This window comes from Massilibacillus massiliensis (assembly GCF_900086705.1).
Classification (GTDB): Bacteria; Bacillota; Negativicutes; order FLKF01; family FLKF01; genus Massilibacillus; species Massilibacillus massiliensis.
In genome coordinates this window covers 2972858-3088200 of the sequence record NZ_LT575483.1, presented here as the reverse complement: position 1 = coordinate 3088200, position 115343 = coordinate 2972858, and the positions used below count along the sequence as shown (strand labels likewise).

At 38.0% G+C, this 115343-nt stretch carries 107 protein-coding genes and 1 other RNA gene (1 of these 108 cut by a window edge); 21 read left to right on the top strand and 87 right to left on the bottom strand.

The window, feature by feature from the left end; genetic code table 11:
* A protein-coding gene (locus tag BN6559_RS14795; RefSeq protein WP_110955440.1) for an MFS transporter crosses the window boundary here: on the top strand, nt 1–1084 show its 3' portion. Its footprint begins 221 nt before the window's first position; only the last 1084 of its 1305 coding nucleotides appear in the window; the start codon falls outside the window, past its left edge; it ends in the stop codon at nt 1082–1084.
* A 65-nt stretch (nt 1085–1149) separates the two neighbouring features.
* On the opposite strand, the gene BN6559_RS14790 is transcribed toward BN6559_RS14795, so the two are convergent.
* From BN6559_RS14790 to BN6559_RS14780, 4 genes are all read right to left on the bottom strand, one after another.
* Nucleotides 1150–1497 carry a hypothetical protein gene (locus tag BN6559_RS14790; protein WP_199884254.1) on the bottom strand — a complete coding sequence of 116 codons (348 nt, stop codon included), beginning with the start codon at nt 1495–1497 and terminating at the stop codon, nt 1150–1152.
* A 378-nt stretch (nt 1498–1875) separates the two neighbouring features.
* Nucleotides 1876–3381: a redoxin domain-containing protein gene (locus BN6559_RS14785; RefSeq protein WP_110955439.1), complete on the bottom strand. Its 1506-nt coding sequence runs from the start codon at nt 3379–3381 to the stop codon at nt 1876–1878.
* A gap of 453 nt (nt 3382–3834) precedes the next feature.
* Nucleotides 3835–4011 (bottom strand): hypothetical protein, encoded by a 177-nt coding sequence (locus BN6559_RS19320; RefSeq protein ID WP_199884039.1) that lies wholly within the window; start codon nt 4009–4011, stop codon nt 3835–3837.
* A gap of 553 nt (nt 4012–4564) precedes the next feature.
* Nucleotides 4565–4858, bottom strand: a complete 294-nt coding sequence (locus BN6559_RS14780; protein ID WP_110955438.1) for a hypothetical protein — start codon at nt 4856–4858, stop codon at nt 4565–4567.
* 300 nt (nt 4859–5158) lie between these two features.
* On the opposite strand from BN6559_RS14780, the gene BN6559_RS14775 reads away from it, so the two are divergent.
* Nucleotides 5159–5392 (top strand): helix-turn-helix domain-containing protein, encoded by a 234-nt coding sequence (locus BN6559_RS14775; protein WP_110955437.1) that lies wholly within the window; start codon nt 5159–5161, stop codon nt 5390–5392.
* A 273-nt stretch (nt 5393–5665) separates the two neighbouring features.
* Here BN6559_RS14775 and BN6559_RS14770 read toward each other — a convergent pair whose 3' ends face one another.
* The 12 genes from BN6559_RS14770 to BN6559_RS14710 form a co-directional block, all read right to left on the bottom strand.
* Entirely contained in the window at nt 5666–7408 is a 1743-nt protein-coding gene (locus tag BN6559_RS14770; RefSeq protein ID WP_110955436.1) for an ATP-binding protein, read from the bottom strand.
* Nucleotides 7408–8433 carry an SIR2 family protein gene (locus tag BN6559_RS14765; protein WP_110955435.1) on the bottom strand — a complete coding sequence of 342 codons (1026 nt, stop codon included), beginning with the start codon at nt 8431–8433 and terminating at the stop codon, nt 7408–7410. Before BN6559_RS14765 ends, BN6559_RS14770 begins: the two co-directional genes overlap by 1 nt.
* Nucleotides 8434–8867: 434 nt before the next feature.
* The gene (locus BN6559_RS14755; protein WP_110955433.1) at nt 8868–9230 is read right to left on the bottom strand and encodes a ribosomal maturation YjgA family protein; all 363 of its coding nucleotides are present in this window, start codon (nt 9228–9230) and stop codon (nt 8868–8870) included.
* A gap of 45 nt (nt 9231–9275) precedes the next feature.
* Complete coding sequence (locus BN6559_RS14750; protein WP_199884038.1) at nt 9276–10760, bottom strand: DUF4153 domain-containing protein; 1485 nt, start codon at nt 10758–10760, stop codon at nt 9276–9278.
* A 25-nt stretch (nt 10761–10785) separates the two neighbouring features.
* Nucleotides 10786–10998 carry a helix-turn-helix domain-containing protein gene (locus BN6559_RS14745; RefSeq protein WP_110955431.1) on the bottom strand — a complete coding sequence of 71 codons (213 nt, stop codon included), beginning with the start codon at nt 10996–10998 and terminating at the stop codon, nt 10786–10788.
* A gap of 15 nt (nt 10999–11013) precedes the next feature.
* Nucleotides 11014–11469 carry a DUF2975 domain-containing protein gene (locus BN6559_RS14740; protein ID WP_110956425.1) on the bottom strand — a complete coding sequence of 152 codons (456 nt, stop codon included), beginning with the start codon at nt 11467–11469 and terminating at the stop codon, nt 11014–11016.
* Between the two features lie 289 nt (nt 11470–11758).
* Nucleotides 11759–12061, bottom strand: a complete 303-nt coding sequence (locus tag BN6559_RS14735; RefSeq protein ID WP_110955430.1) for a hypothetical protein — start codon at nt 12059–12061, stop codon at nt 11759–11761.
* 108 nt (nt 12062–12169) lie between these two features.
* Nucleotides 12170–12604, bottom strand: a complete 435-nt coding sequence (locus BN6559_RS14730; protein ID WP_110955429.1) for a GNAT family N-acetyltransferase — start codon at nt 12602–12604, stop codon at nt 12170–12172.
* An 83-nt stretch (nt 12605–12687) separates the two neighbouring features.
* Complete coding sequence (locus BN6559_RS14725; RefSeq protein WP_110955428.1) at nt 12688–13344, bottom strand: hypothetical protein; 657 nt, start codon at nt 13342–13344, stop codon at nt 12688–12690.
* Nucleotides 13345–13551: 207 nt separating this feature from the next.
* Nucleotides 13552–14436, bottom strand: coding sequence for an NAD(P)-dependent oxidoreductase (locus BN6559_RS14720; RefSeq protein WP_199884036.1), 885 nt, complete (start codon nt 14434–14436; stop codon nt 13552–13554).
* Nucleotides 14437–14551: 115 nt separating this feature from the next.
* A complete protein-coding gene (locus BN6559_RS14715; protein ID WP_110955427.1) occupies nt 14552–14980 on the bottom strand; it encodes a hypothetical protein in 429 nt (142 codons plus the stop codon).
* Between the two features lie 171 nt (nt 14981–15151).
* Nucleotides 15152–16036 carry a toll/interleukin-1 receptor domain-containing protein gene (locus BN6559_RS14710; protein WP_110955426.1) on the bottom strand — a complete coding sequence of 295 codons (885 nt, stop codon included), beginning with the start codon at nt 16034–16036 and terminating at the stop codon, nt 15152–15154.
* Between the two features lie 279 nt (nt 16037–16315).
* Between BN6559_RS14710 and BN6559_RS14705 the strand changes: the two genes are divergently transcribed.
* From BN6559_RS14705 to BN6559_RS14695, 3 genes are all read left to right on the top strand, one after another.
* Entirely contained in the window at nt 16316–16762 is a 447-nt protein-coding gene (locus tag BN6559_RS14705; protein WP_110955425.1) for a MarR family winged helix-turn-helix transcriptional regulator, read from the top strand.
* 81 nt (nt 16763–16843) lie between these two features.
* Nucleotides 16844–18148, top strand: a complete 1305-nt coding sequence (locus tag BN6559_RS14700; protein ID WP_110955424.1) for an MATE family efflux transporter — start codon at nt 16844–16846, stop codon at nt 18146–18148.
* A gap of 61 nt (nt 18149–18209) precedes the next feature.
* The gene (locus BN6559_RS14695; RefSeq protein WP_110955423.1) at nt 18210–18632 is read left to right on the top strand and encodes a pyridoxamine 5'-phosphate oxidase family protein; all 423 of its coding nucleotides are present in this window, start codon (nt 18210–18212) and stop codon (nt 18630–18632) included.
* 100 nt (nt 18633–18732) lie between these two features.
* Here the strand turns inward: BN6559_RS14695 and BN6559_RS14690 are convergent, their stop codons facing one another.
* Entirely contained in the window at nt 18733–19530 is a 798-nt protein-coding gene (locus tag BN6559_RS14690; protein WP_110955422.1) for a nitroreductase family protein, read from the bottom strand.
* 173 nt (nt 19531–19703) lie between these two features.
* Here BN6559_RS14690 and BN6559_RS14685 point away from each other — a divergent pair, with 173 nt between their 5' ends.
* Nucleotides 19704–20282 (top strand): TetR/AcrR family transcriptional regulator, encoded by a 579-nt coding sequence (locus BN6559_RS14685; protein ID WP_110955421.1) that lies wholly within the window; start codon nt 19704–19706, stop codon nt 20280–20282.
* 125 nt (nt 20283–20407) lie between these two features.
* Here BN6559_RS14685 and BN6559_RS14680 read toward each other — a convergent pair whose 3' ends face one another.
* A complete protein-coding gene (locus BN6559_RS14680; RefSeq protein ID WP_110955420.1) occupies nt 20408–21358 on the bottom strand; it encodes a hydroxyacid dehydrogenase in 951 nt (316 codons plus the stop codon).
* Between the two features lie 393 nt (nt 21359–21751).
* Between BN6559_RS14680 and BN6559_RS14675 the strand changes: the two genes are divergently transcribed.
* Nucleotides 21752–22246, top strand: coding sequence for a PepSY domain-containing protein (locus BN6559_RS14675; RefSeq protein ID WP_199884035.1), 495 nt, complete (start codon nt 21752–21754; stop codon nt 22244–22246).
* A gap of 78 nt (nt 22247–22324) precedes the next feature.
* On the opposite strand, the gene BN6559_RS14670 is transcribed toward BN6559_RS14675, so the two are convergent.
* The 19 genes from BN6559_RS14670 to BN6559_RS14575 form a co-directional block, all read right to left on the bottom strand.
* Nucleotides 22325–23563 carry an IS256 family transposase gene (locus BN6559_RS14670; protein ID WP_110955418.1) on the bottom strand — a complete coding sequence of 413 codons (1239 nt, stop codon included), beginning with the start codon at nt 23561–23563 and terminating at the stop codon, nt 22325–22327.
* A 232-nt stretch (nt 23564–23795) separates the two neighbouring features.
* Nucleotides 23796–24305, bottom strand: coding sequence for a GNAT family N-acetyltransferase (locus BN6559_RS14665; protein WP_234407936.1), 510 nt, complete (start codon nt 24303–24305; stop codon nt 23796–23798).
* 519 nt (nt 24306–24824) lie between these two features.
* Nucleotides 24825–26099: a group II intron reverse transcriptase/maturase gene (gene ltrA, locus BN6559_RS14660; protein ID WP_199884034.1), complete on the bottom strand. Its 1275-nt coding sequence runs from the start codon at nt 26097–26099 to the stop codon at nt 24825–24827.
* Nucleotides 26100–26595: 496 nt separating this feature from the next.
* Nucleotides 26596–26949: a transfer-messenger RNA gene (gene ssrA / locus BN6559_RS14655) on the bottom strand.
* Nucleotides 26950–27051: 102 nt separating this feature from the next.
* Nucleotides 27052–27528 (bottom strand): SsrA-binding protein SmpB, encoded by a 477-nt coding sequence (gene smpB / locus BN6559_RS14650; protein WP_110955416.1) that lies wholly within the window; start codon nt 27526–27528, stop codon nt 27052–27054.
* A 258-nt stretch (nt 27529–27786) separates the two neighbouring features.
* Nucleotides 27787–30141, bottom strand: coding sequence for a ribonuclease R (rnr, locus tag BN6559_RS14645; protein WP_110955415.1), 2355 nt, complete (start codon nt 30139–30141; stop codon nt 27787–27789).
* Nucleotides 30142–30165: 24 nt separating this feature from the next.
* On the bottom strand, nt 30166–30918 hold the full coding sequence (locus BN6559_RS14640; RefSeq protein ID WP_199884032.1) for an alpha/beta hydrolase: 753 nt from the start codon (nt 30916–30918) through the stop codon (nt 30166–30168).
* A 243-nt stretch (nt 30919–31161) separates the two neighbouring features.
* On the bottom strand, nt 31162–31392 hold the full coding sequence (secG, locus tag BN6559_RS14635) for a preprotein translocase subunit SecG (protein WP_110955414.1): 231 nt from the start codon (nt 31390–31392) through the stop codon (nt 31162–31164).
* A gap of 359 nt (nt 31393–31751) precedes the next feature.
* Nucleotides 31752–33164 (bottom strand): pyruvate kinase, encoded by a 1413-nt coding sequence (pyk, locus tag BN6559_RS14630; RefSeq protein WP_110955413.1) that lies wholly within the window; start codon nt 33162–33164, stop codon nt 31752–31754.
* A 204-nt stretch (nt 33165–33368) separates the two neighbouring features.
* Nucleotides 33369–34652, bottom strand: coding sequence for a phosphopyruvate hydratase (gene eno / locus BN6559_RS14625; RefSeq protein ID WP_110955412.1), 1284 nt, complete (start codon nt 34650–34652; stop codon nt 33369–33371).
* 793 nt (nt 34653–35445) lie between these two features.
* The gene (locus tag BN6559_RS14620; RefSeq protein WP_110955411.1) at nt 35446–36102 is read right to left on the bottom strand and encodes a DUF1847 domain-containing protein; all 657 of its coding nucleotides are present in this window, start codon (nt 36100–36102) and stop codon (nt 35446–35448) included.
* Nucleotides 36103–36129: 27 nt separating this feature from the next.
* Nucleotides 36130–36885, bottom strand: coding sequence for an amino acid ABC transporter ATP-binding protein (locus BN6559_RS14615; RefSeq protein WP_110955410.1), 756 nt, complete (start codon nt 36883–36885; stop codon nt 36130–36132).
* Nucleotides 36882–37598: an amino acid ABC transporter permease gene (locus BN6559_RS14610; protein WP_110955409.1), complete on the bottom strand. Its 717-nt coding sequence runs from the start codon at nt 37596–37598 to the stop codon at nt 36882–36884. Before BN6559_RS14610 ends, BN6559_RS14615 begins: the two co-directional genes overlap by 4 nt.
* Before the next feature lie 37 nt (nt 37599–37635).
* Nucleotides 37636–38334: an amino acid ABC transporter permease gene (locus tag BN6559_RS14605; RefSeq protein ID WP_110955408.1), complete on the bottom strand. Its 699-nt coding sequence runs from the start codon at nt 38332–38334 to the stop codon at nt 37636–37638.
* 26 nt (nt 38335–38360) lie between these two features.
* The gene (locus BN6559_RS14600) at nt 38361–39557 is read right to left on the bottom strand and encodes a M20 metallopeptidase family protein (RefSeq protein WP_110955407.1); all 1197 of its coding nucleotides are present in this window, start codon (nt 39555–39557) and stop codon (nt 38361–38363) included.
* A 9-nt stretch (nt 39558–39566) separates the two neighbouring features.
* Nucleotides 39567–40418 carry a transporter substrate-binding domain-containing protein gene (locus BN6559_RS14595; RefSeq protein WP_110955406.1) on the bottom strand — a complete coding sequence of 284 codons (852 nt, stop codon included), beginning with the start codon at nt 40416–40418 and terminating at the stop codon, nt 39567–39569.
* Between the two features lie 17 nt (nt 40419–40435).
* Nucleotides 40436–41644 (bottom strand): MalY/PatB family protein, encoded by a 1209-nt coding sequence (locus BN6559_RS14590; RefSeq protein ID WP_110955405.1) that lies wholly within the window; start codon nt 41642–41644, stop codon nt 40436–40438.
* 432 nt (nt 41645–42076) lie between these two features.
* Nucleotides 42077–42397 carry an SMR family transporter gene (locus BN6559_RS14580; RefSeq protein WP_110955403.1) on the bottom strand — a complete coding sequence of 107 codons (321 nt, stop codon included), beginning with the start codon at nt 42395–42397 and terminating at the stop codon, nt 42077–42079.
* Nucleotides 42390–42740, bottom strand: coding sequence for an SMR family transporter (locus BN6559_RS14575; RefSeq protein WP_110955402.1), 351 nt, complete (start codon nt 42738–42740; stop codon nt 42390–42392). The genes BN6559_RS14580 and BN6559_RS14575 overlap by 8 nt, the downstream gene beginning before the upstream one ends.
* Nucleotides 42741–43103: 363 nt before the next feature.
* Between BN6559_RS14575 and fliD the strand changes: the two genes are divergently transcribed.
* Nucleotides 43104–43838, top strand: a complete 735-nt coding sequence (fliD, locus tag BN6559_RS14570) for a flagellar filament capping protein FliD (protein ID WP_110955401.1) — start codon at nt 43104–43106, stop codon at nt 43836–43838.
* Between the two features lie 476 nt (nt 43839–44314).
* Here the strand turns inward: fliD and BN6559_RS14565 are convergent, their stop codons facing one another.
* Entirely contained in the window at nt 44315–46354 is a 2040-nt protein-coding gene (locus tag BN6559_RS14565; protein WP_110955400.1) for a methyl-accepting chemotaxis protein, read from the bottom strand.
* Nucleotides 46355–46784: 430 nt separating this feature from the next.
* Between BN6559_RS14565 and BN6559_RS14560 the strand changes: the two genes are divergently transcribed.
* A complete protein-coding gene (locus tag BN6559_RS14560) occupies nt 46785–47381 on the top strand; it encodes a hypothetical protein (RefSeq protein WP_199884031.1) in 597 nt (198 codons plus the stop codon).
* Nucleotides 47382–47586: 205 nt separating this feature from the next.
* Here the strand turns inward: BN6559_RS14560 and BN6559_RS14555 are convergent, their stop codons facing one another.
* From BN6559_RS14555 to mdh, 20 genes are all read right to left on the bottom strand, one after another.
* The gene (locus BN6559_RS14555; RefSeq protein WP_110955399.1) at nt 47587–48828 is read right to left on the bottom strand and encodes an ABC transporter permease; all 1242 of its coding nucleotides are present in this window, start codon (nt 48826–48828) and stop codon (nt 47587–47589) included.
* Entirely contained in the window at nt 48825–49499 is a 675-nt protein-coding gene (locus BN6559_RS14550) for an ABC transporter ATP-binding protein (protein ID WP_199884030.1), read from the bottom strand. Before BN6559_RS14550 ends, BN6559_RS14555 begins: the two co-directional genes overlap by 4 nt.
* Nucleotides 49500–49545: 46 nt before the next feature.
* A complete protein-coding gene (locus BN6559_RS14545) occupies nt 49546–50082 on the bottom strand; it encodes a hypothetical protein (RefSeq protein WP_199884029.1) in 537 nt (178 codons plus the stop codon).
* A gap of 21 nt (nt 50083–50103) precedes the next feature.
* Nucleotides 50104–51900, bottom strand: a complete 1797-nt coding sequence (locus tag BN6559_RS14540; RefSeq protein WP_110955397.1) for an alkaline phosphatase — start codon at nt 51898–51900, stop codon at nt 50104–50106.
* Nucleotides 51901–52626: 726 nt separating this feature from the next.
* Entirely contained in the window at nt 52627–54156 is a 1530-nt protein-coding gene (gene gpmI / locus BN6559_RS14535) for a 2,3-bisphosphoglycerate-independent phosphoglycerate mutase (RefSeq protein ID WP_110955396.1), read from the bottom strand.
* Between the two features lie 19 nt (nt 54157–54175).
* The gene (tpiA, locus tag BN6559_RS14530) at nt 54176–54925 is read right to left on the bottom strand and encodes a triose-phosphate isomerase (protein WP_110955395.1); all 750 of its coding nucleotides are present in this window, start codon (nt 54923–54925) and stop codon (nt 54176–54178) included.
* 114 nt (nt 54926–55039) lie between these two features.
* Nucleotides 55040–56224 (bottom strand): phosphoglycerate kinase, encoded by a 1185-nt coding sequence (locus BN6559_RS14525; protein WP_110955394.1) that lies wholly within the window; start codon nt 56222–56224, stop codon nt 55040–55042.
* A gap of 71 nt (nt 56225–56295) precedes the next feature.
* Nucleotides 56296–57309 carry a type I glyceraldehyde-3-phosphate dehydrogenase gene (gap, locus tag BN6559_RS14520; protein ID WP_110955393.1) on the bottom strand — a complete coding sequence of 338 codons (1014 nt, stop codon included), beginning with the start codon at nt 57307–57309 and terminating at the stop codon, nt 56296–56298.
* A gap of 23 nt (nt 57310–57332) precedes the next feature.
* Complete coding sequence (locus BN6559_RS14515) at nt 57333–58385, bottom strand: sugar-binding transcriptional regulator (RefSeq protein ID WP_199884028.1); 1053 nt, start codon at nt 58383–58385, stop codon at nt 57333–57335.
* Nucleotides 58386–58680: 295 nt separating this feature from the next.
* On the bottom strand, nt 58681–60036 hold the full coding sequence (gene scfB, locus BN6559_RS14510) for a thioether cross-link-forming SCIFF peptide maturase (protein WP_110955391.1): 1356 nt from the start codon (nt 60034–60036) through the stop codon (nt 58681–58683).
* A gap of 155 nt (nt 60037–60191) precedes the next feature.
* Nucleotides 60192–60332: a six-cysteine ranthipeptide SCIFF gene (gene scfA, locus BN6559_RS14505; protein ID WP_110955390.1), complete on the bottom strand. Its 141-nt coding sequence runs from the start codon at nt 60330–60332 to the stop codon at nt 60192–60194.
* A gap of 126 nt (nt 60333–60458) precedes the next feature.
* Complete coding sequence (locus BN6559_RS14500) at nt 60459–61541, bottom strand: copper amine oxidase (RefSeq protein WP_110955389.1); 1083 nt, start codon at nt 61539–61541, stop codon at nt 60459–60461.
* Between the two features lie 55 nt (nt 61542–61596).
* On the bottom strand, nt 61597–62370 hold the full coding sequence (locus tag BN6559_RS14495; RefSeq protein WP_199884027.1) for a polysaccharide deacetylase family protein: 774 nt from the start codon (nt 62368–62370) through the stop codon (nt 61597–61599).
* A complete protein-coding gene (whiA, locus tag BN6559_RS14490) occupies nt 62367–63314 on the bottom strand; it encodes a DNA-binding protein WhiA (protein WP_110955388.1) in 948 nt (315 codons plus the stop codon). The genes BN6559_RS14495 and whiA overlap by 4 nt, the downstream gene beginning before the upstream one ends.
* A 14-nt stretch (nt 63315–63328) precedes the next feature.
* On the bottom strand, nt 63329–64663 hold the full coding sequence (locus BN6559_RS14485; protein ID WP_110955387.1) for a gluconeogenesis factor YvcK family protein: 1335 nt from the start codon (nt 64661–64663) through the stop codon (nt 63329–63331).
* A 26-nt stretch (nt 64664–64689) separates the two neighbouring features.
* Entirely contained in the window at nt 64690–65580 is an 891-nt protein-coding gene (gene rapZ, locus BN6559_RS14480) for an RNase adapter RapZ (protein ID WP_110955386.1), read from the bottom strand.
* 376 nt (nt 65581–65956) lie between these two features.
* Nucleotides 65957–67177 carry an IS110 family RNA-guided transposase gene (locus BN6559_RS14475; RefSeq protein ID WP_110953917.1) on the bottom strand — a complete coding sequence of 407 codons (1221 nt, stop codon included), beginning with the start codon at nt 67175–67177 and terminating at the stop codon, nt 65957–65959.
* 316 nt (nt 67178–67493) lie between these two features.
* Complete coding sequence (locus BN6559_RS14470) at nt 67494–68291, bottom strand: Cof-type HAD-IIB family hydrolase (protein WP_110955385.1); 798 nt, start codon at nt 68289–68291, stop codon at nt 67494–67496.
* A 12-nt stretch (nt 68292–68303) separates the two neighbouring features.
* Nucleotides 68304–69104, bottom strand: coding sequence for a Cof-type HAD-IIB family hydrolase (locus tag BN6559_RS14465; RefSeq protein WP_110955384.1), 801 nt, complete (start codon nt 69102–69104; stop codon nt 68304–68306).
* A 305-nt stretch (nt 69105–69409) separates the two neighbouring features.
* Nucleotides 69410–70345: a malate dehydrogenase gene (gene mdh / locus BN6559_RS14460; protein ID WP_199884026.1), complete on the bottom strand. Its 936-nt coding sequence runs from the start codon at nt 70343–70345 to the stop codon at nt 69410–69412.
* A gap of 253 nt (nt 70346–70598) precedes the next feature.
* Between mdh and BN6559_RS14455 the strand changes: the two genes are divergently transcribed.
* On the top strand, nt 70599–71138 hold the full coding sequence (locus BN6559_RS14455; RefSeq protein ID WP_110955383.1) for a DUF3231 family protein: 540 nt from the start codon (nt 70599–70601) through the stop codon (nt 71136–71138).
* A gap of 64 nt (nt 71139–71202) precedes the next feature.
* On the opposite strand, the gene rd is transcribed toward BN6559_RS14455, so the two are convergent.
* The 3 genes from rd to BN6559_RS14440 form a co-directional block, all read right to left on the bottom strand.
* Nucleotides 71203–71367, bottom strand: a complete 165-nt coding sequence (gene rd, locus BN6559_RS14450; RefSeq protein ID WP_110955382.1) for a rubredoxin — start codon at nt 71365–71367, stop codon at nt 71203–71205.
* Nucleotides 71368–71484: 117 nt separating this feature from the next.
* Nucleotides 71485–72177, bottom strand: coding sequence for a TPM domain-containing protein (locus tag BN6559_RS14445; RefSeq protein ID WP_199884025.1), 693 nt, complete (start codon nt 72175–72177; stop codon nt 71485–71487).
* 108 nt (nt 72178–72285) lie between these two features.
* Nucleotides 72286–72837 carry a LemA family protein gene (locus BN6559_RS14440; protein ID WP_110955381.1) on the bottom strand — a complete coding sequence of 184 codons (552 nt, stop codon included), beginning with the start codon at nt 72835–72837 and terminating at the stop codon, nt 72286–72288.
* A 621-nt stretch (nt 72838–73458) separates the two neighbouring features.
* On the opposite strand from BN6559_RS14440, the gene BN6559_RS14435 reads away from it, so the two are divergent.
* On the top strand, nt 73459–74127 hold the full coding sequence (locus BN6559_RS14435; protein ID WP_110955380.1) for a hypothetical protein: 669 nt from the start codon (nt 73459–73461) through the stop codon (nt 74125–74127).
* A 58-nt stretch (nt 74128–74185) separates the two neighbouring features.
* Here the strand turns inward: BN6559_RS14435 and BN6559_RS14430 are convergent, their stop codons facing one another.
* Together BN6559_RS14430 and BN6559_RS14425 are read right to left on the bottom strand one after the other, a co-directional pair.
* The gene (locus tag BN6559_RS14430; protein ID WP_199884024.1) at nt 74186–74827 is read right to left on the bottom strand and encodes a site-2 protease family protein; all 642 of its coding nucleotides are present in this window, start codon (nt 74825–74827) and stop codon (nt 74186–74188) included.
* 147 nt (nt 74828–74974) lie between these two features.
* Nucleotides 74975–76015 (bottom strand): DUF2167 domain-containing protein, encoded by a 1041-nt coding sequence (locus BN6559_RS14425; protein WP_110955378.1) that lies wholly within the window; start codon nt 76013–76015, stop codon nt 74975–74977.
* A gap of 430 nt (nt 76016–76445) precedes the next feature.
* Here BN6559_RS14425 and ahpC point away from each other — a divergent pair, with 430 nt between their 5' ends.
* Both ahpC and ahpF read left to right on the top strand, forming a co-directional pair.
* Nucleotides 76446–77009 (top strand): alkyl hydroperoxide reductase subunit C, encoded by a 564-nt coding sequence (gene ahpC, locus BN6559_RS14420; protein ID WP_110955377.1) that lies wholly within the window; start codon nt 76446–76448, stop codon nt 77007–77009.
* Nucleotides 77010–77021: 12 nt separating this feature from the next.
* The gene (gene ahpF, locus BN6559_RS14415) at nt 77022–78551 is read left to right on the top strand and encodes an alkyl hydroperoxide reductase subunit F (protein WP_110955376.1); all 1530 of its coding nucleotides are present in this window, start codon (nt 77022–77024) and stop codon (nt 78549–78551) included.
* A gap of 183 nt (nt 78552–78734) precedes the next feature.
* Here the strand turns inward: ahpF and BN6559_RS14410 are convergent, their stop codons facing one another.
* From BN6559_RS14410 to BN6559_RS14385, 6 genes are all read right to left on the bottom strand, one after another.
* A complete protein-coding gene (locus BN6559_RS14410; RefSeq protein ID WP_110956419.1) occupies nt 78735–78899 on the bottom strand; it encodes an aspartyl-phosphate phosphatase Spo0E family protein in 165 nt (54 codons plus the stop codon).
* A gap of 108 nt (nt 78900–79007) precedes the next feature.
* Entirely contained in the window at nt 79008–79823 is an 816-nt protein-coding gene (locus BN6559_RS14405; protein WP_110955375.1) for an alpha/beta fold hydrolase, read from the bottom strand.
* A gap of 213 nt (nt 79824–80036) precedes the next feature.
* Nucleotides 80037–80537 carry a ferritin-like domain-containing protein gene (locus BN6559_RS14400; RefSeq protein WP_110955374.1) on the bottom strand — a complete coding sequence of 167 codons (501 nt, stop codon included), beginning with the start codon at nt 80535–80537 and terminating at the stop codon, nt 80037–80039.
* Between the two features lie 298 nt (nt 80538–80835).
* Nucleotides 80836–83940: an efflux RND transporter permease subunit gene (locus BN6559_RS14395; protein ID WP_110955373.1), complete on the bottom strand. Its 3105-nt coding sequence runs from the start codon at nt 83938–83940 to the stop codon at nt 80836–80838.
* Nucleotides 83941–83953: 13 nt separating this feature from the next.
* Nucleotides 83954–85048 carry an efflux RND transporter periplasmic adaptor subunit gene (locus BN6559_RS14390; RefSeq protein WP_110955372.1) on the bottom strand — a complete coding sequence of 365 codons (1095 nt, stop codon included), beginning with the start codon at nt 85046–85048 and terminating at the stop codon, nt 83954–83956.
* A 119-nt stretch (nt 85049–85167) separates the two neighbouring features.
* Nucleotides 85168–85749, bottom strand: a complete 582-nt coding sequence (locus BN6559_RS14385) for a TetR/AcrR family transcriptional regulator (RefSeq protein WP_110955371.1) — start codon at nt 85747–85749, stop codon at nt 85168–85170.
* A gap of 226 nt (nt 85750–85975) precedes the next feature.
* On the opposite strand from BN6559_RS14385, the gene BN6559_RS14380 reads away from it, so the two are divergent.
* The 3 genes from BN6559_RS14380 to BN6559_RS14370 are packed head-to-tail and all read left to right on the top strand — an operon-like array spanning nt 85976 to nt 88261.
* Nucleotides 85976–87100 (top strand): YibE/F family protein, encoded by a 1125-nt coding sequence (locus tag BN6559_RS14380; RefSeq protein WP_110955370.1) that lies wholly within the window; start codon nt 85976–85978, stop codon nt 87098–87100.
* 36 nt (nt 87101–87136) lie between these two features.
* Nucleotides 87137–87748, top strand: a complete 612-nt coding sequence (locus BN6559_RS14375) for a DsbA family protein (protein WP_110955369.1) — start codon at nt 87137–87139, stop codon at nt 87746–87748.
* Between the two features lie 39 nt (nt 87749–87787).
* The gene (locus BN6559_RS14370; RefSeq protein ID WP_110955368.1) at nt 87788–88261 is read left to right on the top strand and encodes a hypothetical protein; all 474 of its coding nucleotides are present in this window, start codon (nt 87788–87790) and stop codon (nt 88259–88261) included.
* A gap of 87 nt (nt 88262–88348) precedes the next feature.
* Here BN6559_RS14370 and BN6559_RS14365 read toward each other — a convergent pair whose 3' ends face one another.
* Nucleotides 88349–89101 (bottom strand): TIGR03943 family putative permease subunit, encoded by a 753-nt coding sequence (locus BN6559_RS14365; RefSeq protein WP_110955367.1) that lies wholly within the window; start codon nt 89099–89101, stop codon nt 88349–88351.
* A 29-nt stretch (nt 89102–89130) separates the two neighbouring features.
* On the bottom strand, nt 89131–90063 hold the full coding sequence (locus BN6559_RS14360; protein ID WP_199884023.1) for a permease: 933 nt from the start codon (nt 90061–90063) through the stop codon (nt 89131–89133).
* Nucleotides 90064–90284: 221 nt separating this feature from the next.
* On the opposite strand from BN6559_RS14360, the gene BN6559_RS14355 reads away from it, so the two are divergent.
* The 3 genes from BN6559_RS14355 to BN6559_RS14345 all read left to right on the top strand — a co-directional run bounded on the left by BN6559_RS14355 (nt 90285) and on the right by BN6559_RS14345 (nt 92793).
* Complete coding sequence (locus BN6559_RS14355; RefSeq protein WP_110955365.1) at nt 90285–90788, top strand: spore coat protein; 504 nt, start codon at nt 90285–90287, stop codon at nt 90786–90788.
* A 285-nt stretch (nt 90789–91073) separates the two neighbouring features.
* The gene (locus BN6559_RS14350) at nt 91074–91991 is read left to right on the top strand and encodes a permease (RefSeq protein ID WP_110955364.1); all 918 of its coding nucleotides are present in this window, start codon (nt 91074–91076) and stop codon (nt 91989–91991) included.
* 13 nt (nt 91992–92004) lie between these two features.
* Nucleotides 92005–92793: a TIGR03943 family putative permease subunit gene (locus BN6559_RS14345; protein WP_199884022.1), complete on the top strand. Its 789-nt coding sequence runs from the start codon at nt 92005–92007 to the stop codon at nt 92791–92793.
* Nucleotides 92794–92803: 10 nt separating this feature from the next.
* Here BN6559_RS14345 and BN6559_RS14340 read toward each other — a convergent pair whose 3' ends face one another.
* The 8 genes from BN6559_RS14340 to araD form a co-directional block, all read right to left on the bottom strand.
* The gene (locus tag BN6559_RS14340) at nt 92804–94426 is read right to left on the bottom strand and encodes a family 2A encapsulin nanocompartment cargo protein cysteine desulfurase (RefSeq protein WP_110955363.1); all 1623 of its coding nucleotides are present in this window, start codon (nt 94424–94426) and stop codon (nt 92804–92806) included.
* Nucleotides 94413–95357: a family 2A encapsulin nanocompartment shell protein gene (locus BN6559_RS14335; RefSeq protein ID WP_110955362.1), complete on the bottom strand. Its 945-nt coding sequence runs from the start codon at nt 95355–95357 to the stop codon at nt 94413–94415. The genes BN6559_RS14340 and BN6559_RS14335 overlap by 14 nt, the downstream gene beginning before the upstream one ends.
* Nucleotides 95358–95873: 516 nt before the next feature.
* Nucleotides 95874–97304 (bottom strand): DUF1266 domain-containing protein, encoded by a 1431-nt coding sequence (locus BN6559_RS14330; protein WP_199884021.1) that lies wholly within the window; start codon nt 97302–97304, stop codon nt 95874–95876.
* 395 nt (nt 97305–97699) lie between these two features.
* Nucleotides 97700–99115 (bottom strand): sugar porter family MFS transporter, encoded by a 1416-nt coding sequence (locus BN6559_RS14325; protein ID WP_110955360.1) that lies wholly within the window; start codon nt 99113–99115, stop codon nt 97700–97702.
* Nucleotides 99116–99348: 233 nt separating this feature from the next.
* Nucleotides 99349–100773, bottom strand: coding sequence for an L-arabinose isomerase (araA, locus tag BN6559_RS14320; protein ID WP_110955359.1), 1425 nt, complete (start codon nt 100771–100773; stop codon nt 99349–99351).
* Between the two features lie 114 nt (nt 100774–100887).
* A complete protein-coding gene (locus BN6559_RS14315; RefSeq protein ID WP_110955358.1) occupies nt 100888–102498 on the bottom strand; it encodes a xylulokinase in 1611 nt (536 codons plus the stop codon).
* 516 nt (nt 102499–103014) lie between these two features.
* The gene (locus BN6559_RS14310; protein ID WP_110955357.1) at nt 103015–104109 is read right to left on the bottom strand and encodes a GntR family transcriptional regulator; all 1095 of its coding nucleotides are present in this window, start codon (nt 104107–104109) and stop codon (nt 103015–103017) included.
* Nucleotides 104110–104275: 166 nt separating this feature from the next.
* Nucleotides 104276–104998, bottom strand: a complete 723-nt coding sequence (gene araD / locus BN6559_RS14305) for an L-ribulose-5-phosphate 4-epimerase (protein WP_110955356.1) — start codon at nt 104996–104998, stop codon at nt 104276–104278.
* Nucleotides 104999–105594: 596 nt separating this feature from the next.
* Between araD and BN6559_RS14300 the strand changes: the two genes are divergently transcribed.
* Together BN6559_RS14300 and BN6559_RS14295 are read left to right on the top strand one after the other, a co-directional pair.
* On the top strand, nt 105595–106200 hold the full coding sequence (locus tag BN6559_RS14300; protein WP_110955355.1) for a TetR/AcrR family transcriptional regulator: 606 nt from the start codon (nt 105595–105597) through the stop codon (nt 106198–106200).
* Nucleotides 106201–106261: 61 nt separating this feature from the next.
* Entirely contained in the window at nt 106262–107017 is a 756-nt protein-coding gene (locus BN6559_RS14295; RefSeq protein WP_110955354.1) for an SDR family oxidoreductase, read from the top strand.
* Between the two features lie 121 nt (nt 107018–107138).
* Here BN6559_RS14295 and tkt read toward each other — a convergent pair whose 3' ends face one another.
* The 8 genes from tkt to BN6559_RS14255 form a co-directional block, all read right to left on the bottom strand.
* Entirely contained in the window at nt 107139–109127 is a 1989-nt protein-coding gene (gene tkt, locus BN6559_RS14290; protein WP_110955353.1) for a transketolase, read from the bottom strand.
* Nucleotides 109128–109519: 392 nt separating this feature from the next.
* On the bottom strand, nt 109520–110011 hold the full coding sequence (locus tag BN6559_RS14285; RefSeq protein WP_110955352.1) for a tetratricopeptide repeat protein: 492 nt from the start codon (nt 110009–110011) through the stop codon (nt 109520–109522).
* Between the two features lie 136 nt (nt 110012–110147).
* Nucleotides 110148–110780, bottom strand: coding sequence for a dihydroxyacetone kinase subunit DhaL (gene dhaL, locus BN6559_RS14280; RefSeq protein ID WP_110955351.1), 633 nt, complete (start codon nt 110778–110780; stop codon nt 110148–110150).
* Nucleotides 110781–110794: 14 nt separating this feature from the next.
* Complete coding sequence (locus tag BN6559_RS14275) at nt 110795–111799, bottom strand: dihydroxyacetone kinase subunit DhaK (protein WP_110955350.1); 1005 nt, start codon at nt 111797–111799, stop codon at nt 110795–110797.
* A 228-nt stretch (nt 111800–112027) separates the two neighbouring features.
* Complete coding sequence (locus BN6559_RS14270; protein WP_110955349.1) at nt 112028–112693, bottom strand: class II aldolase/adducin family protein; 666 nt, start codon at nt 112691–112693, stop codon at nt 112028–112030.
* A 26-nt stretch (nt 112694–112719) separates the two neighbouring features.
* Nucleotides 112720–114069 (bottom strand): PTS galactitol transporter subunit IIC, encoded by a 1350-nt coding sequence (locus tag BN6559_RS14265; RefSeq protein ID WP_110955348.1) that lies wholly within the window; start codon nt 114067–114069, stop codon nt 112720–112722.
* Nucleotides 114070–114225: 156 nt separating this feature from the next.
* Complete coding sequence (locus BN6559_RS14260; protein WP_110955347.1) at nt 114226–114510, bottom strand: PTS sugar transporter subunit IIB; 285 nt, start codon at nt 114508–114510, stop codon at nt 114226–114228.
* A 55-nt stretch (nt 114511–114565) separates the two neighbouring features.
* Nucleotides 114566–115027 carry a PTS sugar transporter subunit IIA gene (locus BN6559_RS14255; RefSeq protein WP_110955346.1) on the bottom strand — a complete coding sequence of 154 codons (462 nt, stop codon included), beginning with the start codon at nt 115025–115027 and terminating at the stop codon, nt 114566–114568.
* Nucleotides 115028–115343 lie beyond the last annotated feature (316 nt).

The following is a 115343-nucleotide window of genomic DNA, read 5'->3' as shown; positions in this document are numbered from 1 at the left end:
GTCGTATTCTATTCGGCATTTATATGTCATTGGATTATTTCTTTTTGCCATTGGCTCTATTGTTGGCTTTTTTGCCCCTTCCTACTGGCAGGTAATCGGTGGCAGACTGTTACAGGCAGCAGGCGCATCAGCTATTTCCCCTCTCTCCTATACACTTGCAACCGTATATTTTGGTTCAGAAAACAGAGGGCAAGTGCTTGGCGCGCTTTCCGCCTCCATTGCTTTTGCATCCGGTTTCGGACCTGTGTTTGGCGGATTTATCGAGCAATACGCCGGCTGGCATGCCTTGTTTTTGGTATCGGGTTCGAGCTTTTTGCTTGTCCCTCTTATACTCAAGTATGTTCCGGACCTAGAGCACACCCGAGGGACCTTCGATATTTTCGGAGCCGTTCTGTTCTCGGCAGGATTAGCTTGCATACTCTTAGGCGTAACGATGCATTGGTTATACCTTTTTATCGGCGCTGCACTTATTGCAGGATTTTACATTCATATCCAAAAAGTACCCCAGCCTTTTATTCAAGTATCATTCCTAAGAAATGCTCCTTTCCTGCGTATCTTGTGGATAGGCTTTCTTACTTTTGTATGTAACACTGGATTATTCTTTCTACTACCGTTCGTAATGAAGCACACCTTCCACTTGCCGTCGAGTACAATTGGCATACTTATATTGCCAGGTGCTGCTGTTGCTGCGATGCTCGGATCTTCTATTGGCCGCTGGACCGATCATTATGGGAGTTCATGTATTCTTAAAATTTCTCATTACTCCCTTATCAGCGGATTTATTCTTCTAGGTCTGTTTGCCAGCCTGCCACCATGGGTCGATGCCCTTGTAGTCATTATTTTTATGCTTGCGCTTAACGGCCTGTTGACCGCCAGTGGAAATTTAGTGTCAACAACGCTGTCTGTAGCAGAGCTTGGTATAGGCATGGGTATTTTTACACTATTTTATCTTCTGGGCGGAGCCTTCGGCCCTGCGCTAGCCGGACGACTAATCGACTTGAATATTCCCTTTTCCATCATTTATTATATCTTTGCTATGCTGGGAGTTTTATCTTACTGGTTAATCCCCAAAATAAAAAACTGAAAGAATATCAAAAAAATTCACCGACTTAGCCGGTGGATTTTTTAAAATTTTTACACGAATAACGATTACACTAGAACGAATTTAAGACACTGGCATAAGTTGTGGGTTTCTTCAATATATACTATAATTTCTATTTTAAACCGCATGTGGTTTTGCTGACCTTTAGGGAGCATATGAGCATCAAACCACATATAATAAAATCTTTCCACTGAATTCACATTATACCCATCTTGGTAATGATCTGATGTATCATAGGAATCTGCTAAGATCAAAATATCATCAGCCGTTGTATCGGTTCCCATGGTATCATAACCAATGATTACTCTCCAATGTCCGCCCCAATCGATATTTTCTGTCATTATTGGAGTATTATTTTTTAGATTTGATATTATAAAATTTTTAAAATCTTTCACATTGGCAAATGAGGTACCATTTTTATCAGCAGTATCTAAGCTGGACGTACCATCCCAACCAATTCTTTTGAATATCCTACTTATTTCCTATATATTCACTCTCATATTATACTGTAAATTTTGGTAAAACAAAGAGTCGATAAACTTTCTATTTATCGACTAACTACTTGAATTTCATTTAATATGAAAAAATACTTTTATTGCTCTTGCAGATTACTTTGATGCCTTGCTTAAATCTTTTTGGTAGATCGGACAAACCAGAAATAAGCAAATAGAGCATGTACAATTCAAGTTGTTCTTGAATTTTGTACATGCTCTATTTTGATTAATAATTCATCTTTCTTACCCTTATTTTAGACAAAAAATCCGTCACTCAGTCTATACACTATCACATAATATTTTTGTAACTTGCAACAAATCTTCATCAGACTTTATATTGTACCGCAATCTTTTTCCATACTTATCAATAAATACAAAACATGGAAATCCCCTAGCATACCTCAAATATTGCTTCCCCTTAAATTGTAATACAGGAATAGAGTAATTCCATCCATCTGTCATATAGCTAATTAATTTTTGGTCGACTGCTCCTGCAGCACTAATGAAGCGAACTTTACCTTGACTATTCTCATATGCAGATTGCATTATATCCATTTTTTGCTGAATATCTTTACGCTGAGATATTCCTAACCAAACAAGCAGAACTGTTGGCTGGCCTTCAAACTTTAGAGTGAAATCTTTATCATCAACAGTTTTAAAATTTTCTTCCCCAGCTTGCTGCCCATCCATAAGAATTTCAGGCACCACGTTTTTGCTAAATTCATCTATAATAACTGACGAAAACTGTGGACTCTTTTCATTTTTTTCATAAACAAGTTTTTCTATGTAACTATCAAGTTCTTTAACAACTATAAAAGCAGAGCTATTATAGTTAATGATACCTTTTTCATCTATAATAACCAAGGACGGGCTGACTTGATTGTATTTTTTGCTATACTCATTTTTTGTTTCTAATAAAACTGGAATCGAAAGATTCGCCAAACCAAAAATTTTATTTATATCTTCACTTCTACTATTCATAACAATGTAGAAATTTGCTTTACCTTTCCATTTTTTATATAAATCATTATATTGATTAAGATCAATTTTACTTTGATAATGATTTATATAAAGCAATACTGTGGGTTTATTGAATGAGATACTTACCTCTTTTCCTTTCAGATTTATTAAAAATAAATATGGAGCACTCGTTCCTACCCTAGCTTTTGTATATCCATCTTGAATATCAATGATACCAGCTTGATTCTCCTCTTCACGATTCCCCTTAGAAAGCATTGATTTAAAAGCATACAAGCTTAAGTCTTCGCCCCTCTTATTGGGGTAGGACTTTCCAGATTCTACAAGTGATATTGCCGCATTGCAATCCTCTAAAGCCTTATCTTTATTGCCAATTTTATTGTAAGCCTGGGCACGTTTAAAGTATAATCTCCACATATTATTGGGGTCATATTTTTTTGTATTTATCACCATACTATAGTCAGCAATAGCGCTATTATAATCTGCAAGTTGATAATAACAATTGCCTCTGCCTACCAAAGCAATAGAACTGTTCACACCAGCCCAATTTTCTAGATAATTTGTATAATCATCAATTGCAGCTTCATAATTTTTCAGATTCACTCTATAATTTACCGCCCTATATAAAAGCGCATCCTGAACACAATCCCCTTTTTCTATAGCCATAGTCAGATATTTTTCAGCTTCCATATACTGATGTGTTATCTGTAGATACTCACAACCTTTATCAAGATATTCTCCCGCCCAAACCATTTTATTTGCACCGCATAGAAACAACATCAAAAAAACTATTACCCTTTTATTCACTTAATTCACCACTTTTAACTTATTTTATAAATGTTCAATATACAAATTGCCGCTTCTGTTCGTCTATATATTCTAACATTATTTTCTTTATTTTGTCATTACCGCCAGCTTTGCGCTAATAAATTGCCGACATTGCGCCAACCGGATTATAACCGCTCTCAGCACTCCCCTTGCAGTCCATAAATACCGTACCGATAAAGGTAACATTAAGATCCATCTGACAAACTCCACCTTATCTTTTTAAAACTACAAGCATAAAGTACAATATAGCAGAAAAACCCTATCTAATAAATGCGCTCGATCTCCTTAAACTTACTTTATCCCGCAAAAAAAGCGACCCAACCGGGCCGTTTAAACCTTTCCTAAACTCATACTATTTTTTAGGAATATAAAAATTTGTTTGTTTTTTTATTACTGTATTGCAAATACTAATAAAGAATTAGTGCTTCATTTTCAATATTCAACATCCTGTTGCAGCTCATCAGCGGAAAATGTATCAACACCTACTACATACTTCATTTCGGAGGTATCATTGTCATTTACTGTATTTAAAAGAAAATTATTATTTAATTCAACTTCTCCATCAATATTCTTCCCATTCCATTGCTTATAAATTTTTTTATGATCCAATGAATGCACCTCCTTTTTATCTTTCTAATCATAGCTTGCCAAGTTTTTAGAAAGATAATCGTGGAATATAATTCAGAAATCAATTAGAAAAAATTTATAATATATTTAAAATTTTTTAAAAAGAAAAGCTGATAAACTTTCCATTTATCAGCTAACCACGTGAATTCTATTAACATGAAAATATAACATAATACTACTTACTCGTATGCTTTTCTAAAGACTAAATCTTCTTGACAGTATACTTTGCCTGTTATAAGATAGGACTATAAATAGACGTACTGGAAACGGTCGTCTGACAAAGGCTTTAGGCTATATTTATAGGAAAATAACTGCTAGCACTTTTAGGCGAGGATAGCGGTTATTTTTTTGTCTCTTTTAAGATAAACATACAAGTATTACCTGCTCCAACATATCACCCCATAGGGACAGATTAACAACTGCTTCCGTTTCGTACGTCTATCAGCATTATAGCATCGGAACAATAAGAAAACCGTAACATATAGAGAAATGTATATGTTACGGTTTTCTTATTGATATGATTCATATTTTATATTCAGCCCCGTGTCGGCACCCAAGTCAAAGTTTGCATAATCAATCGAACCGCATCGGAAAATCCCTGCCGATAATGCACGTCCATTGCACTTATCATCATACAATTATATTCATCATCAAGCTTTACCAAAATTTCCTGCAAATCCAAAGGCAACGCTCCTTTAAGTTTACTTTCATACTCAAGGACTTTATTATTCGCATAATAATATTCACTAGAGCATTTCTCCAAATGCAAGTCAACCAAATTTTCATGTTCCATCGTAGAAGCCAGCAAATCAAACACACTCTTTACCACAGTAAATATCCCTCCAATTGTTATTTGGTTATGAATTACTAGAGTTTTTCATGTACGGGTATAGATAATAGAAGCTTAAATTTTATCATTTTCTTGATTTTACTAGGAACTATATCCAATTTCGGGTATAATTAAGCTTAATAGACTATTACTTTACTGACTAATAATAGTTTGGTCTACTCTGTTTTATTTTTGGTTTTTAATATTTTAGAAATATTAAACCGTTTACGCTCGGTTAGTATTACTAACCTACATTTCTATTATACTGGTTAGCTATGCTAACCGTCAAGAGGTTTTATTATGGATGATAAAAATATTTTTTCGACTAGATTAAAGTTACTCCGTGAAACAAAAGAAATCTCAACTCAAAAGCTAGCCGATGCCTTAGGTTTAAAAAGCAAAGGCAGTATCACACAGTTTGAAAAAGGGATGAATCTACCTTCTGTTAACACGCTTATTGGTCTTGCAGACTATTTTAATGTTTCACTTGATTATCTGGTTGGTAGAACAGATAAACCCAAAATAAACAAATAGAGCATGCACAAAATTCAGGAACAACTTGAATTTTGCGCATGCTCTATTTGTTTAATAATATATCTTTCAATACTCTTATTTGAGACAAGCAGAACCATCGTCCAGTCTGCCATTGTTTCTCCTATCCTTTTTACGGTATTTTTTACAGTTATATTACTTATAATATTCTCCACTATGATTCAGAACAACCGTAGTGCCCTTATCATAAATTGACCATTATTATCGCCGTTAATATCTCTCATATCATATTCCTCAAAATGTATCTCAATTGTTCTATATTCTGCTTTGCTTACGCAAAAACTCAACTGCTTGTTGTACAGCATTATTATCTGGTTTAAGTTTATCCCAATCATCCCAAAAGTCTTTTGTAGCACTTACTGGTCTATGACTTATTTCAGGTTTATCGAGTAAAATCTTGCTCGGGAGAAGAATTGCATCCCCTACTATTAAAGCTTCCCCCACGTCCAATAACGGCAAAAAATCAATTGTGCTTTTCAAAGAATCCGGCAATAGATTCTTTATTACACCTTTATCCCTCTCATTTGTTAGGCGAAGAACAACAAAATTACTACACTGACTCAAAATTGTCTTACTAACATCTGATGGACGTTGACTTACAGGTAATAGAGAAACCCCATACTTTCTCCCTTCTTTTGCAATACGCTCAAAATTATATAATGCTTGCTTTTGTACTGAATCAGCTTCATCTTTAGTTGGCAAATATAGATGTGCTTCATCACAAACAAGAGTAAATGGTGTCCTTTTATCTGCCTCCATCCAAAATTGGACATCATATAATAATCTTGCTAAAGTCCCAGTTACAACCGGTAGAACATCTGATGGAACTTCTGAAAAATCAACTATTTTAATTCCTTTTTGAGAATCATTATATCCTAAAAGGTTACATAACATTTCGGCAAGCCAATTATAGCTTTTCGTATCAACGTATGGTTGGAACATAAAACCATATGTCTTGTCTGCTATCTTAGTTTCCAATCGAGAAATAAATCGTGTTAATTTGCCTTCCCACTCACCTTTTACTGGAGCATTATTTTTTCCAACTCCTTTTCGAGTATCATCATCTTGTAATTTATCTATAAGTGATTTCATATTGAAAGGAATTGGAGAATCAACCGTAAATGTCTTGGCTATATCTTGCTTATTTTCTTCATTCAGAGTTTCTAGTTTTAAATCACGAATATGCAAAGTAAAACGAGAAGCTTGATTGGGAGCATTAGAATCGCTCCGATCAAGTATCATTGACAGCATCTCTTCTCTGTTTAATAACCAGTAGGGTAAAAATAATATATTCTTTTGATTTTTCTCCAAATCACCCGGCCCAGCAATTTTATAAGATTCCGCTATTTTATCTTTGCCTTCAGTCAAAGAGCCATATTCTCCATGCATATCAAGCACAATGATATTGGCATATTTTAACTCACTAGCCTTTTCCAAGATATTAGCTACACACCAACTTTTTCCTGATCCCGTACTCCCTAAAATTGCAGCATGTCTTTGAAAAAACTTATTACCATCAAGTACCGCTCTTGCATTATTATCCATCATAAAGGTACCCAGTTTTAATTGCTTGTCAGATTGAATTGAATCACTGAGCAAATTCATAAAACTTTGCAAATTGGCTCCTGAGATGCAATAGCACTTACTTTCGATTTGCGGAAATAAATCTACGCCTCTTTTAAAAATATTTTTTTGTTCCCCTAATACCATATGGTAGGTTCCGATTATATTAACTTTAACATAATCTGCAGAAGAAATCATAATATCAGTTTCTTCTGCATTTTCATCTTCAAAATCTTCGATATACTTTCTTGTTACCTTGTCAATTAATGAAATGAGCAACTGATGCCTTTTACCTGTTTCAATTGCAACCAAATTACCCACACTAATCTGACTCATAATATTAGAGTTTTCTATTTCAACGATAATTTGTGCTGTATCAACATAAGTAACGCTACCCAATAATTCATTTTCAGTGAATGATATTTGACTACTCATCAAAAGACCTCCTTAATCATTTCTCTAATATCCCATAAATTTATACTAGGAAAAAATATTTCACCATCTTTATTCATAACTAAAGATCCATTATCTCGATTACAAACAGCTATAACATTTTTACACCCCTTTACAACTTTTATTGCTTTATCAGATAATGAATGAGTAAGGATTAATGCAGGTTTATTTGAATTTAATTGGCGAAGTAAATGAGTTTCCAGATGATCATCTCCAAATCCATATCCGATAATTATGTACCTCAAAGCACTGTCTATTGCTGCGTTGGCTCGTGCACGATGTGTATCAAATGGCTCATTATATCCTTCTCTATATTTATTGATCCCCGGAGTTATGATTAAACAGTTGTCTTTTTCTAAATGAGGAACTGAATATGCACAGCCATTGATTTGATACCAACTTAAACATCCATGCGGCTTTAAAACCTTTACTTTGGGTGAATATTCGACTCGACTTTGCCCTCTTAATTTATAAATATTTTTACAAAAAGAATATTTACTTTCGTCTGGAGAGAACTGACAAATAAATTTTCCAACAAATAATGTATCTACTCTGATCCCATTCATTTCACAGCTATATTCAACAAGTCTATCGTAATTTGTGGTTATAACGGTTAATCCATTGTTCCTTATATTAAATCTTTGCAAATAGTCTGAAAGCCTAAAACGTTTACTCCCCGACAAAACACTATTCAAAGCCTTCTTTTCAGCAGTGCGTATAAATTCTGCCGTAGTTTCTCTTATTTTTTCTTCAACAATACTTGTTGGTTTTTCACTGTGAAGTGCTTCTTCAAGACCTTCTCCCACTTTTAATCTGTCTGATATAGCTTTCCAGTTGTCCACGTCAGCTTTTTCATTGATTTTACAAGGCAGCTTATCGAGTAATTCCACTGATAAAGATCCCATCCCAGGTATCCCTTCAGCTACTGATAAACCAGAGCCAATAATGGTAACTGTGTTCTCTTGAAAAAAATCTTGGATAACAGTTTTTACATCATTTATTTCCAATTAATCTTCACCTCTCTCAAAACCAGTAGTAATATTTGCAAATTATCAACTAATTCTTTTAATCTCTTCTATTGCCATACTTTTGTGAAGTGCATCTTTTAGCTCCTTTTTATCCAATTCACAATATCCTCAAAATCATTTTCTGCTAACACAGCAAAACTCATACCACTCTCATCATTAAGAAATTGGCTCGTAGAGACTCGCAGGAACAGTTCTATTGATTCACGCCCAAAGTAAGGAGTATATATTATGCTTAAAAACTTCTCCCAAAAACAAAGAACTCCTTCCAAATCAATAAAAATTTGGCAAGAGTTCTTTGTTTTCGACATTACCAATGACATGGTTTCCTTCAATCTATCAGTCCGTCGATTCTAACTTCATAAATAAGTTTTGGAAAATTGCATAGAAAACCCATCTTCTCTGATTACCTTACTTTATAATTTAATCTTTTCTCCGACACCCCCTATACCACTCCCCATCATATAGCACAAGATATTAGTCCATGAAAAAACATATCCTAAAATCAATCCGCCCATCCTTGTATAACGAAATGCATCAATCCAAGGAGCATGATATAACTTAGCTACTTCAATCCCGATAGAGAATATGATGGAAAATACCATAATATTTACTGTAGATTTATCTCTAAAGATAAATCCCATAATCAAAAATATCATCAATCCCCACAGAATATCGCCTATGCCTTTAGGTAAATCAATAAAGGTTGCTCTAGAAAGTAATCCTAATATAATAACCACACTTATCAACAACAAATAATACAATTTCTGTCGCATCATACTTTTGAATTCTCCTATTCTCTATAATTTTGCAGTCTCAGAAAATTACTGATTTAATATACTGAACGCTCGTTGTTTAGATAAATTATAGGATTGCCAATTTTTTTCGGATGCTAATAAATTCTTCCTCATATCTATGTATTCTTGTGCTTCTGCTGAAATCTGTGGATTAGGTGAATTCGTAAGTTCTTTGATATAAACCGTTGTATCATGAGACATTTCACTTAAATAAGAGACATCTATAGTTCCTGTTTTATAGTATCTTTCCATATTCTTTTGCGCAATAAATACATCAACATTGATATAGTTGATTAGCACATAAGAAATTAAACTAATCACAATGTACCATTTTGCTATATTTAATTTATCTGACCATACTTTATATAAAGTAACGCCTAATATAAAAAACAACATTAACATAAATTCATGCGTGAATACTCTGAGATAGGTATAACCATATATCTCCTCATACAAATACATTCTAAAAAATGATGAAAACAGCATAATAAAGGTACTCATGATCAACCCGCAGTTCAATATTTTAAATGCTTGGACTGTCCGACCACCTGCCAATTTTGTATACTTCAGACTGACAAGTACAATAGCAACATTAACAATTACAACAACGATCAATTCGAAAAAACCTTTTCTAGCATATTCGGCATAAGTAAATCCATCGGGCAACTGATTAAAAATGCTACCAAATAAATATGCAAATTGAATATAAGAGAATGCACCATATACAATATTAAGCAAACTTAATACCGTAAGAATACTGATTACATCAAGCTTAGGTTCTATATTTATATATGGAACCTTCTTTCTATTACTGTAAGTAGCAGACCAAAAGAAACTAAAGGTCGTTATCGTAATAAATCCGATCAGCAGAGTATGTAGTATGATATCCCCAAATTCAATATTTCTAAAAATTTGCTGCATCATATTGCCGAACACTAAATCAGCAGATGATAATAATGCGATAACCAGAACAAGAACTGGAAGTGAAAGAATGATACCGGTAATTACTTTCTTAGTCACAGAGTCTTTCATCCGGCCATTATCTTTTATGAGCAACTCTTGCATTACGTGAAACGGTTTAACGATCTTCTCAAATGGCCAAACGAACATTCCTTTCATGACATCTTTTATAAATCCGATTCGTGACCATTCATATCGGCTCGTTTCTGTCAGCAATAAACTATGAGACACAAACAAAAATGGTATCAGGATTGAATTTATACTTCTTAATACTTGATTTGAGAAAAATAAATAGGTTAAAGCTAATAACCCGATCACTAGCATTAAAAGATTTTCAAAACAATATTTTTTTGCGAGGGATTCTTTAACTTTTTTATAGAGCAATCCATACACACCAAGAATGAACAATGGATAAGAGACACCCGCGATTTTATCAATAAACAAAAAATCGTATAGAATCGCTATGAAAATTGAGCCAAAGAATATAAAACTATCCTTCTGCTCCTGAGGATTGTCGTTTTTCTCGCTTTCTAGTTCAACAGGCTCAACCATGTATTTCCCTCCCTTATCTATTGCGTCATTCTTCATCATCCACATATTCCAAGATATCACCAGGCTGACAATTTAAGGCCTTGCAAATCGATTCTAGTGTTGAAAAACGCATTGCTTTTGCTTTATTATTTTTTAAAATTGATAGATTGGCTAAAGTAATATCTACTTTAGCAGAAAGCTCTGATAAACCAATTTTTCGTTTTGCCATCATAACATCAAGATTTACTATTATCGCCATTTATTTTCTCCCTGCCTATATTGTAAGATCATTTTCTTCTTTAACTTCGATCGCTTGCCTAAATACTTCGGCTAAAATTAATGCGAATAAACCGATTAATACTGCCATCATTGTCACGATAACGGTTAAGAAAGAAATATAAAATACAATTTTGATAACGTACATTGCTGAAATACTCAAAGCCAATACTGCTATCCTTTTTAAACTATCTACATTTTCACTCATAAAAGGCTCTCGGTGAATTAAGCGTACGACCATTTTTCTTAATTCATAAACAACTCCAAAATAGAGCACCCCGGTAATCCATAAAAATACTAATAAAAACCAATAACTTTCTCCTACTGTCCAGCTATAATTATCAAAGCAAATTTTCAATATGATAGGTAAACCAAGTACCAGTACTGATACCCCTACCAATATAAATTCAAGTATGTATTTCACAACTGCCGCAAGTTTTTCATTTCTAATCATCGCCAACTAAAACCCCTCCTACTTTTTCCTTATTATAAGTTATCTTTAAATGAATAGCAATATATTTTTATCGATTATCAATAAAAATATATTGCTATTCATAATAAAAAGTAGTTTGTTAGGGAACATCTTTCTAGTAAATAAACTTACATGGTCGCATAAAAACTAAAAACTCCTGCCATATTCCTATAGATTACGGCAAGAGTTTTTTCTTTCGTGTTCATATTCAATTCATATTTAAATATAACGACATTTATCCATTTCGGCATTATGTACACCAAAAGTGCATTTATTTAGAATTCATTAATTTTTTCTCTTCTTTCTCCTGTGCATTATTACTGTCTTCTATGTTATCAATCACATTGTCCACTTTTTTCATTAGATCACGCCATTTCTTTTCTGACATCATAATGTTACTGTTAGCATCGTTTTCCTGCTCTTTCGCAAGCTTTTCCTTGATTTGATTTTTCCAATTCACAATCGCATTTTGGAATGTATCAGTCTTATTTTCACCGGGACTGCTCTTTGTTTTAGAGGTTCCAACCCCAGCGTAGTTTTGATATTGTGTTGCTATTCCATTGATGTTCATCATCTATTCCCTCTTTTATAAATAAATTTGTTTGAAAAACGCTCTAACAACGTTCCCTAAATTACAAATCGACTGTTCTGTTTGACTGTTTACCATTTAAATTTTAGTTCGTTAGGATTTTAGCTCCATGTGCAATATAGAATAATGCTTTCCTGCACCATCAAATTCAGAACGATTTACGACGCTAAAGCCCATGTGCTTATAAAATTCAACAGCCTGCGCATTCTGCTCATTCACATCTACTAGTTTCACTTTTTCTTGCTCTATCGCATAATTAAGCAACGCTTTACCTATACCATTGCCACGCGATACAGGATGAATAAACAGCATTTCGAGTTTATCCTCCGCTATGCCCATAAATCCAGTAATTTCACAGTTACTATTTTTGTGACAGAACAACTTCACTTGGTAGAAATATTCATTCAAAATTAATGGCTTATAAAATTGAAGGTCTTCTTCCTTTAGAAAGTCATGCGTCGCCCGAACCGAGCTTTCCCAAATATGAATCAGCGCTTCATAATCATTTACAGTTGGTTGAACGATCATACGATTTGTACTCCTTCTTCAAAAATGACTATAGACAGGCATTTAGATCGAAATTAGTCTAACGAACCTTCCCTATTCTTATTTCAAAAAAATCCTACTTGATTTAAAGATTCTGTCGTCAATTGGGTATTATCTAAAGCCGCCTGTATCGTTTTGTGCTCATCAATTTCAAAAGGTTCTTTTCTAAAATCATTTACTTTCTCATCCCATGTCAACTGATATCCCTCGATATGTCCACCATATAATCGATGGGCATATATGATGAACCGATCAGGTGAACCAATATAACACTTGACTTCATCATATCTCTGGCTTGGTTTAAAATAATCCAGCGTATTCATATATTCAACATATTTTTCCTGTGCTTGGTCATAGCCAATAATTATATGTGCATTTTTCTTCGTCGATACATTCAACGTATGATACAAAATATAAAAATTCCGACCTGTATCGTTATGTTTAATTTGCTTGACTAGTGGTACATGTAAACCATAATACTGCTTTATAACTTTTCCATTATGCCAAATCGTAAAGACTTTGTTTTCGTTATCCTCCTGAAACTGAATGATTGCGCCATCAGGCTCTCTGAATTGGATTGGATCATAAACCATACCGGCTTCAATTTTACCACCCAACGGATGACAGGTAGGTTTCTCATCCATCCCAATAAGACCACTTGCCGTCACATTAGTAGAGCACACAACAATCAAAAAAGCTGTAATAACTAATATACATCGCATTATTTTCCCTCCTTAGTACTGACAATGGAATTCCGCCACATTTATATTCTAACAATTTTTTTCATATTACATGTTCACTTAGAAAAGGCGAGAAGAATTGAGCTCCTACTCGAAGGCATTGTCTTTTATTTTTATTGTAACAAACCTATAATAACTGATTGAGCTTGCTTTCAGGCTCTTCACCATTCTCTACATGTTTTATATTATTCACAAAGAAATCATATCTTTTTTATGGAATTTGAACCCGGCAGGCATGCCTGCCGTATGGGGAGTAAGTATTACATTACTTAGCTTCCGAAGTTCACTGCCAATTTCAAGTGGTTCAGATTCAAACACGTCCAGGCATGCGCCTGAAATTCCCCTGTTTTTTAATGCATCTATCAAGTCTCTTTCATTGACAATCCCGCCGCGGGCTGTATTGATAAAGAGTGCTGTATTCTTCATTTTCTTAAATACCGATTTGTTGATCAGCTGTTTAGTTTGCTGATTCAGAGATATATGTACACTTACTATGTCCGATGTGCTTACAAGATTATCGAAATCCGTCATTTGCACAAAACCGTCAGACTGTACAACGGTATTTCTAGTATAAGCCACCACATTCATATCAAAAGCCCTGCAAAATTCAGCTACTTTTTTCCCGACGGCTCCCAGACCGATAATTCCAATCGTTTTGCCCTTTAATTCACTTCCTGTATAGTCCAATTGATTCTCATCCATCTTGTTTTTCATGAAAGAATCAAGAAACGGAATGTTTTTATAATAAGACAATATCAGTGCCATTACGTGCTCAGCTACTGCCTGTGCATTCACTCCTGCAGCATTGGCCACCCAAATACCGAGCTGCGTGCAGGCATCGATATCTACGTTATCAAATCCTGCCCCCGTCTGTACCAATTTTAAATTTTTTGCAGAAGCAAGCAGGCTACTGTCCACTTTAATATGTTCAGGTATGATTACATGGCAATCTTCAATATGGTGCAGCATTTCTTTCCCGGGCGGAACAATTACAATGTCCCAGTCTTTCGGAAAATGCCTTGCAATATTTATTTTTGAAGTCTCGGTAAAAATGCCAACTATGAGAATCTTCACTGCTAAACCACCTTTCATGATCTACACATCGTCTTTTGTGTACCTATTCATTTCCTTATGAACTAGATAAACCATGTTAAAAAGTAAGATAATACAATATACTTCTGCCTATTTATCAATGATAAAAATTCATACCATATGCCGCACGAAATAAAGCATTTGCTAATATTACACCACGTTCATTAACCATATTATTTTTACTTCTTTTCACTTCCAACCATTCATGCATATATCCATCATAAGAATAGGCTTTCTGTTGGTCATAGTTATATCGAAACACAACTTCCTTTTGCGTGACCGAACCAGTATCTCCGCTAACATGAATCGTCGTTCCTGTCAATTGATACTTAGGTGGATTGTATTCATTTACCAATATAGATGACAGCTCCAGATAATTCTTTCCTTGGTATGCTGTATATAAAAATTGATAATTCGGGTTATCATCATATTCATTGGCTAAACAAATTGATGCAACTCCTAACATGACAATTACCAGCACTAACCTTATTAAACAATTCGATTTTCTTTCTCTAAGCTTCATCATCTACAACACTCCTTACTGTAATTTACGAACATTGGTTTTGTAATTAAGCTATTTTAAAATATTTGTGATTTTCATTACTCCATAAGTCATTCTCTACCCAATTCCTGCATCACTTTTTAATCCGCTTACTATACAAAGTACAAAATCATATATTTTAGATATAAACATATCCTATTTTTTATACCAATCCAAAGATTTCATAATCTTATATGCAAATTTGTATCTTTCTTTTTCGCCTAAAATTTTTTGTGTAAAATATGTTGCTTCCTCTGTTGGATTTCCATATTTCTGTTTAAAATCTTCCATCCTGCGCCAGACAAATTCTTCACATTCATTCACAGTATTACCAACATATATATCAAAATTAGATATAGGAATATTATTAGGATTATGATTATCGTAAAAAGTAGCTTTGTATGCATTTGATTTTCCATCAAGTCTGATTGAAATTGACATTTTACTTTCTAAATTAATAAATCCCCTAAGCGTAATTGAAAATTTATTTTTAGTCCCTCCAACCCAAACTGACCAATTATACTCCTTTGCACGATTTACTAAAGTCGTAACGAGACTTGAATATTCATCCTCTCGAAACTTTTTCCATCCATCATTATTTCTAGTTTTCGTAAACTTTCTCCAATTGTCAGTTGATATTGTATCAACATTACTGATATTAAAAAAACTTGTTAATTCTTCAAGTCCATCTTGATAATTTTTTCGAAAATCTGCATACTTTCGATCCGCTAGAAAATAAGGAATAGAGCATTGGCGATAATAAATGGGAAGTATGAATATTTTCTTGGTTTGCATTTGTCTTATCCAGCCCGCACTTATCTCACTTTTTACCCACTCAGATTCTAATGCTTCATTTGATAATATAATGCCAAGATATTCATTTTCTCTTATTCCTTCTTCAATCTTCCATGTAATTGATTCACCAACTTTAATTTCCCATTTATCAAACCATGCATTAACCCCCAGCCGTTTTAAATCTTTAGCTAATTTCTCAACAAATGCTTTATCTACACTTGAATGACTCAAAAAAATACTAGGCATAAATTCCTCCAAAATACTTTTATAGATATTAGACCAGCAAGGATAATTCTGTTAATTAATCTAGATCGTACTATATTATAATTAAAAAATTCCCTAAAAAATAAAGAACTCCTTCCAAATTAATAAAAATTTGGCAAGAGTTCTTCTTTTTCGACATGAACAATGAGATGACGGGTCTTGATCCATCTTTCAAAAGCCGTTTAGAAAAAAATACTAAAGTATGGTATAATTATTTAGTCCGTATACGGACTATTTTATATTTATGTGAGGGTTTGATTCATGTATAACAATGATATTAGGCAAGATATTAAAGCCTATTATGATATATATTGGGGCATAAATTCGGTTTACGAACATTGGGCGAAAAGACGGGGTTTAACGATAAATTCGCTTTTTACGCTCTATGTGATTCACAAAACTCCCGATCCCTGCACGTCCAAATTACTCTGTGAAAAATTGCTTTTACCAAAGCAGACCATAAATACGATTTTAGATTTCTTTGAAAAGAAAGGACATCTTACAAGAAAAACAGCTGTTAACGACAAACGCAGTAAACATATCATACTGACCACCGCCGGACAGCGATATGCGGATCTGCTTTTTTCTGAATTACTAGCGTTTGAACAAAAGGCTTTTGAGAATATGAGCCCTGCTGAGAGAAATGGCATGATAAAAGGTAACTCTGCCTTTTATCATAATTTAAAACAAATTTTAGATACTATCTAAGGAACATGCTAAATTCATCCGACAATCTATTCATCGTTCAAAAATGATTTCTTATATAGTTAGCATTTTGGAGGTTTATTGATGCATAAACAGTTTTTAAAATACGTTATACCATCGATGATCACTTTTCTATTTACCGGCATCTACGTTAGCATAGATGGATTTTTTGTAGGGCAAACGGTCGGTGACGTTGGGCTTGGCAGCGTGAATGTAGCCTGGCCACTTGCCGCACTAATTCTTGATATGGGGATAGGCATCGGCATGGGAGGCTCTATTCTTATCTCAAATTATCTGGGTGCAGGTGACAAAGAGAAAGCAGATAAAGCTTTCGGTAATACGCTCGTTGCCTTAGTGCTTTCCTCCATTGCACTTACAATATTTCTACTGTTTTTTGGAAAACAGCTCCTGCGGCTTATGGGCGCTGAAGGAGAAATACTGGAACTGGGTCACCAATATATCGAAACACTTGCATACGGAGCGATTGTACAAGTCTTTTCATCCGGAGTCACACCACTTCTTCGCAATCAGAATAAGCCTTGGATCGCCATGACACTGATGTTGATGAATTTTACGATTGATACGGTTTTAAGCGGAGTGTTTGTCATGCTGCTTGGCTTTGGTGTCAAAGGTGCCGCGCTTGCCACAGTAGTCGGACAATCTATCACACTGATTCCTGCCTTATTTATTTTATTTAAAAAGGAACATCGAATTCCTGCGCACTTCTATAAATTGCAAAGAAACATGCTGCAACGCATCCTTCGAATTGGACTACCCGTTTTTGGTCTAAGTTTTATCCCTTCTTTAACTATACTGATCATGAATCGTCAGGCAGTAACTTATGGTGGAACGACGGCAATCGCTGCTTTTGCTGTTATTTCTTATGTTTTAAGTATTGGACAGCTTTTATTACAGGGAATAGGCGAAGGCTGCCAGCCTTTACTTAGTTTCTATTATGGAGCAAAAAATGCACAAGCGATCAGAACCTTTCGCAACTGGTCTTATCTACTAGCTTTTTTTCTAAGCATTCTTTCAACGACTGCCATTATGCTCCTGAATCATCAGATTGCTGCTTTTTTCGGGGTGTCCAAAGAAACCGCCGAGGTTTTGCAATTCGCTTTACCGATCTGTGCTTTATCGTTACCGCTCTATGCTTTTTCTCGTGTAACAACAGAATATTTCAATGCACTAAAAAAGAGCAAAAGTGCCGCCGTTATGGTATACGGAGAAGCTTTCATCCTGCTCCCTCTTACAGCTTTTATACTTCCTAGTATTTGGGGCGTAAATGGTATATGGATTACAGTTACTTTTGTACAACTGCTGCTTCTTCTTATCGGAATTTATCTTTGTCTACGGAACCGTCATATTTTAGACAAACTATCTTCTTAAAAAACTGAGGATTTTACTTCGCCATTGTATAATGCTATGCTTTTAGTTAAGAGGTGGTAGAATGTTAAGAGATGCGGAGAAAACGATAGGAAACTTAATTGACAAACAGAGTGTTGCCTTTATTAGTTCGGTGGACGAAAGTGGATTTCCTAATACAAAGGCCATGCTTCCTCCGAGAAAAAGAGAGGGCATAAAAACCTTTTACTTTTCGACAAACACTTCTTCTATGAGAGTATCGCAGTATCGTTCTAATCCAAAAGCGTGCATCTATTTCTGTGATAAAAGATTCTTTAGAGGAATCATGCTAACAGGCACAGTCGAAGTGTTGGAGGATGCCGCGAGTAAAGAAATGATTTGGCAAGAAGGCGACACGCAGTATTACGCTAAAGGTGTTACAGACCCAGATTATTGCATCTTGAAATTTACAGTACGCACCGGACGATATTATGCTAACTTTAAGTCTGAAAGTTTCTCCATAGATTAAGAACACAATATAGACAGAATTGATCTACTAGATCTAAAAGGGGCGTCGCTTTAAAATGCGACGCCCCTTTTTTGCACTTGGTCTTTTATGAAATATCACTTTAATTTATATATGTAACATCCAGTGAATTTCTATCTACTAGTCTCCTATATTTATACTTAGGATACCCCACCATAACTGCACCTACTACAATTTTTTCTTCGGGAATATTGAATAAATTCGTCAATGGTGAATTTTCGATAGCTGCAAAATGTTCAAAAATTCCGGCCCAACAGGTTCCGAGTCCTAATGACGGGGCAAATAACTCTAGATAAGTTAAACAAGAAATAGCGTTATTTTTAGCATATAATAAATTTTTATCGGCAATTGCTATGATTAAATTTGGTGCACCGCGGAAAACCGAATCAATGCCTCTTTCTCTATACCCAGTAATCGCTACTTCTAATAAATGCCTTACGGGAGATTTTTCTATCATCTGAATCGTCAGTTCAACTGATTTTTCAAGTAATTGTTTATTTTCTATTATAACATAGGATATACCTTGACTATTCGATGCAGTGGGAGCTAGTCTAGCTATATTCACTAATTTTGACAAAAGTTCTCTTGGTACAGGCTTGTCATGATAATTTCTTATGGAACGGCGAGATCTTAAAAAATGCTCTGCCTGCTGTGGATTTAATTTAGGAAAATCCTTCATATCCACTTGCTGTGCTAGAGGTGTTTTTTTATTATCTATTGCAGTCTTGGGACATATTGCAACGCAATGTCCACAGGCAATGCAATTGCTATCCGCCACTTCCTCTGGCCCTTTCTCCCCCATCTTTAGAACATCTACCGGACATTCTTCAATACAAAGCCCACATTTAATACACCTTTTGTTGACTGTAATTAAGCTCATGATAGTCATCTCCTCAATAAAATAACCAACAAGTGTTGAATATCAAACATTTGTTTAATATAATAGTAGCAATGCTATAAATTAAAATCAATAAATAACATAACCACATATGTTGATTAATAAACAAAACAGATAAAAATGTTCATTTATAAAATACGAAGGAGCAATTTCTTATGGACAGGCGTATTGAAAAATCCAGGCAAGCCATTATGGAGGCTTTTACTAAACTAATGCTGGAAAAAGATTTTGAAAAAATTACAATTCATGAAATTGCCGAACTGGCAAATGTAAACCGGGGAACTGTATATGCGCATTATGCTGACATATTCGATTTACTGGATCAGTGCATAGAAAATCACTTAAATAAATTATTTGAAAATTGTCAGCCAAGAGAAAATGATACTAAGATTTCTGGTAAGAATTCGCTTTGTAAAACCTTTAAATACTTAGAACAAAATGCTTTTTTCTATTCAAAAATGCTCATGAGTAAAAGCATTGCTGTTTTTAGAAATCGATTGCATGCTTTAATGGTGAAGAGTATTGAAGAACAAATTGCGATAAGTGGTATCCCTAAAGATGTAAACAAGGATATTATGGTACAATATTTTGCTTCGGCAACCATTGGTGTCATTGAATGGTGGATTACAAATGCAATGCCTTATTCCGCTGAATATATGGCAGAACAATTATTGTCGCTGATGGAGAGATATCAAAATCTACATAAACTCGATTCTAAAGCAAATTATATTTAAATCGTCATTCCTCTAGCAATCCTTCACATGCATGATAACGTACATGACAGCGGCTACAAGATGTCCAAAACTTTATGTTCTTTTGAAATCCAATATCATCCCCTACGCATTCTGCTGCTGAATTTTTAGATCGGATGATTGATGGGATATTGCGGTTTTCGTCCGTGAAGCACATCATCAATGGCTTTCGCACAAGAAATTCCCATAGCGTCACGTGCTTCTGATGTCATGCCCGCATTATGCGGAGATCCAATGAAATTGCATAAAGTAAACAATTGATTATCTTTATCTACAGGCTCTGCTGCAAAACAATCCACCGCCGCACCAGCAATTTCTTTATTTTTCAAAGCAATGAAAAGATCATTTTCATTTACAATTCCGCCCCGCGCGCAATTGATCAGCACCGCACTGTTTTTCATTTGCCTAAGTACACCTGCATCAATCATATTTCGTGTTTGCGGGGTCGCAGGGACATGTAAGCTGATCGCATCAGAATTTGCATATAATTCCTGCAATGATACGATCTGTACATACTCAGCAAGATGATCTTTATCAACATACGCATCGTATCCAATGATATTCATATGGAATCCATGATGTGCAATATGCGCTACCTCTTTTCCGATATTCCCCAGACCGATAATGCCTAAGGTTTTTCCTCGTAACTCAATCGTTGGTAAGGTATTACGAATATCCCAATCACCGGCTTTCATCTCATTATAAGCATGATGCAGTGATTTCACCGTAGCTAATAACAATGCGATTGTATGTTCAGCCACAGAATATACATTTGTATTTTTAGCAATTGTCACATAAACGCCTTGGCGTTCTGCCGCTTCTACATCTATATTATCTGTGCCTACTCCGTGCCGTGCTATAATCTTTAACTTCTTCCCTGCCGCAATTACCTGTTTTGGATAAGGCTCTGTTCTGGCAATAAGTGCATCACAATCGATAATTTCCTTCTTAATCGTCTCTTCATCTGCCGCAGTTCCGATTACAACTTCATATCCTAAATCACGTAAATATTTTTTCCCAGCGTCACTAATATCTTGAGGAATGAAAACTTTATACATCAAATCCGCCCCCTATTAATCACATTTCCCTCTGCTTTCTCAGCAAAGATTTTTAATGAAAACTTATGCAGTGCTTTACAAAAATCATGGCATATCAGCGGTCAATTGAATTCATGTCAATATACCGCGCATCATTTCACAACTTCGATTTTTAATGATTTAAAACGACTTGTCTTACCGATTCTCCTTCCTTTTGATTTATCTTCCTTAACTAAATCATCTACATAAAATAGGTATTATAATTTATATGCCAGTTCAATAAAAGTTTGTACAAATACATTCGAAATCCGTGATAGAATTTAAATGTTTCCTAATCACGCTATTATTGCAATTTATCATATTTTTCACTATAATAAATATAAAAAATGCAATTTAAAAACTGGAGGAAATGAGATGAAACGTTATAAAAAATTATTACAAATAACTACATTGGCATCAATTGCTATACTTTCTATAGCTTCCACCTCTTTTGCTGCAATGAACGAGACAGCTGCAAGGGAACTTGCTGAAAAATGGGTACCAGAGGGTTCCATCTATACATCAATGAATGTCGACGATCACGAGTATGAAGTCGAATTTTTTCATAAAGTAACAAACGAAAAGTACGAAGTTGAAATTAGTAAGTTGACCGAGAAAGTAACCGAAGTACAATCAAAACGCAGGCACCATACAGGCAACTCAAGCGTAAAGTTAAGTGAAGCTGAAATAAAGACGATTGTCCGCAATGAATTTCCAGATGCAGTCATTCATAAAATCAAACTGGAAACTAGCGACAAGTACTGGGAATATGAAGTGAAGTTTACAGCCAAAGGCCTGCATGGAGAAATGGAAATCGATCCGCAGACAGGGATCATTATTGAAAGAGAAATTAAGTATTCACCAGCCTAATGGGTTCCGCTAAAAAGCCCTCTTTTATTAGACAATTGCTAATGAAAGAGGGAGTGTCAAGAATTTTGTGTAACAAGATTAAAAGTGTTGTTCATATTTTTGAAAAATCGGCTGAATCCTAGTATCAATTGAAAGTTGGTTTCGAACCATAGACCAATTGAGAACTGGGCGATCATGCCATTTTTTATAAAGTTCTGTAACTCGTAAATACAATACTTTCAGTATGGCGTTTTCATTTGGAAACGCTCCTTTTTTTGTCACTTTTCGGAAACTTGAATTCACGCTTTCTATGGCATTTGTTGTGTACATAATCTTTCGCACTGCACTACCGTAATTAAAAAGCTGCTCTATATGTGAGAAATTCCGTTCCCATACGCTAACGGCTCCAGGATAGTTTGCCCACGCCACTTTAAATCGCTCAAATTCCGCAATTGCCGCTTTTAAACTTGAAGTTCCATATACTTTCTTTAACTGGGCTGTAAATCCCTTATAGTCCTTACTTGGAACATATTTTATAGAATTTCTTATTAAATGCACGATACATCTCTGTACATTTACGTCTTTAAATATTGCTTTAGCTCCATCTTCTAATCCGCTCAATCCATCCATACAGATGAATCCGATATCTTGTATTCCTCTAGCCTTGAGCTCATCGAAGATTTGCATCCAGGTATGCTTACTTTCATTTTCATTGATCCATAATCCTAAGATATCTTTATGACCATCCATGTTGTACCCAAGAATCGTATAAACTGCGCAACTCTTAACTTCATAATCTTTTCGAATTGTCACGTACATGCAGTCGACAAAAACAAATGGATAGAATGGATTTAAGGGACGTTTTTGCCATTGATCGAGCTCTTCTAATATTTTATCTGTGATGATTGAAATTTGTTCATGAGATATTTCAAAACCATAGATATCTTCAATCGTTGCGGCTATATCTCGTTGACTGAGTCCACGCGCATACATCGCTAAAACTTTTTGCTCAATGTCAGATACATTGGTTTTATGTTTGGGTATAATTTGTGGCTTAAAAGTCGCTTGACGATCACGCGGAACATCAATTGGAATAGAACCCAAAGAACTTTTAAGAGTTTTTTGTGAATACCCATTACGACGATTTGAGGATTCTTTTTCACCACGATCATTACTTGAATAACCAAGATGGTGATCTAATTCACCTTTTAGCATTGCTTGGAACATCGGTCCGAAAATATCTTTTAAGGCATTTTGCATATCTTCGACAGATTTTGGTTGATATTTTGCAATAATTTCTTGGGCAAGCTGTTCTTGTTCAGAGTTTTTTCTAGCCATTTTTTCGTCCTTTTCGTGTTTAATATTTTTTATTATCCAATATTAAAATAATCTGTGCAAGTTTTATACTTACACAGATTATTTTACACTCCCATGAAAGAGGGCTTTTTATACTATATCCAAACTATAATTTAAATTTGATCTTACTATTTCTATTGTATACATGAAAAGATTCTGCAATAAAACTCCTATTTAAAACAAGCAATCAATTTCGCAGAACTGCCCACAACATTTATTTCTCACAACTATAAACTAAATGCAGCATTTCCTTGTCTTTATATTGTTTCATATATTCACCTTCGATTGTCATGCCAAGCTTTTCAGCCACTTTTCTCGATGGCAAATTATTGGGTCTGATTTGCGCAATCACCTTATCTGCACCTAGATGTTGAAATGCATATTCCATCGATGCCTTGGCTCCCTCTACAGCAAAGCCTTTTCCCCAGTACTGTTTATTCAAAATATAAGCAATACCAATCTGCTCCCCGACTCCTATCTTTTCGAGTAAAGGCCCAATCACGCCGATAAAACGATACGTATATTTTTCTATGACAGCAAAATATGAATACCCCTCATTGCTGTAACGATTTAAATTTTTATCAATCCAGCTCTTTACTTCTTCATCCGTGAACTCATGTTCCCATGCGTACATCACTTCTTTATCCTGCAAAATAGAACATAGATGGTAAAAATCACTCTTCACAATTTTTCTAAATAACAATCTTTTTGATTCAAAAATCACTTCCAAAATTATCACCGCCAAACCTATTGTTAAAATTTTGTTAATTTTCTGAAATAAAAATCAACAATTCATACATAGCGAACTTTTCTCCGTGGAATTTTTAAGTCAAAGACTTTTTCTGATTTTCACATTTAAGTATTTGACTCGTTCATATGTATTTTTTAATTTAAATCCTTTTTATTTCTTGTAAACTTCTATATATAGAGAAACAAATCCTTTTATTTTTCTATATAAAATTTCCGGTTTGTAAAAAGATGTTTTAGCCCCAAGATAAAGTCCATAAACCTCTTACGAGTTCGATAAACATCAGCTATGGCTTCCCCTAAAATCGAGTAGGAGCTAAATAATTAATTTATTTAGCGACCTCTCACACCACCGTACGTACCGTTCGGTATACGGCGGTTCAATAATTTAACGTAAATGGAGTACCTCGTATTTCTTTGCTATGTTCATGTAGCCTAGAGATTCGAGGTATTTGTCTGTTAGTGTCCGTTGTAAAATAGCACTTCCAGCGATACGTCAATAACCTAATCGGGTATTTGCATACTGCCAAGCCCTATTTCTATCTAATCCCAGCTTTTGCAGATTCATAAATCGAGTGGTTATTTTCTTCCACTGCTTCCATAGATACATTCGCAGCCTGCGTCGTATCCATTTATTTATTTCCTGTATCTGCGTCCGCATATCCGCTATAGAGAAATAGCTTAACCAACCGGTTGTGTAGTTTCTCAATTCTTGCATTATGTCTTTTATTGAACGCCCACGACTTCGGCTCGTTATTTCTCTAATTTTCTCTTTATAGCGTTTGAGTACTTCTCCATGCGGTCGTATTCCGATTTTTCTCACCACTTTGTGCAATGAGAATCCCAGAAACTTCACCTTCAGTGGGCTTCCTACTCGGCTCTTTCGGCGATTGACTTGTAATTTTAGTTTTCTTTCTAGGAAATTCACGCAACTTTCCATAACTCGCTTTGCCGCACGCTCTGTCCGTACATAGATATTGCAGTCATCTGCATATCTTACGAACTTATGTCCGCGCTTTTCCAGCAGTTGGTCAAACTTTGTCAGATAGATATTCGATAACAGTGGCGATAGATTTCCTCCTTGCGGGGTTCCAGCTTTACTAGGACTGACTATGCCGCCTTCCATAGCTCCACTTTTCAGGTATCTTCGGATGAGGCTTATAACTCTCTCATCCTTGATTTCCTCGCGGAGCATGTTGATGAGCATGTCATGGTTTAACGTGTCGAAGTACTGCGCTAGGTCGATGTCGACTACCTTCTTGTATCCCTCCCGGTAGTACACTTCGCCTTGTTTTATTGCCTGATGCGCATTCCTTCCCGGGCGAAATCCATAACTTCTTGCGGAAAATGTCTTTTCGAAAATAGGCGTTAGCACTTGCGAAATTGCCTGCTGTATGAGTCGATCTACCACGGTCGGTATTCCTAGTTTTCGTATTCCTCCATCCGCCTTCGGAATTCCTACCCTTTTCACGGGTTTAGGAATGTATCTCCCCGCTTGCAGTGATTCAAGAAATTCTTCTTTGTTTTCCTTCAGCCATTCTTTCAGCTCGCCTACTTGCATCCCATCTACTCCGCTTGTACCTTTCTTACGTACTACCTGCGCATATGCCGTATTGAGGTTGTTTCGGTTTAGTATTTCTTCTAACAGGTTTACGCGGTTCTCTTTTGCTATTTCCAGTGTTGTCACGCTCCGCGCTCCCTTGTTACTCTCTGCTTCCAGCATACCCTGGCAAGGCCAGCCCATTTTATTGGTTTTCTGCTCTCTTAACATGACTCACCTTCCTTTGCTCACGAACTCTATTATTGTTCAGTCCTTCCCGAAAAAAAAATCTTCGGTACTATGACCTCGGCTGACTTCTCACAGTAAATCTTATTTCAACCATGTTTCGGAAGAATTATCTTCACATGTCTGTGAGACCTCCCCGGGTAAGAACGCAATCTTTCTCTCCATCTACCTGCCACATCTACAGGATTGACCTTGAATAGTTTGGGGCTTCAGTCTGTTCCGCGACTTTACCCGGTTTCCTCCTGCCTTATATGTGGTTTCTGTTCGTCAGGCCAGAGATTTGCCGCCAGCTTCCTTCAGATTCCACCTCGCGATGGACACCCTTGCTCTTGACTATGCGCTTGGCACTATTAACCCGCGCTCGGGACTTTCACCCGTTAGATTGCGCCCATGCCGGGCGCACGGAACGAAAAAGCTGCCACATTTTATCGTGGCAGCTTTTTCCTCTATATACAGCAATACTCTCTATTGCATATTCACTTGGTGGAGGCGAGGAGAATCGAACTCCTGTCCGAAAGCATTGACTCATAGGCTTCTCCGAGTGCTTCTTGTGCTTTAAAATTCACATCGTTGACGCCCACAAGCAGGCTTCGCGGATACTATCTCGATCTATTTCCCAGTCAAGCCTCCGAGAATTGGCTATCAGGTATCCCGCTAATTGACCTCTTTTCCAACCCCGCAGGATTAGGTCAGAAAGAGGTTAGCATTAAGCTGCTAAAGCGTATTCGTTGTTTGCTTTTATATTTAAATAAAAGTTTCACCTTACTAACGGGTTGATGAACCCCCGACTCGCTACCTATGCTCCAACTACCCCCGTCGAAACCATTACGCCCCCGATTAAAGTAGTTCGCGGCACCATTTTCTGCACCGTATCTGATAGTATAACACACTACGCATCAAAATACAATTGGTCGTTTCTTCCACATGCATGATTTATTTAATAATCACGCTGCCGATCTTTTAACGCACGATCCATTTCGCGTTTTGCATCACGCTGCGCCAAGTCTTGACGCTTATCGTAGTTTTTCTTACCACTAGCAAGACCGAGTTCCAGTTTCGCCATACCACGTTTAAAATAAATTTTAAGTGGCACCAATGTGAATCCTTTTTCTCTCGTTTTGCTAAATAGTTTTACAATTTCTGCTTTATGCATTAACAACTTTCGTGGACGAAGCGGTTCATGATTAAACTGATTGCCTTCTTCATAAGGACTGATATGCATGTTATATAAATAGATCTCGCCTTCTCTGATCTGCGCATAGCTATCTTTTAAATTCGCCTTGCCAGCACGCAGAGACTTTACCTCTGTTCCCGTCAAAACCAAGCCTGTCTCAAACGCCTCATGAATATGATAATCATGTCTGGCTTTGCGATTTTCCGTTGCAGTCTTTATTCCTTCATTGCCTTTTCCCATTTTTCTCTCACCCCAGTAGCGCCTCGCGCCGAACTAACTCTTCATCCATTATAACAAATATGTATTTTCATGGTCAAATCTTAGGCATCGTTTATCTTCTAGTAAAATGAATACGCACTCAAACTCGAATGCGCATATCACACCCTACATAAAGTTGAAGGCTCTAATTTAAACGCAAAACGTTTGAGCCTTCAACTTGTTTACCAAAATCTAGCCTTTTCGAATTGTAACCTGCTGCATACATTCGTTTTTATATACTTACGATTCGTGCTTCGGTTTTGCTTTCGTCTTCACTTTGCTTTTATGCGTTCGTACACTTTTTTTCTTCGTTTTAGTCTTCGCTGATGAATGCCCGGTATTTCCTTTTGTTTTTTGCTTCGACTTTGTTGACGTCGTTTTTGATTTTTCCACTTGTTTTGATTTTTCTTTGTAAACAAATTTAGGTTTCTCTACAGGCGCCATCGGAATATAGGTACCATTATCGGCTAAAATAAAATCAATCGCTCTTGTTTCAACATTGGCTTGTGCGACGATTACGCGTGCTGGATCGCCAAGGCGATAGACTTTTTTCGTCCGTTCACCAATCAAAGCATATTGTTCTTCCACATACTGATAATAGTCATCTTCCATACTTGATACACGTACCAAACCTTCTACACCGTTTTCTAGCTCAATGAAAATTCCAAAGGCAGTCACACCATTGATGATCCCATCAAATTCTTCACCAATAAACTGTGCCATATATTCGATTTTCTTCATATCGACTGTTTCACGTTCTGCTTCAGCAGCAAGACGCTCGCGCGATGACGCATGCGCCGCAATCTCCGGTAGAATCCCGCGCAGCTTATCTTGGCGTTTTGGCGGAATCGTACCTGTTTTAAAAGTTTCACGCAGCAGCCGATGTACAATTAAATCCGGATAACGGCGAATCGGCGAAGTAAAATGTGTATAATAACGTGCCGCTAACCCGAAATGGCCAAGATTTTGCGCTTCATAGCGCGCTTGCTTTAAGGAACGCAGCATAACCGTACTGATAATGCGCTCTTCCGGACGACCTTCTATTTCTTTTAACACTTTTTGCAGCAATGCCGGTTGGATATCTTCATCATTAGGTCTTACAATATGCTGCCCAAATGTTGCTAAAAGTGCGTTTAGTTTTTCTAGTTTACCTGCTTCTGGCTGCTCATGAACCCGATACATAAACGGCAGTTTTAATTTCGTCATATGTTCAGCCACAGTTTCATTGGCAACAAGCATACATTCTTCGATAATGGATTCTGACAATGTACGAACTCGTTTGAGCAATTTGACTGGTTTGCCTTCGCCATCTAACTTGACCTTTACCTCTGGGAAATCAAAATCAATTGCACCGCGATTCATCCTGCGTCTTCTTAGTACATGGCAAAGCTCTTCCATATAGCCAAGCTGCTCTAAAATATCTTCATTATCTTTACGAAGTTCCTCATCTTTGTCAACGAGAATTTTACGCACAATATTATAGGTTAAACGACGATATACCTTGATTACACTTGGGAAAATTTCATACTTCTTTACATTCCCATCCGCATCAATTTCCATTTCAATGGACATCGCCAAACGATCTTCGCCTTGATTTAAGCTACAGATTCCATTTGAAAGCCGTGGCGGCAACATAGGAAGCACTCGATCTACGAGATATACACTAGTGCCGCGCGCACGCGCTTCTTCATCGAGGGGCATATTTTCACGCACATAATAACTGACGTCAGCAATATGCACACTGAGGAAAAATTTGTCTTTGCCGCGTTTTTCTACATAAACCCCATCATCTAAATCTTTCGCATCATCACCATCAATGGTAACAATCTTACAGTCGCGTAAATCACGACGCCCCTCGATTTCACTCTCATCAATGACATCCGGCGTCTGCTCAGCAGCTGTTTCTACTTTACTTGGGAACTCCATCGGCAAGTCATATTTTTTAATAACAGATAAAATATCTAAGCCAGGATCACCCACATAACCTAAAACCTCAATAATTTTCCCTTCAGCACTGCGACGGCGTTCCGGCCATTTGATAATTTCAACAACGACTTTTGCACCGATTTTCGCACCTAAAAAATGTTCTTTACTGATAAAAATATCTTGTCCGATTTTTGGATCATCGGGAACGACGAAGCCGAAGCTTTTACTGTTTTCAAACGTACCGACAATCTTCGTATTTGCACGAGAAACAATGCGGATGATCTCTCCCTCACGTGTCTTCCCCATACCGCTTGGCCGATTCACTCTGGCAACGACTCGGTCATTATTCATCGCACTCAGCATGAGTGACAAAGGAATAAATACATCCGTTTCCTCTGGTGTCTCACGCACATCCGGTATCACGAAGCCAAAACCTTTACTAGTCATACTCAGCTTTCCTACCACCAAATTCATGCGTTCCGGTGTACCATATTTATCTCGTTTTGTTTTAATAATATCAGCATTATGTTCTAGTTCTTCCATTGTAGACCAAAATTCATTCAGTTCATCGCCAGTAAGCTGCAATGCCTCCGCTAAGTCTTCGGCAGTCAATGGTTTATATGCTTCATGACGCATATAATCTAGGATTTTTTCTTTTAACATAACAATTCCTCCAATCTTCCGACTCTCTTTTTATTCATTTTGCCCAATTTGAAGAAAATTTACAATTTCATTAAAAACCTGCTCTCGTTCGTTATCTAAAGTAATTAAATGCCCCGATTGTTCCAACCAAACGAGTTTTTTCTGCTGACTTCCAGCATGATCATAAATAAATTCTGCACTTTCAGCATGTACTGTATGATCTTTACGACTTTGTATAACAAGTAATGGCGTCGTTAATTTTTTCAAATCATCGGCAACTATTTTAATGATCTGCAGTAAATAGTGTACACACGACATCGGGGTACGATCATAGGCAATACAATAATCTTGCGCGATATCCGAGAATTTGCGTCGTTTTTTCGGTACATATTTGCCCTTGCATTCTTCCATCGGCGGCAGCAGCTCGATCCCTCGATTGACAATATGAATCGGTGCACTGAGTGCCGTGACCGTCTTCACATCATATTCCATTGCCAGCTTCATTGACAAAATGCCACCTAAGGACAAACCGACTACATGTATCTCTTCACAGATATCTTTCAATATATGATAACCGTCACATACAGAATGATACCAATTGCACCAAGTCGTTGTTTCCATTTCTTCTACACTCGTTCCATGTCCACATAAACGAACACCTAAAACAGTGTAGCCTTGCTCATTTAAGTGTTTCCCCAACAAAAACATTTCCGTAGGCGTTCCAGTAAAGCCATGTACTAATAAAATGCCACATTTGCTGCCCGATAACAAGAAAGGTTCTGCTCCATCTATGATTGCTGCCACTATTACAACCTCCGACCAAAATACGCTTTATTTTTATTATACTATTGATAGCGAAAATTAGACAATTTTATTCTAAATTTAACACTCCTAGATTTAGCTTGCGCATTTTTTCGATAAAAAAACTTAAAATTCTTAAATACATATAAAAATGAGAACATAACAAATGATTGCATGTTCTCAAAAATAAAAACGCTCTAATTTTTCCATGGCGGTAAAACTAAAACGTTCATCATCACAATTATATTATGCAGTTAATTTTGCAATTACAAGCGTAATAATCCCGAATAACGCACCTAATATCATCGTTACTCTGGATAAAAAAGCATCAAGACCCTTAGCTTTGCCGCCAAAAACAGCATCAGCGCCGCCGGAAATCGAACCACCCATACCTGCACTTTTACTTGATTGCAAAACTACGGATGCAATAAGCAAAATACAGATAATCGCATCTATAATCATTAAAGCTGTGACCAAAACTATGCACCACCTAAAATAAATTTGTTATTTAACATCATACCACAAACGAGAATCATTTCGCAAGAAAAGCTAACATAAAAAGGAGAGAGCGAAAATAAAGCAAACGGCAGTTTAACTATATACAAAGCAGCGCGTATTCACATAGGTGATATACGCGCTGCTAAAATTCGTTCCACTTATAAACGATTACGAAGATAGGTCGCCGGCTGGCGAAAAGTGCTCAGATGCTAGGCGCATTAAGGAGTTGCAAAGGAGTCGCACTCAGGTACGTCGACGAGCAGCACCTTAATGCAACGACGCAGATGAGTGCTTATCTTATCGCCTGCCCGCTCCCTATCTGTCCTCGTTAAGCATTTTTAAATAGTGTGTACACGAATCATACTGGTATTACCTTGTCCAAATGTGATACCGGAAGTAATAACAGTAATATCACCATATTTAACGTATTTTTCTTTTACAGCACTTTCTGTTGCAATAGCAATCATTTCATCTACATTATGCCATGGTTTACCCACAATAGAATAAACACCCCAGCGTAGATTCAAATGACGTGCTACCACTTCATCTTCTGCAAAAGCAACAATCGCAGCTTTTGGACGATACTTAGAAACAACTTTCGTCGTATAACCGCTTTGTGTTGGTGTAATAATTGCTGCTGCATCTAATTCATATGCCATTTGAACAGTCGCATGTGCAATGGCATCCGTAGTAGATTGTTGAAGTTCAAACCCTCTGTTTACATACAATTTTTTATATTTCAAAGATGCTTCAATACGCTGTGAAATTTTGTTCATTGTTTGCACTGCTTCCACAGGATAGTCACCACTTGCTGTTTCACCACTCAACATGATTGCATCCGTTCCATCTAAGATCGCATTGGCAACGTCACTTGCTTCTGCTCTTGTTGGACGAGGATTTGTAATCATAGATTCAAGCATTTGTGTTGCAACGATAACAGGTTTGCCAACTTTATTACATTTGTCAATAATCATTTTTTGAATCAATGGAACATCTTCTGCTGGTATTTCAACACCAAGATCCCCACGCGCTACCATGATGCCATCTGAAACTTCAATGATTGAATCAATATTGTTTACGCCTTCCATGTTTTCGATCTTGGATATAATTTCCATATGTCCACCATTCTCTTTGATCAATTTGCGAATGGCTTGTACATCAGCAGCACGTTGAATAAACGAAGCAGCGATGAAATCCATATCTTGTTTAATGCCATATAGAATATCGTCTATATCACGATCGGAAATTGGCGGTAAGCTAATGGATACCCCAGGAACTGCAACACGTTTTAAAGTTCCCATTACACCACTGTTCAAGACAGTCGTCACGATGTCTTTGCCTGCAATTTCGTCTACGTGTAAACTTACCAAACCATCGGAAAGTAAAATGATGTCATTTGGTTTTACTTCTTTATAAAGCACTTTATGGCTTACGGAAACATGCGTTTCGTCACCTTCAGCATCATCATGTGTTAATGTGAATTTTTTACCTTCTACAAGTTGTACTTTGCCGGCAGCGAATTTACCTAAACGCATTTCTGGACCTTTGGTATCCAGCATAAGAGAAATTACTTTACTAGCTTTTTTACTTGCAGCTCTCACTGCTTGAATTCTTTCACCATGTTCTTGATGATTTCCATGAGAGAAATTAAAACGAGCAACATTCATGCCACTTGCGATTAAGCCGTCAAGAACGCCTTCTCTTTCAACGCTAGGTCCCATTGTACAAACGATTTTTGTTTTCTTTAACATTTAAAATCCCTACCCTATCACTAAATTTTTAAGCCTTAGAGATATAAATTACCTGCAAAATATATAATTTAAGTTTTGCACAAAATTCATACTTTATACAAAACAAAATTATCTTTACGTTTTAAATTACAAAATTATACATTATAAAAAAACAGCGCAAAAACATGGAAGAATCTTCTATGCTTTGCGCTGTCTCTAAGCTTACTATTTTAAGTTATAAAAAGCGTCTGCACCTTTAAATTGTGCTACACTTGCTAATTCTTCCTCAATTCTCAACAATTGATTGTATTTTGCAATACGATCGCTGCGTGTAGGTGCGCCAGTTTTGATCTGACCAGCGTTTACTGCTACTGCGATATCCGCAATTGTTGCATCTTCAGTTTCACCGGAACGGTGAGATACAACGCAAGTATATCCAGCACGTTTCGCCATTTCCATTGCATCGAAAGCTTCAGTTACAGTACCAATTTGGTTTACTTTTACCAAAATGGAGTTACCAACGCCTTTTTCAATACCATCTGCTAAACGTTTAGGATTTGTAACGAATAAATCGTCACCAACCAATTGAACTTTTTTGCCAAGGCGGTCGGTTAATTTTTTCCAACCATCCCAGTCGTTTTCATCCAAGCCATCTTCGATGGAGATGATTGGGTATTTTTCGACTAATTTTTCATAGAAGTCAATCATTTCGTCACTCGTTCTTACGACGCCTTCACCTTTAAAATTGTACTTACCGTTATCATACATTTCAGAAGACGCAACGTCAAGTGCTAATTTTACTTCTTCACCTGGTTTGTAACCAGCTTTTTCAATCGCTTCAACAATAGCTCCAAGCGCATCTTCATTTGAAGTTAAGTTTGGTGCAAAACCACCTTCATCACCAATTGCAGTATTTAAACCGCGCGCTTTAAGAACAGATTTTAAATTATGATAAATTTCAGCGCCCATGCGTAATGCTTGTGCAAAGCTAGTTGCGCCAACTGGCATAATCATAAATTCTTGGATATCAACATTGTTATCAGCATGCTCACCGCCATTTAAAATGTTCATCATTGGCACTGGCAATTCTTTGGCATTAAAGCCGCCTAAATATTGATACAAGGACAATCCTACAGCTTCAGCAGCAGCTTTTGCTACAGCCATTGAAACACCCAAAGTTGCATTTGCACCTAATTTAGCTTTATTTGGTGTACCATCTAGTTCACAAAGTAAAGTATCGATACCGATTTGATCTACAGCATCCATACCAATAATTTCTGGAGCAATAATATCGTTAACATTCGCAACAGCTTTCAAAACACCTTTACCTAAGTAACGGCTTTTGTCACCATCTCTTAATTCAACTGCTTCATACATTCCTGTTGAAGCACCGGATGGTACAGCAGCTCTGCCCATACTTCCGTCTTCTAAATAAACTTCTACTTCTACGGTTGGGTTACCTCTAGAATCCATGATTTCGCGTGCAAAAACTTCGTTAATAATACTCATAATTTTAAATCCCCCTAGAAATTCATGATAACTATAGTATGTAAAATATTACATGCGTTATATACTATTTTACACCTTTTTTTACGATAAGTAAAACAATTATTTTACATAAATCTTAATTATAATAAATTCAGAATATACAGAAATGCGTATAATTTACGAATTTGTGAAAAATGGTGCATAATTTGACCTTATTTTCCTATTTTGCAACAAAAATTTAATTATTTTTGTAAAATAGAAGAATAATTTAATTTTTAAAATATTTTTTTATTTTATTCTTTGATAAAGCAAGAGTGTTATTCTGAGGTTTTATTGCTAAACCTCTTAATACGTAGATGTCCTTTTGGCATTGACCCAAAAGGACCAAAAAGTCTAGGCCTCAGTCCTCCAAAATCCTTGAAAAATGATCGGCTTACTAAAATTCGCAAACTCACTTCGTTCAGACAAGCGAATTTCTTAACGTAAGCCGATCATTTTTCATCCTTCGGAACGTATTTTTCCGGAAAAGGCCAGGGGAACGAAAGAACTGCCGCATTAAAATGCAACAGCCAGACCGTAAAAAACTAGCGGGGATTCACCTAAGTGAATCCCCGCTACTGAAACCCGTTCCACTTATAAACTAGTACAAAGATAGGTCGCCGGTTGGTGAGAAGTGCTCAGATGCTAGGCACAGTAAGGGGCTGTGAAGGAGTCGTACTGTTGTACGTCGACGAACAGCACCTTACTGTAACGACGCAGATGAGTGCTTATCGCCAACCCGCGGCCTATCTGTCATAGTAAACACATTTCTCTATTATTGACTACTCAATAATTTTTTGTAGTAACTTTGCGCTGTATAAAGTGCAGCGACTGGGTTATGTCCTGTAAGTCTATCTTTGGTAACTAACGTCGTTGTTACAGCTTTGGAGTATTTGTAAAACAAGCTGTCATGACCAACACATAAACCAACTACGACATTTAAGTCAGTTTTATTTTTATTTAATATTTTTGCTTGCATAACAGGATTACATGCACTTGAACCTGGTGTTCTAATATACTTCTCTTCAAGGTTAATCTTTTCCTTTGGTATTGCACCAATTTTACAAGCTACACCATAAGGCTGAAAACCATGTACTTTTAAAATACGGGCAAAAATTCTACTTTCATTGATGAGACCAGAACAGGTCGCGATTCCAATCTTTTTGGCACCAATTCTTCTTGCAAATTCCATGATTTCTTCAACCCGTGTATATTTGCCGTAAAATTCGCCCTCAACTTCAGCTCCGGCAATGGCAATTTTTCGTACTTCTTCATTATTATTATAAAGATCTACGATTTTTTCTATTTCTTTATCGGTCAAATGCGTTGTTAAGCAAAATTCCGGATAACGCCCGTCTCCTTTGCTGCAGCTCGCAGTTCCACAGTCCGTGCATGTAAGGCAAGGACTTTCTTTTGTATTTGTTGTCGTCATTTTACTCCCCTAACTTTCTATTTGAATTTAAATATTATATTCCGTAAAAGAAACGTACCGCGCTAAAAATTGTTTTGTACGTTCATTTTCCGGTCTGCAAAGTATTTTTTCCGGCACCCCTTCTTCCACAATGACACCACCATCCATGAAAACAACATGATCTGCAACCTCACGGGCAAAACCAATTTCATGTGTGACTACAATCATTGTACAATTGACTTCCTGTGCCACTTTCCGCATGACTTCCAAAACTTCGCCGACCAATTCCGGATCAAGTGCTGATGTCGGTTCATCAAATAAAATCACATCCGGATTTAGCGCTAAAGCTCTGGCAATGCCGATACGCTGCTGCTGACCGCCTGACAGTTGATGGGGATAAGCATCGCCTTTATTCGCCAATCCGACCTTCTCCAAGTAATGCTCTGCTGTTTTCTTCGCCTCAGCTTTCGGCATTTTCTTTACGATGAGCAGACCTTCCATAATATTTTCTAATGCCGTTTTATTTTTAAACAAATTATAAGATTGAAAAACCATCGCCGTCCGTTGACGAATCTCATGAATTTGTTTTCGGGTTACTTTTTCGACATCAATATGAAGATCATCTAAAATAATTTCACCACGGTCAGCTTTTTCAAGAAAATTAATCGATCGTAACAGTGTTGTCTTCCCTGATCCGCTTGGTCCCAAAATCACCGTTACCGAACCAGTCTGCACACTATAATCAATACCTTTTAAAACTTCATTGTTCCCAAATGATTTATGAATATTTTTAAACGTAATCATTCGTTCACCCCTTTCTTGAAAAATGCTAATTTATTTTCAATAACCAAAAATAATTTCTCAAACAAAATACTCATACCCCAATAAATACCTGCTACCACAATATAAACTTCCAAATAACGATTGTTATCCGCACAAATCACATTTGCCGCACCAAACAATTCCATGACAGTAATCATAAACGCAATGGAGGTTCCTTTAATTAAATTCAGAAACTGATTTACCATCAACGGCATCGCAAAAACCGCAGCCTGCCGAAGAATGATACGATAAAACCCCTGCCACCAAGTCATTCCGATAGAATAGGCGGCTTCCATCTGCCCTTTTTCTACCGATTGCACTGCAGCACGAAAAGCCTCTGTTAAATACGCCCCTGTATGCAAAGTCAACCCGATAACAGCAAATACTGTCGCAGGAATTTGATTAAAATCTATTTTAGTTCCCGTCGTCTCACTAAAAATCATGAGAAAAATCGGTAAGGCAAAAAAAACAATATATAAGATTACCATTGTGGGTAAAGCCCTGCCTAGCAATACATATGCATCGGCTAGTTTGCTTAAAAAGGGAATTTTTTTCAACCGAATCAGCATCACTACCAGCCCCAAGACACTAGCAAAAAACATACTGCTAATCGCAAGTCCCAAAGTCACCGGAATATACTCTATCAGTTTTAAAAATATTTCTAATAAAAAATATGGATCGATAAGTTGCGTCATGATACATGCTCCTCTTTTCTTCTCTAATCAGCGATAGTTAAGAAGCAAGCTGCTTTCCTAATATCGTACGGCGCTCTATTACATACGTAATGGCCTGAATAACAAAACACAAAAGCACATAAATAATTGCAACATCTACATATAACTCTAAATGACGATAGCTATACGATCCCATTAAATCAGCTTTTCGCAGCATATCCACTACGCCAACGTTGAAAATTAGCGAAGTACTTTTTAATGTCGAAATCACATTATTACTCAATGATGGTATCGCCATGCTAAATGCCTGCGGCAAAACAATTCTAAGATAAGCCTGCCATGTACGCATCCCAATGGAATGTGCCGCCTCTAATTGACCTTTATCAACTGCTAATATACTGCTGCGCATAACTTCTGCAATATAAGCACCCGCATGGATTGACATGATGAGAAAAACGAAAAGCAGTCCCGGTATAGAACGGATATCTTGATATCCCAAGCCCTGCAATAACTGTGGCAGACCAAAACAAACCAAATACAGCTGCACTAAAAATGGTGTACCTCGAATAAAGGATATATATACAAGACAGATTTGATTCAACACTTTGACTTGATTAATCCGAATGATTGCAACAAGACAACCAATGATAAACCCAAACAGTTCTGCCACAACCGTGACAATAATCGTAACATCAATATAAGATAACAAAGTTGGAAAAGCTTTGATCATATAATCAACACTAAAATAACTCCCCAAAATTCACACCTCTTTCTTGCTCATTCTCATGTTTCCTGAATGAATTGAATCGCTGCTTTTGCCATGACCATAACGCCTGTTTTTAGGGATGCATCTTCGACTTTGAAATTTGCATTATGTGCAAAAGCCACAGCTGTTTCGCCCTTTGCTGTTCCACCAATACGGAAATATACAGAAGGCACCCTTTCAGAAAAAAGTGCGAAATTCTCTGATCCATTTGTCGGTTTATCGACAAGAATCACCTGTTCTTTGCCTACTAGCTCCTCTGCTGCCGTTATAAAGCTTTGGGTCAATAGAGGATCATTCACGATCGCCTGCGAAGCAAACTGAAACTCCAGACTTCCTTTTACGCCAGTAACAAGCTCATGCGCCTGCAAAACTTTACGCATTTCATTCTCTATCATCTGATGTACTTTATATTCTGTACCTCGAACGGTTCCGGTAAAGCGTAATTGGCTTGGAATCACATTATTTCTATCGCCCGCATGAATCGTAGCAATTGCTACGACAGCGGGATCAATATAATTCAGTATCCGCCTTGGAATCGACTGAAAATCAAGAATGAGCTTTGCTGCAGTTGACACAATATCCTCTGTAGCATACGGTGCAGAAGCGTGACCGCCTCTGCCTTGCAACGCAACTTCAAACGTACTGGCTGCCATGTTTACCGTACCCGACTTGACCGCAACCGCACCTACAGGATACCGCGCATTCACATGTGCCGCCAAAATCGCTGACACTGTGGGATTGTCAAGAACTCCGTAATCAATAATTTCTTGTGCACCGCCAAAAATCTCTTCTGCTGGCTGAAATATCAATTTAATCGTGCCACCAAAGTGTGCTGTTAAATGTGAGAGTACATATGCAGTTCCCAGCAAATTTACCGTGTTTACATCATGACCACAAGCATGCATAACACCTGAAGTTTTAGATGCATAGGAAACACCTGAAGTTTCATGGAGCGGCAACGCATCCATATCCGCCCGAATCGCAATGCTGTTGTCGCTGTCCAATTGGCCTTTAATATAGCCGATAATCGCAGTCGTTCCAGGAATTTTCTCTATGGGAATCTGCCAATTTTTTAAAGTTTTTGCAACCAAACCTGAGGTTTTATATTCTTGATATCCCAATTCAGGATTTTCATGTATTTGATGTCTGAGTGGAACCAATGCAGGATAAACTGCTTCTGTTAGCTCGAAAATTTTATGATTTAGTGTATGCATTGTCTTCTCCTACTTTTGTGGAACTGTATAATCTTTACCTAAAAACTTTTCTGATAATTTTTTCAATGTACCATCGGCACGCATTTCTTTTATCGTAGCATCAATACGATTTGCTAATTCTTGTGATTTCTCATCTTTACGTAAAGCATAGCAAGTTGCATCACTCGCAATCGTAGGACCTACAGGTTTCACATCAAGACCTAATGTATTTTTCGCTTCGACTATGACGACTTCATACGTTGGTGACGCATCAACACGGCCTGTAGCCACTAAATTCAAAGTTTCCGTGGAGCCTTTGTCAGTGTATACCAATTCAATTTTAGGATCAGCAGTTTCATTATACTTTTGTAATTGGCGTGTTACTTCACTACTGCTCGTAACGGCAACTTTCTTCCCGCGTAAATCATCAATGCTTTTTATATCATCACGATCACCTTTGACTGCCAATTTACGACTTGTATAATTATTTACTTCTTTTGTAAATATACTTTTATCAGCACGTTTTGGATTTTCCACAATCTGATTTGCAATAATATCTACCTGACCAGACTCCAATCCTAAAAAACCGGCATCTACACTCATTGTTTTAAATTCAAATTTAATATCAGGATTTCTCTTCTCAACCTCACGCAAAATTTCTATATCATAGCCGGTTAATTGATCTTTTTCATCCATATACGTAAACGGTCTAAACGTTCCCCGCGTTGCCACGGTGTATGTTTTTACCTCTTTATCCGATTTTGTTGCTGCTTGCTTATTATTTTCATTTAAACCACAGCCTGTTGTAAGCATTAACCCCATAATAAAAAGAAACACGAGTCCAAAACTTCCATATTTTTTACCTTTAGTCAATAAATTCATACCTTTCATTCTCCTCTTTATTTTAAATTACGCAATGCATTCTCAAGCTGTTTTAGTGCCTGTTTTAATGTCTTACGTGGACAAGCAATGTTAATTCTTGCAAAACCTTCGCCTTGTACGCCAAAAATGTACCCTTGATTAAACCACAATCCAGCTTCTTCAATTAAGAACTTTTCCAATGCTTCTTTTGATAGGCCATATGCATTAAAATCTACCCATAAAAAGTAAGTGCCTTCAGGTTTATTTACCTTTAACTCCGGTAATTTTTCAGCGATTTTTTCAAGTGCATAATTGCGATTTTCTTCGATATATGCAAGCACATGATCAAACCACTCTTCGCCTTTTTCATATGCTGCCTGTGTTGCAATCAATGGAAATAAACTAGGCTTAGGAATACCAACATAATCATAAACCGCCTGAAATTTCGCACGCAATGCTTCATCAGGAATTACAATATTAGAATTTCTGATACCAGCTAAATTAAAGGATTTACTTGGTGCGGTACAAATAATTGCCTGTTTTGCAAATTGTTCACCCAGTGTCGCAAATGAAATATGTTTTGCTTCAGAATATACAAGATCACAGTGAATTTCATCGACAATCATTTTTACATCGTGCTGCAAACAGATCTGGCCCAATTTAAGCAAATCATCTTTTTTGTAGACCTTGCCTATAGGATTATGTGGATTGCAAAGGATAAAAACTTTTGGCTTAAACTCTATAATTTTTTGTTCAAAATCCTTAAAGTCTACTTCATAGCCATTTTCAGTCCGGATCAATGGATTTTCTAATACGCGCCGTTTGGTATTTTTAATCACCCGAAAAAATGGATGATATACCGGTGTTTGAATCAAAACAAAATCATCGACTTCCGATAATGCCAGCACAGCAAGATGAATTGCAGTAATCACGCCCGGTGTTTGTTTGACCGATGCAGGGTCAATCGTCCAATTATGCCGTTTTTTAAACCACGCTGTTACTGCATTTAAATATGCATCAGTGACAGCAGCGTAGCCATAGATTCCTCTTTTGGCACGCTTTGCAATCGCTTTTTGGATTGCGGGTGAAGTTTCAAAATCCATATCTGCTACCCACATAGCGATTACATCTTCACGGCCTACACGATCTTTTCTAAAATTCCATTTATTTGAAAGTAAACCATCAAAATCATTTACATGATCAAAATCTATTTCATATTTGTCTAAACGTTTACTTGTATGTGACATAATTCTCTCTCCTTTTTAAAACATACTTTTCCTATATGTATTAATATGTTTTCTTATGTCTTACAGAATAACCTATTAAACATACATTGTCAATATGTTTTTATTTTTTTGAATAAAAAAGAGTCAAATCACATTTATGACTTGACTCTCAATAGCTTACAATGCTATTTTCGATGCCGAAAATAACTTATTTTGTTTTGTCCTATTTACAATACAACGCTTTTATAAAAATCCGTTGATGTTTGATTGATATTATTATAAGTTAGATATTTTGCTTTTTCAATATATTTTTCGTAAACTTCAATAAGTATACAGCGTACAAAATTCCACGTAATAAATACACTATCTAACTTAGTAGTTTTATTGCTACCTTTTCCATTCCACATAAACGAAGGGTGCTTTACACAAAATGTAAAACACCCTCGCATATTTTTATGAAACACTTTTAAGAAGCACAATGCCAGTCACCATACAAACAAGACCAACAACACCGGCACTTTTTAGCTTAACGCCGTAAAATACAACATCCAACCCCGTCGTAAGCAATAGACCACTGGCTCCCCATAACGCATAAGCTATACTCAATTCCATTGTCTTCACAGCTTGTGATAACGCGATAAATGCAATAATAATCAATAATACCGCACCAAAGCCCCAACTTTTATTTTTAAAACCATCAGATTTTTTTAAAAATAGATTGGCGATAACGTCCAGCACAATGGAAACGGTCAGAAATAAAATTCCTTCATTCATTTTTACCATCCCCTGACGCAGACTCGACCATGCCTCTCTTCAATAAAATAATTCCCAACACAATTATACTGACGCCCAAAATTTTGAGAACAGATAATTGTTCCTGAAATAAAATGCAACCAATACCCGTAATAACAACAAGCCCAATACCTTCCCACGTCGCATATGCAACACTTAAGGGAATCTTTACAATCGCTTTCGATAATAAAAAATAGGATAACCCTACCATGATAAGTAGTACTGTGTATCCAGCAATGGATTCATTTTGCCCGACGAACTTTAACATCGTCGTGCCAGTTACTTCAGTAATGATTGCTAAAAATAACGCACACCACTGTAGCATAATATCTAACCCCTTATAGGAACAACATCAATCTATGTTGTTCTTTATTTGTAAAGTTTAATAGCTTTACAAATCTATTATAGCATTGATCTCATGACTTTGGCGAACCGCCCAAAATCATCCTATTCCTGCCGATTTCAGCCAATATGCCGTTAAAGCAGATAGCTGCAAGTTTCCTCAAAACTCCTCTCATCTCCATCACTTCCCATATACTTTGCTGCCTTTCCTTTAGCAAGACAAAGAATATTACGAGCATGGTTTATCCATAAGCTTATATTTTTATTGAATTTATTTAAGTTGTACAACAAAAATGCCGATGAAATAGATAAATAACGAAATATAAAAAGTTAAGAGGTGATTTTTATGAATGTCAATTCCGTAACAGCACAAAGTAATATGTCTTATTTAAAATATACACTTGCCAAAAACAACAGTAAATTTAATTCTGTTCTTTCAACCTCTAATTCCTACGATTATTTATTCAATTCCGGTTCTACCTCTTCTTCAAATCAAACACTCTGGAATTCAAGTTTTTCTTCAAAAAACGCTGCAGCCGATCCTGGACTCATTTTAGCAACGATGCAAAAATACACAAAAACCTCCAATGCTTTCTATCCGGCTTTTGCGTCTACTTCTACGAATCTACAGACTTCTTCAGCAAAACTCACCGATACATTAAAAAATACCGATACCTCCACGAAAGACACCGTTGATCGTATTACTGCTTTTGTCGACGATTACAATGCGACTACTAAATTATTTAATAAAAATTCTAATACTTCTTCCGCATTATCTGCACTATCCGTCTCCTTTTCCAGCGGAACAAGCAGTTTAAGAAAATCACTCGCAACGATTGGCATAACGGTACAAAAGGATGGAACTATGGCAGCTGACAAAGAAGCTTTAACAGATGCCGTTAAAAATGAATACGGCTCTGTGCAATCCTTGTTAGGCGGTTCAACAGGGCTTGCCAATCAAGCTTATACAAAAATTAAAATTGCAAGCAATCGAGCGAGTGATCTAGTCCCTTTCCCCGATTTTACAAAAATGACTACATCCTCAGCATCGCTTGGGTTGCTTGCAGACTTATATGCATAATATTCATTGATACACTGAGGACAGATAGGCCGCGGGTCGGCGAGAAGCGCCCATCTGCGTCGTTGCAATAATGGGGCTGCTCGTCGACGTACGGAAGTACGACTCCTTCGCAGCCCCATTATTGCGCCTAGCATCTGAGCACTTCTCACCAACCGGCAACCTATCTTCGTGCTAGTTTATAAGTGGAACGAAAATTTTAGTAGCATGTATTCACCTAGGTGAATACATGCTACTTTGTCTACAGTTTGAATGCCGCATTAAAATGCGGCATTTTTTTGCGTCCCCGGCCTTTTCCGGAAAAATACGTTCCGAAGGATGAAAAAATAGTGGCTTGCGTAAAGAAATCCGTTTGTCTGAGCGAAGCGAGTTAAGGATTTTAGCAAGCCACTATTTTTTCAAGTTTTTTGGAGGTTTAGGCCTAGACTTTTTGGTCCTTTTGGGTCGATGCCAAAAGGACATCCCCCCCCATTTTTTTATTAAACCTTAAATCTTGCTACAGCTGACTGCAATTCAGTTGCTAAATTTGCTAGATTTTGACTTGCTGAAGCAATTTCCTGCATTGCCGCGGATTGTTCTTCGGTAGCAGCGGATACTGCCTCACTTTCGGCTGCATTGGTTTTACTTACATCATCAATCTTGGCAATAGAATCTAACATGCTTGCACTGCCAGTCGCCATTTGGCTGATTTCAGAAGAAATACTCGTAATTTCTTCTGATAAATTATCAATAGACCGAACAATATTTTTAAAAATTTCATCTGCTGATTTTACTGCTTCTATGCCGACGGCAACACGCTCAATACCTTCTTTACTCGCTATAACAGCTTCTTGCATATCTGCCAAATTAAACTGCACAAGATCGCCAATCTTTTTCGAAGATTGATTGGATTCTTCCGCAAGTTTTCTTACTTCTTCTGCAACGACTGCAAAACCACGCCCCTGTTCACCGGCACGCGCTGCCTCAATGGCTGCATTTAATGCCAACAGGTTGGTCTGTCCGGCTATATTAGAAATCAACTCCACAATATTGCTAATCTCTTGCGATCCTTTATCTAATTTCGTAATCGCTTGTTGAATTGCCTCTGATCCTTCGCCAATCTGCTCCATTTCAGAAACTGCTCTAGCAATTGCTTCACGTCCTTGCCCGGCATTCTCTGAAGTTTCTTCCACGATTCCAACGATATCCTGTGACTTTACAGCAATTTGTGTAACACTGCCGGAAAAACGCTGCGCAACACCATTTACTTCATCCGCTACTGCAGATTGTTTTTCTACCCCTTGCGCAATCTCTGTAATTGAAGCAGCGACTTGCGTAGCCGCTTCTGCAGATTGCTGTGCACCTGCCGTAAGCTCTTCACTAGCACTGGCAACTTGTTGGGACTGATCCTGCATCTTTTGAATCAGTTTGCGTAATGTTTTTCTCATATCGTGAAAACCACTGGATAACTGTCCAATTTCATCTTTAGAAACTACACTCACATGATCCTGTCGCAAATCTCCAGTATTTAAGACAGCACATTCATCACGGATGGTTTCAATCGGCTTAGAAATACGTTTTGCAAAAAAGTAAATAACAAAAATCGCTAAAAGAATAAATAGAATAGAAATTCCTGTCATTACCTTAAACAATAACATAGCCTCGCTCTGCACTTCTGCTTTCGGTGCAGTCACAACCATAATCCAACGGCGTCCATCCAGTTCAACCGGTGTCATGACCGCCACGGAATCTATCCCTAAAGAAGTTGTATACGCAGATGAAGTTTGCTTGCCGGAAGCCGCTACATCTTTAAACCCATTGATTAAACGATCATCAAGTTCTGTTCCGGCAGAATTCAATTCTGGATTTACTTTTTTCTCCGTCAAATTTAATTTACCCGCCATTTCAGGTTTGGTTCCATATCCTAATACCAAACCTGAATGATCTGCGAGATACCCATAACCAGTTTCTTTAAACTTTACTTGTTCCATCATTTTTGACAGATTTTCTAAACTAATCGTTCCAAAAACATACCCAATTAACGTATCATTCTTCATCACCGGGCGTACCAAAACTGTAATCAACTTTCCACTTGTTCCCGAAACAAATGGATTAGAAACATAAGCTTTCTTCGTTTCTTTTACTTTTTTTATGTATTCACGGTCGCCGCGTTCCATATGTAAACCAGTTTCATTAATCGCTACACCATCTAAATTTGTATAGCAAATCATATCAAAACCGGCACTTCTATTTTTTGCCGCCGCTAAAGTTTTAACTTTTGCCGCCTCATCTCCGTCGACAATTTCCGGCATAGCTGCTAACTCATCTAAACGAATCATTTTTTCATCAATTTCATTTGCAATCTTCACCGCAAATTTATCGCCTACTTCACGCGCAATTTCATCTGCACTTGTTAATAAAGCTTTATTTGCGACATAATAGCTAATTCCCGATAAAATAACAAAACTTAATATAAACAAAGGGATTAGTGTAATTAAAAACTTCGCTCTAACTGTATTGAATTGTTTATCATACTTCACTTTTAAAACATTCCTTTTATATTAATATTTAGATCTGATCTTTTGTATAAATACTATATATGAATCAACTATACATTAATTACACCCGATATATTCACCACGCTCCTATAAATATAATTTATAAATTCATTAGAATAATATCATTTTATGTACAATTTGTCAAATTTTAGTTCTATTGTTATAAAATGAGTTTTATGTGCTAAAATGATTAAAATAATGCAACTAAATATTCTCCTTCATCAAAATACATTGGATTAATTTTACATATTTACTTCTTCGACTTTAGTTTCTATTAAAAACTTCGATATATAGTATAGAAGGTAGTAAATTGGTTACTGACATTGCCGCATACATAAAAAGCAAAGTTTGCATAAAATCAATAACCATTTAAGCGCTTCAGTAAAATTACAGTATAGGGAGTACATAAAAAATGCGCATAGAAAATTACAATACTTTTGCACAAAGTCAGCTAGTTTCTAATACAAAAAAAACAGGCAATGCAAAATTACCTGACTATACCGGTTTTCAATTCAATACAAAAACGGCCCCCGCCATGAGTGAGGGAAAATACCAAAAAGCAATCATTGATCAAGCAAAAAAAGACCAAGCGGCTGGAAAATTTCAATCTGACTCGGCTGGTTTTAGAAGCTTAGAAAAAAGTTATGTTTCTGTTGTTTCGCCAGATAGAAAAAGTATTATTTCCAATGGCCTAACGGCAATATACAAAAATAATAAAACGCAGCCTGAGCCGCTTAACTTGATTGATTACCTCTTTGGCACTGCCAAATACCACAAAGAAGCGAAAAGCCTAACTTATGCTGAGTTTTACGACGATAATGGTGAAATGGTCGCTACTTATTCAAATAACGGCTGGACCTCCTTTAGTACAAAGGCCGAAAATGCTCGTCAAGTCGAACTTTGCAGTATATATAATGTCGCATGGAATGCTGCAGCAAAAGCAAAAAATGCCGGAAGCAGTGCTGCAAATCCGACATCTGCCACATCTTCGATTCAACTATCCGTCTAATTTACTTCATAAGATTTAACTGATTATAAAAATTCACGCACCAATGTTGAGATAAGCGAAATGAAAGCTTATTTCAACATTATTTTTTTGCATAAAATAAGCATAAGATGAATCACGCAATCGGCCACATTTGAGTTGCAAACAGAATGCGCTGCGTGATCACTTATGCTTGTCATTTACTTCACTACATTTTTTTACTTAAACACTATAGTCCATCACCAATATCCGATTTCGCAGTGTGCACCGCCGGCACAACACTCGCCAAGATACCAACAATCAGTACCGCTATTAGCATATTAGCTTCACCTAGCGTAAAGCTTCCCGTAATTGCAATAGAGGTCTTCTGCTGTAAAACACGTGCAATCATCGAAAAGGCACTATGACCTAAGGCTGTTCCAAATACAATCCCGCTTGTAATTAAAATTACACCCTCTCCGAATACAATTGCTAAAATATCACGATTCCCTGCACCAATCGATCGCAAAATTGCCCGTTCTCTGGTTCGGCTGAGTGCTGACCAATATAAAGAAAATGCACTGACAAGAAGTGCCATAGCAAGCACTGCATAGCCAATGATCTGTAATATTTTCTGACCTTCACCTAAAATTGCAAATAGCTTGACTACAACTTGAGATGGAAAAATCAATTGTGCATCGTGTTGCTTCTGAAATTGTTGATAAAGCTGCATCGCTTCGGCATATCCTTTAGGTTTTACTAAAATTACCGTCGTAGATTTTTCATGATCGTGATTTTCATCATGCTCTATCGCCACAGTCTCATCGTGTTTCTGCTCTCCATCATGTCCATTATGTTCATGCAGTTTCCAAGTACTCTCTAAAGAAACTAAAATACCGCTGTCATAAGGGCCGTGAAGTTCTTTTAAAATACCGACCACTGTAAACTTCTCTGCATGCTCGTCTCCACTGTTTCCCGCAACTACACCATGTGAAGAAGAAAACTGATCCCCGATCCGAAGTCCAGTCTCCGCTGCAGTCTTCGCTCCAATAACCGCTTCGAACGGAGCCGAAAATTTTCTTCCCTGCTCTAGCTGAAGCCAAATCGGTGCACCGCTTTTTATCGTATGCGTGAAAATTTCTTCTTCCGTACTGATGATACGAAAACCGCGATAATTATCGCCAAACCCAATTGGGATCGCCGATTCTACCAATGGATTTTTTTCTAGTTCATCGACTAAATCATATCCAATATTTCCAATCGGTATATCCTGTAAAAACACAGTATTTAACACCAATTGATTGGGGCTCCCCTTTGCTCCTACAATTAAATCGAATGGTTCTGCCGCTTTAATCAGACCTTGCTGAATACTTGCCGCAAGCAGCATAACAACGATTGTCAAAGCTATCGAACAGCCAATCAAGAGGATACTCAAAGCACTCTGTAAAGGTTTCTCCCAAATATTCCGCCAGATGATCAGCAAATGTGTCATACTGCCGCCTCCCTTTGCATTCTCATCTCATAACAATGTCCGAATTTCCCCATAACAATCGGATCATGGGTACTGATTAGCAGCTTGCTATTGTTTTCACTGCAAAGTTTTTTGAGCAAATCTAAAATAATACCTGCATTCTCTTGATCTAAGCTGGCAGTTGGTTCATCTGCTAAGATAAGTTTAGGCTTATTAATTACTGCTCTGGCCACAGCTACTCTCTGCTGTTCACCGACACTTAGTCGATTTGGCTTCATATGCAGCTTATCAGCCAGACCGACGATCTCCAGCAGTTCTTTAGCATCTTTAAGAATTTTAGCACGATCTTTTTGTCCGGCAAAATGAGCAGCAATCCTGATATTCTCTCCTACAGTCAATCCATTCAGCAAATTTAATTTCTGAAAAATGTAGCCAACATTTTGGGCCCGCCACTGATCACATTCTTTTGAAGATAATTGATTTATTTCTACGTCATCACATTTAACCATACCGCTTGTGGGGATGAGCAGCCCTGCGATCATATGCAGCAATGTCGTTTTTCCTGAACCACTCGGACCAACCAACAACATTTGCTCACCTGAATTGACCTTTAACGCATCCACTCTTGCAATCGTTAAAATTTTGCCATTTGGCAGACTTACTTGTTTGAGCAAATTTTTAATTTCCAGCATATTCATTTCTCCGCACTTTAAAAATTTTTACATCTTCTTGATTTACTCAATCGAGTGCTTCTAAACTATCGGCTTGAATTCTAACCAAACTTACAAATCCTGTCTCCTCATCTACCTGCGTTCCCAATTCCAATTTTCCCGTCACATAAATTGGTTTATCAAATGGCAATGATGTTATAGGTTCGCTGAGTTTCACAACAACAATATCACTTGGCCAATCGGCATCACTAGAACAAAATGGGCAGATTGCCATCGGCTCCCGTGTAAGTACAAAAAAATGAATCGTAGGTTTTAACGGCGGCGCCATGAACCCTACCATACGTACGCGATGTCCTTCGGCATTTTGCAGTTTACCCGACATCGTAATTCCTAACGATGATACGGATTCATACATTTCTGAGAACTGTATATCAATCGGCGTTTCATTAAACCATCCATCCCAAAATGCAGCCTGTGCTGTCCGAAAGAAAAGGGGCGATTCCGCAATCGGAACCGCCTGTTTAGGCGAATCATATGGTGAAAAAACACTAGCCAGCAACAGCCCAAAGTATATGCCGATACTCCATTGTACTAGTCTCTTCATTTTGATTTGCCTCCCTTTTACTTATTTATTGTTTTTATTTCCATCAATTCCAAGGGCACGTACCATTCCAAAGAATACTTCCGTATTATCCATAACCCCTTTAAAATATTCCGCGCCCGGGCCATCGGCATTCAAGATTACATCATCAGCCGAATGTACCTCTGAGCTCTCATCTGCAGGAATGTTTCCTTCAAAAAACTGTCCTTTTATGTTAGGATTGGCAATTGCTTTATCATTTGCCATGATTGCTGGTGATATCGGCTCCGGTTTAAACCTATAATCCATATTCACATCTGGATGATTTGCATATTGTACGGCTAAAGTTACATCTGGATCCGGATTTTCCGGATATCCGTCGCCATCTTTATCCTCAAAAGTCGGAAAGCCTGCATTTGCATACGTACGTACAGCTTCTCGTCCCGTTTTGCCGTCTTTTTCATGATATGTACCCGTGATACTAGCTCCATGAGAATGATCGGCAACGACAATAATTAACGTATCATCATTTTGTTTTGCAAAAGTTCTGGCTGCACCAACCGCTTTATCTAATTCTATATTATCATATGCGGCTCTTTGCCAATCCATCGTGTGCAATTGTTTATCTATACAGGCACCTTCAACCATTAAAAAGAAACCATTTTTATTTTTGCTTAGCGTATCAATCGCTTTTTTCGTCATATCCACAAGCCCCGGTTGATCTTGAAAACCGCCCAATACTTTAGGATTTTTTGTCATTTCCCGGTCAATATACACATTTAAATTGTCCAATTGATATAAACCTAACAACTTATTTGAATCTTTCGGAGTCGCAAGAAGCTCTGATTTCGTTCCAGAAAATTGATAGCCAAGATTTTTAAACTCATCAATGACATTTACTTCATCTTTTCGTTTTGAACCTGGTGTGCTCATCGGTAAGAATTGTCTTGCACCGCCCCCCAAAATAACATCCGGACGATGCATTTCATCCAGCATATTTTGCGCAATAAAATTTTGTTCACTGCGTTTACGAGTATGCGCTACCATAGCAGCCGGAGTCGCATCTGTAATATTCGAAGTCGTCACTAAACCTGTTGACATGCCGCGTGTACGTTTCACAAGTTCCACAATATTCTCCACATTTGGATCATCAAGCGGATCTTTCGTGCTATTGGCATAAACGCCCATAGAATTTACTACACCTTTTTGTCCCGTAGCATATGCAGATGCACTATTTGCAGAATCCGTAACCAATGAATCATAACCAGAAGTCGTTACAATCGCCATGTTCGATAACTTTTCCATCTCAAGCGTATCGTTAAATTTTCCTTCAGTCATGCCTTTTGACAAAATACGTGCCATTTCACGTGCTTGCAAACTCATGCCATCGCCGACAAAAAGAATTACATTCTTTGCTTTTTTCTGTGCTTTATCTGCAACAATATTATAATTTACAACGCGCTTACTACCATTTGCATTTACAACAATGTCTATATTGCCAGCTTTTTTCATCTCAACTTGATCAATACGATAGGTCGCCATAGTTCCATCCATAGAAACAACGGCAGCTTTCCCAAAATATTTTTCTGCTGATTTACCATTAATCGTCACTTGAATATCATTTGTTGCTGCATCTTTTACTTCAATTAAAAAATCAAATTTCTGTCCAGCAATCAACTTTGCATGATCAATTGGTAATACTGTAATTGATGAAGTCTGCTGCATAACATAAGGTGCTGCAAAACCACTTGCTGTCGCCCCTGTCATGCAACCAAGTACAGTAAATGCTGTACATAAACCCAATGCACTCTTCCTTAAATTCTTTGGCAGTTTATATTCCATTCTCAACGCGTCCTCCTTCAATATAAACGAAATATTAAAAACTAGTACCTTGACTTAACTATGGTCAAATCTGATATCAGGGTGTAAAGATTTTGGATATTGTGAAAAAGTTTCGTAAGCTAAGCAGCGTATTTTTTTGCGCAAGGTACTAGCTCTGTAGTTTCATTGTAGACTTTTAAAAGGAAAGATTTGTTATCGCTATGTTAAAAATTTGTAAAATTTATTTATATGGATTACATATAAATAAAGCAATCGCACTAAAAATCTTAATACCTCTATATGCATAGGTGTCCTTTTGTCATTGCCACAAAAGGACCAAAAAGTCTAGGCCTAAAACCTCCAAAATACTTGAAAAATGACCGGCTTACTAAAATTCGCAAACTCACTTCGTTCAGACATGCAAATTTCTTAACGTAAGCCGGTCATTTTTCATCCTTCGGAACGTATTTTTCCGGAAAAGGCCAAAGGACGAAAAAAACTGCCGCATTAAAATGCGGCAGGCTCAAGACAAAGTAGATGGTATTCACAAAGTGAATACCATCTACTAAAATACGTTCCACGTATAAACTAGTACGAAGATAGGTTGCCGGTTGGTGAGAAGTGCTCAGATGCTAGGCGCATGAAGGGGCTGTGAAGGAGTCGTACTGGCGTACGTCGACGAACAGCACCTTCATGCAACGACGCAGATGAGTGCTTATCGCCAACCCGCCGCCTATCTGTCCTCATTTATCCACCTATTAAAGATTTCCCAGTCATCTCTTGTGGAACCTTCACACCTGCAATATCTAATAAGGTAGGTGCAATATCACATAAACGACCTGTATTTACTTTCGCAATTTTATCAGAAATAACAATGAACGGTACAACATTTGTCGTATGTGCTGTAAATGGTTCACCTGTCACAGTATCCAACATCATCTCTGCATTGCCATGGTCAGCGGTGATACAAACTGTACCATTTACTGCCTGCATCGCCTCAACTAAGCGACCTACACATGCATCTACTGTTTCAACCGCTTTGACAGCTGCGGAAAGAACGCCGGTGTGACCAACCATATCACCATTTGCAAAGTTAAGGATAATGACATCATGATTTTTCGCACGAATTTGTTCAACGACTTTATCCGTAACTTCATTTGCGCTCATTTCCGGTTGCAAATCATAGGTTGCAACTTTCGGAGAAGGAACTAAAATACGTTCTTCACCTTCAAGCGGTGCTTCTACCCCGCCATTAAAGAAGAATGTAACATGGGCATATTTTTCAGTCTCAGCGATTCGAAGCTGTTTCATGCCTTCTTTGTGCAATACCTCGCCAAGCGTATTGGTCAAAGTTTGCGGTTCATAGGCAATTGTGACATTGAGCCCTTTTTCATATTGTGTCATCGTCGCAAAAGCAAGGTCTATATAACCTTTTTTACGACTGAATCCATCAAACTCTTTGTCAGTAAAGACATGCGTCAATTCTCTTGCTCTATCCGGACGGAAGTTAAAGAATATTGCGCCGTCGCCTTCCTTCATACCAGCATACGCACCAATTGCAACTGGTATTACAAATTCGTCAGTTTTGCCCGCTTCATAGGAAGCTTTTACGGCATCTACTGCACTTTTAGCTTTCTCACCTTCGCCGCAAGCAATTGCTAAATATGCTTTTTCAACACGTTCCCAGCGTTTATCACGATCCATGGCATAGTAACGACCGGAAAGAGTCGCTATTTTTCCCACACCAATTTCAGCAACTTTCTTTTCAAGCAGTTGCACATACTCGGCCGCACTTGATGGCGGTACATCACGACCATCTAAAAATGCATGCACATAGACTTCTTTCAAACCTTGTTTCTTTGCTAATTCTAACAACGCATATAAGTGCGTGTTATGGCTGTGTACACCGCCATCAGATACTAAGCCCATCAAATGCAGGGCACTATTCTGTTTCTTTACCTTTTCAATCACATCTAAAAGGACTGGATTATTAAAGAATTCACCATCTCGAATTGCCTTCGTAATGCGAGTGAGCTCCTGATAAACAATTCGTCCAGCTCCGATATTCAAATGCCCAACTTCCGAATTTCCCATTTGTCCATCTGGTAGTCCAACCGCTTCTCCAGAACACTTTAAGGTTGTATTTGGATATTTTTTCATCAAACTATCCATGACGGGTGTCTTTGCAATGGCAATTGCATTATTAGAATCGTTTGAATCCCCAACACCCCAACCATCTAAAATAACTAATGCTACAGGTGCAGTTAATTTTTCCATTCTATTTCATCCACCTAAATTAAAATTTTACAATTTGACTGAAATCTCCAGCTTTAAGGGAAGCACCGCCAACTAAAGCGCCATCCACATCACTCTTACCCATAAGCTCAGAAATCGTAGAAGGTTTTACACTGCCGCCATATTGAATCCGCACTTTTTCAGCTGCTTCTTTGCCAAAAATACCGGCAATCGTTTCACGAATGAATTTACAAACTTCATTTGCTTGATCAGAAGTCGCTGTTTTACCAGTGCCAATCGCCCAAATTGGTTCGTAAGCGATAACAAGACCAGCAACTTGATCTGCCGTTAATCCAGCTAAATCCGCTTTAATTTGCCCACCGACAAAATCATTTGTTGTACCAGCTTCACGAGTTTCCAAAGATTCACCACAGCAAACAATTGGAATGATGCCAGCCGCAAGTGCTGCTTTTGTTCTTTTATTTACAGTTTCGTCTGTTTCGCCGAAATATTCACGACGTTCAGAGTGACCAATAATCGCATACTCTACACCGATTTCTTTCAACATTTCTGCCGAAATTTCACCAGTAAAAGCACCTTTTTCTTCCCAATGAATATTTTGTGCTCCTACATGGATATTCGTACCTTTCGCTGCTTCTTTTACAGCGGAAAGAGCAGTAAACGTAGGACAAACAACAACTTCAACATTCTTCGCATCTTTTACTAAAGCTGACAATTCTTTAACCAAAGCAGTACCAGCTGCCATTGTGTTGTGCATTTTCCAGTTACCCGCAATAATAGGTGTACGCATAATTTAAAATCCCCCTAAACATTTTATTTTTAAAATTATGAAAAACAACCTGCATTTATATTCTTTAGATTCATTGCGGACGTGCGCATTAGCACCGCCGCAGTAAATCATTCATTACTTATCAGCAAGTGCTGCAATTCCCGGTAAAACTTTACCTTCCAAGAACTCTAATGTTGCGCCGCCGCCAGTTGAAATATGTGTAATTTTATCAGAAAGTCCAGTCTTTTTAAGTGCTGCGATAGAATCACCGCCGCCAACGATACTAACTGCCGAAGAATCTGCAACTGCTTGCGCAACTGCTTCTGTTCCTTTTGCAAAGGCATCCATCTCAAAAACACCCATAGGTCCATTCCAAACAACTGTTTTTGCATCTTTTAAAGCTTCAGCATAAAGCGCAGAAGTCTTAGGACCGCTGTCTAAAGCTTCCCATGCTGGATCCACTTTATCTACATCAACGATTTTAGTATTTGCATCTGGAGCAAATTTGTCAGCGATTACAAGATCAACTGGCAATACCACTTTTACGCCTTTTGCTTCAGCTTGTCTTAATAAATCTAATGCCAATTCATATTTATCCGGTTCGCAAATAGACTTACCGATTTCATAGCCTTTTGCAGCATCAAACGTATGCGCCATACCGCCACCGATGATCAATGTATCTACTTTTTCAATTAAATTAGAAATGACACCGATCTTATCAGAAACCTTTGCTCCACCAATAATTGCAACAAAAGGACGTTCTGGATTTGCAACGGTTTGCCCAACAAATTGAATTTCTTTTTCCATTAAAAATCCTGCAACAGTTTCAATGTATTTCGTAATGCCTTCAACGGAAGCATGTGCACGATGAGAAACACCAAATGCGTCATTCACAGCCACATCTGCAAGTGCTGCCAATTGTTTTGCAAAAGCAGGATCATTTTTTTCTTCTTCTTTATGATAACGAAGATTTTCTAACAAAAGAATTTGACCTGGTTTTAAATCAGCTGCCATTTTTTCCGCTTCTGCGCCAACACAATCAGGTGCAAATTTCACTTCTTTACCAATTAATTCAGCTAAACGCTTTGCCACTGGCTGAACAGAAAATTTTGCCACCCGTTCTCCTTTTGGACGTCCAAGATGACAAGCAAGCACAAGTGCTGCATTATGTTCTAATAAGTAATTTAAAGTAGGTAGTGTAGCTCTGATTCTAGTATCATTGGTAATATTTAATTCTTCATCCATTGGTACGTTATAATCTACGCGGACAAAAACTTTTTTTCCATTTACATCTATATCTTTTATACTCTTTTTATTCAATGTAATAAGCCTCCTTTAAATTTAAAAATGGCCCGGCCCAAACAAGGCCGGACCCTTAAGATCACAAAAAACTATTTAAGTTCTGCAAAATATTTAATTGTGCGAACCATTTGGCTTGTATAGCTGTTTTCATTGTCATACCAAGAAACAACTTGCACTTGTGTAGTACCATTATCAAGTTCTGATACCATTGTTTGTGTAGCATCGAATAATGAACCGTATCTGATGCCAACGATATCACTGGAAACTAATTGTTCTTCAGTGTAACCGAAAGATTCAGTAGCCGCTGCTTTCATTGCTGCATTTACTTCATCTACTGTAACTTTACCATCAACAACTGCAATCAAGATTGTAGTTGAACCAGTTGGAACTGGAACACGTTGTGCAGAACCGATTAATTTACCTAATAATTCAGGAATAACTAAACCGATTGCTTTGGCAGCACCAGTGGAGTTAGGAACGATATTAACTGCTGCAGCACGGGATCTTCTTAAGTCACCGTTTCTTTGAGGGCCGTCTAAAGTCATTTGGTCACCAGTATAAGCATGAATTGTGCTCATAATACCGCTTTTAATAGCAGCTAATTTATGAAGTGCTTGCGCCATAGGAGCTAAGCAGTTTGTAGTACAAGAAGCTGCAGAAATAACTGTATCGCTAGCTTTTAATACATTATGGTTAACATTATATACAACTGTAGGAAGGTCGTTGCCTGCTGGAGCAGAGATAACAACTTTTTTAGCACCTGCTTTGATATGTGCAGAAGCTTTTTCTTTGGAAGTGTAGAAACCAGTACATTCAAGTACTACGTCTACATTAAGTTCGCCCCAAGGTAATTCAGCTGCGTTAGCTTTTGCATAAATCGTGATTTTTTTACCATCAACAGTAATAGAATCTTCACCAGCTGTTACTTTTTCTGCTAAAGCATATCTGCCTTGTGAAGAATCATATTTCAATAGATGTGCAAGCATTTTAGGACTTGTTAAGTCGTTGATTGCTACAACTTCATATCCTTCTGCCCCGAACATTTGTCTAAACGCAAGACGTCCAATACGTCCAAAACCATTGATCGCTACTTTTACTGCCATTGTGAAATACCCCCTAAAAAATTTTAAAATGTTTTCTGAGATTTCTCAGATTTTATTATTGACTGAATAGACCTAGCAGCGGCTTCATCAATAACCAAAACATCCTTACTGCCTGCCCTAGTTACTGCAAGAATAGCCTCGGCTTTATGTTTGCCGCCGGCTACCGCAATTTCTCTACCAACTCCTACCAGATCATTCAGACGAAAACCATTGCTACAGTACGTGTAAATACACTTACCTTCTAAATCAAAATAATGACCAAGTGTTTCTCCAACACCAAGTTTGCAAATCTTTTCTGCTATTTTTGGCATATGATTGCGTCTGCTGACCATTACATCAGCTCTGCCGATTCCATGCACCAAAACATCTGCATTTTTTATCAATTGCTCTATTTCAGCGACTGTACTATCGGTTGCTTTAATCGCCTCTAACGCTTCATCGTTTAAAATTTCAGGAATATGTAAAAGTCTATATTCTCCACCCAAATTTCCTGCCATAACAGACGCGACATGATTGGCTTGACGCTCAACTTTTTCGCCAAGACCGCCACGTGTCGGAACAACTAAGGTTCCTGCCATAGCTACATCTACAGCCTCTGCTACTGCAGCCATTGTAGATCCGCCGCTTACGGCAATGACCATATTATCTGATAAAACATCAACTAATATACGCGCTGCCACTCGTCCCAATTCCAAAAACACACACCGATCAGCTTCGCTGTCCCCCGGCACAATTTTCACTTCGTTTACACCAAGTTCATTTGCCAGATAGATTTCTAATTTAGCCAATCCATTCAACGCATCCACATACTCGGTTAAAGAGCTGACCATCGCTTGCCCTTCATCGGTCACTGACATGCCCAATCCAGACAATTGCAGAAGTCCTGCATTTTTTAATACTTTAACACCATTGCGAATACTGCACTCACTCAGCTCCAATTGCGTTGCCAGTGCTCTTCTGCCAATTGGCTGATTATAACGAATGTGTTTTAATATCTTATAACGTTCCTCAATAAGATTTACTAGTTCAGGTGCGATTTTTTTTTGCAATTTTATAATTTTATCGATTTCTTTCACAGCCATTGTCCTCTGGGTTATTTTTTACCCCACTGGTTCATTTTATATCCCACAGATATATTAACGCATAGAGTATCGATTGTCAATACGATTCTATAATTTTTCTTAATTATATGATATATAATTCTAATGTTGTATCTTATTGGAATTTATCTACTGCTTGTAATGTTCTGACTCATACAAAAAAATCCTGCTTTGTATGAAACAAAACAGGATTTTTATCATTTATTTATTTTTAACCAGAATGCTTTTACTTATACAAAAGCATTCTTCCCATCGCTAATTTACGAGTAGATCAATTTGCAAGCATTGCAAATTTTGCTTGAATCATAATTGCACATTCCATACGCTTTTGCTGCAGTTTACAACCAATTTCATAAGGAATTTTTATATCATCATGAAATAAATCGGCATTTGCATGACAGCCGCCGCTACAATAGAACCTCGCCCAGCATTTGCTGCACTCAGGTTTATTTAACACATGTGCCTGACGAAAATGCTGCGGCATTTCTTGATTTGTAACACCATCAAAAAGATTGCCTAGCAAATATTTATCACGCCCGACAAATTGATGACAAGGATATAAATCCCCATTTGGTGCTACTGCAAAATACTCGTGACCAGCTCCACAACCGCTAAGACGTTTCGCCACGCATGGTCCATTATTGATGTCCATATTGAAATGGAAGAATTCAAATCCATTGTCCGTTAATTTTCGCTGAATATAAGCCTCAGCCAATTTGTCATATTCTTCAAAGAGTTTCGGCAAATGCGCCTCGGTAATTTCATAATCACATTCCTTTGCAACGACCGGTTCAACCGACAAAAGTTTAAACCCTTGGTCAGCCATATCGAGTACATCGGCAGTAAAATCAAGGTTATACGCGGTAAAAGTTCCGCGCAAGAAATAGTTTTCTCCTCCGCGTGCGTCGACCAGCTTTCTAAAATTTGCTAAGACATTATCATAACTGCCTTTTCCTGCAACATTGGGGCGCATGCGGTCATGTACTTCTTTCCGTCCGTCCAAGCTAAGAACTACACTGATATGATTGTCATTTAAATATTGAATATTTTTATCATTCAACAATACACCATTTGTAGTAAGTGTCAATTTAAATTCTTTACCTGTCTCTTTTTCCCGTTTACGGACATATTCGACTACATGTTTCACAACTGGCATATTCATTAGTGGCTCGCCGCCAAAGAAGTCAATCTCACAATGCTTTCTCTGTCCGCTGCCTGCAATGATGAAATCTACAGCCTTTTCGCCAACTTCCTTGCTCATTAAACTTCTGTCATGTCCGAAGTCTCCCGTACCTGCAAAACAATATTTACAACGTAAATTACAATCATGTGCAACATGTAAGCAGAGCGATTTGACCAACGGTTCTTGGCTAAATGTCGGCGGAACGTCAATACTTGGCGCGAAAAGCTGCTTCGTTGCAATCAATTCTTCAAGTTCTTCAAGTGCCTCCATCATATCATTTTTATCATACTTAGAACTATATGCTGCTAAAACCTCCGCACGGTTTGTCCCATCATAAAGATCCATAAGATCGTAAATCATTTTATCTATTACATGTACGGCTCCGCTATTAATATCCAACATAATGTACATGCCGTTTAAATAAAATTTGTGTATTTTCTGCATGAACTTACAATTCTCCCATCTAAAAATCATTGGCTTTCATTTATTTTCTCGATAATCTGCTCATTTCGATGTCCGCTTGATACATGCATCGAATATTATCGGTCTATAACAACAAACAAGCCTCCTGCCATTAGGCAAGAGGCTATTTTTGCAGCCTATTTTGCGCAAACTTGATTCCCTACAGTGCAGGATGTTTTGCAAGCTGATTGGCAAGATGCCTGGCATTCGCCACAGCCGCCAGTATGTACTGTAGCTTGAAGAGAAGCTTTGTTCACAGTTGTAATACGTTTAGCCATCGATATAGCCCTCCTTATTGCAAAATACTTCATATGAAAAATAAGATACACATCTTATTTATATGACTACCCTTTATTTTATCTTTTTTTCAACTACTAAGCAAGTTTTATCGAATCCATTCTGTATCAATCTTGCGGCTGTAAAATCAATCTCGCCGGCAGATTCGACGCGCCTGGTGGTGAAAATTCAATCCATAACTCATCAAAATTATTATATTGCCCTAAGAAAGTAATATCTGTTGAACTGTTATTTTCACCGAAGAAAGGTTTGTTCAATGGTGTTGGGATCATATCCCCTTTTTCCTGAGAGCTTCTCTTGATATTGAGTGCCCCGGCATATACACCACCACGTGGATTTAAATAATAGTTGGTTTTACCAAAGCCTTGCGTTGGAATATGAATCTTATATAAAATTCCATAGTTGCCGTAGTTCTCGACAATACTGCCATCTGTTGCATCAATCCCGGTACGATACTGATCAAGTTTACCATCGGCTAAAGTGATTGCGACATTACCGTCTCTTTTCCCGTTATACACTTTTTCACCTTTTATGATCCGATCCATTCCGGTAAAAGTTCCACGAAGTTTCGCTTTATCAGCTGGCAAAACTTTAGCACGATCAACAAAAGTAAGTGGATTTTCATTTACTGGCAGCATGAGCATCGTAACCTTTAATGGTACTACTGCATTAAAATCAAAAATCCCATAAACTAATTTTTCTGGATCCACAACAATTTTATCCAACTTTGCACTCAATAATTTTTTACCGTGTGCCGGTACATGGGCAAATGCAATATTTGCATTCTTAAAATATTGCTCCTGTGTAGTCTTCCCTACATACAAATAATCTGCGCTTGGACCGCCAAAGGCATAATTACTAATCGTAATATCCACATCTTGATCTGTCGTATTTTCTAAAACAGCCACAATTTTTTTCGGTGACTGCGTTCCATTTAAATGATAATAGAGCAATCTTGTTTTTCCCTGTACCGTATCAGAGTAAAGGATACCATCCTCTTCTACAATTTCCGGACTGTCAGAAAATAACAAAGTGCCGCCAACATCTGCCGACATAACTTTCCATTCCGGCAAATTCATTAAATTTAATTGTGACTTATTCGCAGTCTTAGCAGCTGCTTCACCTGTCATAAACGTCATCAAACCCATTCCAAAGATAACCCCAGCCAACAAAGTACTTAAAACTCTCATTCTTTTCCCCCTACAAATCATGCATATAATATCATCGCTCTTATTCTAATTGAAACTACATTCCTAATCTTGTATACACATTGGCTTTTAATAAACGTAGTTTAAATTCCGTTAACCCCAATCTGGGATTCGGTACATTGACTCGATGCAGCAAATAAGGATTGGTATCAAATGTATTCAAACCACTTTTTCCTGTGAGTGCACCCAGATATTCGTTCTCTTTTAACAATGCTTCTGATTCTGCATCAAAACTGCCAAATGGATATGCCAGAAAAAATACTGTATTTAGACCTTTCCATTCCATTAATATTTTGGATGCAAAAATCTCTTCTTTTTTCTGCTCACTTGACAAGGTTGCCAATGGCACATGATTCGCCGTATGCGAGCCAATCTCCATATGATGCGCCTGCCAATCTTTCAATTGTTCTAACGTAAAATACGTTTCATCCTTGCCGATGTCATTGACTACCATGAACACCGTGCCTTTCATTCCGTATTGCTCCATAATCGGCATAGCCGTTGTATAATTATTTGCATAACCGTCGTCAAACGTTATAATAATCGGCTTTTCCGGCAAAACAAATTTTCCTTTTTTCGCTTTAGCAAACTCCAATAATGAAATTGCCGTATAGCCCTGCTCTTTTAAATATTGCATCTGCTGCTCAAACTCGACTGGCGAAACACTGTATGTCCCATCATCGTTATCAATACTATGATAAGCAAGGATTGGTACTCCTTTTTCTGGTGCAATCACACAACTGACCGTTACTGCGATGATACCTGCAACAAGAAAAGCACCTAGCGCCATAACTGCTTTTTTTACCCTCACTCTTCTTCACCTTCTATCAATTCTACTGCAATTTGTTCTAATTTACGCAACCGATGGTTCATCCCCGATTTGCCAATCTTATGATCATTTGCCTCAACAAGTTCTTGTAAATTTGCCTCCGGATGTGCTAAACGCAGCAAAGCAATCTCTTTTAAATTTGCTGGCAGCCGTCCTAATCCAATTTTCTGCTCGATAATTTTAATTCGTTCTAATTGCCGTACAGCCGCATTGACGGTCTTCTGCAAATTTGCCGTTTCACAATTAACCAAACGATTCACTTGATTGCGAACATCTTTTACATTCCGCGCAACTTCAAATTCAACTATGGCTTCCTCCGCCCCAACTAATCCCAAAAAATCAACAATAGCCTCACTGTCTTTTAAATAGACAATATAATCATTCTTTCGATCCGTCAGTCCAACCGGCATTTGAAACTTCTTAAATATATTGGATAACGTATTAGCAAAATTGATGTTGCCTGTTACCAGTTCCAAATGATAATCCCCCTCGGGTTTGCTTACAGAACCGCCGCCCAAAAAAGCGCCTCGCAAATAGGCTTGTCTACAGCAAGTTTTCTGTAGCATCCGTTCATCGCTGCTGACATTTAAATTTTCACCCTGCATAATTCCCAGTGTATGTAATAGCTCTCCCACTGCCGGTGCTGGAACAACTCGGATTAAGTAACTATTATTCTTTTTTAACCGCCGCGCCCGACTGACAACAACTTCTGTTTTTAATTTAAAATTATCCTTTATTAAAGTGAGCATTTTTCTCGCAATTGCTGCATTCTCGGTAGAAAAATTGATACCTAAATTCATCCTGCTTCCAATCGATACAGAAGCGCCCATACGCAACAACGCAACCAGTTCTGCGAACCTGCAGCAAGTATCATTTGCTACAACTCTCGCCAATTCATTTTTCACTTCTGCTGAAAACGATGACAATAGCCTTCATTCCTTTAATGCTTAGATTTCTTTCCATTCATCAAATAATAATCCATGATATTATCTGACCCTTTATTTACTAAATTCATAATGTTTCTTGATAATTTTACCGGATCATGATGACCAGCATCTGCTTCACTTACAATATCCGCTTTTAAATACCGTATCCCCAGATCTATCAGAGCCTCTTCATCCACTTGCACAGGATAGGAGCCTTCTTTTGCATATTTTTCTTGAATCACCGGATTCACTTCTTGATCATTTACCAACACATAATCAATCACCCCAGGGCCTACATGATCAAGAATCGCTTTTGCATGCATAGAAGCTGTATAACCATCGGTTTCGCCAGGCTGGGTCATTACATTACAGATATAAATTTTAGTTGCACGGCTCTTACGAAGTGTTTCCGTTACACCATTGACTAACAAATTAGGCAGCACGCTGGTATATAGACTGCCCGGTCCTAAAATAATCGCATCCGCATCAGCGATTGCATCAAGTGAACTCTTGACTGGTTCAACTTCCGGCGGATAAAGATGTACACGATCAATCCGTTTATGTACAAGCGGAATTTTCGATTCACCTTCGACGATTGTCCCATCCGTCATCGTCGCAATCAAGCGTACTCTTTGGGTACTTGCAGGTAATACGCGGCCCTTTACAGCAAGAACCTTACTAGATTCTTTTAAAGCCTTCTCTACGTCACCGAGCACCTCTGTCATAGCCGCAATAAATAAATTACCAAAACTATGCCCGGCCAAATCACCACAACCGCCAAATCGATGCTGAAATAATTTTTCCATCAAAGGCTCTGTATCGGCAAGTGCTACCAAGCAATTGCGCAAATCGCCCGGTGGAATCATACCTAAATCTTCCCGAAGACGTCCCGAGGAACCACCATCATCAGCCACCGTCACTACGGCCGTTACATTACTCGTCGCATTTTTTATTCCACGAAGCAATACCGACAATCCTGTCCCACCACCAATTACAGTAATTGCTGGTCCGCGATTCAGTTTACGTTTCTCGTAAATCAAATCTACCAGATTATCCGAATTATCAGGAATGAGAACCGTAATAACGGAACGAATAATCATCCGTGTAGCAAAAAGCATCACAGCAAAACCGACAATGATAACCGCTAAACCAATCACTGCCGTTGCCGTATAATTATACGTTCCCGTCGACATATAAACAGCCTTAAAAATGGCTTCTTCCAAATTACCGATATATTTATAATTTAAAACAAATGCTAAACCCAAACTGGCAAGCATAACACCCAGTGCAAACAAAACCAGCCATCGTTTAAATTTTAGTCCAGGATATAACCATTTTAATAAGTGCATACAAACACTCCTATATTTACAAAAAACTAATTTTGAGGATGTTCTAAAACTTCATTCTTCATTAGATCACGATGTTCCAAATTTACTGCATACCCTTGATTTTTTAAAAGTTCAAAAATTCTTTTTGCAATAAATACAGAACGATGCATCCCGCCTGTACAGCCAATCGCAATTACCAATTGACTCTTACCTTCCTTTACATAGTTTGGCACTAAAAAGGTAATCATATCATCTAATTTTTCGATAAATTGCTTCGTCACTGGCCATTTTTCTATATATTCAGCAACCTCTGGCACTGCACCGCTTTTAGGTCGAAGCGACTCTATGTAAAATGGATTTGGCAGAAAACGTACATCAAGCACCATATCTGCATCTAACGGCATACCAAATTTAAACCCAAAAGACAATACCGTGATATTCATCGACTCTCCATCGGCTCTTGAGCCAAACCAGTTAATGACTTTTTCTTTTAACACTGATTTTTTTAAATCAGATGTATCAATAATATGGGTTGCTCTGCCGCGAACCAGTTTCAATCGTTCTCTTTCCTTGGCAATCCCATCACTAATCCGTGAAGTTGGAGCCATCGGATGACGGCGGCGCGTTTCCTTATAGCGACGAATAATCGTGGCATCAGACGCTTCCATAAAAACGATTTCATAAGTAAATCCCTGTTCATCCATTTTATCTAAAACATGCATCAGCGTATCAAAAAATTCCCGACTTCTCGTATCGACAACCAATGCAACTCTGTTCACGCGTCCTGCAGAATGTGTACAAAGTTCTGCGAATTTAGGAATAAACATCGGCGGTAAATTATCTACACAAAAGTATCCTAGATCCTCCATATGCCGGCTTACTTGTGTCTTACCTGCTCCAGATAGTCCTGTGATTATAACGAGACGAAAGTCTTCCATATTTACCACCTCCTAAGTGAATTACTTAATTTGAATAAAGTCATTTCAATTATAGGGCAAAATAACAAAAAAAGCAAAATGTAAAAATTACAGTTTGATAAAAAGGTGAACGTTCTACCGTATCTATTTTTATTTGGCCTTTTCCGGAAAAATACGCTCCGAAGGATGAAAAAATACCGGCTTGCGTGAAAAAATCTGTTTGTTTGAACGAAGTGAGTTTACAGATTTTAGCAAGTCGGTATTTTTTCAAGTATTTTGGAGGTTTTTGGCCTAGACTTTTTGTTTCTTTACTATGAAAACCTCTTCTATATCCTAGAAAAAGGACGCACAAAGACAAGCCCTATAATTCAGGACAAAAAATATCGTATATAGACAATCAGGTTGTAGCTGTGGTGGGGCGCTCCCAACCCAAAGCCGCTAATTTCTTCAAATAGGATTGTATTTTCTTCTCTCGGTTAAATTGATTGTAATATTCCGAACCTAACTCTCGATAAGGAACTTTTGCTTTTAGTATGTAGTAAATAGCGATTAGTATGGAATGAGCCACAGCTACGGCGGCTCTGCTTTTTCCTCTTCGCGCTGCAATCCGTTGATATTGAGCTGAAAAAAAGCTTCCCTTCGTCTTTTGCGCAGCCTTAGCACATTGTACTAACATAGCTTTTAATGTTGTATTTCCATGCGTAGTTTTTCCACTCTTTCGTTTCCCTGCACTCTCATGGTTACCTGGCGCCACACCAGCCCAAGAACTAATATGTCTTTCGGTTGGAAACCGATTCATATTTAATCCGATTTCCGCTAAGATTGTTTCTGCACTGATTCTCCCAACACCCGGTATTTCATCTATGGCTGCGATGGCTTCTTCATATTTGTTCAAGTAGTCTTTGATTAGTTTGTCCATATCTTCGATACGTTTTGTCATATCGTCAATATGATCCAAGACATTACGAAGCAATCTGCGTTGCAAGGGCGAAATAATTCCATCAACGCAAGCCATGATTTCATTGAGTTTAGCGTGCATACTAGGATGAAGCAGCCTTAAAATCTCGTCTTCATCAAGCTTTTTATCTTGGACAATGCTTTCCAAAAGTCGCCTGGAACTCTTGCCGTTGATGGCACTTACTACACTGGATAGTTTCACATTGGCTCCTTCTAGCATTTTCTGCAATCGGTTCAGCTCTCGGCTTCGCTCATCAATCAAGCTCTTGCGATAGCGAGAGATTTCCCGTAGTTCCCGTTGTTCACGGTCTGGAATATAGCTTGCTTTTAGTAACCCATGTCGAAGAAGATCGGCAATCCATTCTGCATCTTTGACGTCGGTCTTACGACCAGGCAAAGCTTTCATGTGCTGGGCATTTACTACCATGGCATTGAGATCGGAAAGCTCAAAGATATTGTACAATGGTTTCCAGTAGGAAGCGGTACTTTCCATGGCAATCATTTGACAACCGGCGTCAACTAACCAAGCTGATAAATCTCTCAGTTCTTTTGTCGTTGTACCAAACTGACGAAGTTGCTGCTTTCCACCACAGATTAGACAGGCAACTATCATCTTTTTGTGTACATCAATCCCACAACAACGCTCATAAGTTATGTCCACAATACCATCCCCTTGTAGATAAAATATGGCGTGACTTCCTGTAAGTTATTACTTTACTACACGTCCTTTCGCCCGAAGGGGCTGGACAATATGTGGTGCAAGCAGGAAATCATATCAATTTTGGGGTCGAGTTCTTGACTCAAAAAGAATCGACCTTATGCCATACTTTAATTATACATCATTGTTTTCGTTCATGGTGATGCTACCGCTTGCGTTGCATCTTATTTTGGGGCAATGCCAAAAGAAAAGTATCGAGTTTAGTGTAAACTGCAAAGTTGTTTTATAAATAGAATGAATGCATTTTAATTCATTTTTATTATTTTAAAACATATTTTTCAATTGCAACTGCCACACCATCATGTTCATTATCTGCAGTGACCACCTTTGCAATTTCTTTTGCTTTATCAATTGCATTTCCCATTGCCACACCTAAGCCCACATAGCCTAACATATCAAGATCATTATCAGCATCTCCGAAAGCCATGACTTCCTCTTTTTTTATTCCCAATTCCCGAATTAATGCTTCAATTCCCACTGCTTTGTTAATGCCAAGTGCATCGATATCCACACTTACATTCGTATTCTGCTGTACCGTCAGCCTGCCATGAAACTGCGTGCTGACCGCCTTTTGTATTTCCTCAATTTTTCCATCCATATCACGAACTACAATTTGGATCACATGATCAAGATAATTTTCGAAATCGTCGCCAACTTCCGTCACTGAAAAACGACCGAGTACCTTAAACCCTTTAAAAAATTTCTCTTCAAATTCGCGCACATAGACTTTATCATCTACATACCATTGCACATGCCAGTTACGTTCGTAGCATAATGCAATCACTTCTCTAGCAAGATCTTTTTCAAAACAATGCATAAATAAGGCTTCACCCGTATAAGGTCTCACTAATCCGCCATTGCAAGAGATAATCGGCAAAGTAACCCCTATCAATCTTGCATAATGTGCAGCAGCAAGACACATCCGTCCGGTAGCAACCGTTACCATGACACCTTGCTCCTGTGCTTTTGCAATTGCCGCTTTATTCCGGTCGGAAATCATTTTATCATCCGTTAATAAAGTTCCATCTAAATCAGTCACAATTAATTTTATCGCCATAACTTTTCCTGCCTATTTATTTAAAATATATTGATGAATTGCTGCCGCAACACCACTATGCTCACAATCTGTGGTCACCGCTGATACAATGGCTTTTACATGATCTCTTGCATTCCCCATCGCAATACTGAACCCAGCTGTTTTCAAAATTGGCAAATCATTATCCGAATCACCAATTGCCATGACTTCCTCTTTTGTTAAATGCAGCTTTTTCATTAAAATATCCAATGCAACTGCTTTATTCACATTTGGATTGACAATTTCAACATACTCTGGATTTGATTTCGTAGCAAAAATAGAATTTTTAAAACGCTCTCTTAAGCTTGCTACAACCGCATCACTCTCAGCGCCGTCCTTCGTAATAATTAACATTTTAGGAACCTTGTCTATAACTTCATATAATTTGTCACCTAGTGCAACACCTTTTAATCCTGCCAAAAATTCATAACTTTTCGCTTTTTCATCATGTTCTCTAAAATATAACACATCATCTGCATAGGATTGAATATACCAGCCTTGTTCTTTACAATAATCATAAATTTCCGCAACAACAGCAGGATCAAGATATCTCTCAAAGAGCACTTCACCCGAAACAGTTTTTATCAATGCTCCATTATAAGTAATAATCGGTGCATCCACGCCCAACTGTTTTGCATAAGGAAGCGTAGAAGCGTACATTCTTCCAGTCGCAATTGTTACTGTAATCCCTTTCGCTGCAATCTCACGAATTGCAGTCTTATTTTCTTCCGAAACTTCATGATTTTTATTCAATAACGTACCATCTAAATCTGTAACAAACAACTTAACTGTCATTTGGCTGCCTCCCGAAATTTATTTTTATTCTAGTAAGATTCCCCTAAAAACACGACATAATAAATTTATTATACACAAAAAGAATAAATCCTTTATAAAAATACAAGAAAGTTATCTGCAACCGAAAAAAGCAGCCAAAAGGCTGCTTCTCAGTATGTAGTGATTTTATAATAGTTATGTTAAAAATCACAAAACAATTACATTCGTTCCACTTATAAACTATCTGTCCATAGTATGCCTACACGCTAAAAAAGCAGCCAAAAGGCTGCTTTTTATCGCTACATATATACTTATGTAAAACTTACTTAGGATAAAGATTCATTTAATAATGCGTTTGTTTTGCGAACAGCTTCAACGCTCTTATCAAATAAAGCTTTTTCTTCAGCATTTAATTTAAGATCAACGATTTTTTCAATACCGTTTTTACCAAGAACTACTGGAACACCGATACAAATATCTTTTTCGCCGTATTCACCATCAAGCGATACACAGCAAGGAATTAATTTTTTTGCATCCGTTGCAATTGCTTCAGCTACTGTAGCGCCTGCTGCACCTGGTGCATACCAAGCGGAAGTACCAAGAAGACCAGTTAATGTAGCGCCACCAACCATAGTATCAGACACTACTTTATCCAAAGTTGCTTTATCTAAGATTTGTGTAACAGGAATACCTCTATAAGTAGCAAAACGAACAAGAGGAATCATTGTAGTATCACCATGACCACCAATTACCATTCCATCAACATCCGTAGGTGTGCAACCTAGAGCTTGGCTTAAATAATATCTGAAACGACTGCTGTCAAGCATACCGCCCATACCAATAATACGGTTTTTAGGAACGCCGCTATCTTTAAGAGTCAAGTAAGTCATCGTATCCATTGGATTGGAAATTACTACAAATACAGCATCTGGTGAGTATTTTAAAATCTCATCTACAACACTTTTAACGATTTTTGCATTTGTACCAATTAATTGTTCACGCGTCATACCAGGTTTACGAGGAATACCGGATGTAATTACAACGACTGCAGAACCAGCTGTTTTGCTATAATCATTCGTGGAACCAATAATTGTGGTATCAAAACCCATCATATGAGAAGTTTGCATCATGTCCATAGCTTTACCTTCTGCAACACCTTCTTTGATATCCAATAATACCAATTCACTAGCAAAACCTTTTAATGCGATAATATTCGCAACTGTAGCACCAACATTACCTGCTCCAACAACTGTAACTTTCATAATAAACAAAAACCTCCTCTTATTTAAGACGTGCCAATCCTCCTCTTTGCATGCAAAAAGGGCGTACAACATCTTTATAACTACAAGCCATACATATTATGGGATGAAGTTTCCTTATGTAAAGTATAGCAAACTAGGTTTTAAAAATCAACGAAATTATTATTCTAACATTAATTAAATTTATCGAATTTATCTGTTAAAAATGGTAATCCTATAAATTGAACATACAATTAAATTTTAGGGAGGTTTTACGATGTCTATCCTTGACAAAATCAACGAAGAAACACGCGTATTATTTAATAACTTTTTCGACAAAGAACCATTGAATTATCTCGAAGCAGCAACACTCTACGGTGTGGTTGCTCAAGGACGCTACAATGTAGCTTTGTTAGAAGTGTTATACAACCATGCACAAGATGAAGACTTAAAAGTGCTGATTAAAGAAGCTTTATCTACGCATACGCGTGTCGTAATTGACCAATCCGAAGAAATTCTCCAAGAAAACGGAAACCAAATCCCAAATCTAACGTTCAGTCATCGTACGCTTCATAAAAAATCGCTTTCCATCGACCCTGATGCACATTTGACAGATGGAGAAATCGCAATCGCTGTAGGCACCATGGCAAAAGCCTCACAAATGGCAATGCTGACTGCCCTGCATCAGTCCTACCAAGTAGATGTTGCTATGATGTATAAAGATCTCCTCAATCGGGGCTTAGACTGGGATTATAAATTATTGCAGCTCATGCTTAAACGCGGCTGGCTGCCTCGCCTGCACAAAATGACACATTAAAATAAAAATACGCAAAGCAAAACAAAAACTACCAAACAAACATTTGGTAGTTTTTGTTTATCTATTATTCATTTACTTCTTCAAATTCATCTTTACCGACACCACATAAAGGGCAAACAAAATCATCGCCCAATTCTTCAAAAGTCACACCCGGATCAATCCCATTATCAGGATCTCCCTCAGCTTCATCATAAATATAACCGCAAACTACACAAGCCCATTTTGCCATTATAACAACCTCCTAAATTCAAATACATTACGTAAAAATAGTATATAAAATGTGTATTCCTATCCCTATTATAACCTATATTTCATAAATTCATATATCTAAAAGAAAAAAATTTTGTCACCAACCGCGATTGGATCCTCCGCCGCCTCCGGAGCCCCCGCCGAATCCGCCTCCGCCGCCTCCTCGTCTTCCTCCGCGAGAGCTGAGAATCGCCAGAATTAACGTCGTAAACCGACCACCGAAAAATATAAAATCTAAAAGTACCAAGGCTACAATTCCCACAACCCCAGCAGCCGTAAACAATGTATCAAAAAAACTTGCTTCTCGAGGTTCAGGTGCTTTTTCCGGTTTTGCCTGTTCAGCCACCTTTACACCATATTCATCAGCAACAATATTGGTTAAAGCAAAATAGCCGTTAACGATACCACTTTCATAATCACCGGCTTTAAAATATGGCAACATATACGTATCCTGAATTTCACCGGTCTTCCCATCAGGAAGCGCTCCCTCTAATCCATAGCCAATTTCCAATCTTGATTTTTTGTCATCCACCGCAACCAGCATTACAACTCCATTATTTAAAGTTCGATCACCTACGCCCCATTGACGAAGAATCTCCAGACTATACGCTTCAATCGGCATCTCTTGAAGCGTTTTTGTTGTTACTACCACAATTTGGGCTTTTGTTTGTCTTTGCAGTGCATCACCCATACGATTTATTTTCTGCTTTGTCTGATCAGAAAGAACATGTGCGTAGTCCTGCACATAAATACTGTTTGTCGGTTTTGGGGGAATCTCTGCCTTTGCCAAAGCGACAGAACTCATACATGCAAAACACAATATCAATATGCTAATAAACGATTTCTTTAACAAACGAGTTCACCTGCCTTTTAGCCGTTGCAGCTTTCAGTAACTATGCTAAAACTTTACTTCAGGAACTGTTTTACTAGTCTCCGCCGCTTTAAAATATTCACGTTCAGAAAATCCTAACATTCCCGCATATATACTGGATGGAAAGGTCTTCACCTTTGTATTAAAAACTTGTACCGTATTATTATAATCTTGGCGAGCAACCGTCATACGATTTTCTGTCCCAGCAAGTTCATCCTGCAACGCACGAAAGTTTTGATCCGCTTTTAAATTCGGATAGTTTTCTGCTACCATCAGCAATCTGCTTAAAGCACCACTCAATTCACCATCAGCTTCTGCTTTCGTTGCTGGAGTTTGTGCACCGGCAAGTTTTGCTCTCGCATCTGCCACTGACTGAATTGCCGCTTGTTCATGGGCAGCATACCCTTTGACCGTATTGACTAAATTCGGAATCAAATCAGCCCTGCGTTGCAGTTGATTTTCCACCTGCGCCCATTTCCCATTGATATCCTCATTCATTCCAACCAAACTATTATATCCACTCACTGCCATCACCACAACAATTACCGCAACAATACCAGCAATCATCCAACCTTTCATAAACCTTCCTCCATTCTATGTAAAAATTTATTTGCTAGATTATGTTTACATTATACCATGATTTTATAAATTCTACTCATACTACACTTTGCTTTAAAAATATGAAACGTCTTTTCAACAAAAACTTCACCTTTTCAACGCACTTATTTTTTTATCTAACAACCTGCGAAAACGACTTTTAAGTTTTACTTTCAAATGGACTTTGCGATTAAATCGATGTAAAGTGTCTATTTTTGAAATCTTACTTACTTTTTCAATCATAAAAAATCCGCCTTTACTTATTTTTAGATCTGCTACAGCCTGCATGTAAAAAAACTATGACAACAAGCCACGATTTAACAACCAATTTTCGTATTGGGTTATAAATGGAATGTAATTGCTGATTGCCTATTTACTTATAGGCATATTTTTATTTTATCTACAATCTGTATCGTAAGATATTGGGTTCAAGTTAATAGCATAAAAAAGATATTTCAGTAATCTTTCTTGACAAACACCAGATCCATACTAGAATTTAAGTATATCAGCACGTAGAGTTTCATTTACTTTCTAATTTGCTGTCACAAATATTTTATTTGTCTACGATTTAAGATCTATTATTGTTAGAGAGGTGCATATCCTTTGAAAAAAACTGTCTTTATTCTTTTCCTTTTACTCTCTTTTACAGCAACCGGCTTTGCTAAATCAACACTCCCTGTCAGTAAAGGTCTGATTATCGATGAAGATCTAAAGGTCATAGCAGTTCACCTTTTCGGGCCGGCGTTTTATGCCGGAATTCGTCCTGCCGACCAACTCCTTCCCCTAGATGAAAATGCAAATCAAAAAGTCATGGACACTTCCACAGAAATACTGATCGAACGAAACCAGCAGATCTACAAAACACGCGTTTCCCCCAAGCAACTTACAAAATCAACAGAACAATCCATTTTCTTACTTTCTCCGAATTCATTAACCATACAAAATGTAGCACACACTATACAATCAAGTCCATCACTCAAACAAGTACTGCCGATACAAAAATTTGACGAACAATGGGGTCTTCTTTATACTTCCGGAGAATTAAATTCTCAAGATCCTCATATGCTTGATTACATTTTGACAACATCTTTCCCCTCGGCGATTCGTCTAAAAACCGTGATCTACTCTACAAGCGGAGAATTCAACACATTCCAAATCTTTCATATGGATATGACCTTTGAAGAAAAGATAAATGACACCTGGCGTAAGGTTCCATCCACCGGAATTTTAGAAGAAGAAATACTACAAAAAATAATGAAGGCAAAAGAGTAAAACTCTTTTGCCTTCATTCAGCGTGTAGACAAATTATGTCTAGGATCACATATGCCTGTTAGCGAGCAGGTAAAAGTTGATGTACCCCATCTACCATCATCGCTAAAAAGATGATCAAAGCGAGATAATATGTACCATACATGAACTTCGCCTCTAATGAAACACAGTAATACGCCTCTGATTCCGCATTTTCTTTATCTTTAAATGTTTTCCAAACTTGCGGAATCGCTAAAATTGCAATAAAAATCAACAATGGATTTGGATGATAGATGAAAACTGCCACTAAAATTGGCAGCCCCAGCAACCATAAACGCGGCGACAAAACACCCGTAATACGTCCTCCATCTAATGGCGGAATGGGAATAAGATTAAATAAGTTAATAAAAAATCCCGAATAAGAGATTGCTAGCAGTAAAGTATTGTTCCATTCACGGGCTGCGAAATAACAAAGCAATGCTCCTATCGTTCCTAGTAAAGGTCCGCCAAAACCAACATAAGCTTCTGTTTCTGCATCACGCGGCATTTCTTTCAATGCAATCCATGCCCCAACAAAAGGAATGAATACAGGTGCCCCGACATCAAGCCCTTTTTGTTTCGCCGCCAGATAATGCCCCATCTCATGTATAAAAATAAGACCTACTAAACCTACTGCATACTTCCAGCCATAAATAAATGCATACGTCACTACAGACAGTACCATTGTACCGCCTGTAGTTAATATTTTGCCAAATTTTAAAGAACTCAGTAATAATAAAATGATTTTCATCTTTTATAAAATTGTTATGTCATGCATTTAGATCTTTACATGATCATATCGTTTCCTCTCCCTGAAAACTTGCATATAAATTTATGCTTTTGGTTCCTTTTCAGATTCTATTTTTTGTTTTGTCTCTTCTGATGGGGTTTCATCTGTTTCTTTTATCAGCTCTGTTTCTGCCGATACCGTATCCTGCGCTGTGGTAATCTCTTCAACTGCCTCTTCCGGTTCTTCTTGGTCCTTTTTCTTTTTGCCAACAAACTTTAAAATTAATGCGCCAAGCCCAGCCCCTGCAACAATTAATACTTTAATCCATTTTAATGCAAATGCCGCAATCAATGCAAAAAAGCCTAATTTTTTTGCAGCCACACCTGCAACCAAAGTTGCCAATCCATATTCCGCAACTTTATCTGTAGATGAATTGAAATCTGTATATTTCTTTCCTTCTACAAACGTTGTGCTATCTAACAATTTTGCAATTTGTGGTTTATAAAGCTCAATCTTGTCCACACTTGTCACCAAATTCATTGTTAAATAACCTTCTCGGCCTAAAACATATGTATTATAGTTAATACTTTGCTCTGCTAAAGTAGCCTTCGTACCTTTATCTTGTGCCGATAAAGCCCATACCAGCTGTTTTTTTGTTGCATCATATTTAGGTTCTTGCACCCAGCCGATAATTTCTAATTCAGGAATTCCTTTTTTTACTCTTTCTTTATTTCCTTCTTCTGTTCCTTCTTTCAAACTATCAAATAATTCTTCAACATCCCAATTTTTTGCATCATCATCTTTAATAAAGCCTTCGGAATAATACTTTACTACAACCATATAATCATCTTGTTGATTTTCAGAAAAAATCATACCTAAGAGATCCTTAGAATTCGGATTCCCCCATGCAGATAAAAGTTTTCCAGCTTCTGGCTGTGGTATGAAAATAAACCCCTTTGGTAAATTGATCACTGCTTGATCCTTTAATTTTATTTCTTTCGGGCCACTCTGCTGTACTCTTTCTGCAGCATCAAGTGCCCTGTTCACTTCATTTTCATTCGCTGCATTTGCCGCCAATACTGTAGATGAAACAAATAAAACCATGAAAATACTACCCAATAAAATACGTAAAAACTTCTTCAAAATGTTACCCCCAATTATTCGTTAAAACTTTATAAGTACTTATGCAAATATAGATTTTACTTGCATAAGTGAAAAATTCTAATATCAAGCACAACTTTCCTTCTATTTTTAGTTTAATTTGTCAAAAATGGTAATATGGTCTTAGTTTAAATAATTTCTATAAGCTAAAACTCCTAATTTTTAGCCATAAACTTCCACTTCAATGCGTTTTCAGCTGATAGCATGAATTTAAACAACCTATCTTTTAATAGATCGCATATACTCTTTTTCAATCATTACTCCATTAAATATTTTTGGAATATCCTACAAAAAAATTAAAATTTATCAATTTATATATTGACAATCATTCTCACTTGTGAAATAATAAGAGTCAACAGATAATCATTATTGATTATTAAATTTAGAAATGAAATTTTAGGAGGTATGAACCATGTCATTAATTGGTACAGAAGTACAACCATTCACAGCGCAAGCTTATAAAAACGGCTCCTTTGTTGAAGTAACAGAAGCCGACCTTAAGGGAAAATGGAGCGTGATCTGCTTCTATCCGGCCGATTTTACATTTGTATGCCCTACAGAACTTGAGGACCTGCAAAATCATTATACAGCATTACAAGAATTAGGAGTTGAAGTATATTCCGTGTCCACGGATACGCACTTCACACACAAAGCTTGGCATGACACATCAGATGCAATTCGCAAAATTACGTATGCAATGATCGGTGATCCATCTCACACATTGGCTAGAAATTTCGACGTATTGATCGAAAGCCAAGGGCTGGCAGACCGTGGTACTTTTATCATAGATCCTGATGGAATCATTCAAGCAGTTGAAATCAATGCAGGTGGTATTGGGCGTGACGCCAGCACCCTGCTCAATAAAATTAAAGCGGCACAATATATCCGCAAAAATCCGAAAGAAGTCTGCCCTGCCAAATGGAAAGAAGGTTCAGCAACACTGAAACCTAGTCTTGATTTGGTCGGCAAGATTTAAGAGGTACAAAAAATGTTACTGGATTCAGAAATTAAAAATCAATTAAATCAATATCTTCAACTGCTGGAAGACGATATCGTACTTAAAGTAAGTACAGGTTCTGATGCTGTATCCAGTGATATGACTGCTTTGGTCAATGAAATCGCTGACTTGTCTTCCAAAATCAAAATAGAGACTGCTGTCTTGCCGCGAACCCCTAGCTTTAATGTGACACGAAATGGTCATGATTATGGCGTAGTATTCGCTGGAATTCCGTTAGGACATGAATTCAATTCACTGGTTTTGGCTTTGCTTCAAGTTAGCGGGCGTCCACCAAAAGTGGAACCTCATATCATTGATCAAATTAAAGCCATTCAAGGAACCTATCATTTTGAGTCTTATATTAATCTTAGCTGCCACAACTGTCCTGAAATCGTGCAAGCCCTAAACCTAATGAGTATACTAAATCCGGGTATTTCGCATACGATGGTGGATGGAGCAGCATTTACAGCAGAAGTAGAGCAAAAAGATATCATGGCCGTACCAACCATTTACTTGAACGGCACATATTTTAATAGTGGACGCATGACGCTGGAAGAAATCCTTACCCAGCTTTCCCCAACAATCGTCGCAGCCCCACTAGAACCGAAAGATCCCTTTGATGTTTTAGTTGTAGGCGGTGGACCTGCCGGTGCCAGCGCAGCCATTTATGCGGCGCGCAAGGGAATTCGTACCGGTATTGTAGCCGAACAAATTGGCGGTCAAGTAAAAGAAACTTTAGGGATTGAGAATTTTATTGGTGTTAAATATACAGAAGGACCAAAGCTGGCTGCTGATTTAGATGCACATATCAGAGAATATGACATCGATATCATAAAAGCACAGCGAGCCAAACAATTAACAAAAAAAGATTGGCTTGAACTTGAATTAGAAAATGGTGCTATTCTGAAAAGTAAAACCATGATCCTTGCAACCGGTGCCCGTTGGCGTAATGTAGGCGTACCAGGTGAAAAAGAATTTAAAAATAAAGGCGTGGCTTATTGTCCTCATTGCGACGGACCTATTTTTAAAGGCAAACGCATTGCTGTCATAGGCGGTGGAAATTCTGGAATCGAAGCAGCCATTGACTTGGCTGGAATCGTGCAGCATGTAACAGTTCTCGAATTCATGCCAGAGCTGAAAGCCGACCAGGTGTTGCAACAGCGTCTTTACAAATTACCAAATGTCACTGTACTAAAAAATGTACAAACAAATGAAATTACCGGTACTGACAAAGTAAATGGTATTACCTATACAGAACGTACAACCGGTACTTCTCATCACTTAGAGTTGGAAGGTGTATTTGTTCTCATCGGTCTAGTCCCAAATACGGACTGGCTTGGTGAAGTTGTCGATCGCAACCGATTAGGTGAAATTGTCGTTGACAAACATAGTGCAACCAGCCTTGCTGGTGTATTTGCAGCTGGAGATTGCACGGACAGTGCCTACAAACAGATCATCATTTCCATGGGTTCTGGAGCAACTGCCGCCCTCGGTGCTTTCGATTACTTAATTCGTAACTAAATTCAAAAATCCGTAAACTATATTTTATTAATATAGTTTACGGATTTTTTTTGACCATTTATATTTATGCTTTCAGACAAATGCATATCGCTTATTCACTATGTGAATTTTTTTATTTTGTTTACAATCTGATGTACGATCAAGCATACATTAGATGAAAGAATGCTATAAATATGATAATTTTTATTTTCTGTCTTTAATTAGTCTTTGGTATTCATTGAGCAGTGCATCTAAATTTTGACTTGCAGATACAACTTGCGGATCGGTCAAAGCCCTTCCCTCTGCTATTTTGTTGAGCTTGCTTCGCAATTCTTCAATGCTTTTTAATACCTCATCTAAATCTGACAAGCACATCACCTCTTCATCAATAGAATCTACAATATTTCCAACAATATAACTGGCATTTTTAGGCATAAAAAAAATATATTCACATGCGTGAATATATCAAAGCAAATTTTATTGTTTCGCAAACTTTGCCAACTCTTTATTAAATTTATCCTGTTGATCAAACATTAAACCATGCCCGCTATATTTGAATTCTATCAGATGAGAATTCGCAATTCCCTGGTTTTGCGCAAGCGCTAATGGAAAACGACAAACTTGATCATGAATTCCGTGCATAATCAAGGTTGGAACACAGATTTTTTCCATATCTGCAAACAATTTTTCATCCTTGATCCAAGTCTGGGCAACGGCAGCAGTTGCCCAGCTCGCCGCTTCTAATCCCAATTGAAAAAACCATTGATTGAGTGCTTCTGTCTTATACTGAAAGAAAAAAATATCACCAAACCCTTGCAGCATTTTAGGCCGATCGGTGTAAGTACCCTCAATAATCTGGTCAACAGCTGATTTCTCTAATCCATAAGGAAAATACTTACGTTGAATCAGCGATGGAACTGCCGCTGCAAACAAAGCCAATTTCGCTACTCCGAACCCTTTATGACGCGCCATATATCGTACTGCAATCGCTCCGCCAGTCGAATGCCCGCCAAGCGTAATATCACATAGCTTTAGCTTTTCAATCACACAGTAAACATCATCTGCCAATTGGTTATAATCATATCCATGCCAAGGTTTATCCGATTTGCCAAAGCCTCGAGTATCAATACCAATACACCGAAATCCCAGCTTGGGTAGTTGATTAAATTGATACTCAAACATTCTCTGATTCGCTGGCCAGCCATGTAAAAATACAATCGTATTTTTACATTCCGGATTAAGATCCTCTACGTAAACTCTTACATTTGATTCAACACGAACATAGTATCCCATTCTAATTCCTCCAAAAGAACTTTCTTATGACTAACATATTCAAGAAAGTTTATAGAAAATACAAATGAATACAATATTTCATGACAAAAAGAAAAACCGACACTCGGTCGGTTTCAGACTGTAGAAAACTACTATATTTATGTTAATAACTTAGCATTCGTTCCACTTATATACTAGTACGAAGATAGGCTGCCGGTTGGTGAGAAGTATACATCAATATGTTTCACGATGATTAAATTCGGCAGATTCCACCCAATCATTTACACGATTGAACATATCAATGATATTTTCTATAATCTCCATATGCTTTTCTTCTTCTTGCATAAGCTTTGCACAAAGATCTTTTTCTACCTGTCCACTCAACTCATCCCGCAATTTTTTATAGAGTTCAACGCTCTCTTTTTCTTTTTCCAATGCGGATAAATATACGTCAACGGGCTCTTTCTTTAATTTTGTAACCAATGTTTTGTCCTCTATTAAAGAATCTGTATCCAAAATGAAAACATTTTGTACTGTATGTAAAAGAGGATTTTCCTGCAATTTTTCTGGCGTATCCTTTTGAACGGACTGAATAATTTGATGATGACGCTGCTCATCTTTCGCAAGATCCATGAAAACTTTCTTCAAATCATCATGATTTGCTTTCTCCGCTAAACGCATATAATATTGTTCACCATCTAATTCCATCTGTAAAGCATAATCAAAAATATTCACGTCAACTACCTCCAAAACTAACTTCATTTTTGTTTTTAGTATAATACAAAAGTAAACCTGAAAACAACAAAATTTAAACATACAAAAACAAACAACCTCATTATTTCGTATAAAAAGGATTTGTGCATCAAAACGTGGCAACTTTTGTTATCGTACCCGACCTTTTTCAGAAAAATACAATCTGGAGGATAAAAGATGACCGACTTACCTAAAAAATCCGTTTGTTTAGCAAAGTAAGCTTAGGATTTTAGTAAGTCGGTCTTTTTTCAAGTATTTTGAAGATTCGCGCCCTAGACTTTTATTCTACGCGCTTCTTTTTAAAGATAGAAACTAAAAATGCGCTAATTTTTTCTCTGAAATTTTTAGTCTTTATATCATCAAGCAAAGTATAAACGACCGGAACTACAACCAGCGTCAATATGGTTGAAGTAACCAGACCGCCGATAATGGCATGTGCCATAGGCGCTCGTGTTTCCGCCCCCGGACCTACACCTAAAGCTAAAGGTAGCATCCCAAAAATCATGGCCAATGTGGTCATCATAATCGGACGCATCCGGACAAGGGCTGCATCAACCAATGCTTGATTGCGTTCTACCCCTTTCTCCATCGACTGTTTTGCAAAGTCGATAAGCAAGATCGCATTTTTGGTCACTAGCCCCATTAGCATAATTACACCAATTAAAGACATCATACTAATCGTACTGCCAGCAATCACTAACCCCAGAATCGCACCAATGATCGCCAACGGTAATGCTAACATGATTGAGAATGGATCGATATAACTTTCAAATTGGGCAGCTAATACAAAGAAGATAAATAAGACGGCCAATGCCAATGCTACGACAATGCCTGTGAAGGCATCCGACATTTGTTCTGACTGTCCAGTAGTTACAAACTGATACCCTTCCGGTAACTGAATTGTCCCTAGTTTTTTGTCTAACTCTTTGTTAAATTCCCCTAAAGTTACACCATCTCTTAAATTAGCGGAAATTGTGATCTGATCCTGACGATCATAGCGCTTAATTTGCGTAGGACTTGTTGCATAAACAGTTTCGGTAATTTGAGATAAAGGTACCATAATGGTTTGTCCATTTCTATCTCGATTCGAACTTGCTAAATAGATATGATTTACATCTGACAGATCTTTACGATCCCCAGGAGCTAGAATCAGACGGATATCATAAGCATCATCATCTTCTTTAAACTCTGATACGACAGTACCGTTAAACATCGTCTGCAACGTACCTGAAATCGAAGAAGTGGATACGCCTAAATCAGATGCTTGATCACGATTTACAATGATTTGTACGTCCGGATTTCCCGCTTCATGACTAGACGTTATATCCACAGCGCCTGATGTCGTCATCATCATCGCTTCAACCTGTTCTGCAATATCGGCTAAAGTATCCAATGAAGGTCCTTGAATTACCAATGAAATTGGCTTTCCACTGGACATACCGGATTTTTTAGAAACACTAACCTGTGCCCCCGGAATGCCATCTAACTTCTCACGCAATTCAACAATAATCGCATTATCGCTGCGCTTTCTTTCACCCTTTTCTGTAAGCTTCGTTAAAATATTGATACTCCGGCTATCGGTATTACTATAGGTTGTCGTAACCTCAGGCAAGGTCCGGATGACTTGGTCCATATTGTCGGCAATCATTCCAACTGCCTGCACACTCATGCCCGGATCTACATTGGCACTGATCGTAATCTCACCACTATCCGAATCAGGAATAAAGGTCGACCCTAACAATGGTGTTAATGCCAAGCTACCAACAAATAAAGCCCCAACGATAAGCATTACTTTACTTCGATGCCCTAAAGCATATGCAAGAAATTCACCATATCGCTTTGTTGCCTGATTAAATTTGTCGTTAAAAGTATCCCATAAACGCTTTATTCTGCCGGTGGAGGATGTTTTACTGCTATGATCTAAATATTTAGATGATAACATCGGCGTTAACGTGAATGCAACGAGCAGCGATACTAGTACACTTACCGCAATCGTAATCCCAAACTCTTTGAAAAATTGCCCCACAACGCCTGTCATCATACCAACCGGAAGGAATACAGCCACTAAAGTTAACGTTGTCGCTGTAACTGCCAGCCCAATTTCATCTGTTCCCTCTGAAGCCGCTTTAAATTTGTCCTTGCCCATTTCTAAATGACGTACAATATTTTCAATAACCACAATTGCATCGTCAATTAAAAGTCCAACCGCTAAGGACAGTGCTAAAAGTGACATTGTATTCAGTGTAAAATTTAAAGCTTTCATCGCTAAAAATGAAGTAATAATCGAAGTCGGAATAGCAATCGCCGCAATCATTGTACTCCGCCAATTTCCTAGGAATAAAAATACGATCGCAACAGCCAATACACCACCAAAAACTAAATTAAACAATACATCGTGAATCGATTCGTTAATATTTTTGGAGTTATCTCTCACTAAAGAGATTTCTACACCTGAAGGCAAATCTTTTTTCATTGCTTCAAGTTCTTTTTTTACATGACTTGCCACTTCAACTGTATTACTACCGGATTGTTTCATAATATCCAGCCCGATGGCCGGACTACCATTTAATTTTGTAATTGAAGCAACACTCTTTGTTGTATCCTCTACCGAAGCAATATTCTTAACAAATAGTTGTACACCGTCTCTTCTTACAAGCGGCAAATCCAAAATTTCCTGCGGCGTGGCTAAACTTCCCATCGTCCGCAAACTGGTCTCCCTTGTTCCATCTGTGACCTTACCGCCAGGAGTTTCCATATTCTCACTGCGTAAACTATTCGTCACTTCGGGAATCGTCAACCCATACGCAGCCAATTTGTTGCTATCCATATAAATTTGAATTTCTCTATCCAATCCACCTTGTACGTTAACAGCCGCTACACCATTGATAGATTCTAAGCGATCTGCTACAGTATCTTGGGCAATCACCGTCAATTCACGCTGGCTGATATTCCCTGTTAATGCAATAGATGCAATCGGAGTTTCCGACGGATCATATCTGGTAACTACCGGAGCTTCAGCATCATCAGGAAAATCGCCTTGCAAACGTCCAACTTTATCTCTAACATCCTGTGCCGCTGTGGCTGCCGAAGTTTCCATTGTAAATTGAATTACCGTTGTTGAATTACCCTCATGCACTGTTGAAGTAATATGGTCAACCCCCGCTATAACGCTGACAGTTTCCTCCACTTTCTGCGTAACCTTTGACTTTACCTGCTCAGGCGAAGCTCCAGGGTAACTTACAGTAACCGCTACAACAGGAATTTCCACATTAGGATATTCATCTACATTTAATGAGATATAGCTAAATAATCCTAAAACAACAAGCGCTAAAATCGTAACTGTCGCAAATACTGGACGCTTTAAGCTTATATCCGTAATTTTCATTGTCTATCTCCCTCTACTCAGCTACTTTAACCGCTTCATTGTCTTTTAATTGATTTACGCCACTAACAATTACTTTGTCTCCCTGCTGTAAACCGCTTTTAATTTGAATAGAATCATGATCGGCTTGCCCAATCTCGATTTGATGACGAACCGCCTTTCCGTCTTCTAAAGTAAACACATAATATAAACCTTTTTTCTGAATAACCGCTGATTGCGGTACACTAAGAACTTGTATCGGCTCACCAGTAACTAATTGAATCTTGGCAAACATTCCCGCTTTTAACGCACCATCTTCATTGTCTACCTTGATCTTAGTTCTAAACATTCGACTGCCAGAATCCGCCTCTGGATTCATGCCATCAACAAGCCCGGTAAATATCCTATCATGATAGGCATCTACTTTAATCTCAGCCATTTGTCCAACCTTAACCTGTCCTAAATCTTTTTGCTCAATATTTACAACAGCTTGCACCTGACTGATATCCTGTACGACCATTAAAGCTGTACCAGAGGATACCACTTGACCTACAGTTGCTGTTTTATTTGCAACGACACCATCTACAGGTGCTGTTACCACGCCATACCCTAATTGTTGATTTGCATTGTCACAGCTGACTGATGCACTTGATAAATCAGCTTGCGCGCTCTTTAATTTTGCTTCTGCTGTATCTAATTGCTGCTGAGAAACAGCACCTTGACTATATAATTTTTGATAACGATTATAATCAGCATTTGCCAAATCATAATTGACCTCAGCCTTGGTTAAAGCATCTTTTGCAGTACGTACTGCATTGCTTAATTCGACACTTTCTAAACGAATTAAAGGATCACCAACGCTTACCGCTTGTCCTTCTTCGACTAGAACTTGCTCAATTTTCCCCGCAATTTTTGCACTGATCGTTGCGGAAGTTTTTCCTTCAATAGAACCATTCAAAGAAAGCCCTGACACGGCCTGTGTATACTGCGCATCCATAACACGCACAGCGACTCCGTCATTCGTTTCTGCTGTTATCTTTTCCTTGGAAAAAACACCACTTTGAAATACAAAAAACACACCCACCAACAAAACCAATGGTACGAACCAATATTTAAACTTAGGCCCCTTCATTCTATATGCCTCCTTTAATTCCAATTAAACCTCAATCGCTGCACCTTTAAGCATACCTACCGGATGGTAGGTTTAGAATAGAAAAATAACCTCACATTAAATTCGGAGGCTTATTTCTTTTAAGAACATATCAATTGTAAAAAACTATCTGTCATCTGTTTACGAACATCGAGATTATTCAATTTTTCGCCCAGCGATATTTGTCCATTCAGCATTGCTAAGATCATAACTGCCAGAACATGTACATCTGTATTGGCGCGAATTTCGCCCTTCGAAACAGCGGCTTTCAATCTTTTTTCAATCGCCTGACAAATCATCACATGACTCCCATCAATACGTTCTTGTATCTTTGGAAAATGATTCATCACTTCCAGTATAAAACTTGCATGATTTTCACGATAATCTGATTGCTCCATTCCTAGCATATTTTGCGCATACACACTGAGCTCTCGTTCGACCAAAATAGAATGCAATACCTGCTGCAAACTGCCTTTACGATTAAAAATCTCCATATACTTGGCTTCCATTTGGTCAAATAAATAATGTACAGCGGCATCTAACAAATCTTCTTTACTAGAAAAATAGTGATAAATTCCGCCTTTCGTTATGCCCACTTCTGCAGCCACATCTACTAAAGAAACGTATTTATAGCCTCGTTTTAAAAACAAACTTAAAGCAACCCGAATAATATTTTCTTTCATTACATTATCGTCTCCCCATACTACCGACCTACTAGACGGTATGCAATTATTATCATATAAAAAATTTTAACTGTCAATTGAAAATTCTACCTCATACGTTTATATCATTTTGTTTCCTTTATCCATATTTCATTATCCTTTTATTTGCTTTTTATGACAAATCTATTATAATGTATTAAATAAGAACATTACTATTTAATACTATTATGGAGTTGAAAACTATTTAATGAAAAATAACTATTTATCTTACATACTATCCATCATATTTTGTATAATGATTTTCCCATCAATCGCCAATGCTCAGACCGAAGCCCCTAAAATACAATATGAAAAGGGCGTTGTGATTTCCGTCCAGCCTATAGAAAATCAGTCCTTTCAAAAAATGAAATTTAGCAAACAAGATCTGGTTAAAATAAAATTGACCTCTGGCAGTGAAGCAGAACAAGAAATCACTACAATAAATAACCAACCTGAAAGATCTGCATTTGGTACGATGGAAGTACATGAAGGTGACAAGGTAATTGTCGCAGCAATTCATCACACCGGTAAAATCGAATATCATATCAGCGATTTTCAGCGTGATACTTATATGTATTGGCTAGCTGGAATTTTTGTCGTTTGTTTATTGATTTTTGGAAAAATGGTTGGATTTAAATCAATTCTTGTGATTGCTCTATCTTGCTTTTTAATTTTTAGCGTGTTTTTAAATCAAATTTTAAAAGAAAATCATTTAGATATTGGTCTCATGGTTTTTTTACTTTGTACAGTCATTGCAATTATTTCTCAAACCTTCATCAGCGGTTGGAACAAAAAAACGCTTGCCGCCATTTTAGGTACGGTCAGCGGTGTCATAATCGCAGGTATTTTATCTAAACTATCCATCTATTTTATGCACTTAACCGGCTTAGAAAATGAAGAAGCTATCATGCTAAAAGCAACCGCTTTATCCCATGTAGATTTTCAAGGAATTTTATTCGCCGGGATGGTTTTAGGTGCATTAGGAGCTGTAATGGATGTAGCGATTTCTATAGCCTTTTCAATCAACGAAGTAAAAGAGCATGCAAAGGAAGTACGTTTTAAAACATTATTTAGGACAGGCATGAATATCGGTCGTGACATTATGGGAACGATGTCAAATACGCTAATTTTAGCTTATGTGGGTTCGTCCCTACCCTTACTTTTATTAATATCCGTACAAAAAGATCTTTCCTTCACGAGAATCCTGAATTTAAATTTAATTGTGACCGAAATCGTAAGAGCGCTTACAGGAAGTATTGGCCTAATTTGCGCAATACCCCTGACAGCTTGTATCGCTGCCTATCTATTTTGCGATAAACATAAGAAACATTAATAACAAACACTTAATTTTATAAATGGGAGGAGAAAAATGCAGAAGATGCTCTACCAAAATGCAAAAATTATATTCAGTTGCATGATCATGATCTATGCGTGTATAAACTTTTCTACTGTATCAGCACAAGCGATTCGCGGCAATCCTCTAGCGCCCATTACAATTGTCGAATACATTGATTTTCAATGTCCTGATTGTGTCGATTCAAAAAAAATAGTTGACCAGATACTCCAGACATATGATGGCAAAGTGCAGTTAAAGTTAAAGCACTATCCACATGACACACATCCCTACGCGATGTCTGCAGCACAAGTCTTTGAAGCCCTAGCTAGGCAAGATGGAGAAAAAGCCTGGGAATTTTACGATTTGACGATGACAGAACAATCTGTTTTAAAAAGAGGCAATTCCGGACTGCAATACTTCGTGGATAAGCTCAAATTATCCCCAACACAAAAAAATCAATTAAATCGTGACCTTGCCGACCCAGTAATTGAAGAAGACATCAAAAATGATATGGAAGAAGCAAATAAACTAGGGTTTCACCATACACCCAATTTCTTCATCAATGGAATACATGTAGCGAAAGCTGATTCCATTGAAGCTTTCTCACAAATGATTGATTCTTTATTAATATCAACCGCTTATTAAGCGCAAGGTAAATTTAATTTTAGAATGGAAGTAATGCGTTTGAAAAAAATTATCTATACACTGTTTCTCATATTCTTGATTCCTACTACAGCTTGGGCTTGCGACTGTGATCCTGATGCGAGTCCATGGTACAAGCATCTTCCAACGCCAGCGCTCGGCTATATCGCACAAGAATTTGACAAAATAGCCCCCGCCCCAGGAATGAATTGGAGTGGTGATGCTGACGACTGGTTTTTAAATGCAGCGCAATTTGGCTGGATAGAGAAAACAGCGCCGCAAGAGGCCCAAATCGGTGCAATTATACTTTGGAAAAATGCTAAGCAGGAGGTATCCGTCGGCATAATCCGTCAAGTAACTACCGATCATATCATTTATGAAGCACTGCATAAAGATGGTACTCCAATACAAACTTCTCTTGATTTTAGCATACTTTTCAGTCAAGGCGATTTTATCGGCTATATTTATCCTCAAAAAGTAAATAGAGGTAAACAAGATCGACTTATTATATATTGATTTTGCCGTATTTATAAGAAGCCCCTCATTCGCACACCCTAAGGTTACGAATGAGGGGCTTTTGTTGTGATAAAAGCAAGTACTGATTTAAGGGAAAACATATGGCGTAGTATTGTTAGGAACTGCCTTAATCCATGTTACTTTAACAACTGGAGAAGTTTTTCCATCACGTGTATTGTTCTCTATAACACCTTGAATTTGATACCAATCGCCATTATGATATTCATCGGCATGATCCATTTCGCATAAAACACCGGCCGGAAGAGCATCAGCTACACAGCAGCCTACAACAAATCGAATTAAAGAAAAATGTGCCTGAGGCGTTGACCCATCTATATAGATAAAACCTTTCATATCAATTTCTTTCCCCACATACGCTTGAGGAAAACGTTGCAGCTCGGACATAACATCAAGAAAATTGGTATCCGATACTCTGATTAAATTAGCATTCCGCATCTCAGCTACAATTGGCCGATCATTTTGTTTAGAAATCGCATTGGTCACTTGGCTATTCAGCCCTTTATTAGGAACTAGACTCGCGTTAAGCGAAGTATTGGGTAACAGTATAGCAATTGCCAGCGTGAAAAAGAACGGAGAATAGCGCCAGTACCTGCTGCAACATTTGGATTGCTCCGTAGATTTATTCCAAGTCTTTTTCAACTTCCAGCACTGCAATAAAAACATCATAAAAAATAAACCATTCGATAATTTAATTAAGTTTATAATTCTAGGATGAACATACAAAGTAATTTGCTCTGTCATGATGAGCCAAAATAGCAATAAAACAAAACCTAATAATATTACGGTTCTTACTACAGCCTCCTTGTTTAATTTCGACATATGCTTCCGCCTCCTTTCTTTCTATGCATTTATAAAAACATGTACGTTGTGAATGCACACAATATTGAAACAATCGTAACTAAAAAGATGACAAATCTTAAACGAAAAGCGTGCAAAAGCATGAATATATTTTTAATATCGATCATTGGTCCAAATACCATAAATGCAACTAAGGACCCCGGCGTAAAACTGGTGTTAAAGGATGAAGCAATAAAGGCGTCCGCTGTGGAACACACCGAAATTAAAAAAGCAAACACCATCATTACAAAAATTGATAAAACCGGTTCATGCCCAACACTTAGCAACGTTGCTCTTGGTATAAAAGTTTGTGCTATCGCCCCTAGAAAAGATCCAATAATTAAATACTTGCCCATTTCAAAGAATTCACTACATGCATCATCTAAAACACGCAAGAACTTTCCACTTGCTGTAACTCGTTGTTCAGAATGCGCGTGACACGCACAGCAACCCCCATGATGATGGTCATGTCCGTCGTCAGCTTGTTCATCTTTTAATTCTGTACCTGCAAATGCTTCACTGACGAGCGCTGCACTAATATAGGCGACTAAAAAAGCAATGCCCAACCTTGCTATAGCCATTTCAATACTATTAAATGCATACGCAGTAGCCACAGCGACAATCGGATTTATAATAGGTGTTGAAAGCATAAAGGCGACCGCACAATATAAAGGTACGCCTTTCCTAACCAGCCTACGAACAATCGGTACCATTCCACAGTCGCAAGCAGGAAAAACAATTCCTATCAAACAAGATAACACAATACTCGCCATCTTATCCTTTGGTAGTACCCGCTGTATCAATTCTTCAGAAACAAAATTATGTAATATGGATGAAACGATTACACTAATTAGAATAAAAGGTAATGCCTCAATAATAATTCCTAAAAATATTGTTTTAAAATTAAGAATAACTTGCCACGTCTCAAAGTCGAATATCTCCAAATGAATCCATCCTTATTACTTTAAGCAAATAAAATTTTCTCAAAGTATATTTCATACCCTATATAAAAACATTGTTCTTATATCTTTGTATATTGTAAGCGATTGCAAAAAATGTAGCAACCTATAAAACTATGATTTGGAGATGCAAGCCGTTTAGATTTAAAAGTAATATTATTCTATTTCTTGGGCAAAATACTAAAAACTAAAAAGGAGGCAAAACTATGCCATTAACTCAAAAAGAAACGCAGTTGCTCCAAGATCAAAAATCACACGAAAAGATTTGTATTGAAAAGTATCAAAAATATGCGCAGCAGGCTACAGACCCAAATCTTAAACAATTGTTTCAAACCTATGCACAACAAGAACAGCAACATCTGAATACCATTGAATCAATTTTAAATGGTCAAGTCCCTAATATGAATCAATCACAATCACAGCAATCTCAATCTTCCTCACAACAACAACCTGCGCAGTCGAATCAACAAAATAATACACAAGCGCAAGCTACAACAAATGCATCCGTTCCAAACCAAAAGGACATGATGCTTTGCAGTGACATGTTGATGACTGAAAAATATGTCTCGGGTGCTTATGACACCGCCATCTTTGAATTTACCAATGCACAAACTCGGCAAGCATTAAACCATATTCAAAAAGAAGAACAAGAACATGGCGAAGGAATTTTCAACTACATGAGCAGTCATAATATGTACAGCGTCCAATAAAACTTGCCACTCGGATCTGTCTTAGAATTTTCGGTCTGTTTGCAGCAATGAGAAAAGGAAATCTATTCGTTTATGGATGTATTAAGATTTTTAGAAATAAAATCTTAATACATCCTCTTTTATTTTAAAGGCTTATTGCACATTGAAACACACTACATTATGTAATTAAATTACTTCTTGCATACTATACGCAATGCAACCTGCATATGTATTTTATAATGATAAACTATATATGGAGGAATTCTTCTGGAAAACTTATTATCCTTACAAACTTATTTATCCACTATGATGGATTGGAATAATTTAATCAATTTCAAAATCATATTGCTCAGTATTATCATTGAAGCTTTTCCATTTATGCTGCTCAGCGTTATCGTTTCGGCTTTAATTCATAATTTCGTCACGGAACAAGCCATTCATAAAATCCTGCCTAAAAACAAATTTTTCAGTGTCATCATCGCCAGTTTGTTGGGCTTTATTATTCCAATGTGTGATTGTGGCATCGTTCCAATCGTACGCCGTTTATTAATGAAAGGTGTTCCATTACATACTGCCATCGCTTTTATGCTGGCGGCACCGATCACCAATCCTGTCGCTGCTGCTGCAACGCTGTATGCCTTTCGCATGAATAGTGATATGGTTTTTTTTCGACTTGGAATTGCAATTTTCATTGCTTGCTTTGTTGGACTCATGCTGGATTTCTGTTTCAAACGTACTGCATTAAAATCTCCCCATCCTTCTCAGGCTCTATGCAGTTGCTGCTCGCATACAGCCAATGAATACGGAGGGCAGCATTCTCTTTTTGACAAAATCATTTATACGATTCGAGATGCAAGTAATGAATTTTTTGAAATGGGAAAATATTTACTCTGTGGTGCCATTTTAGGCGCATTAGCACAAATCTTCTTGCCGCGTGAAACCTTGTTATCGGTGGGGCAAAGCCCCATCCTTTCCATTGGCGTCATGATGTTATTTGCTTTCCTCATCTCTGTGTGCTCAGCCGCAGATGCCTTCATCGCTGCCTCTTTTAGTTCAAGTTTTTTGCCAGGATCACTTGTTGCTTTCATGGTCTTAGGTCCAATGGTCGATGTAAAAAATACGCTTATGCTTTTGCACGCATTTAAACTACGCTTTGTTTTATTGTTGACTTTTACGGTTATTACTTTATGTGCTTGCTCAGCGTATATCATAAATCAACTTTAAGGAGGTTAGACAATTGAGATCTCGCGTTCACAAAAAACAAAAAAATGCGCTCAATATGAACGCATTTACGCAAACCATCTTACTTTTCGGTTTTTGGGTTTTTCTGATTTGGCTTGATCTAACAGAACAACTTCCTTTATATATTAATCCAAAATTTATTATTTTTACAGAGATATCTTATTGCTTACTATTACCGATGCTGATCATACGCTTGTTTGATACCTTTTTACATTCTTCCGAATCTCACAATCATTCTAAATTGAGTCAACTCTCTTATGTTCCATTCTTCATCGTACTTCTATTAGCCGCAGCCTTGCCAACGAATACTTTGAATGCAAATCTGGTAAGCAGTAAAGGTTTAAATAATACCTTGTTGCTGAACAATCCGTCAGGGATGATACAAGATGTACCGCGACCATTGGCCAAGCAATTTCATCAAATCGATACAATCCAAGTAACTGATTTAAATTATACGGAAGCAGTAAGTGAAATCAACGATTTTGCCAAAGATTATCTGGATAAAAAAATCTCTATGACAGGTTTCGTTTTTCGCAGTCCAGATACCACAGGTCAACTTTCTCTTGTCCGTTATGTAATTACATGCTGTGTCGCAGATTCGCTTCCCTATGGCGTTACGTGTGAAATAAAAAATGCCGAAAACTATGCAGACGGAACGTGGCTTTCAATTGAAGGAAATCTAAAAGTAAAGCAACAGGAGAACAAAACAGTCCCTTTTATCAAGGTCACTTCAGTGAAACAGATTGAAGCACCAAAGAAACCGTATGTATTCCCCTACAATTGACAACACTTCTTTACAGTTTACAAAGTAATGCAACCAAGGCGTCTACCTCTTCGCGGGTGTTATAAAACGCGAGCGAAGCTCGCACGGTAGCTTCTAATCCAAATCTTCTTAGAATTGGCTGTGCGCAATGATGTCCCGCACGAACAGCAATCCCTTCTTCGCTTAATGCCTTGCCAATAGCTGTGGCCGTGAAACCATCTATAACAAAAGAGATAACACCAGCTTTGTCCTCTGCCGTTCCAATGAGCCTTAACTTCGGCACACATTGCAGCGCCTGCATACTATACCGTAGCAAATCATGTTCATAACGATGAATCCGATCCATGCCTACGGAAAGTACATAATCAATTGCCGCACTCAGACCAACTGCATCCGCAATATTTCCCGTGCCGGCCTCAAATCGGCTGGGAGATTCTCTGTATAACGTTTTTTCAAACGTAACGTCCGCAATCATATTTCCACCACCCTGATAAGGATGCATCGTGTTCAAAGTTTCAGATTTTCCATATAAAACACCGATTCCCGTAGGTCCGTAAATTTTATGTCCCGAAAAGACATAAAAATCGCAGTCTATGTCCTGCACATCTACTTGCATATGAGAAACTGCCTGTGCGCCATCAATGAGCACTTTTGCTCCATATTGATGCGCAATTTTTACGATTTCTTTTACTGGTGTAACCGTACCCAGTGCGTTAGAAACATGCGCAACTGCGACAATTTTAGTCTTCGCATTCAAAAGCTTTTCATATGCAGGTAAAAGAATTTGTCCAGTTTCATCAACAGGAATCACACGAAGCTTAGCACCTGTTTCTAGGCAGAGCATTTGCCAAGGGACAATATTTGCATGATGTTCCAGCATACTCACAATGATTTCATCATCTTTTTGCAATTGATATTTTCCTAAGCTTTGCGCAACTAAATTAATCGCTTCTGTGGCCCCACGGACAAACACAATTTCTTCCGAAGAAGCTGCATGCAAAAACATTCTGACTTTATCTCTTGCTTCCTCATATGCATCGGTTGCACGAGCAGCCAATGTATGCGCAGCTCGGTGTATATTAGAATTTTCATGTTGATAGAAATAAGCTAAGCGCTCAATCACATATTTTGGTTTTTGTGTTGTCGCTGCGTTATCAAACCATATCAATGACTTCCCATTAACTTGCTCCTCTAGAATGGGAAAATCCTTACGGATTGCTTGCACATCCATCGGACTGGATTGCATACACACTTCTGAACGAATTCCCACCCCAAAATCTATCATGGTATCCCGTTCAATCATTTCATCAGCGGCAATATTCCTATGTTTATCTGCCGTATTTTCGCACTCCGTAAAGATCGGCCTTGCTTCTCCTAGAAAATCAAACGGCTGCGATTGCCCCTGACTGATTACCGAAGATTCTTTACCAAAGTCCTCTTCAATTGCAACTGGAATTGCATTGATAAAATCTACCGTCGGGACGCCGTTCTCTAATGGTACTGATTTCTCACCATGTCCAAATTCAGGGAAATATACATTTGCCATTGCGGCTATCACAGAGGGATCTGGGATCTGATCATTCTGCTGCTGAAAAAAATCTTCTCGCAGCTTTGCAATATCCACTTCTAGATTTGTACAATTATTTATACTCATAATAATTTCCTACATCGACATTTTCAAGCACAGCAATCGCATCATCAACTAAAATCGCAGCAGAACAATATAAAGATAGTATATAAGACGCAATTCCAGTTTTATCAATCCCCATGAATCTTACCGACAATCCCCGAGACTGTTCTCCCGGAAGACCTGCCTGATAAAGACCAATCACACCTTGCTTTTTCTCTCCCGTACGAACAAGAAGAATGTTCGTTTTTCCTGCCTTATCTTTTGGACTTTTTTGCCCATCAACCAATAATTTATCAGTGGGAACAAGGGGAATTCCTCTCCAGGTTAAAAACTGCGCACCAAATAATGTCACAGTTGCAGGTGGGACACCACGTTTTGTACATTCACGACCAAACGCGGCAATCGCTCTAGGGTGCGCAAGAAAAAAAGACGGCTCTTTCCATACTTTTGCGATCAGTTCATCCATATCATCCGGCGTAGGATATCCACTACGACTCTGAATTCGCTGCGAACTAGCGATATTTGTTAAAAGCCCATAATGATCATTGTTAATGAGCTCACTTTCTTGTCTTTCCTTAATACATTCAATTCCTAAACGAAGTTGTTCTGTAATTTGGTCATAAGGACTACTATACAAGTCCGATATACGCGTGTGATAATTGATTACCGAAGATATCGATTTTAATATGTACTCACGAGGTTTAGGTTCATAATCTACAAAACCTTCGGGAATGTTGTCGTTATCTTTCTGCCTGCAAAGTATATCTAACGGCGTCTGTCCTTCTTTCACTTTATTTAATCTGAATACCCCAGTCTCTAACGGTTTCCAATCCAATAATTTTGTCAGCCATCGCGGCGTAATCGACGCGAATTGCGGTGTTGTTTTTATTATATCAGCAAGCTGATACGCAGCAGCAGCACCTAGGGCACAGCTTTGGGTGTTTTTTTCAGTCATACAAAAGCTCCTTTATTTTAAAAGATATTCCTCCTTTACTATTTTTCTCTAAAAATATGATTCTTATACTTACCTAAAGTTGAGATAAAAAACACGGCTGCACTCCTAAGCGTTTATTCATAAAAATTTTTGTGTATCCCTAAATGCATATATGTCCTTTTGTCATTGCCACAAACGGACCAAAAAGTCTAGGCCACAAACCTCCAAAACACTTGAAAAAAGATCAACTTACTAAAATCCAAAACTCGCTTCGCTCAAACAAATGGATTTCTTAACGTAAATTGATCTTTTTTCATCCTTCGGAACGTATTTTTCCGGAAAAAGCCAAGCACGAAAATGATGAGGTCATCGCATTAAAAATGCGATGACCTCATCATTTTATAGCCAAAATAAAAATAGCTAACTTCGTTCCACTTATAAACGATTACGAAGATAGATGCCCTTCAGTGAGAAATGCTCAAATACGTGCTTATCGCCGACCCGCAACCTATCTGTCCATAGTTGTCTAAACGCTGCTTACTGTTTTCCCAAAACCTCGTTAAGTTCTGAAAAGGCAAGTAGAGCATTCTCTATATCTTTACCATAACGCTCCAAGATCTCTTCTTTATTTAACTGGCTGTCTGCCATCATACCCATGCCAAATTTTTTATAATTACGTGGAAGTGTAAATGCTACAATCTCATTGATCATAAATAAGACGTCGTCTAACTTACCAAACTTATAAGAGAACTGCAACTTATCCGACCAATTGAATACATGGGTTTTTTTATTGAAGAAAAGGAACTTTTTCTCCTGAACATAAATTTTCTTACTTGTAACTAATAATTTGTTGCCATTTAACATAAACGGAATCTCATCTGCACCATAGTCAAATTTCACATTCTTTACATCGTCATTTATCAGCTCATAATCATCAGACGTAACATCCGCAACCGGAACGGTATAGGAATACTGGCATGCGTCTTGATCAAACAAATATTCTACTCCATATTTCTCAAATATCGGTAAAACTACAGTTTCTACAAATGAAAGCATCGGATCAGATTCTCCTACCGCTACTTCCCCTTCCTCCAAAGATACATCATATTCTTTTTCGATGCAGGTACAAAATCTTGTTAAATCAGAATCTGCCCACAAACCGGATATTGCTAGAATTTTTGCAGGATGCACTGCGATCTTATAGCAATTTTCAATATAATCTTTCCCATCAATAATAAAGGTTCCGCTTGCTGTCGACATCAACTGCTTGCCCAAAATTGCGCTAAATAAAAATGACTCCCAGCTCTTAAACAAATGCTCTGCAAGTGCACCATAATAATTAAGCCTTTGCTCTGTTTCCTCTTCTATAATATAACCACAAAGGAACGAATCGGCGATGATAGAAATAATGCGCGAGAACTGAAAAGCAGCCATAGAAAGCTGATCTGTATAGGAAAGCCATGCTTTATTCTTTTGAAAAAGCTCCGCCAATTGCGCGAGTAAAGGTCTCTGCTCCAAAGTGAAATATCCCTGTATAGCTTTTTCAAAATTTGCTGTAACTTCACCTTCATCTACTTCCATTCCGGCAAGTTTCCATGCAGAAACATATCTCTCCTGATATGTTTGCAAACGATTTTTATCTAAAAGAAACGCTTCTACCTGTTCGGTTGATAACTCTGTAAATTCGTCAGGTTTATCAAGAAACAACGCAATAAGCGCAGCATACACCATAGAGTCCATCCATACTCCATACATCAGATCTTCAATAACCTGTTCCATATCTGCCTTATTTGCGACTCCATAATTATCACGCAATGCTTTTTTCACGAGCATTTTGCTACCTGGAATTACAGTATGTGGATTGGTTGTTGTTATCGTGTGCTTGATTTGTTCCGGTGTCGGTTTATCCGCCATGTACAAAATTCCATAACGATACATAGATGTTAATGCGATATACTTATTATTCATAAAATCCCCTTTACATACAAAATTCACCTCCATGATATCAAGTTGTCAAGTTGTCTGTCAATGTGTCAAATTACCCGAATTTATAGCTTGTTTTACAAAGGGATATCCACTTTTTATCTGACAACCGCTTTAGCTTTTTCACCGTAGCGCTAATTTAAACAAAAATTAGCGTTATGTTCCATCCTTTGCAAAAAAATAAATGTTGAAGGAAATCAGCTTTTCTGATTTCCTCAACATTTATGATAGAGTCTATTGAATACTCTGATTATTCAACAACTTTATATAAGTTTTACATAAAAAACTTCATGCGCTTAAAGTTTTGCGAAGTCTGCTACTGCATCTTCTCCGAGTTTAAACATATGTTTCAAAGCTGTAGTTCAAAAATAAAATTTACTTTATACTGAAAATTTCGATTTGTTTACCTGAGACATACGATTCCGATCCAATAGCCCTGATTCCTGCTGCTCAATTTCCTCCAGTGTGCGTCCGCGGGTTTCCGGGACACGCGTCATTACAAATACTACCCCCATCATACAAATGACACCGAAGATAGCAAACACCGCCGCCTGCGACATAGCACCCGTCATAATAGGAAACAGTAATCCGACCAACCAGGAACCGATCCAATTGAACGATGACGCCAAGCCTGCTGCGCGGCCGCGAATAGCCAACGGAAATATTTCGCCTACTAAAACCCATGTAATTGGCGCCCATGTAGCCGAATAAAAGGCAACATAAATAGATAGAAAAAATACAATCATCATCGGACTTGTGCCCGGAATGAGCCAATTGATGACCGCCGGCAGAATGAAGGACAACCCCATGATGAAGCCCCCAACCATCAAAAGTGTGCGCCGATTGAATTTTTCTGCAATCCATATGTATACCAGCGATCCAAGAACAAGTATAATCCCTTGAATGATCGGCCACATTAATTCATTTGTCGCTGCACTGCCGGTTGCCGTTTCCACGATAAGAGGAATGTAATAAAAGATTGCATTTGCTCCTTGAAATTGCTGAAAAGCGGCGACACCGACTCCGGCAATCAGCAGATAACGATATTTACTGCTAAGCAGTGTTCCCCAGCTCGTTTGTTTATCCGATTGATTTTCTTGTGCTGCGGTCTCTTTGATTTCTCTGAGTTCGTCGTCAATTTCATTCTCCGGGCGAACATAGCTCAAAACTCTCCGTGCCTCATCATACTGACCGTTCTTAATCAAATAACGAGGAGATTCAGGCAAGCGCAAGACACCAAAAAACAAGGCAACAGCCGGCAGACAAGCAAAGCCCAGCATCAACCGCCAAGACATTTCACCCGGTAAATCCTTCATTAAAAAATCTACAACATAGGAAATCAACATACCAGAAACGATCATGGTCTGATTGATCCCGGAAAGCCGTCCGCGCATACGTGCCGGTGCCAGCTCGGAAATGTAGGCTGGTACTAAGGCTGATGCTGCGCCAACCCCCAGCCCCAAAAATACACGAACAATGATCATATAAGTTTGCCCTTCATCGGGAGCTATCCCCGACAGTAAAGCAAAAATTGCAAATAGTACGGCTGAAATCAAAATCATTTTACGTCGCCCCAATTTATCCGCAAGCTGTCCTGCCAAAGCGCCGCCAAAAATGGCCCCGAACATAACCGAAGATGTGATCCAGCCAATCGTTGAGGCATCCGTAAGATGCCAGTCATGTGTTAAAAAGGGCAGTGCCCCAGTCATAACACCGATATCATAACCAAAAAGAATGCCACCAAATGCTCCGAAGAAATAAATATAACGACTTGATATTTTTTTTGTCTCTTCCATTTTTGCACCTCTCCATTATACAGAAGATACTGACAGTCATTTTGAGATTCTCCCAACGCCAATATCCTCAATGCAATTTCTACTCCGATAACCACTCCGTTTAAGCACCTTGTCTCTATAAAGAGACGCTCAATGCCCTTCGGACCCGAAAATCGGTAAACCTTCATCTAATCGATCGGTTTGCATTTCAGGTACAAACTCACCTGAAATGCAACCGCTATTCATCGACAGACTTATTCAATCACAATTGATTCGATACCGAACATCCCAGCCAGATCATTGATTTGTTCTTCTGTCAATACAAAGGAAAAGACAGAATGATGTCCGCCGCCATTTTGAATCCATTGAATCGATCCTTTTTTAAGGCCAACTTTTGGTGTCCATAATTGCTTAGCCACTGGCAAATGAGGCGTATCTGCTTCCGGTTTATTACCATTTACCGGATAACTAAGCAGTTTGAAACCGTCGGAAAAATGTGAAAGCGTTACATCGATCGCATCTCCTTCAGAGCCAGTAAACACAAGGCGTGCCGGATCTCCCTTCCCACCGATATCGAGTGGATGCACTTCAACACGTGGCTTTTCGCTGGAAATCGATGGATCTACCTCCAACATGTGTGCCCCTAAGATCGCTTCATGCCCTTTTCGCAGATCAAGCGTATAATCTTCCATGAAAGCAGTCCGTTTGTTATGCGCCATAATCTTCAGCAATCTGCTTAACCCTGCTGATTTTCCATCGCCCTCGGCTCCAAAACCGTATCCATCACGCATTAACAATTGGCTTGCAAGACCAGGCAGTTGTTCCAGACCGTGCAGATCTTCAAAATTTGTAGTAAAGGCTGTATAGCCACCGCGTTCCAAAAATCTTTTAATGCCAAGATATTCTTTCAGTTGAACGCGTACTGAATGTTCAAATTTATCCGCACTGTTGTTGCCTTGAACCAGTGTATATTGTGCCTGCAAAGCTTTGTATTCGGCATCTATATCAGTACCGCTGACTTTATTGATTTCTTCTACCAAGTCGCCAACACCATAATAGTCGATCGTCCAACCTAGTGTAATCTGCGCTTCCACTTTGTCAAGCTCAGTAACAGCAACATTGCGCATGGTATCACCGAAACGACAGATTTTAATTTTAAAGCTTTCGTTATAAGCCACAGCTACATCTTCCCAACGGGCAATTTCTTCTTGAATTTCTTCATCACCCCAGTAGCCATAAACAATTTTATTATTTTTACGCAGGCGGGCATTGATATACCCATATTCACGGTCGCCATGCGCACTTTGATTCAGATTCATATAATCAAAATCGATTGTCTGATAAGGAATTTTATCTAAATACTGCGTTGCCAAATGTAACAATGGCTTCTGCAGCAGCTTCGTACCACGAATCCAATTTTTTGCCGGTGAAAAAGTATGCATCCAAGTGATAACGCCGGCAACATTGTCGTTATAATTCGCTTCTTTCATAAATCTCGTGATCCCGTCGGCAGTCGTCATAACATCTTTAAATACAATCTTGTAGGGAAGCTTGCCGCTCGTATTTAATTTTTTCACAACATCCTGTGCATCATCAGCAACCTGTTTTAATTGCTCTTCCCCATAAAGAAACTGACTTCCGGTGACAAACCAAAATTCATACGCTGGAACTGATAACATTTTTCATTACTCCTTTGATTCACCAATATGGATAGAGTATCCTATTGATTAAATTTGAAATTTTCAGTTTATTAAGACCTAACTCGATGTTTTGAATCCTTGCTTAAAAAAGCTTCATTTTCTCTCCTTGAGCTTATCAATCGCATTTTGTTCAACAGACAAACCTGCCTGATAGAGCTTGATGAATTTTTCATATCCACTGACGCCTATTGGCTCAGGGTTCAAAGTCATTGCTTCGGGATTTGCAAAAACTTTTTGGTCTAAGAAATCCTCAAGACTCATATTCTCAGCACCTTCTCTCACGTACGATGCCAGCACCGCCATCCCCCAAGGTCCCCCTTGACTTGCAGTCTTCATAACTGTAATCGGTGTGTCGAGCGCATTGGCTAAAATCTGCTGGGCAATTACCGGTGTTTTGAATAGTCCGCCCTGTGCAATAAGAACTTCGGTGTTTATCTGTTCTTCATTTTTTAAAATATCCATCCCGATTTTCAATGGAGCAAACGCGGAATAAAGCTGCGTTAAAATAAAATTCGCCAAAGAAAATTCACAATTCGGCGTTCTGACAAATAAAGGCCGTCCCGCGGACATTTTCGTGATATTTTCTCCCGACAAATAGCTATAGTTGACAAGTCCGCCTGCATCAGGATTTGCCTTTGCAGTCACAAGGAATAATGCTTCATACAATTTATCCGGCTTTAAATCAACGCCAAGCCGACCAGCAAACTGCCTGAAAATTTCCGCCCATGCATTGATATCTGATGAGCAGTTATTGATATGTACCATCGCTACAGGAAAACCGTCCGGTGACATTACGATGTCAATGTCGCGATGCACTTTTTCCAGCGGCTTATCCAAAACCACCATCGAAAAAGCAGAAGTCCCCACCGAGATATTACCCGTCCGTTTCCGGACACTATTTGTCGCTACCATTCCGGTACCGGCATCTCCTTCCGGAGGGGCCATTATGCTGCCGCTGGCAAGATTTCCATTGACATCCAGCAGTTTCGCGCCTTCTTCACTCAATCTTCCGGCAAGTTGCCCTGCTTTGAGCACTTTAGGCAAGATATCATGAATATTCCATGGATATTTTTTTACTTCCGTCAATCGGCTGAAACATTTTAAAAATTCTTCATTGTACGTGCCCGCTTGTTCATCAATCGGAAAAGCGCCGGAGGCATCACCGATGCCAAGGATGTTCTGCCCGGAAAGTTTCCAATGTACATAACCTGCCAAAGTGGTAATGAACGCTATCTTCCTGACATGTTCTTCTTCATTCAAAACAGCCTGATATAAATGCGCAATGCACCAACGCTGCGGAATATTGAAACCAAATAATTCTGTCAACCGATCTGTAGCCGGGCCAGTTGTATTATTCCGCCAAGTTCTAAAAGGAGTTAGCAACTCACCATCTTCCGAAAAAGCCAGATAACCATGCATCATAGCACTGATACCAATCGAGCCGATGTGAACCAAAGACTGATGATACTTACTTTTAACATCTGCTGTTAACTGTCTGTAACTTTCCCTGATACCTTCCCAGACCTGATCCAAAGGATAAGTCCATATGCCTTCCTTATACTGGTTCTCCCAAACATAACAACCTGACGCTACAGTCTTAAAATCATCAGTTACCAGCACCGATTTGATCTGTGTGGATCCAAGCTCAATTCCAAGGGAAATACGACCTTCTTTTATTGCTTGAGAAATTTCTACTAAATTCATTAAAAACAGTACACCTCCCAAATTCCGAATCCTATCACGCTAGTCTCGTTCTTATATATAATACAATTTAAAATAAAGTATGACTTTTTATTATATATAGAAAGTTGTGATTTTTCAGACTAATTACAAACAAAATCAAATAATACCGAGTATCACTCCAAGAACCTGCCTCATCCTATATGCAAGCCCTCATCACTACAACATATATCTTTTCTGGTATAGTGAAAATTTACAGCCTGTCATAAAAAACGGAGTCCATCACTTGTACACTTAATACTAAACAATTCTCTTTAAATTCCTCCTTTTTAATATGTCATACAACTTTATATTTTTATAATACAACTTTTCTTTTTTCCTGTAAATACCTATTTGAAATATTATGAATAAATTTTTTATAAATGGACACTACTTTAATTTTTATCGCTGAACTCTAAGCAATCATTACTTTAAACAAAAGAATGCGAAATATAACGCCTGCCGGATCTGGTAAAGATTCGGCAGGCGTTATATTTCGCATTACTTCAAATTTTTTATTGATGTTCTTTCAGCAAGATTCGGCGGAAATTTGACATCGTCAGCCGCCTGTCCTTTGATCAGCTTGAGCAGCGTTTCAGCCGCGACATGCCCCAGCTCCTCCTTAGGATGCCTAAAGGTAGTAAGACCAAAACCAAATTCCATTTGAAATTCGATGCTAGAGTCATCGAAACTGATCAAAGAAATATCCTCTGGCACCTTTTTGCCCGCATGATATAAAATTTTTATGATTTCCTTGGCCATCTGGTCATTATAGCAAACCATGGCTGTACAATTTTCGCTGATCTTTAAGATCCGTTCACAAAAATGCATCATAAAGGTTTCATTTTTATCTTCCGTCGTATACCATATTAAATCGCTGTCAGCAAAGTTGATTCGTTGTCGGCGCAAAGCATCAACACACCCTGCATATCTGAGTCTCCCCTGCATATCATCAAGTTTAAACAGACCGCCGATCTTCTTGTGCCCGTTTTTCACCAAATACTCCACGGCTTCTTTTCCGCAAGCATAATCATCCATCGCTACGCAAGGAATATCCATATTGGGATACGTGGCATTTATAAACACGCAGGGTATCGCCATCTGCTTTAGCCGATCATATAAATCTGCATTCATGTTCGGCAGACCGGTTTTGGCCGGTTCGATGATCAGCCCCTCAATATTCTTCGCCAACAGATTATTGAGGACGCTGGCTTCTCTCTCCATATTATTATACGTCAGCGACATCTGGACAAAATAATCATTTTTTATCAATACATGATCGATGCCCTTGATAATATCCGGAAAAATATAGTCATTCAGATACGTTGTCACAACACCAATTGTTTTTGCCGAGCTAAATGGAGCAGCTTGATCTTCATATGAGTATTTTACATATGTACCAGATCCTCTGCGCCGTTTCAGCAAACCTCTGCTTTCCAGTGCACTCGTCGCTTGGCGTACAGTTTGACGGCTTATCGAAAATTTTTCTCCCAGTTCATTTTCAGACGGGATTTTTTCTCCTAATGCCAAACTTCCGTCCAAAATCTGCGCTTCCAACCAATTCATCAATTCTACATATTTGGATATGTTTCTCATTTAATCAAATGCCCCATCTTTTCATATTCACACAATTTTATCTAATAATTATGAATGATTTTTACTGATTTGTCCAGCCTTTATATGCGCCATATGTGTGCATGAACACGGCATTCGTTTGATAAACGCAAAAACCTATACAAACTCATCCAAAGCAGAATTTATATCACTTCTCTACACAAGCTGCGACTTCTTTCTTTTGTCCATAATAAGCATTTACACCATGCTTGCGAAGGTAATGCTTATCCAGAAGATCCTGCTGCATAAGTTTCAACTTTTCATTAATCGTCACAGAATGATACGCCATAAAAGCCACTTCTTCCAGTATTACAGCTTTTTTTACGGCTGCCATAGGGTCTTTTTCCCAGGCAAACGGTCCATGAGAGTACACCAACACCCCGGGAATGGACATCATATCAAGGTTCCTATTTTTAAAGGTTTCTATGATTACGTTACCTGTCTCTTTCTCATAGTTGCCTGCAATTTCCGCTTTTATCATCGCTCTAGTGCAAGGTATCGAACCATAAAAATCATCCGCGTGCGTCGTCCCCAGTGCCGGAATATCCTCGCAGGCCTGCGCCCATGCCGTTGCATAACGCGAATGCGTATGTACAATTCCGCCTATTTCCGGACATGCTTTATACAGCGCAATATGCGTGTCCGTATCAGACGATGGATTATACGCACCTTCGATCACATTTCCTTCCATGTCCACGACGACCATATCGTCTACTTTCATCTTTTCATAGTCTATTCCAGAGGGCTTTATCACCATAAGTTTTCTTTCTCGATCAATTCCCGATACATTCCCCCACGTAAATGTTACCATCTTGTATTTCGGCAGCAACTCATTGGCCTCGAAAACGATTTTCTTTAAATCTTCCAGCATTTTACGTCCTCCTAAATGTATGACATTTTATTTTACTTGTTATACATTATATACTATTTACTATATTTTGTTAACCTGTATATTGCTGAAATGTCTACTAAAAAAATCTTTTGTTACAGTCTCCCGTAAATACTATGAAGTATGCGAACTTTCATCAAGGCTATCACTTGCATGTTTTTTACTTATTACCTAATCCCGCTGGAATCACACATATATATAATTTTCTTTTATGCAAAAAAACTAGCTATCGCATATTACGATAGCCAGCAACTTATAGACAAACTATGGACAGATAGGGCGAGAGTTGGCGAAAAGCACGTTCAATGTAAACGTTATGATGATCATTCACTATAAACATCTCATCGACCGATATAGATCAAGCAGTAAAATACTTGACAGTATGAATTTTTGCAGATAACTAAAGAAAATCATTCATTGACTAAGTTACATGTTATAAATTATAATTTATATAACATATAACATATGCAATTTAATCAATTATATGTTGTATGTGTAGCGATGCCAGCGTTACGTAAAAAATAACACTATTTGGGGTATCTTATCTAAAGTGCAATGAAATGTGAGGTAATTATACTATGCCGAAAACCGGCCTAACTTCTGAAGAAATTAAAGAAAAAGCGTTGCAAATCGCCGAAGAAAAAATACGATACCATGGCTTTGAAAAGTTCCGCTTAACAGATATTGCAAGGGAGCTTAAAATAAGTCAGGCTGCGCTTTATAATCATTTTCCTGACAAAGCAGCATTACTTGATGCCGTATCTGAACGATGGCTTGTGCAAATGGACAATAAATTAAAGCTTGTTACGAAACAGAAATTACCCCCGTGCGAGTTGATTGTAAAATGGTTTTTGAAATATCACGAACTCAAAAAAGAAAAAGTTCTAAAAGACCCAGAAATCTATAAATCGTTTAACATGGCGGTAGAGCAATTAAAGCCATTTGTTATACAACACTTAACGAATCTTAATCAACAACTTTTAATACTTGTACAGAAAGCAATCGCAACTGGAGAAATCCATGCGGAGTCACCAGAAGATTTGGTTCATCTCTTATTTGAATCCACTGTATCCTTTCACCATCCACGGATGGTGCTGGATCATAAAGATGAACGGAGGGATGAGTTGCTAAAAAAAATAGTTGAGGTAATACTTAAAGGTTTGCGTGACATTGAAAGGAAATAATAAACTTCCACGTACGTCAAATGATTTTTTATAATTGAATAGTTAGGAGGATGATGAACAAATGACTCAAATTCAAGAGAAACAACTTACGGGAAAAGTGGCTTTGGTCACAGGATCTTCCCGTGGTATTGGTAAAACAATCGCAGAAGAACTGGCGGTTAATGGCGCAAAAGTTGTAATCAATTATGCCGGAAATTCGGAAAAAGCAGCCGAAGTTGTGGCTGGAATTAAAAAGCAAGGTGGTGAAGCAATAGCAGTCCAGGCGGACATCAGCCGGGTTACTGAACTAGAACGTCTATTTCAAACAGTGGTGGAAACTTATGGGAAGATCGACATCCTAGTCAATAATGCCGGAATTATGATTGGAAAACCGATCGCGGCTATAACCGAAGAAGATTTCGATAAAAGTTTTGCTATCAATGTAAAAGGAACCTACTTTGCTTGTCAGCAAGCGGCCAGCCGTATGGCTAATGGCGGACGGATTATCAATTTTTCTACTTCGGTGACTGGCGTAATGTTCCCAACCTACAGCCTATATGCCGGCACCAAGGGAGCCGTCGATCAATTTACCCGCCAACTGGCAAAGGAATTCGGACCTAAAGGAATTACGATAAACGCAGTTGCTCCCGGACCGGTTAATACCGAGTTGTTTACTGTGGGGAAAACAAAGGAACAAATTGAAGCCCTCAGTAAATTGAACGCATTTGGTCGCCTAGGTGAGACTGCGGATATCGCTAGGGTGGCATTGTTTTTAGCAAGTGAAGAGTCTCAATGGATAACAGGTCAGACGATTCGCATTAATGGTGGTTTTATCTAGCTTTTCCCCTTGTTACTCCTAAGTTGGTAGAATAGTCTTAGTTAAAAATTCAAAAAAAAAAAAACTGCTCTCGTCTTTAAAAACGAGAGCAGTTTTTTATTGTTTCTATTGGTCTTTATTCTTATAATACTTCTTTTACTGTTTTTACAACGTTTTCAGTTGTGAAGCCGAATTTTTTGAACAATACTGCTGCCGGTGCGGATGCGCCGAAGCCTGGCATTGTTACTGTTTTACCATCTAAGCCGATGTATTTGCCCCAACCAAAATCAGATGCTGCTTCTACTGCCACTCTGGCTCTGATTGCTTTTGGCAATACACTTTCTTTATATGCTTCTGTTTGTTGTTCGAATAAATCAACGGAAGGCATACTTACGACTCGTACATCAATGTTTTCTTTAGCAAGTTCTGCTTTTGCATTGACTGCAAGTTCTACTTCAGAACCGCTGGCAATAATAATTGCGTCAGCTTGTGCTTTGCTTGCATCAGCAATTACATAGCCGCCTTTTAAAGCTTCTTTGCTGGAGCCTTCTAATTGCGGTAAATTTTGTCTGGTCAATACCATTGCTGTAGGTGTATTCTGGCTTGTAATTGCATAGTACCAGCCGGCAATTGTTTCCGTTGCATCTGCTGGTCTAAACACTGTGAAGTTAGGCATTGCTCTAAGCATTGCCAATTGTTCGATTGGTTCATGCGTTGGACCATCTTCGCCTACACCGATACTGTCATGTGTTAATACATAAGTCAATGGTAAGCCCATAAGCGCACTCAATCTTGCCATTGGTTTTACGTAGTCACTAAACACGAAGAATGTAGCTACAAAAGCTTTTAACCCACCATGTAATGCAAGTCCGTTGCCGATACCTGCCATAGCCAATTCTCTTACACCAAAGTGAAGATTTCTGCCTTGGTAGTTTCCTTTTGCAAAGTCGCCTGCACCTTTCATGTCTGTTTTATTAGATGGAGCAAGATCCGCACTACCACCAATTAAGTTTGGCAGGATTTCTTTCAAGCGATTGATTACCATACCTGACAAGTTTCTTGTTGCATCTGCTTTATCAGGGAATGCCCAGAAAGCTTCATCATTGATTAGATCTTTGGCAGGATTTTCTGCGTAATATTGATCCCACAATGCTTTTTGCTCTGGATATGCTTTTGCATAGTTTGCAAATAATTGATTCCATGCTTCTTCTGTCTGTGCATTTTTATCAGCAATCTCTTTATAATTTTTGTAGACTTCATCCGGTACATAGAATGGGTCTTGTTTTGGCCAACAGAGATTTTCTTTAAGTGCTGTTACATTGTCAGCACCTAGTGGTTCCCCATGTGCACTCGCTTTCCCTTGTTTTGCAGGACAGCCATAACCAATTTCAGTGTGGATTGTAATAAAGGATGGTTTTGTTTTTTCAGCTTTTGCAGCTTCGATCGCTTTACCTATTTCTTCTAAGCTATTGCCATCTTTTACATCTAATATTTGGAAACCAAAAGCTTCCATTCTCTTGCCTACATCTTCAGTGAAAGCGATATCAGTGCTGCCTTCAATAGAAATTTTATTGCAATCATATAATACGATCAGTTTGTCCAAACCTAAAGTTCCAGCTAAGGAGAATGCTTCTGATGAGATACCTTCCATCATACAGCCATCTCCACCCAATGCGTATGTATAATGATCTACGACTGGATATTCTGGTTTATTAAATACAGCAGCTAAATGTGCTTCTGCCATTGCCATACCTACTGCAGTTGCCATACCAGCGCCAAGCGGGCCAGTCGTTGCTTCTACGCCTACAGTGTGACCATACTCTGGATGTCCAGGTGTTAAAGAGCCATCTTGTCTGAATTGTGCTAAATCTTCTACGGATAAATTGCCATACCCAAATAAATGCAATAATGAATATAACAATGTGGATCCATGTCCGCCAGAAAGAACAAAACGATCACGATTTTCCCAATTTGGATTTTTAGGGTTGTGTTTCATATGCTTTGCCCATAATTCATAAGCCATTGCAGCACTACCTAATGGCAAACCAGGATGTCCTGAATTTGCTTTTTGTACTGCATCAGCAGCTAAAATTCTAATTGCGTTGACTGACATTGTGTCTATTTTACTCAAGTGATACCCCTCCTAATAGTTTTGTACAATACGCACAATATTACATTGTGAATATTTACTCTATGTTATATTATAATATATTGTATTTATATTGCCTACTATATTTTTTATATAACGTCATAAGATTTAACTATATGCCAATTGATGGCATATAATATTTATTTTATTCAAATTTTTGTCTTTTATACAGACGCATCATGATTGTTTTATCCAAAAAACTAAAAAAATACCAACTTACTAAAAATCTGTAAACTCACTTCGTTCAAACAAACAGATTTCTTCACGCAAGTCGGTATTTTTTCATCCTTCGGAACATATTTTTCCGGAAAAGGTCAAGTACGAAAATAAAGGGTATGCCATATTTAAGTACGCTATATCGTTTTTAACCTGATTTAATATCGTCTTAATAATTGCAGCCGTTCTTTTGCTATGGGTAGATCTACATCGTTAGCAGGCGCATATTGAATAAAAGCTGCATAAGCCGCCTTAGCTTCGGCAGGACGTCCCAAATGTTCAAGCACAATCGCCTTATTATAATAAGCATCATAATATCGCACATCCATTGCAATCGTTTTATTATAATAGACCAAAGCTTGATCATACAATTTTTGATCATCGTAGGCAACACCTATATTATAGTATGCATCTATTTCTTGATTATCTAATTCTATAGCCTTGGTATAAGCTTCAATTGCCTTGTCATACAGATAGCGATCATGATAATCGACGCCTTCATTATACCACTCCACTGCAGTTTTTCCTTGATCATGACTGTCTGCATTAGATTGTTTTGCTCCAGCGAAAGCAGTTGCCGTGCCGATGCTGCCAATAAAAGCAAATGTAATCATCCACACTACAACTAAACTCCATTTTTTTAACTTCATTCACATCATCTCCCTCTAAAATCAAAGAAAATTTTTCTTATCATTAATTTTAATTCGCTGTGATGCGAAAAAATCCTTTTTAAAGCAAGTTATTCCAATTTCAGTCTACAAATCCACCTGCGTAAATCTAGATATTTTATTTAAAACTTTGCCAGATTCCCTTCCATATAAACATCACTGCAATCGCCCCGGAATCCGGGTGTCCAATGGATTTTTCGTTATAATAAGCGGCTCTGCCGTGAACAGACTGCATACATTTTGTACAAACTGCACCTTCTTTCGCGGCTCGATAAGCCAATTCATTTGCTTTTGCTAATGACATTCCATTCTGGTGTGCTTCTTGCAATGCCTCTACAGCCGGAACAAGTGCATCCAACATTGTTTTGTCACCAACTTTACTTTTGCCTCGATCCATCACCCCCTGTACCGCCGAAAATCCCATTTCTACAATATCAGCAAGCACAAGTTCTGTTTTCCCTTTGGCTTTGGCTGCCGCCTTTACAAAGCAAGTAGAAATGAGCGTTCCCATGGTAGATGGAACGACCGCGTTCATTTTCATACCAAGTTTCATAAAAATCTTTCCCATGTCCGTTTCGTCTAGATTCTGTATCTCTTCATATACAGCTCTAAATCCCGTACTCATCGTCAGTCCTAAATCGCCATCCCCCATTTTACCGTCCAGTTCAATCAAATATGCTTTTTCTTCTTCCATAACTTTTGAAATATTACCCAGAATCTCTCGTAAACATTCTTTTGTGATTTTTTCCATGCTGATCCCCTCTCTTAACGTGTTTGCTCAAAAAACGGAGAATAACAAGGTGCATCCAAGAGCGTTTTTAATTCGTCATCTAATTTTAATAAACTGATTGACATCCCTGCCATTTCAAGAGACGTCGCATATTCGCCGATATATTTGCGATGAATTTTCATCCCTTTACCCGTCAAAATTTCATGCGTTTTACGATACGCAATATAGAGTTCTTCTTTTGGAGTTCCGCCTAGTCCATTGATTAGCACAGCGACCTCATCCCCTGCGGCATAGGGCAGATCTTCTATAATCTTCATTAAAATATCTTCTACTACCGCATCGATTGGTTTTAACTTCGTTCTGTGAATTCCCGGTTCACCATGAATCCCCATGCCAATTTCCATTTCATCCTCAGCAATACGAAAGGTCGCTTTACCAGCTTCGGGTACAATACAAGGCGTCAATGCCACGCCCATCGTCCGTGTCCAATCTACTGTTTTTTGAGCAATTCGCGTAACCTCTGACAAAGACAGCATTTTTTCCGCCGCGGCACCTGCGATTTTATAAGCAAAAACAAGCCCTGCTACACCACGCCGTTTATCTTCTTTACCTTTTGGTGCCGAAGCAACGTCATCGGTTACTAGTACTTCCGTCACTTTAATATCTTCCATTTCATCAAGATCTGCCGCCATACCAAAATTCATGATATCACCGCCATATCTACCGTAAAGATGCAATACCCCGGCTCCTGCATCGATCGCTTTATCAACTTCATGCATGGATTCAGCACTCGGTGAAGCAAATACGTTACCAACGGTTACTCCATCAGCGAGGCCATAACCGACATACCCTAAAAATACCGGCAAATGACCTGATCCGCCCCCCGTCGCAATTGCTACTTTTCCCGCTTTCTTCTCATCCGCCCGCACCAAACAATGGTAGCTCCCATTTAACATCTTCAAACTTTCCGGATGCGCAAGCACGATCCCTTCCACCGTCTCCCGTGCAAAATCCTCCGCTTTATTCATTAACTTTTTCATTTCTACCAGCTCCTTCTTGTTTACTGATTCACAATCTCTACTTATGTATCTCATTGGAAAATAAATTTCATAAGGAAATTTTTAAATAAACGCAGGAAAGCGAATCATAACGATTGTTTAGCTGTAAACATTCACCAAATGCCTCACATGTAGTCTAATTTTTTTAATTCGCTTCCTGCTGACTTTTTATTTTCCTTGAAACTGGTCTGTCGTATTTATCACAGTCAATTATTTCTTCAATAGAATAATTTCTTTCGGATACTCCCATTGCTGTAATTCTTCCAATGGTACCGTAGGTGGCTCATTGCCCCTATTAATCATCAATGTCCGATAATAGATCTCTGCCAGTTCTTCTACATAATGTGCTTTTAATAATGCTTCCTTTAAATCTTGATCAACCGCAATCACACCATGACTTTCCATTAATGCAACATCCGCAATTTTTAAAGGTTCCACAATACTGTCTGCAAGCTCAGGTGTCCCAGGCCGCCCATATGGTGCTAAGGGAATATAGCCTTTTTTACACTTGAGCGCAGCGACTTCGTATACGATCGCAGGAATGGTCTTTTTCAATACAGCAAAGGATGTCGCAAACCTTGAATGTGTATGCGCAACCGCATGAATGTCACTTCTGGATTTATACACCGCCAAATGCATCAAAGTTTCACTCGTAGGTCTCAGCCCCGTCTCTGCTTCAATGACCTTTGCATCTAAATCCATGACACAGATGTCATGGTAACTTAACTCCTCCCGGTCTACACCCGTCGGGGTAATGCAGACAAGTCCGCTCTCAGGATCTCTAGCACTAAAATTTCCCGCTCTATGTTTACATAGACCAGATCGATCCGCACTTAAAGCATATTTTACAACTTGTTGTTTCAACATTTCTAACATTTCAACATCTCCATTTCAATTAAATTTTATGATTTTTGTTCCAAGTTCGCATTGATTTTTTTCATATTTCGGTAGTACCAAACAAAGGCTGCTGCAAATGCGATCAATGCTAGAATCCCTGATACTTCACCATTAAATGCATGTGCAATTGCCCAACGGAATTCTGGTGTTTCCAGCTGAATCCACGTAATAAATTGTCCAGCATTCACTTGCAGAGTTCCCGTTGCAGCCGCTAAATTTGTAATCATCGGTGCAAAACTAGTTGCCACTGCCAAATAAATCGGTGTAGCAATCGTTGATATAAGAATCATACGAAATAAATTACCACCTGTTACAATCAGTGCCGGCACTGTAACAACAACGTTAATAATAGAAGCCAACGGAATTACATTATTCATGCCCATTTGGCTCATGACTAAGGCCAAAATCAATTCAATCGGTACTAAAATAATCGCAGTCACCCAAATTTCCGATTGACCGGCTAAAAACGGCCAGTCGAGTCCCACATAGAAATCTCTGCCCTTAAATTTACGCTTCATAAAAGCACTTGTTGCATCAGCGATTGGCGCAAGCGCCTGCATAAATAGTTTTGCCACCATTGGAAATAATACAAGCGCCGTAGATACCTGAATCGAAGTTGCAAGAATTTGTTTCAGACCATAGCCGCCCATAAAGGCAATGAGTCCGCCGACGATGAAGCCCATCACACTATTTTCACCAAAGATCCCCAGCTTTTCTTTTAACTGCGCTGCGTTCATATTGATTTTATTTATTCCCGGAATAAAATCTAAAATACGATTGATTAAGCCAAGCAATGCACATTGCAACATCATTGGATGGGTGCAAGTAACACCAGGGATTTTCGTGATATCTTGCAATTGCTTTTGTGTCAAATCGGCATTGATTAATTCCAATATGATCTGTACCGCGGCCGCAACAAAACCTAAGAGAAGACTTCCTGTAAGCGCATGCACCATAGAAGCTATAAAAATTTTCCCCCAGACATTCCATAAATCCACATTTAAGCAATTGGTCCACTTAAACCCGATCATAACAAGATTAATCGCAATTTGTATTGGAAATAAAACAAGTGCATATGGCCAGGCCCACGCGATTGCGGCCATAGGTGACCAGCCAACGTCAATTGCAGTTAGCTGTAGACCAGTTCTTTCTACCAAAGCAGTCGCCGCCGGACTAATGGCTTCAAACATAAAACCTAAAACAACGTTCATTCCCGTAAAAGCCACACCCAAAGTTAATCCGGCAATGATAGCTCTTTTTATCTTCATTTTCATTGCCAACCCTAAAACAATCATAATCATTGGCAAGAAGATCGCTGCGCCTAGGCCCAGGATATAATTCAATATTGATTCCACTTTCCCCATCTCCTATCTATCATGATGTATCCCAGCAAAATTTCAGAAATTTTGTCTCTATATGATATAATGAGTTTGTATGATTTATTTTTGGCTTCCTTTGCTTTAGCGAGCTTGGAAGCTCTTTTTTTATGCGAATTGCACGTATCTCATTCCTTATCCTTGATGAATAAATTCTTTTAACTTTTCAAATTCTTCCTCCATTCCAATTCCCGTTAAAAAAGGTATTCCGCTGATCGTTGGAACATTCCAATGATTTGCACCACTTGATACGATCGATACATAAATATCGCACTGATCAATAATACTTTCCAATGATTTAATGTCGACTGCTTCTACGGATACATTGAGCCCCTCGTCTTCACACATCATACTGATCTTAGAGGCTACAGTCTGCGAAGTTGCAACGCCGGAGCCACATGCCACAAAAATTTTTTTCATACTGAACACTTCCTTTTCCTTTAAATTATTATCATTTCGGTTTGATAACCAAAGATCACGCTAAAATTTCATTCAATTGGCGAACCACTTCACCGCCTGTTTTAGACTGATAGATTTCAAGTAATTTTTCTCCATTCGAGAAAATCGACATTAGTTTACTCAATGCTGCTAAATGTTCTTTAGGGTCAGAAACCGCGAGCATAAAAACCAAATTTGCTTTCACTAAATTGCCGCTGTTGCCCATTTCTTTAAAATCTACAGGTTTTTGCAGTTTTGCAAATAAAATTGCCGCTTTGTTTACATGTACTGGATCTGTATGCGGCATGACGACCTTTACCCCCGGCGTATTCAGTCCCGTCGGAAAAGCTTTCTCACGCTCAATAATTGCCTGTGGGTAACTATCTTTCACATAGCCTTTTTCTTTTAACAGCATCGCTAAGTTAAATAGCAATGCTTCACTATCTTTAGCGGCATAATCAAGCAAAACCAAATCATCCTGTAAAAGCAATTTACACATCCACATTTCCTCCTTTGTCTTTATTTCTCAGTTATTTATACTTACTAAAATGCTCTACTTTCTTCTTATGCAAAACTCGTGCCAGTATAGTGCATAAATTTAATATCGCGAATTTTCTGATAATTAAAAAGTTCATTATGCACTACCAGATAAAATTTTATCAGTGCATAGTTTACATACAATATTTCCGCTAACCAGTTTAGCCTAATCCTCGACTTGCATTGTATCGATTGCAAAGATTTTTCTTCATTGCAATTTATATCCTTTTATATTATGTTAGTATTACAAATGAATCGTGTCTAAATCTGTCATAAAC

Excerpts from the sequence above, each read along its gene's own strand:
- ahpF (WP_110955376.1), top strand. The coding sequence starts at position 77,022 with ATGTTACTGGATTCAGAAATTAAAAATCAATTAAATCAATATCTTCAA.
- BN6559_RS14580 (WP_110955403.1), bottom strand. The coding sequence starts at position 42,397 with ATGAATGAAGGAATTTTATTTCTGACCGTTTCCATTGTGCTGGACGTT.
- BN6559_RS14695 (WP_110955423.1), top strand. The coding sequence starts at position 18,210 with ATGTTAAGAGATGCGGAGAAAACGATAGGAAACTTAATTGACAAACAG.
- BN6559_RS14285 (WP_110955352.1), bottom strand. The coding sequence starts at position 110,011 with ATGAAGTTAAAAAAATGGAGTTTAGTTGTAGTGTGGATGATTACATTT.
- BN6559_RS14675 (WP_199884035.1), top strand. The coding sequence starts at position 21,752 with ATGAAACGTTATAAAAAATTATTACAAATAACTACATTGGCATCAATT.
- BN6559_RS14740 (WP_110956425.1), bottom strand. The coding sequence starts at position 11,469 with ATGATTAGAAATGAAAAACTTGCGGCAGTTGTGAAATACATACTTGAA.
- BN6559_RS14470 (WP_110955385.1), bottom strand. The coding sequence starts at position 68,291 with ATGGCGATAAAATTAATTGTGACTGATTTAGATGGAACTTTATTAACG.
- BN6559_RS14255 (WP_110955346.1), bottom strand. The coding sequence starts at position 115,027 with ATGTGTAAATTGCTTTTACAGGATGATTTGGTTTTGCTTGATTATGCC.
- BN6559_RS14385 (WP_110955371.1), bottom strand. The coding sequence starts at position 85,749 with ATGAAAGAAAATATTATTCGGGTTGCTTTAAGTTTGTTTTTAAAACGA.
- BN6559_RS14735 (WP_110955430.1), bottom strand. The coding sequence starts at position 12,061 with ATGATGAACATCAATGGAATAGCAACACAATATCAAAACTACGCTGGG.
- araA (WP_110955359.1), bottom strand. The coding sequence starts at position 100,773 with ATGTTATCAGTTCCAGCGTATGAATTTTGGTTTGTCACCGGAAGTCAG.
- BN6559_RS14430 (WP_199884024.1), bottom strand. The coding sequence starts at position 74,827 with ATGGTACTGTCTGTAGTGACGTATGCATTTATTTATGGCTGGAAGTAT.
- BN6559_RS14620 (WP_110955411.1), bottom strand. The coding sequence starts at position 36,102 with ATGACGACAACAAATACAAAAGAAAGTCCTTGCCTTACATGCACGGAC.
- scfB (WP_110955391.1), bottom strand. The coding sequence starts at position 60,036 with ATGCAGAAAATACACAAATTTTATTTAAACGGCATGTACATTATGTTG.
- BN6559_RS14775 (WP_110955437.1), top strand. The coding sequence starts at position 5,159 with ATGGATGATAAAAATATTTTTTCGACTAGATTAAAGTTACTCCGTGAA.
- BN6559_RS14405 (WP_110955375.1), bottom strand. The coding sequence starts at position 79,823 with ATGGGATACTATGTTCGTGTTGAATCAAATGTAAGAGTTTACGTAGAG.
- BN6559_RS14335 (WP_110955362.1), bottom strand. The coding sequence starts at position 95,357 with ATGACTGAAAAAAACACCCAAAGCTGTGCCCTAGGTGCTGCTGCTGCG.
- BN6559_RS14615 (WP_110955410.1), bottom strand. The coding sequence starts at position 36,885 with ATGATTACGTTTAAAAATATTCATAAATCATTTGGGAACAATGAAGTT.
- ahpC (WP_110955377.1), top strand. The coding sequence starts at position 76,446 with ATGTCATTAATTGGTACAGAAGTACAACCATTCACAGCGCAAGCTTAT.
- BN6559_RS14545 (WP_199884029.1), bottom strand. The coding sequence starts at position 50,082 with ATGAAGAGACTAGTACAATGGAGTATCGGCATATACTTTGGGCTGTTG.
- fliD (WP_110955401.1), top strand. The coding sequence starts at position 43,104 with ATGAATGTCAATTCCGTAACAGCACAAAGTAATATGTCTTATTTAAAA.
- BN6559_RS14700 (WP_110955424.1), top strand. The coding sequence starts at position 16,844 with ATGCATAAACAGTTTTTAAAATACGTTATACCATCGATGATCACTTTT.
- BN6559_RS14325 (WP_110955360.1), bottom strand. The coding sequence starts at position 99,115 with ATGGAAGAGACAAAAAAAATATCAAGTCGTTATATTTATTTCTTCGGA.
- smpB (WP_110955416.1), bottom strand. The coding sequence starts at position 27,528 with ATGGGAAAAGGCAATGAAGGAATAAAGACTGCAACGGAAAATCGCAAA.
- BN6559_RS14440 (WP_110955381.1), bottom strand. The coding sequence starts at position 72,837 with ATGAAAGGTTGGATGATTGCTGGTATTGTTGCGGTAATTGTTGTGGTG.
- BN6559_RS14715 (WP_110955427.1), bottom strand. The coding sequence starts at position 14,980 with ATGATGAAGCTTAGAGAAAGAAAATCGAATTGTTTAATAAGGTTAGTG.
- BN6559_RS14355 (WP_110955365.1), top strand. The coding sequence starts at position 90,285 with ATGCCATTAACTCAAAAAGAAACGCAGTTGCTCCAAGATCAAAAATCA.
- BN6559_RS14260 (WP_110955347.1), bottom strand. The coding sequence starts at position 114,510 with ATGAAAAAAATTTTTGTGGCATGTGGCTCCGGCGTTGCAACTTCGCAG.
- BN6559_RS14390 (WP_110955372.1), bottom strand. The coding sequence starts at position 85,048 with ATGAAGGGGCCTAAGTTTAAATATTGGTTCGTACCATTGGTTTTGTTG.
- BN6559_RS14315 (WP_110955358.1), bottom strand. The coding sequence starts at position 102,498 with ATGAATTTAGTAGAAATTTCTCAAGCAATAAAAGAAGGTCGTATTTCC.
- araD (WP_110955356.1), bottom strand. The coding sequence starts at position 104,998 with ATGCTGGAAGATTTAAAGAAAATCGTTTTCGAGGCCAATGAGTTGCTG.
- BN6559_RS14455 (WP_110955383.1), top strand. The coding sequence starts at position 70,599 with ATGTCTATCCTTGACAAAATCAACGAAGAAACACGCGTATTATTTAAT.
- BN6559_RS14330 (WP_199884021.1), bottom strand. The coding sequence starts at position 97,304 with ATGAATAATAAGTATATCGCATTAACATCTATGTATCGTTATGGAATT.
- rapZ (WP_110955386.1), bottom strand. The coding sequence starts at position 65,580 with ATGGAAGACTTTCGTCTCGTTATAATCACAGGACTATCTGGAGCAGGT.
- BN6559_RS14730 (WP_110955429.1), bottom strand. The coding sequence starts at position 12,604 with ATGATCGTTCAACCAACTGTAAATGATTATGAAGCGCTGATTCATATT.
- dhaL (WP_110955351.1), bottom strand. The coding sequence starts at position 110,780 with ATGGAAAAAATCACAAAAGAATGTTTACGAGAGATTCTGGGTAATATT.
- BN6559_RS14705 (WP_110955425.1), top strand. The coding sequence starts at position 16,316 with ATGTATAACAATGATATTAGGCAAGATATTAAAGCCTATTATGATATA.
- gpmI (WP_110955396.1), bottom strand. The coding sequence starts at position 54,156 with ATGGAAAAATTAACTGCACCTGTAGCATTAGTTATTTTAGATGGTTGG.
- BN6559_RS14540 (WP_110955397.1), bottom strand. The coding sequence starts at position 51,900 with ATGGAATATAAACTGCCAAAGAATTTAAGGAAGAGTGCATTGGGTTTA.
- BN6559_RS14310 (WP_110955357.1), bottom strand. The coding sequence starts at position 104,109 with ATGAGAAACATATCCAAATATGTAGAATTGATGAATTGGTTGGAAGCG.
- BN6559_RS14710 (WP_110955426.1), bottom strand. The coding sequence starts at position 16,036 with ATGCCTAGTATTTTTTTGAGTCATTCAAGTGTAGATAAAGCATTTGTT.
- BN6559_RS14560 (WP_199884031.1), top strand. The coding sequence starts at position 46,785 with ATGCGCATAGAAAATTACAATACTTTTGCACAAAGTCAGCTAGTTTCT.
- ltrA (WP_199884034.1), bottom strand. The coding sequence starts at position 26,099 with ATGTTAAGAGAGCAGAAAACCAATAAAATGGGCTGGCCTTGCCAGGGT.
- BN6559_RS14275 (WP_110955350.1), bottom strand. The coding sequence starts at position 111,799 with ATGAAAAAGTTAATGAATAAAGCGGAGGATTTTGCACGGGAGACGGTG.
- BN6559_RS14465 (WP_110955384.1), bottom strand. The coding sequence starts at position 69,104 with ATGACAGTTAAGTTGTTTGTTACAGATTTAGATGGTACGTTATTGAAT.
- BN6559_RS14725 (WP_110955428.1), bottom strand. The coding sequence starts at position 13,344 with ATGCGATGTATATTAGTTATTACAGCTTTTTTGATTGTTGTGTGCTCT.
- BN6559_RS14380 (WP_110955370.1), top strand. The coding sequence starts at position 85,976 with ATGAAAAATAACTATTTATCTTACATACTATCCATCATATTTTGTATA.
- tpiA (WP_110955395.1), bottom strand. The coding sequence starts at position 54,925 with ATGCGTACACCTATTATTGCGGGTAACTGGAAAATGCACAACACAATG.
- BN6559_RS14375 (WP_110955369.1), top strand. The coding sequence starts at position 87,137 with ATGCAGAAGATGCTCTACCAAAATGCAAAAATTATATTCAGTTGCATG.
- BN6559_RS14610 (WP_110955409.1), bottom strand. The coding sequence starts at position 37,598 with ATGACGCAACTTATCGATCCATATTTTTTATTAGAAATATTTTTAAAA.
- gap (WP_110955393.1), bottom strand. The coding sequence starts at position 57,309 with ATGGCAGTAAAAGTAGCGATCAATGGTTTTGGACGTATTGGACGTCTT.
- BN6559_RS14595 (WP_110955406.1), bottom strand. The coding sequence starts at position 40,418 with ATGAATTTATTGACTAAAGGTAAAAAATATGGAAGTTTTGGACTCGTG.
- BN6559_RS14295 (WP_110955354.1), top strand. The coding sequence starts at position 106,262 with ATGACTCAAATTCAAGAGAAACAACTTACGGGAAAAGTGGCTTTGGTC.
- BN6559_RS14680 (WP_110955420.1), bottom strand. The coding sequence starts at position 21,358 with ATGTATAAAGTTTTCATTCCTCAAGATATTAGTGACGCTGGGAAAAAA.
- BN6559_RS14670 (WP_110955418.1), bottom strand. The coding sequence starts at position 23,563 with ATGGCTAGAAAAAACTCTGAACAAGAACAGCTTGCCCAAGAAATTATT.
- eno (WP_110955412.1), bottom strand. The coding sequence starts at position 34,652 with ATGAGTATTATTAACGAAGTTTTTGCACGCGAAATCATGGATTCTAGA.
- BN6559_RS14590 (WP_110955405.1), bottom strand. The coding sequence starts at position 41,644 with ATGTCACATACAAGTAAACGTTTAGACAAATATGAAATAGATTTTGAT.
- rd (WP_110955382.1), bottom strand. The coding sequence starts at position 71,367 with ATGGCAAAATGGGCTTGTGTAGTTTGCGGTTATATTTATGATGAAGCT.
- BN6559_RS14755 (WP_110955433.1), bottom strand. The coding sequence starts at position 9,230 with ATGATGCGACAGAAATTGTATTATTTGTTGTTGATAAGTGTGGTTATT.
- BN6559_RS14575 (WP_110955402.1), bottom strand. The coding sequence starts at position 42,740 with ATGCTACAGTGGTGTGCGTTATTTTTAGCAATCATTACTGAAGTAACT.
- pyk (WP_110955413.1), bottom strand. The coding sequence starts at position 33,164 with ATGTTAAAGAAAACAAAAATCGTTTGTACAATGGGACCTAGCGTTGAA.
- BN6559_RS14690 (WP_110955422.1), bottom strand. The coding sequence starts at position 19,530 with ATGAGCTTAATTACAGTCAACAAAAGGTGTATTAAATGTGGGCTTTGT.
- BN6559_RS14750 (WP_199884038.1), bottom strand. The coding sequence starts at position 10,760 with ATGGTTGAGCCTGTTGAACTAGAAAGCGAGAAAAACGACAATCCTCAG.
- BN6559_RS14350 (WP_110955364.1), top strand. The coding sequence starts at position 91,074 with ATGATGGATTGGAATAATTTAATCAATTTCAAAATCATATTGCTCAGT.
- BN6559_RS14300 (WP_110955355.1), top strand. The coding sequence starts at position 105,595 with ATGCCGAAAACCGGCCTAACTTCTGAAGAAATTAAAGAAAAAGCGTTG.
- BN6559_RS14685 (WP_110955421.1), top strand. The coding sequence starts at position 19,704 with ATGGACAGGCGTATTGAAAAATCCAGGCAAGCCATTATGGAGGCTTTT.
- scfA (WP_110955390.1), bottom strand. The coding sequence starts at position 60,332 with ATGGCTAAACGTATTACAACTGTGAACAAAGCTTCTCTTCAAGCTACA.
- BN6559_RS14745 (WP_110955431.1), bottom strand. The coding sequence starts at position 10,998 with ATGGCGATAATAGTAAATCTTGATGTTATGATGGCAAAACGAAAAATT.
- BN6559_RS14550 (WP_199884030.1), bottom strand. The coding sequence starts at position 49,499 with ATGCTGGAAATTAAAAATTTGCTCAAACAAGTAAGTCTGCCAAATGGC.
- BN6559_RS14500 (WP_110955389.1), bottom strand. The coding sequence starts at position 61,541 with ATGAGAGTTTTAAGTACTTTGTTGGCTGGGGTTATCTTTGGAATGGGT.
- BN6559_RS14485 (WP_110955387.1), bottom strand. The coding sequence starts at position 64,663 with ATGCACTTATTAAAATGGTTATATCCTGGACTAAAATTTAAACGATGG.
- BN6559_RS14270 (WP_110955349.1), bottom strand. The coding sequence starts at position 112,693 with ATGTTAGAAATGTTGAAACAACAAGTTGTAAAATATGCTTTAAGTGCG.
- BN6559_RS14365 (WP_110955367.1), bottom strand. The coding sequence starts at position 89,101 with ATGTCGAAATTAAACAAGGAGGCTGTAGTAAGAACCGTAATATTATTA.
- BN6559_RS14555 (WP_110955399.1), bottom strand. The coding sequence starts at position 48,828 with ATGACACATTTGCTGATCATCTGGCGGAATATTTGGGAGAAACCTTTA.
- BN6559_RS14600 (WP_110955407.1), bottom strand. The coding sequence starts at position 39,557 with ATGCATACACTAAATCATAAAATTTTCGAGCTAACAGAAGCAGTTTAT.
- BN6559_RS14340 (WP_110955363.1), bottom strand. The coding sequence starts at position 94,426 with ATGAGTATAAATAATTGTACAAATCTAGAAGTGGATATTGCAAAGCTG.
- mdh (WP_199884026.1), bottom strand. The coding sequence starts at position 70,345 with ATGAAAGTTACAGTTGTTGGAGCAGGTAATGTTGGTGCTACAGTTGCG.
- BN6559_RS14770 (WP_110955436.1), bottom strand. The coding sequence starts at position 7,408 with ATGAGTAGTCAAATATCATTCACTGAAAATGAATTATTGGGTAGCGTT.
- BN6559_RS14395 (WP_110955373.1), bottom strand. The coding sequence starts at position 83,940 with ATGAAAATTACGGATATAAGCTTAAAGCGTCCAGTATTTGCGACAGTT.